We start from the raw sequence: 112,375 nt of genomic DNA, 5'->3' as shown, positions 1-112,375 counted from the left end.
GACGAAACGGGGGCGGGCCCGCTCGTCGTGCGCTGGAATCTGAACAGTGGGCATCGCTACGAACAAGCCAAGGCGAAATACGCGCCGTTCGACAAGATCGTCGATCCCGATCCGGCAACGCGCGACGTGCTCGCCGCTCTCGCCACGCATTACGCCCTCGCCGGACATCCCGTCTACGTGATCGTCAACAACAAGGCCGAAGGCTCCTCCCCCCTGTCATGCCAAGCGCTCGCCGAACGGATCAACGAGTTGTCTCGGGCCTCGTCCGCCGCCGATGCGAATTGACGACGATCGCCTAGCCCTCCCAGCTCAATTTCGCCGCACTGAAACGACGATGGCCCGAGCCGGCAAACCGCCGGACCCGAGCCATCGTCATCGCACCGAGCGTGGAGACCTTACGCTACGAGATGCGCAATCGGCACGTCAGGATTCACATCGGCCTCGTAATCGACACCGTCGATCTCGAAGCCGAACAGACGCAGGAACTCGTGCTTGTAGCCAGCGAAATCCGTGAGTTCATACAGGTTCTCGTCGGTCACCTTATCCCACAGCGCCGAGACTTCCGCCTGCACATCCGCCGAGAGTTCCTTCTGGTCGGTACGCACACGGCCTTCGTCGTCGAGTCGAGGCGTCGCGCTGTACAGGCTGTCCTGGTACAGACCGTAGATCTGCTCGATGCAACCTTCGTGCGTGCCCTTGGCCTTCATGACCTTGAACAGCAGCGAGAGGTAAAGCGGCATCATCGGAATGGCCGAGCTGGCCTGCGTGACCAGCGCCTTGAGCACGGCAACACGTGCGTCGCCACCGCTCGCGGCGAGCTTGGCGCGAATACTCAGCACCTTCTCGTCGAGGTCCTTCTTGGCCGCGCCGATGGAACCGTTCCAATAGATGTCGTGAGTGATCTTCTCGCCGAGATACGTGAACGCCGTCGTCTTGGCACCCGGGGCGAGCACGCCGGCCTCGGCGAGTGCGTCGATCCACATCTGCCAGTCTTCGCCGCCCATCACGGCCACCGTATTGTCGATCTCTTCCTGCGAGGCCGGCTCGAACACCGAAGCCTTGACGACTTCCTTGTCGGTATCAATACCGCGCAGCGTCACCGACTTGCCGATCGGCTTGAGCACCGAACTGAACACCTGCCCCGTTTCCGGATGCGTGCGGCGCGGCGCCGCGAGGCTATAGACGACCAGATCGACCTGACCGAGATCGTTCTTGATCGTCTCGATGGTCTTGGCCTTGATTTCCTTGGAGAACGCGTCGCCGTTGATGCTCTTCGCGTAAAGCCCCTTCTCGGTGGCGAACTTGTCGAAGGCCGCGGTGTTGTACCAGCCCGGCGTTCCCGGCTTGGTCTCGCTGCCCGCACGCTCGAAGAACACACCCAGCGTCGCGGCATCGGCGCCGAAGGCGGCGGTAATGCGCGCGGCCAACCCGTAGCCGGTCGACGCACCGATCACGAGCACCTTCTTCGGGCCATTCGCGACCGGGCCCTGAGCCTTCACGTAATCGATCTGTTGCTTGACGTTGGCTTCGCAGCCGACGGGGTGGGTGGTGACGCAGATGAAGCCGCGCACGCGTGGCTTGATGATCATGGAAACCTCGTTCACAAAATTCGTTGATGCCGGCTCACCCGGCAAACACCGCGCATTGTAAACGAGGTCGGGCCTGGCCCGGCATTTTGACGGGCTTTTGCCCGCTCTAGGCTTTGCTTTTGCGCCGTGCGGCGTCGCCCGTTCGGACAACGCCGAACCGTTTTCGGCTTATTCCGGCGCCACCACGGCCGAACGGTCGCGGCGCTTGGGAAACTGAATCTGCCGGATGCGCCGCACCAGCAAGGCGGCAACGATCGCCGCAATGCCCGTGAGCAGCACCCCGGCATGCACAGCGTTCACGAGCGTCTGCCGGGCGGTTTCCACCAACGGGGCGCCGTCGATGCCCATGGCGCGCAGGTCCGTCAGCAGGTCGGCGCGCAAAGCCTGATCGATCAGAATGCGTGGGTCGAGTGCTCGCGCAACGGCGTGCGCCGCTGGCGTGCCGTCGTAGCTCGACACGGCGCCGGCCACGCCATTGGCGTACCAGTGATTGACGAGCGTGCCCACGATCGTCGTGCCCAGCATGCCGCCGACCATGCGAGTGGACTGCAGCAACGCGGTGGTAATGCCGAAACGCTCGCGCCCGGCGATTTCCTGTCCGAACACGTTCATGTTGTTCAGGATGAAGCCGATGCCAATGCCCGCACAGGCCATCATCAGCGCCAGCAAGCCGTGCGACGTATCGCGATGCGCCAGCCCCACGCCCGCCGACGCCACCGCCAGCAGACAAAAGCCGAGGATCAGCATATTAGTGGGCCGCGACAGACGCACCACGATCGGCGTATTGATGAAACTGCCCAGGGCGATGCATGCCGCGATAGGCGTGGCAATCAAGCCCGCGCCCTGCGGACTCAAGCCGAACCCGCCTTGCAACAGCAACGGCGCGAAGAAGATCAGCGAATACATCACGAAGCCGATCAGTACCGACAGCGTGAAGAGCACGATGAGCTGCGGGTGCCGGAACATATCGAGCGGCACGATCGGGTGCGTGGCCCGGCGCTCTGCGCGCAGCAGCATCCAGAAGCCGAACACGACGGCAGCGATCAGCAGCAGATTCCCGAGCGATGCACCATGCGCCGGCACGTTCTCGATAAACACCTGGAAGCCGCCGAGCACGACGGCGATCCACGCTGCGCCACGCCAGTCCACGCGAACCTCGCCCTGATGGGCCGGCGGGAATTTCGGCAGGTATCGCCATACGAAATACAGCGCTGCCAGGCCGACCGGCAAGTTCACGAAGAACGTCGAACGCCAGCCGAAATGCTCGGAGAGCAACCCGCCCAGCGACGGCCCGGCCGCCGTGCCGATGCCGTAAGCCGTGGTGATCACGACCTGCCAGCGCACGCGCGAGCGAGCGTCGGGGAACAGGTCGGGCACCGACGCGAACGCCGTGCCGACCATCATGCCGCCCCCGATCCCCTGCAACCCGCGCGCGAACACGAGGAACGGCATGTTGGGGGCCAAACCGCATAGCAGCGAGGCGATGGTGAAGGTCAACACGGAAGCGATCACGAACTGGCGGCGGCCGAAATAATCGCCGAGGCGCCCGAACACCGGCACGGTGACGACGGAGGCCAGCAGGTAAATGCTCGCGATCCAGGCGTAATACTCAAACCCTTTGAGTTCGGCGACGATCGACGGAAGGGCAGTACTGACAACGGTCTGGTCAAGAGCGACCAGCATGTTGACGAGCGCGATGCCGATCATGGCCATCAACGCATCGCGAAAAGGCAGGGGGCGCACGGCGGACTACCTGAAGACTTCATGGAGGGAAGCGGCCATTCTATGCGAAAAATAATGAATATATGAACGTCCGGAGGCCACGCGCCCATACGCGTTCCGGGCCAATTCGCCCGGCGCACCTTGACGCTCCGCCATCCTCGCGCCCACGGCGTCCGATGACGGAACGGCATGAGGGAAATTCAACGGCAGGACGCGCAACATTCACCCGGCCAGGCGACGGCCCTCTTGTTTTTCTCTCGCTTCGTCAAAACAGGGTGTTGTCCGATACCCCTTTCGGACGCTCCTTTACCCCGTAAGCCGGCGTACTGGGCATCATCGACAGGGTTGGCCCGATGCCGCAAGGCCAGCCCTTTTGGGGGGCTCGGATGACGTCCCGACACGACGGCTGGCATCCATATGACGTGGCGGCCTCGCCGGACATCGCCTGCCTCGGCGGCGCGATGCAAATTCGGCAACGCCCCGGCCATTTCCGAAAACCGTGCCTTGACAACGGCCGCACCATCGCTCGACGCCTCAGGAAGCGTCGTCGTCACTTCTCGGGAGATACGACCATGAAAAATCGACCTGTGCGCGAAGACTATCGACGCTGGCTTGAAGCGCAGACCGTCACGGTGTCAGACGACAAGTCGCACACGGCGAGCACCGTCCCGGCGCTGCCATCGGTACTGCCATTTTCCGGCTATGTGGTCTGGTTTCACACGAGTCTCACGTATCTCGACATTCGCTTCGATCACCATCGCTTCGAGATCGTGACGCAGCAGGTGCAGAGCGCGGCAGAAGCGTTCTTCTTCGACAGCCTCGACGCTGCCTACGGACATGCCGCCCATGTAGGAGAGCCCTGCCTGATCCTGTTTGCGGCAGCCAGTGGTGCGTCCGTTAGTGTCGTCGGCTGATGCCGAGCGTACGGCAAAGGCTACCGTCAGGCACACGTTGATTTGCCTCAGCGCCCCCCCTTTCCCGCATCACCTACCCTCAGGGAGCATGAACTATGCCGTTCCTCGCCATAGCAATTCCTTACGCGCAACTCAACCCCGTTTCGTATGAGATTGATGCTCGCGCGAATCGCCATGAGATCGTCATCGATATGGAGAATATCGCGAACCAGCCTCGCGCCTCGCAACCCACGTCGTCCGAGGCGAAGCTGGACGTTGCTCACTTTCGCCGTGCCACCATCCAATGCCATCCCGTTCCGGTGAACGACTACTTCAATAACGTGCTCGCTGAACTCGTCACCCCGCAGAGCGAGTGCGGAACCCGGCGATACGCCAGCAACGCCGAACTGCGCAAAGTGCTTGGCGAACTTCTGACGTTGCACCCCGCAGCGGGCACAATCTCAGTCGACGCGCGAATCAAGGCAATGGGCCTGCCTTCGCTGCTTCGCGACGACCCGGAGTATTTACCGGGAACGCTGAGCGCATTGAGCTATGACGTCGGGGCGCACAGCATCGACATAGGGCGGTTCACGTTCCCGGCGCTTGACACGGTGGACGAGGCTGCGTTTCTCTTCGCCGGCGAGAGCGAACTGGCGTTTCTCCATGAAGGCAATCCGCACGCTTCGCGTATCCGGGAAGATCACGCGCAGATTCTCGGCTTTCACTACCGGGCAGCGGGCATGCGCGGACAGACCACCTTGCCGCCGGCCGGATATGCCCCTGCGACACAGGACGAAACGACCCTTAACGATTTCACCGCCCAGTTGGCGCGATGTCGGCAACGCTCCGATCTGGGCCGCTCACCACGGTCGAGTGATAATCGCTACACCCGCCACGATCCCCGCGACCCGATGCAAAACGGCCCCTGCTCGATTCTGTGACGCAGCGGTAGCGCACCGCCGTCCCGAGTCTGCGAAAGCGGGCCGATATCTCGGGAATGGCGGCGGCCGCCGCGATTACGCTGCCGACTTGAGCCGGCGCGCGAACTTCTCGCGGAATTTCTTGAGCTTCGGGGCAACCACGTAAGCGCAGTAGCCCTGATCGGGATGCTGGCGGAAGTAGTTCTGGTGATACGCCTCGGCGGGCCAGAACGTCTGCGTCGGCACCACTTGTGTGACGATCGGTGCGGGGTACGTCATCTCGGCCATCAGTTCGGCGATGAGATGCTCAGCGACCTCCTTTTGCTTCTCGTCCTGATAGAAGATGGCGGAGCGATACTGCGTGCCGACGTCATTGCCCTGACGATTGACGGTGGTCGGGTCGTGAATCTGGAAGAACACGATCAACAGTTCCTCGAAGGAGACCACGTCCGGATCGTAGGTCAATTGCACCACTTCCGCGTGACCGGTATCGCCTTCACAGACCTGATCGTAGGTCGGGTTGTCGACGTGACCGCCTTCATAACCCGAGACGACGGACTTTACGCCGTCCAACTGCTGATAGCAGGCTTCGAGACACCAAAAACAGCCACCCGCCAGCGTGGCGACTTGGGTACGGGTATCGCTCGGGGAGTTCGTCTGCTCTGTCATCATGACCTCGCTTGTCGGCTATGTTTTATGCGGCAGCGCACAAAAGAAATAGGGCGGGCGATCGATGGCTCGATCGCCCGCCCTATTGTCGCGCAGAAGTCCTGCAAACGGCGCAAATTGCGCCTACGGGAGGCTCGCGCGGCGCATCGGCGCGTTCAGGCCCGCAACTGCGTGATGAGCGGATGCAGGAGACGAGCGCCAACGCGTGCGGTCAGACCGTCGCGATCATACGTCGGGTTGTACTCGGCAATATCCGCCACACGCAACTTGCCCGAACGGCGCACCACGCCGATGAGCGTTTCCACAACTTCCAACGCCACGCCATGCGCCGCCGGCGCAGACACGCCCGGGGCTTTCTCGCCGGGCAGCACGTCCATATCGATGGTCAGGTACACATGGCTCACCTGTGCGAGCTTCTTCTCGAGCTGCTCGCACATTTCCGGCAGACGGTGCGCAAGCATCGTCTCGTCCAGCCAGTAGTCCACATTCAGCGCATTCGCACGCTCGAAGAGTGCGTCGGTGTTGCTGTAGCGGCTCACGCCAAGGCAGGCGTAATGGAACGGCGCCTGACGTCCCGCGAGCAACTGCGAGATCTGCCAGAACGGCGTACCCGAGCTGGCCGTCGGCTGCGCACGCAGGTCGAAGTGCGCGTCGAAGTTGAGGATCAGGATCGGCTCGTCGCGCAGGCGATCGCCGAAATGCTCGGCAACGCCAAGGAACGTACCGTAGGCAATCTCATGTCCGCCACCCAGCACCACCGGAAGCGCACCTGCGGCCAGTACTCCGGCCACGCGGTGGCCGAGCGCCGCTTGCGCCGCTTCGAGCCGGTCGTCCGCGCACACGATATTGCCGCCGTCGAACACGAGGGGCGTGCCCTTCACGGGCAGGCTCGCCAGCGCGCGGCGCAGCATGTCGGGGCCGGCGACCGCGCCCTGACGCCCATGATTACGGCGCACGCCTTCGTCACTGCAAAAGCCCAGCACGACCGCGCCACCGGCAGCCTGCGACGCATCGTAATCGCGCAGCACCTGATGCAGACGCAGGGTATGGCCGGCCTCGCCGGTATCCACACGGCCTTGCCAGACCGTTCGATCAATTGTCATACGTTTTCCCGCCTTGCCTTATCGTGCGATGACCGCTTGCAGGAATTCACGCGTACGCGCTTCGCGCGGTGCGGTGAAAATCTGCTCAGGCGCACCCGCTTCGATGATCCGGCCCTGGTCCATCACAACCACGACATCGGCCACTTCTCGCGCAAATCCCATCTCGTGCGTAACCACCAGCATCGTCATGCCATCGTTCGCGAGTGCCTTCATCACCTGCAGCACTTCACCCACGAGTTCCGGATCGAGCGCCGAGGTCGGCTCGTCGAACAACATGACTTGCGGCTGCATGGCCAGCGCGCGCGCAATTGCCACACGCTGCTTCTGACCACCCGAGAGCGTGCTCGGGTAGACGTCGGCCTTGGCCGCCAGCCCCACCTTGGCGAGCAATTCGCGGGCGAGCTTCTCGGCATCGGCGCTCTTCATGCCGCGCAGCTTGCGCGGTGCGAGCGTGACGTTATCGAGCACGGTCAGATGCGGGAACAGGTTGAACGACTGAAACACCATGCCCACTTCGGTGCGCAGATGATTGAGCGCGTTCTCGCCCATCATCTGGCCGTGATCGACGAGCTTCTTGCCCACGATTTCGATGGTGCCCTGCTCGGCTGTCTCCAGCCCGTTGCAACAACGCAGGAACGTACTCTTGCCTGAACCGCTCGGGCCGATGACCACCACCACCTGACGCGCATCGACTTCGAAGTCGATGCCCTTGAGCACCTGATGGCTGCCGTAGGCCTTGCCCAGCCCTTCGATCTTCAGGATCGGGGCGCCGAATTCCTTCTTCACTTCGCTCATTGCACGGCACCTCCGGCACGCAGGGACTTCTCGGCGCGCTGCAGGAGCAGCGTGGTGGCACCGGTCAGAATCAGATAAACAAACGCAATCGCCAGATACACTTCCAGCGAGCGGTACGACACGCTGATGATCTTCTGGCCTTCGTGCATCACGTCGTGAATGGTGAGCAGCGACACGAGGGCCGAGTTCTTGATCAGCGCAATGAATTCGTTGCCCAGCGGCGGAATCATGCGCACGACGGCCTGCGGCAGAATCACCGAACGCATGGCCTGACCGTAAGGCATGCCGAGCGAGCGTGCCGCTTCCATCTGACCGCGCTCGATCGACTGGATGGCACCGCGCACGATTTCCGAGACATAGGCACCGCTATAGATGCCAAGACCCAGCACACCGCACATGAATGCCGGCAGCAGAATGTCGAACTGAGGCAGGCCGAAGAACAGGATAAAGAGTTGCACCAGCAACGGCGTGCCACGGATAAACGTGACATAGGCGGTACAAATGCCGTAGCGAATGCGATGCGCCGGATTCAGGCGGCCCATGCCGACCAGCAAACCCAACACGCAGCCCAGCGCCAGTGCGCAGGCAGTTACCTCGACGGTAACGAGCGCGCCGCGCGCGAGGTCCTGCCAGTTTGCCCACACCGGCGAAAAATCGAGTTCCATGCGTACTCCGTCAGTTGCTCTACTGCTTCATTGCATCGGCGGGTGCCGTCGTCCCATTCAGAGGGACGGCGGACCCGCCCGGGTATTACGTTAGCGATGTGCTTACTTCGCGGTACCGAAGTACTTGCTGACCAGCGCGGCGTAGGTGCCGTCTGCACGGACCTTTTCCAGCGCCTTGTTCAAGTCGTTGGTCAGTTCGGTGTCGCCCTTGCGCACGGCGAAGCCATAACGCTCGACGGTCAGCGTCTTGTCGAGCACCTTCACGCCGGGGTTGGCCTTGGCGTACAGCAGCGCTGCCGGCTTGCCGGTCACGGCAGCATCGGCACGGCCGATCTTCACGAGTTCGAACATCTGGTCGTTCTTCTCGACTTCCACGCGCTCGACCTTCGGATAGCTTTCCTTCAGGAACTGCACCGACTTCGTACCCACCTGCACCGACACCTTCTTGCCTGCCAGATCGGCCGGTTCCTTGATGCTGGTGTTGTCAGCCTTGACCATGATGGCCAGACCGCCGGTGTAATACGGATGCGTGAAGTTCACGACCTTCAGACGCTCGTCGGTGATGTAGATCGCCGAAGCGGCCACGTCGACACGCTTGGACAGCACGGCCGGGATCAGGCCCTTGAAATCGATATCCGTCCATTCGACCTTCTTGCCCATTGCCTTGCCCAGCGCTTCGATCATTTCGACGTCGAAGCCGGTGCGCTTGCCGTTTTCCACGTATTCGAACGGCGGGAAGGTCGCGTCGGTGGCAACACGTAGCACGTCGTCGGCAGCGAAGACCTTGCTCGAGCAGGTGACGGCCAGCGCCATCGTGAACAGGATGTGACGCAATTTCATCTGGTACTCCTTCGTGTAGTCTCGGTCGGATAAAACCGGTTAAAAGTACTGCAATCGATTCGAAATACGCTCGGCTGCCGCCACCGTGAGGCGGATCAGCTCTTCGTGGCGCTGAGCCACACGCACGGCCGGCGCCATCAGGGTGATGGTGCCTTCCAAACGTTCCTTGGCGGCGAACACCGGGGCCGATACGCCCCAGACGCCGAAATCCACTTCACTTTCGGACACCGCATATCGCTGCTTGCGAATCTCTTCGACCTGTGCGGCGAGACGCTCCTGCGCCACCGGCTGGCCGGCCAATTGGCGGCCGATCAGACTTTCGCGAGTGGCTTGCGGCAGGAACGAGAGCAGCGCCTTGGCAGAGGCGCCGTGCACCAGCGGGTGCGCGCGTCCCTTGGCAAAGGAGCAACGCAGCGACTGCTCGCTCTCGTGCATGTCGAGGCAGACGACCTGGCCGTTGGCGGCCACGAGCAGACCGACGGTTTCGCCCGTGCGCTGCACGAGCGCGTCGATTTCCTCACGTGCCTGGGTGACAAGATGCGAGTTGTGGTCGAAACCCCACGCCAATTGCACGCCGACCGGCCCCGGTTCGTAGAGCGCCTCATGGGCGTGCTCTTGCACCAGGCCCCACTTCTTGAGCGGCACGAGGTGGCGGTAAACCGTGGAGAGCGGCAGGCTCGTTTGCGCGGCGATCTCGCGTGCCGCGATCGGTCGTCCGTGACGCGCCACAGTCACAAGAACTTGCAGCACGCGCTCGGAGACCGATTGAGCTTCGGTGGTGTCCATCGTCTTGAAAACAAAAGAAAGCGGAAAAATCAGCGGGCTAGCTGCCGATGACGACATGGGCGCTATCTTGCGATGCAATTCCCAAAGTAAAAAATTCGATTCTCACCGCATGGTAACAAATTGGGAGATTGCGCATAGGTATTTTCCCTTATGCAGTGCAGAATGCAGGCACAAAAAAACGCCGAATCCCTGTTCACACAAGGGATTCGGCGTTTTTAAGCGAAACCGGGATAGAGATTCCGATTACCGACCGGCAGTAGACTTTTGCGAATCCGGCGCCGCCGATAACCAGGCGATGAGAATCGGCTTTTGCACTTTCCCAAGTGCGCTTTTGGGTAGCGTGTCGAGAATGACGACCCGTCTCGGCAATTTGAAGCGAGCGATGCGCTCGCCAAGGAAGTCGAGCACGGTTTGCGGCGTGACACTCGCCGATGGCAAAGGCACGATGACGGCGACGGGCACCTCACCCCATCGTTCGTCCGGCACGCCGACGACGGCGGCCTCCAGAACGCAGGGGCAATCAACCAGCGCATTCTCGATTTCCGCTGGATAAATGTTCTCGCCACCCGAGATGATCATGTCCTTGCTGCGGCCCACGACTTCGAAGCAGCCGTCCTCGTGCAACCGCGCCAGATCGCCCGAATGGAACCAGCCGTGCGCGAACGAAACGTGTCCGGGCGCACGCCAGTATTCGCGCATCACGTTCGGTGCGCGCACGAGTATTTCGCCGACGTCTCCCGCAGGCACGTCCTGCCCGGCCACGTCGGTCAGCCGCACTTCGACGCCCGGGCACGCACGGCCGACCGCACCGGGATGCGCCTTCGCTTCGCCGAAGCGCAGCGCAATCGACACCGGGCCGGTTTCCGTCGCTCCGTACACCTGCCCGAGCGGGATACCTCGCGCGTGGAACGCATCGATGGCGGACATCGGCACCACGCTGGACCCGGCCATCACCCCACGTAGCGACGACAAATCCGTGGTCGGCCACGCCGGATGCAACTGCACGGCCCGCAGCGTGGCGGGCACCATCAGCGAGAGCGTCGGACGATGCTTTGCGACGTCCGATAGCCAGGCGCCCGGATCGAAACGCGGGTGCAGCGTAACGCTCGCCCCGCGCAGCAATGCAGGCAACGTCTGGATACATAGGCCGCCGACGTGGAACATCGGCAAGGTCGACAGGATGTGGTCGTCGGCGCGCATGTCGTGCGCCCACCAACTGGCTTCGGCATTGGCGAGCAGCCCCGCCTGTGTGTGCAATGCGCCCTTGGGTTCTCCCGTCGTGCCGGACGTGTACACGAGCAGCACCGGCGCATCGGCCGCAACGTCGGGATAGTCGACCGGCTTGGCCGATGGCACGGCGATAAGCCCTTCGATCGGTGCGATGGCGGGCGGCGGGCGGCCGGTGACAGCCTCCTGTTCAAGCGAGTCGCGAATCTGACGAGCGGCATCGCGATGCGTCGCGTCGAACCACAACACACGCACGCCTGCGTGGCGCACGATGGCGGCCAGTTCGGGCACGGCAAGGCGGAAGTTCAACGGCAGGAAGATGGCACCAGCGCGGGCGCACGCGAACAGCAGCGCCAGTTGCAACTCGTCGTTCAGGCCGAGACACGCAACACGCTCGCCCGGCGCGATGCGCCAGGTGCTGCGCAAATGCCCGCCCACCCGCTCGACGCGTCGCCACAACGCGGCATAGTCGGTCTGCTCCGATTCATCGCCAATGCCACACCGCAACGCCAACCGCTCCGGCGTGGCGCGTGCGTGACGGGCAAGCGCTTCTACAAAAGGCGTCAACTTGTTCTCCGTAACAAGACAGACGGCGAGACGCCGGGCCGACGACCGGTTCGTGATGGCCTTCGACAGTGCGTTCCATGCGCCCCGCCCACCTCGCCGCTTCGCTGATTCGCGATGCCGGCGCGCTGCTTACTCGTCGGACTCGCCCGGTTCGTAGAGCGCCTCGCGGCCGATACGATCGAGGCACAGCTCTGCCGTCCACGGCAGCATCAACGCGCCGCAACGCGAATCGCGATACATGCGCTCGAGCGGCAGCGTTTTGAGCATCGACTGCCCGCCGCAGGTGCGAATGGCGAGACGGCACAGCTCGTTGGCATTCTCCATGATCGTGTACTGCGCTGCATACGCTCGCATACGCGCCTCCTTGCCCGGATCGGCTCGGCCGTCCTGCAAGGCGCGAAGGAACAGCGCGCGCGTTTGCTCGAGCATGATATGCATTTGCGCGACGGCAATCTGCTTGGTCGGATACATGCGACGTTTGACCGGCGCGCCCATCCCTTCCGCTTCCCCGCGAAGATAACGCACCGTGAAATCGTAGGCGGCCTGAGCGATCCCCATGTACGTCGGGGCGAGCGTCATGAACATGTGCGGCCAGCGGCTCGCGGCCTGATAGTAGACGCCTCGCGGCATCAGTTGCAGTTCGTCGGGGACGAACACGTCCTTGAAGAGCAACGTGCGCGAGACGGTGCCCCGCATCCCGAGCGGATCCCAGTCACCGGTGACGCTCACGCCCGGCGCGTCGCCCGGCACGGCGATGTAGAACGTGTCCTTCATCGACAACTCGGGCTTGTCCTCGGTACACAACACGCCGTAGTAGTTGGCCGCCCCCGAGAGCGACGCGAAAATCTTGCGTCCATTGATCTTCCAGCCGCCGTCAACCTTCGTCGCGGTCGTGCCGAATGGCGCCTTGCCCGCCGCCGCCGCGCTGCCTTCCGAGAACGGCTGTGCGTAGATCGCTCCGTCCTGAATCACGCGCGCAAAGTGATGCTCGCGATAGCGCGCGTGTTCCGCACGCTGCTCGGGCGTCATGTCGAGATCGTCGGCAAGAATGCCGGTCCACATCATCGAGCAGGTGTGCATGTTGAACGTGAGCGCCGTGGCGCCACAGTGACGACCCAGCTCGGCGGAGACCATCATATAAGTGGCGAAATCGGCGCCCAGACCACCGTCCGACTCGGGAATGCACAACTTCAGCAGGCCAGCGGCACGCATGTCGTCGTAATTCTCGAACGGGAACGACGCTTCGCGATCCCAGCGGGCGGCACGCGGCGCGAGCGACTCGCGCCCCACTTGCTCGGCCAGCGCCAAAAGGTGCCGCTGCTTGTCTGTGAGCGGGTAGTGCTCGCCGACGATCGAAGGGGGCTGATAGGCCACGGTAGTCTCCTAGAGTGTTGCGAGGAAAGCGCGCACCTCGGCGTCGAATGCCGCCGGGTGCGTCAGATTCATGAGATGTCCTGCGCCGGGCAGGCAAACGTATCGAGCCTGCGGGATCGACTCGGCCATACGCGCCATGACTTTCGGTGGCGCATTGGTGTCGTGCTCGCCCGCGATGAGCAGCACCGGCACAGTCAGACGAGCAAGCGCGGCGCGCTGCTCGAAACCGACCAGCGCTTGCAGCGCCGCACGGTAGGCGTCTGGGGTAAGCGCGCCCATCGCGTCGACCGCCAGTGCGTGCGCGCGGGCACGCGCGGCGGCATCCGGCTCGCCGAGCATGCCCGGCACGATGGCCTCGGCCATCTCGCGCAGCGTCTTGCCCGCATCGAGCGGCGCCGTGCGCTGACGCACGAACTCGCGCTGAAAGTCGCCATCCGGTTTGCCGAATGCGGGCGACGTGCCGCACAACACGAGCGCAGCAATATCCCGCGTGAACGGCTCGCCGCGTGCCATCAACTCCTGCGCGACCATGCCACCCATGCTGTGTCCGACGAGCACGAATCGCGACGGCCCCAACGCATCGAGCAACGTCCTCAGGCTGTCAGCCAGCGACGCCATCGCCGGCTCGGCCGGCATGGCGCTCTCGCCGTAACCGGGCATGTCCCAGGCCACGACGCGATAGCCCGCCGCCACGAATGTCTCGAATTGCGACGGCCAGACCTGACGATTGCCGCCGATACCGTGCAGCAGCACGAGCGTGAGCGGGCCATCGCCCGCCGTGCGGCAGGCGGGTACGGAAAGCGTCATGATGCGAACTCGCCTTGCAATTGCCCGTCGCGCACGACGACATCCCCATCGAGCGCGATCGTGCAGCGCCGTAGCGGCAAATCGAAGTGACCGAGCGTATGACGTCCCGCCACTTCGTTGGCGCCCGTCGAATACAGGAAGTTGCCCGCGAAGGCGCGCTGCTCCGTGCCGTTGCAATCGCGCTTGTCGTAGCAGGCGAGTGCATCCCAGCGCGCCCGCGGGTTCAGGCCGAAGCCGACGTGCGAGACGGCATACGCTTCGCGATCTCCCCACGCAGCGAAGTACTCGCGCATGAGGTCGACGTCGACGCCTTCGCCGTCGATGGCGACGACATAGTCGTCCTCGACCGTGAGTTCGATGCGATCGCGCAGATATTGTTTGAACGTCAGATTGATGTCGCCGGGGGCGAGCACGAGCCGGCCGTTCACGCTATGGGCAGCGGGGAACGCCAGCGCCAGACCGCCCGGCCAGTGGGCGACCTGTCCGGGCTTGGCGCACCAGCCCCAGACACCGCCCACGCGGGCGTCGCGAAGACCGATGCGCAGATCGGTGCCAGCGCCGGACGTGACGTGCATTTGCGCGGCGCCGCGCAAACGCTTGATCGCTGCACGCACTTTCGGCTCGAGCGCCGGATCGGTCGCGCAGCGTTCCAGAATTTCGGGATGTTCGTTGGAGACCATCAGCACGCGCGCGCCACCGCCCAGAATCTCGGGCAGTTCGGGGGCATGCACCAGGCCTTCGACAGTGCAATCGACGACAAGCGTCGCCGCCCGCAGCGCCGCCACGACCGGGGCCAATTGACCCAGCGCATCGCTCGCGCCCGTCGAACGCACCGGCACAGGGGCACTCACGCGCGGGCTTGGGACAATGAGCCGGAAAGGCCTGGCGCCAAGCGATTCGGCGGCAAGCTGGGCTAATTCCACGTTGACAGGCCGGGATTGCGTTTCAGCTACAATCGCCACCACATCGCCGGGTCGTATGTCGCAGCGCCGCAAGGTCGCGGCAAATACGTCGATCCACTTATGCTCGATTCGCTCGATCAGCATATCGTCTCCTGAGCGTCTGACCCTCTCGCCCGCCGGGGGCTGCTTCGCCCCGTGGCACGCTGCTGGCCGTCATGCGTCTTGTCGATCTGTTGTTCGTGCCATAGTATATGAATATTCATACAAATCAACCCGATCAAATTAGCCGGACGGGAGTGCAGGGACAGTGAACGCCAAACGCGCCGCAGTGCCAGATTTCGACAACGCAGCTTTTCGTCATGCGCTCGGTCAATTTGCGACCGGGGTAACGGTAATCACCACGCGAGCCGACGACGGCTCGCTTATCGGTATCACCGCCAGTTCGTTCAATTCGGTGTCGCTCACGCCGCCGCTCATTCTGTGGAGTCTCGCCACGCGAGCGGGCAGCATGCCCGTCTTCCGCGAAAACTCGCACTACGCCGTGAATGTGCTCGCGGCCGATCAACTCGACATCTGCAAGCGCTTTGCCACGATGAAAGGCGACCGTTTTGCGGGTGTGCCATACACGTTGTCGCCATCGGGCACGCCAGTGCTCGATGGTGCGCTTGCCTGGTTCGAGTGTCATAACCGCAGCCGTTACAACGAAGGCGATCACGTCATCTTCGTCGGTGAAGTCGAGCGTTGCGGCGTCCATGCGAACGTTTCCGAGCGCATGCCGCTGATCTTTCACGCCGGCGGCTTCCACAAGCCGCAGTCGCTCGGGTAAGCCCCCATGCCAGCCGGCGGAGCACCGTTCGTCGACGATTATCTGGCGTATCTGCTCGCCCGGGCGAGCACGCTGGTCTCCAATGAGTTTCATCGCGAAGTCGCCGCGGCTGGCCTGGGCGTGTCGGAGTGGCGAGTGCTCGCCACGCTCTCCGATGGCCGCGCGCGCACCATCAATCAACTGGCCGACATTGTGCTCGCCAAGCAGCCGACGCTCACCAAAGTCGTCGACCGGCTGGAAGCGACAGGCGACGTCGTGCGCGGCGAATGCGCGACGGATCGGCGTCAGTCATTGGTCTCGCTGACCGACACCGGACGGGCGCGCGTCGCGCCGTTGCTCGCCAGCGCACGCCGGCACGAAGCCGGGGTGCTCGCCCGCTTCGGCACGGAACAATCCGCCTTGCTCAAAGCCACGTTGCGCCGTCTGATCGAGGAAATGGCGCAAGGAACGCAGAACCCTCAATAGGCCCTTTCCGATCACTGCACGGGCGCGTCCGAAAACGCGAATCGCGCAGTACGGCGAATCGTCAAAAATTCGACCACTTCGCCATATTGTCGAATTTTCTTTCGTCAATCTCCAAAAAACACGTTTCCACTATCAATTTCACTCATCGCGATCCACGAATACGCAAGCACTTGCGACGCGAATTCTTCTAAGATGCGCATATCGATTCACGCTATGGCGCACGTCCATGACCGCACCCAGCCAACGCCCTGCCGATGCGCGCAACGAGCGCCGCATATGGGATATCAGCGCCCCGCTCTCGAGCGACACCCCCGTCTGGCCCGGTGACACGCCGTTCTCCGAACAGTCCGTCTGGCAGATCGGACCGGGCTGCCCGGTCAATGTGGGACGCATCACGCTATCGCCACATACAGGTGCGCATGCCGACGCACCGCGTCATTACGACGACGACGGCGCCTTCATTGGCGAAGTGCCGTTGGAGACGTATCTGGGGCCATGCAGGGTGATGCATTGCCTCGGCGCATCGCCGGTCGTCACGCCGGAGATGGTTGCGCCGCATCTGACGGATGTACCGCCGCGTGTCCTGCTGCGCACGTATGAGCGCGCGCCGGTGGTGCGCTGGGATAGCGCGTTTTGCGCAGTGGCGCCCGAGACCATCGACCTGCTCGCGTCGCACGGTGTGACGTTGGTCGGTATCGACACGCCGTCGCTCGATCCGCAGGAGAGCAAGACGATGGACGCGCATCACCGCATTCGCGCGCATCGCATGGCCATCCTCGAAGGGCTGGTACTCGACGCAATTGCACCGGGCGACTACGAACTCATCGCATTGCCACTCAAGTTCATGCGGCTCGATGCGAGCCCGGTACGCGCGGTACTGCGCTCCCTTTGAACGGACTTCTTTTTCTGTATTGATTTCACTCACAAAGCGCAAACCATGACGTCTTCTCGCAACGATTGTCTGGCCCTCGATGTGGCCGATCCGCTCGCCCCGCTGCGCGCGCAATTCGATCTGCCACCTGATGTGATCTATCTCGATGGCAATTCGCTGGGCGCCCGCCCGCTGGCTTCTGCCAAACGCGCACAGGAAGTGATCGCCGCCGAATGGGGCAAGGGTCTCATCCGCAGTTGGAACGAGGCAAACTGGTTCGCGCTGCCGCGCACGTTGGGCGATGCGCTGGCACCGATCGTCGGTGCGGGCAAAGGCGAAGTCGTGGTAACGGACACCACGTCGAGCAACCTGTTCAAGGTGATGGCCGCCGCCCTCGATGCGCAGCGCAAGCGTGGGCCGCAACGCAAAGTGATCGTCTCGGAGCGCAGCACCTTCCCGACCGACCTCTACATCGTGCAAGGCCTCACGCGCCTGCTCGACGACGGCTACTCGCTGCGTCTGATCGATTCGCCGGACGAACTGCCGAGCGCGCTGGGTAACGATGTCGCCGTGGTGCTGCTCACGCATGTGAACTACCGCACCGGCGCCATGTACGACATGGCCGCACGCACAGCGGAGATCCATGCGGCCGGTGCACTGGTGGTGTGGGATCTCTGCCACTCGGCCGGTGCGGTGCCGGTCGATCTGAACGGCGCCGGCGCAGACTATGCCGTGGGCTGCACGTACAAATATCTGAACGGCGGCCCGGGTTCGCCGGCGTTCGTATGGGTCAACAAGCGTCACCAGGACACCTTCTGGCAACCGCTGTCGGGTTGGTGGGGCCATCGCACGCCGTTCGCCATGCTGCCGGAATACACGCCGGACGAAGGCATTGGACGTTATCTGTGCGGCACGCAACCGATTGTCTCGCTCTCGCTCGTGCAGTGCGGTCTGGATATCTTCGCGCAGACATCGATGGACGCGCTGCGTCGCAAATCGCTCGCGTTGACCGATCTGTTCATCCAACTGGTGGAAACGCGCTGCGCCGAATTCCCGCTGACACTGGTGACGCCGCGCGATCACGCCGCACGAGGCTCGCAGGTGAGCTTCGAGCATCCGGAAGGATTTGCCGTGATTCAGGCGTTGATCGCACGCGGGGTCATCGGTGACTATCGCGAGCCGCGCATCATGCGTTTCGGCATGACGCCGCTGTATACGAGCTTTGCCGATGTCTGGGATTCGGTCGAGATTTTGCGCGACGTGCTGAGCACGGGCTCGTGGGACAAGCCCGAGTTTCATCGTCGCGGCGCGGTGACCTGAGAGAGGAATGATCAGCATGAGCAAACCCTCCTCTACAAGCGGCCACAAAGACACGCCGGTGGACACCACACCCGCACAAGGCGGGTGCCCGTTCGGGCATCAGGGCGCAGACAACGCGACGGGCGACGCGAAAGCCTCGCAAAGCGCGCCCGCCGACGCGACCCAATGGCACGATGCTCAACTCGATTTTTCCAAGAGCATGAGCTACGGCGACTACCTGTCGCTCGATCCGATTCTGAATGCACAACATCCGCGCTCGACCGATCACAACGAGATGCTGTTCATCATTCAGCATCAGACGAGCGAGTTGTGGATGAAGCTCGCGTTGTACGAATTGCAGGCGGCACGCTCTGCGGTTCACAACGACGAATTGCCGCCCGCATTCAAGATGCTTGCGCGGGTATCGCGCATTCTCGAACAACTGGTTCAGGCATGGAGCGTGCTGGCGACGATGACGCCGTCCGAGTATTCGTCGATGCGTCCGTCACTGGGCAGCTCGTCGGGCTTTCAGTCGTATCAGTACCGCATTCTGGAATTCATGCTGGGCAACAAGAATGCGGCGATGCTCAAGCCCCATTCGCATCGTCCCGACCTCTTCCAGCAGGTGGAAGCGGCGCTCAACGCCCCGTCGTTCTATGACGAGGTGGTGCGTCTGCTCGCCCGTCGAGGCTTCGCGATTGCCCCGGCACGGCTCGAACGCGACTGGACGCAGCCGACGCCTCACGACGAGACCGTCGAGGCGGCGTGGCTCGAGGTGTATCGCAACCCGTCGCAGCACTGGGAGTTGTATGAGATGGCCGAGGAATTGGTCGATCTCGAAGATGCCTTCCGCCAATGGCGCTTCCGCCACGTGACGACTGTCGAGCGCATCATCGGCTTCAAGCAAGGCACAGGCGGCACCAGCGGGGCACCCTATCTGCGCAAGATGCTCGATGTGGTGCTGTTCCCCGAGTTGTGGCACGTGCGAACGTTGCTGTGATGTCGTTGCGGTGAGAACACCTACCGCGTAGATTCGGCGAGCGCCGCCCCTTTTTCCGGGGCTACAGCGCTTGCCCGCCCCCTGACTCCGCTCCCGAGCCGTGCCTGTTGAGTCGCTACGTCAAGGGAGCGGACAATCACTGCCATCGTGCGCCCCGCCGCGCAGCGCTCATCGTGTCGATGGGTGTCGTCGGATCGATATCGGTTGTGGATCGGGTTGGGGGCCGCCTGCGGTGCGACTTAAAGCGCATTGGAGTGCCGCAGGCGGCCCCCAACCCGATCTGCCGCCAACCTTAAGCCTGTCCGCTCAGACGGGCGGCCAGTTGCTTCAGACGTGGACCGATCTCCTCGCGGAAGACCGCATCTGGAATCGACGACGACGGGCCGCTGCAACTGATGGCCAGCCAGCGGTTTTGCCGCACGTCACGGAGCGGCACTGCGACCGCATTCACGCCTTCATGCCACTCGCGAAACGAGTAGCAACATCCCTCGCGCTTGTACGACTCGATCCCTTTCTCGACGCCAGACTGGAGCACGTCCCAACCGACATTGCGCAACGCGGCCGGATTCGCATCGTAGGCATCGCGTAGATCGGCGAGCATCGTCTCACGCTCGATCGAGGGCATCACCGCGAGGTAGACGCGCCCCATCGAACTCGTCAGCATCGACAGACGTGAGCCCGCCGTGAGACCCAGCGTGAGGTGCGCCGAGTCGCTGCGGATAGTTTCGAGATACATCATGTCGATACCTTCCCGGCAACCGAGTGAAATGGAACACCCCATTTCCTTGGCCAGCGCTCGCATGTGCGGGCGAGCCAGCGTCAGCATGTCGGTACCGCTCAGGAACGCGTACCCCAAGGCCAGCACGCCGGCATCCAGTGCGTACTTGCCAAGCTCGGCGTCGTAGCGCAGATACCCCAGCGCCGTCAGCGTGTAAGCGAGGCGACTGACGGTCGCCTTCGGCAGCCCGGTGCGTGCTGCAAAGTCGCGGTTACCCAGCAGCGCGTCGTCGGGTCCGAAGGCGCGCAGCAGATCGAGACCCCGTGCGAGTGCCGTGACGAACTTGCGCTCGTCGTGCGAAGGCGGCACGCCATGGGCCGGCGCACCGGTGAAGGCTGACAGGGACGTTTTGACCACAACCATCGCGCACTCCGCTTCAAATAGGTTCGGCCAGTACACGCACTGGCCGTTGCCTGACAAAAAATTTTAGTGTTAAACTAACTTCGATTTCAGAACATTGTTCCGCATTGCGGAACTTTCGTCAAGTCGACGAGCTTTCCCGGTGCGGGATACGGCAACGTATGCCGCACATGCGCCAAACGGGCCGACGAGGATGGCGTCGGCCAATTTTTGAGAACGTCGGAGGAGATAGGTCATGGCAGGCAATGCACAGTTTCATTGGGAAGATCCGCTGTTGCTGGACGCACAGCTCACGGGCGAAGAGCGCATGATTCGCGACGCCGCCGCCGCGTACTCGAACGACAAGCTCGCGCCGCGCGTGCTCGAAGCATTCCGTCATGAGCGCACCGACGCCGCCATCTTTCGCGAGATGGGTGAGATCGGCCTGCTCGGCCCGACGATTCCCGAGGAATACGGTGGCCCTGGCCTGAGCTACGTGGCCTATGGGCTGATCGCACGCGAAGTCGAACGCGTCGACTCGGGCTATCGTTCGATGATGTCGGTACAGTCGTCGCTCGTCATGGTGCCGATCTTCGAATTCGGCAGCGAAGCACAGAAGCAGAAGTACCTGCCGAAGCTGGCCAGCGGCGAGTGGATTGGTTGCTTCGGTCTGACCGAACCGAACCACGGTTCCGATCCGGCCGGCATGACTACGCGCGCCAAGAAAGTTGCAGGTGGCTATGAATTGAGCGGCGGGAAGATGTGGATCACCAACTCCCCCATCGCCGACGTTTTCGTGGTCTGGGGCAAGCTCGCCGACGAGAATGGCGAGGAGAAGATTCGCGGCTTCATTCTGGAAAAGGGCTGGAAAGGCCTGTCGGCCCCGGCGATTCACGGCAAGGTCGGCCTGCGCGCCTCGATCACCGGTGAGATCGTGATGGATCAGGTGTTCGTGCCGGAAGAGAATCTGATGCCGGGCGTCTCCGGCCTGAAGGGGCCGTTCACCTGCCTGAACTCGGCGCGTTACGGTATCGCCTGGGGTGCATTGGGCGCCGCTGAATTCTGCTGGCATACCGCGCGTCAATACGTGCTCGACCGTCAGCAGTTCGGCCGGCCGCTCGCCGCCAATCAGTTGATCCAGAAGAAGCTCGCCGACATGCAGACGGAAATCACGCTGGGCTTGCAAGGCTGCCTGCGTCTGGGCCGCATGAAGGACGAAGGCACCGCGGCTGTCGAGATCACGTCGATCATGAAGCGCAACTCGTGCGGCAAGGCACTGGACGTCGCACGTCTGGCACGCGACATGCTGGGTGGCAACGGCATCTCCGATGAGTTCGGCATTGCCCGTCACCTCGTGAACCTCGAAGTGGTCAACACCTACGAGGGCACCCACGACATCCACGCACTGATTCTCGGCCGCGCGCAAACCGGCATCCAGGCGTTCTTCTGATCGATCGTCACGAGGGATCGGGTTGCGTGAACCGCGAGCGGTCGCGCAGTGCAGATCGCGCAGCGCATCGCGGTTCATGCGACTTGTCTGGTACGCGTCGTTTCTCAGGCCGCACTTCGCGGGCCGTCAATCCCCCGGGCGACGGCGCGTACCAAACAAAAAAGCCAGCTCTGTCGAGCTGGCTTTTTCTCATCCGCTGTCTTCTGCGGCGTTAGCCGGATTACTTGTTCGGCTGCGGCGTGAGACGCAGATACGGACGCACGGCCTTGTAACCCTTCGGGAATTTCTCCTTGAGCACGGCTTCATCCTTGAGCGACGGGACAATCACGACGTCCTCACCATCCTTCCAATTACCCGGTGTGGCGACCGAGTAATTGTCGGTCAGTTGCAGCGAGTCGATAACACGCAGGATCTCGTCGAAGTTGCGGCCCGTGCTGGCCGGATACGTGATGATCAGGCGCACCTTCTTTTTCGGGTCGATCACGAACAGCGAGCGAACCGTCACGGTTTCGCTGGCATTCGGATGGATCATGTCGTAGAGCTGCGAAACCTTGCGATCGCCGTCGGCCAGAATCGGGAAATTGACCGTGGTGTTCTGAGTCTCGTTGATGTCCTTGATCCAGCCCTTGTGCGACTCAACGTCGTCAACCGACAGCGCGATGGCCTTCACGCCGCGTTTCTCGAACTCACCCTTGAGTTTTGCGGTCAGACCCAGTTCGGTCGTGCACACCGGCGTGTAATCGGCCGGGTGCGAGAAGAGCACACCCCAACCGTCACCAAGGAATTCGTGGAACTTGATTTTGCCAACCGACGAGTCCTGCTCGAAATCGGGGGCAATGTCACCCAAACGCAATGTCATTTACGGTCTCCTTGAGAACCTTCAAGTCAGTGGGGTAAAGACTAAAGGATGCTAAGCTTTGCCAGAACGAATAAAAAATTGATTGCACATAATTATTCGCAATATGGCGCCCTCGGGGGATGTTGTTTTATGGCAACGATTCGTTGAAAGCGTTACGATAACACCCATATCCCCTTCGCATTTTCCTCCCAGAATCGGGTAACGACTACGTCGCATAGTGCACACCAACAAGGAGAAGTTTATGACTGATATCAAATCCGTATTGGCCGACGCCGAAGACCTGCTCAAACAAGCCGCCAACACGACCGGTGAGCGCGCATCCGAATTGAGCGACAAGGCCCTGACGCTGCTCAAGCAAGCCAAGGAAAAGGCTTCCGACGTGCAGGTGGTCGTTGTCGAGAAGAGCAAGCAAGCCGCTCGCGCGACCGACGACTATGTTCACGACCATCCGTGGCAAGCGGTGGGCATCGCCGCCGGTATCGGCGTGGTGATCGGCCTGCTGCTCAACCGCAAGTAAGCTACGTCGACGCCAGTTGCTTTCTCGCCTATTCTGCCTATGGCGGAGCCCACCTGACCGGTGCGACGGGTCAGGTGAGCCGCCCACAAGTCCAGCCCATGACCGCCAATGATCGCACGACCCCGCCGCGGCCTTCACTGCGGCGCCTCGCCGGTGCGTTGCTCGAGATCCTGCAGTCGCGCATCGAACTCATCGGCATCGAATTGACCGAAGAGAAAGAACGTCTGATGGGCGTCGCTTTCCTTGGTCTGGCCGCGATGCTCTTCGGCGTACTCGCTCTCGTGTCGCTGGCCGCGCTGGTGATCGTGATTTTTTGGGACACCTATCGCCTCCAGGCCATGACCGGCATCTTCGTCGTGTATCTGTTGCTCGCCGGCTGGTGCGCATTGCGTGCGCGCAACATTCTGCGCGATGCCCCGATGCCGTTCGAGGCCACACTGGCCGAGTTCGAAAAGGACCGCGACGCACTGCGTCCGGACTGAAGGAGATCTGCCCGTGCCGCTGGAACAGAACCGCCCTCGCCGCACGCGACCGTCACGACGCTCGCGTCATGACCTCCTCGCCATTCGCAAGGAACTCGTGCTCACGCGTATCGCTGTTGAGCGCGCCGAACTGATTCAAGCCTCGCACGATACGCGCGAACGCCTGCGCAATTTCCGTTGGGTACGCTATCTGCTGCCCGGTGGCTTTGCCAACCTCGCCAGCATTAGCGGCCTCGCCAGTTCCGGACTCAAGCTCGGCGGACTGCTTGAGCGCTATCCGCTGGTCAGTTCCGTTGCCTCGCTGGCGCTCACCGGTTTGTCGCATACCCCTGTCGGACGCGTGGTACGCCGCAGTCTCAAGTGGGGCAGCCTCGGCGTTCTCGCGTGGCAAGGAATCAAGCTCTGGCAGGAATCAACGAAGCCGTCGACGCCGAAAGCGGGTGCCCCCTATGCGTCAGATACGTCCGACACACCTCGCGCGTCTGCGACAACCTCGTCCCGACGCAACGACATCGGCCCCCCACCGGTCATGTAATCGCTGCGCCCCGGCCCACGCATCACAGCGTCGAGCCACACGGGCGCGTCCGTAGGCATTGATGATGATGCAAACGCGCCGCCCGTGCCCCGCAATGCGCACCGTCCCCGACAACCACCCTCGTGTCTGCGTTCGCATGAAACCGTCTTCTGCGAACGCGAGGCCTTCGGTGTTGTACAACCCCCATCGCACGTCGACACTCACGCCCGGTGGCAATGGCGCGTATCGCCCCAGCACTTGATCTCCCGCATCGAAGCGATCGTTGCGATTCTGGTCGACGAACGTCACCCAGCCGCTATTCAGACTCCCGCCGTCATGTGGGGCCATTGCCACGCGCCGGTGCCGTCCCAGCGCCTCGGAACGCGCTGCCTGCAGCGATGCCAGAAACGCTCGCGCCGTGATGTCTACCGCCACCCGGCGGCGAACCGTGTCGATGGAAGGCGAAACCGCCATCAGTGCAACGGCGAGCACGGCCATCGCAATGACACACTCCAGCATCGTGACGCCGCGTGCGGCACGTAGATCAGGACGCATCGCAATGCTCGCTACGAGTGCCCGGCGCAGGTGTCACAGCACTGCTGTCATGCCACCTGGCAACCTCACGCCAACTCAACGAACGCGATGAAAACGATGCCAGTTCACCGCCACCACCCGCTTTCCCCGTTCGTTGCCGGACTTCATAGATCGCCTGCAAATACACACGCGTGCCTGGCAACTCGCCACACCCCATCGCACTCACGCGATACCGCCGCACTGGCACGTCGCGCGTTTCCGGTTCGCCCGCCAGATACGCCGAATACGCGATTCTCTCGATGAAGTAGCGCGCCCTTCGCGTCGCAACGACGGCGGCACTGCCATTCCATTCGACCGTTCGCCATCTCGGCACACGGCGCTGGTACCAGATGTCACCGCGATGGTTCGCCTCAAGCACGCCCTGTGGTCCCGCCTCGAACGCCGGCACGGCGGCAATATCCGCGGCACGCGCCTCATGCGTCAGCCAATCGCGCGCTTCGGCAAGCGCCCGGTCCGCCGCCGCAAACGCCCCTGCGCGATCGTTCGTATAGGCAATGAAACGGCTGGCCAATTGGCGATGGTGCATGCCGGATGCGGCAAGCGTCATCAGCGCCGCCAGCCACATCACCATGAAGACGCCAACCATTTCGCCTCCTCGCCGACGCCACCATCGTTGCGACGATAGGCCACCGCATTGAATACGTGCAGATGAACGTCTCCGGCGTTACCCAGCCGCTTGTACTCACGACCACCGGATGCCGCATCGAACACTTCGACCACCCGCGTGGTCCGTGGTTTGCCACCGCTCCGCGGCGCGCCGCGCAAGACCAGCGAAAAGGCCACCGCCGCGACGTTCTCCCATCCGCCCTCCCCGGGTGGCGGGCTTGGCGGCCTGCGGCGCAGACTTCTGACGGGCTCAACCCAACGCAAAGACCCGGTCCCGCCGACGCGAAACCCTAGCCGAACGTACATCGCCTCCACCCCGCTCACCAGCACCTGTGCCGGATGCAGATCCGTCGAGCGCGTTTGACGCTCACCGTAGCGGCAGTAGAGCGAGGGAATCTCGTCCTCGCCCTTATCGACATAGAAGATGCTGAGATGTCTGTCGTCCGGACGTCCCGTCGCTCGGGTACGCATGCCCGCGCAGTTGTGGATGGCACCGTTGCCCTCCGACAATCCCGCCCCCTGGAACTGCACTTCCAGCAGTGAGCTGCCTTGCCACCCTGATCGCGCACACGTGTCGACGGTGCCGGCGCATGCCGCACTCGCTCGCAACGACGGCCACTCGCGCTTCACAGGCCCCGGCGGCCAGATCGCGCCCTCCATCGGGTCCCAGTTCCGGTATCCCGCCATGCCAACGGCACGGGTGAGTTGTGTCAATGCAAAGATCGCGCGCTCGGTAACGTCGTATCGCTCCGCCTGAACCCGCCACAATCGAATGCCCGCGAGATAGATCGCGATCGCCGCCGTCACGATCAGCAACCCGAGCGGCATTGCCAGCACCCACTCAAGCAGCGTAAAACCCGCCATACGACGCACGCACGCCTTGTTCCCCCTGCCCAAACGCGGCGGCCACATCACGGGGACCGACGAGCGTGCCATACATCGTTCCCCGCTTGCGCTGGCAATGCCAACACGACATTTGTCTTCGAAGGAGCAAGCTCGGCGGATGTCATTGCCCCCGCCGCCTGCCAATGGGCGAAGCCCTGCGCGCCAGCCATAAGCGCCGCCAGTGTGAACATGACGTCAAGCATTGCGCCCCCGCGAAAGCGGGTCTTGCAACGCCCGCCGCTCGTCGGTTTCCCTTCCGCCGCCTCGCCTTGCGGCCTCCCCCGCGTACGCGACGGCGACGGCAGCGGCAACTGCCCTCGGCCTCGCCGTCCGCCAGCATCGCGCGATGGTGTTCGCCGAGCGCCTCGCATCGGCGGAAAGCGGTGATTAGCCAGCGTATCGCGAAGCGCCTGCCGGTCGGCGCGACGCCGCTGGTGTCGTCGATCCTGTTGCATGGTTCGGTCTCCCGTCTCGTTGATGACGCGTCCATCGTCGCCCACGCTTCGTCACACGCCAATCGGATTGCGCCGCAAAACCTGCCCCGTCATGCGCCACCTCACTTTCCACACGCGACGCCACATCCCTCAACGAACGTCCATAAAAAAAACGGCGACCGAAGTCGCCGTCTTTGGGCTGACCGTACCGAACGAGTTCGGCACCGCCTCATTGGCTCGTGACGGGCAACCGCGTGCCCGGCAACGTTATCCCTTCAGCTCGTCGACGAGTGCGACATAAGCTTCTTGCGCCTCTTCTTTCGACTTGCCTTTGAGCATTTCCCAGGCATCGAACTTGGCACGGCCGACGAAATCCGTCATGCCCGGACGCGTGCCGGACACATCACCCTCGGTGCCTTGTTTGAAGAGCGCATAGATACGCAGCAATGTGAAATTGTCGGGGCGTTCCGGCAGCGTCTTGGACTGGGCTACCGCCTCGTCGAAGCGAGCTTGAAGATCGCTCATGGTGTCTCTCCCTGGAAAAGCAGTCAGCTTATATATGCCCCGTGCGACGATTCGCCAATGTCTGGAAACGCTCGCGTCGACGCTCGGGGTGTTGCGAATACAACGCGATCAAGGATAGCGACGAAGCGCTACGCGAGGTAGGGGCGAGCGTAGAACCCGGCGTCTAAACTTCTTGGGAACTGAGCCAATTTCTCGCACGACATGACTCACAAAAACGAAACGCCCGGCACATGGCCGGGCGTTTCGAGGTTCAAGCATTGCGCCTCAGCGAGACAAGTGGCTCACACCGCCGCCTGCCTCACGACATCGTCGACGCAAGCGACACGATCACGACGATGCTGCCGCAGGTGCCGACGCCGTCCCGGCGTTGGCCGGAACCGAGCGCTCTTCCCAACCACCGCCGAGCGCCTTGTACAGCGTGACGAGATTGGTCCAGCGCGCCAGACGCGTGGCGATCAGCGTTTGCTGCGCCGAGTACAGCGAGCGTTGCGACACAAGTGCGTTCAGGTAGCTGTCCACACCGTTGCGATAGCGCAGGTCCGAGAGCTTGTAGCTCTCGTCGCTCGCCTTGACGAGCGACTCCTGCGCCGAGACCTGATCGTCGAGCGTGCCGCGTGCGGCCAACCCGTCGGACACCTCGCGGAACGCCGTCTGAATCGCCTTCTCGTAGTTGGCGATCTCGATACGCTTCTGCACCTTGGCCAGATCGAGGTTGGCGACGTTCTGCCCGCCCGCGAAGATCGGCAGCGTGATGGTCGGTGCGAACGACCATGCACCCTGCCCGCCCTTGAACAGATTGCTCAGCGAGGCACTGGCCGTGCCGGCGTTTGCCGTCAGAGAAATCGTCGGGAAGAACGCCGCACGCGCCGCACCGATGTTCGCGTTGGCCCCCTTGAGCGTGTGCTCGGCCGCCGTGACATCCGGACGCCGCAGCAACAGATCCGAAGGCAACCCGGCCGGCAAGTCGGTAAGCAGACCTTGCCCATCGAGCGGACGTCCCGGCGGCAAATCGGCCGGCAACGGCTGGCCGATGAGCAGCGCGAGCGCATTTTCGTCCTGTGCAACCTGACGCGTGTACTGCGCGAAATTTGCCCGCGCCGTATCGACCGGCGTTTGCGCCTGACGCAGATCCAGCCCTGAGGCCGTGCCCACGTTGAAGCTGCGCTTGGTCAGGTTATACGACGATTCCTGGCTCTTGAGCGTGTCGGTCGTGAGTCTGAGCAACTCCTGATCCGCCAGCCAGGTGAGGTACGCCGTCGCCACTTCCGAGATCAGCGTCATATGCGCTGCCTTGGCCGTGTCCTCGCTCGCCAGATACGTCTCCAACGCCTGATCCTTCAGGCTCTGGATACGACCGAACAGATCTAGTTCATACGACGTGAAACCCACACCAACCTGATAGCTACGGCTGATCCCGGCACGTCCCGACGACGACAAATCCGCCGGCGAGCGCTGAACCGACGCCTGCCCCGCCGCCCCAACCGAGGGCAGCAGCGCCGAGCGCTGGATCTGGTACTGCGCACGCGCCGCTTCGATGTTGAGCATCGAGACTCGCAGATCGCGGTTGTTCTCCAGCGCGATCTCGATCAGCTTCTGCAGGCGAGGATCGGTGAAGAAATCTCGCCAGCCCAGATCGGCGGCTGCCAGGGCATTGCTGCCGGTGGTGCCGTTCTGGTTCGCCGCCCCGGACGTCTTGTAGGCCGGGCCAGTGGGGAACGACGTGGCTACCGGTGCCTCGGGCCGCTCATAATGCGGCGCGAGGGTACAGCCTGCCAGGAACGCTGCCGCCAAGGCCATCGGCAATGCTTTGTGCTTCATAGTCAGTTTCCTTCCTTGGCGGGGCCGGCGTCGAGTGGCTCGTGACGCGCTTCCGGGTGTTCCACGGTATCCAGTTCCTCATGAGCGAAGCGCTTGCGCACGAGCACGAAGAAGATCGGTACGTAGTAGATCGCGAGGAACGTTGCCGCCAGCATACCGCCGATCACGCCGGTGCCGATAGCGTGCTGCGAGGCCGAGCCGGCGCCGTTCGAGATCGCAAGCGGCAACACCCCGAGAACGAACGCCATCGACGTCATCAGAATCGGGCGCAACCGCAGTCGCACCGCCTCCATCGTCGCTTCCATCAGCGAGCGGCCTTCCTCTTGCAGATCCTTGGCAAATTCCACGATAAGAATCGCGTTCTTCGCCGACAGACCCACCGTGGTGAGCAGACCCACCTGGAAGTACACGTCGTTCGACAACCCGCGCAACGTTGCGGCCAGCAGTGCGCCCAACACACCCAGCGGCACCACCAGAATCACCGAGAACGGAATCGACCAGCTCTCGTACAACGCCGCCAGACACAGGAACACGATCAGGATGGAGATGGCATACAGCGCCGGTGCCTGCGAGCCGGAAATGCGCTCTTCAAACGACAGCCCCGTCCACTCCAGACCGATACCCGGAGGCAGTTGCTTTGCAATTTCCTCCACGGCCTTCATGGCGTCACCCGACGACTTGCCCGGTGCCGGCATCCCCTGAATTTCCACCGCAGGCACGCCGTTGTAACGTTCCAGGCGCGGGGAGCCGTAGATCCACTTGCCGGTGGCGAAGGCCGAGAACGGCACCATGGTTCCGCTAGCGTTGCGCACGTACAGCTTGTTGATGTCCTGCGGCAGCATGCGGTCCTTCGGTTCCGCCATCACGTACACCTTCTTCACGCGACCCCGGTCGATGAAGTCGTTCACGTAGGACGAACCCCACGAGGCCGAGAGCGTGGTGTACACATCGGCAATCGACAGCCCAAGTGCAGCCGCCTTTTCTTCGTCGACGTCCACCTTGTACTGCGGCGTGTCGTCAAGACCGTTCGGACGCATGTTCGCCAGATTCGGATTCTTTGCAGCCAAACCGAGGAGCTGGTTACGCGCCGCCATCAACGCGTCGTGGCCGAGGCCTGCGCGATCCTGCAGTTCGAAGTCGATACCGCCCGCGTTACCCAGTTCAGGCACCGACGGCGGGTTGATCGCGAAGATCATGGCGTCCTTCACGCTCGCGAACGCCTTATACGAACGCGCAATCACCGCCTGCACCTTCAGATCGGACGACTGACGGTCTTCCCACGGACGCAGCATCGTGAACGCCAGACCCACGTTCTGACCACGGCCGTTAAAGCCGAAGCCCGTCACCGTGAAGATCGAACGCACGGCGTCCTTTTCCTTCTCGAGGTAGTGCGTCTCGACCTGCTTCATGACTTCGAGCGTGCGCTCTTGCGACGCGCCCGGCGGCAATTGCACCAGGTTGAAGAAGTAGCCCTGATCTTCATCCGGCAAGAACGCCGTCGGCATGCGCATGAACAGGAAGCCCACCGTCGCGACGATCACGACATAGACGATCAGGAGCGGCGTGCTGCGCTTCAGAATACGCTCCACCTGACCCTGATACTTCTTCGAGCCCTTGTCGAACGTGCGGTTGAACCAGCCGAAGAAGCCGCGCTTTTCGTGCACTTCGCCCTTCTTGATCGGCTTGAGAATCGTCGCGCACATGGCCGGCGTCAGCACGATCGCCACCAGCACCGACAATGCCATGGCTGCCACGATCGTCAGCGAGAACTGGCGATAGATGGCCCCTGTCGAGCCGCCGAAGAACGCCATCGGCACAAACACCGCCGAGAGCACGAGCGCCACGCCTACCAGCGCGCCGACGATCTGGTCCATGGCCTTCTTCGTCGCTTCCTTCGGACTCAGCCCCTCTTCGGCCATCACCCGCTCGACGTTTTCCACCACCACAATGGCATCGTCGACGAGCAGACCGATGGCGAGCACCAGACCGAACATCGACAAGGTGTTGATGGAGAAGCCTGCCGCGCCCATGATGCCGAACGTACCGAGCAACACGACCGGCACGGCGATCGTCGGGATGATCGTTGCCCGCAGGTTTTGCAGGAACAGATACATCACCAGGAACACGAGCACGATACCTTCGATGAGGGTCTTGATCACTTCTTCGATCGAGATCTTCACGAACGGCGTGGTGTCGTATGGGTAATCGACCTTCATCCCGGCCGGGAAGTACGGCTCCAGATCGGAAACCGCCTGCTTGACCGCCGTGGCCGTTTGCAGCGCGTTCGCGCCCGTAGCCAGCGTGATGGCCAGACCCGCGGCAGGCTTGCCGTTATAGCGTGCAACCACCTGGTACGATTCGCCGCCGAGTTCGACACGGGCGACGTCGCCCAGACGCACCTGCGAGCCGTCCTTGTTGACCTTGAGCAGAATCTTGCGGAACTGCTCCGGCGTTTGCAGACGGCTTTGCGCCGTCACGGTCGCGTTGAGCTGTTGCCCCTTGACCGCCGGCGCACCGCCCAGCTCGCCCGCCGAAATCTGCACGTTCTGCGCCTGAATGGCGCTCGAAACGTCGATGACGGTCAGGTTATAGCCGTTCAGTTTCTGTGGATCGACCCAGACACGCATCGCGTATTGCGAGCCAAAGAGCTGCACCTGACCCACGCCGTTCACACGGCTGATCGGATCCTGCACGTTGGCGGCAATGTAGTTCGCAAGGTCGATGTCGGTCATCCGGCCATCGTCGGAGTACGCGCCGATCACCAGCAGGAAGTTCTTGGTCGCCTTGGCCACCTTGATACCCTGCTGTTGCACCTGCTGCGGCAGCAGCGGCGTGGCAAGTTGCAGTTTGTTCTGCACCTGCACCTGTGCGATGTCCGGGTTCGTGCCCTGCGAGAAGGTCAGCGTGATCTGCGCCGTACCCGAGCCGTCGGACGTCGACGACATGTACTCGAGGTTATCGATACCGTTCATCTGCTGTTCGATCACCTGCGTGACCGTATCCTGAACGGTCTGCGCCGAAGCGCCCGGGTAGGTCGCAGTGATCTGCACCGAAGGCGGTGCGATGGGCGGATATTGCGAGACCGGCAGCTTCAGGATCGAAAGCGCACCGGCCAGCATGATGACAATCGCGATCACCCACGCAAAAATCGGGCGATCGATAAAAAACTTTGCCATGAATGAGGCTCCGCGTTATTGAGCGTTGGCGGCCGAGGCAGTGCTCGCCTGCGAGGCAGGCACCGCAGCAGCCGGTGCGCTGGCACCCGCCGGAGTCGACCCCGGTTGTTGCGCCGGCACAGCCTTTGCCGGTGCACCCGGGCGTACCTTCTGCAGACCCGACACGATCACCTGATCGCCCGCTGCCAGCCCCGAACTCACCAGCCACTTGTCGCCGATCGCGCGATCGGTCACCAGTTGACGCAGTTCGACCTTGCCTTCCTTGTTCACGATCAGCGCGGTCGGCTGGCCCTTCTGGTCACGTGTGACACCCTGTTGCGGCACGAGCAGCCCCCCTTCCTTCACGCCTTCCTGAAGCTTGGCGTGCACGAACATACCGGGCAGCAACTCACGATTCGGGTTCGGGAAGATGGCGCGCACGGTCACCGAGCCGGTCGACTGGTCCACCGTGATGTCGGAGAACTGCAGCTTGCCTTCGAGCGGGTACTTCGTGCCGTCTTCCAGCGTCAGTTCCACCTTGGCGGCGTTCTTGCCCCCGCTTTGCAGCTTGCCGTCGGCCAGCGCACGGCGCAGACGAAGCCCTTCCGTCGCCGATTGCGTCACGTCCACGTACATCGGATCGATCTGCTGAACGGTCGTCATCAGCGTGGCCGCCCCCGATTGCACGTAAGCGCCTTCGGTCACCTGCGACAACCCCGTACGGCCCGAGATCGGGGCCGGCACGTCGGTGTAGCCGAGGTTGATTCGCGCCGTTTCGACCGCCGCCTTGCCGGATTGCACATCGGCGTCGGCCTGCAGCGCAGCGGCGACGGCGTTGTCGTAGTCCTGCTTCGAGACAGCCTCGACTGCGACCAGTTGCTTGTAGCGATCGGCCAGCAGCTTTGTCGAGGCCTGATTCGCGGTGGCCTTGGCCAAGGTGGCCTTGGCGTTGTCGTAAGCCGCCTGATACGTGGCCGGATCGATCTTGTACAGACGCTGGCCTGCCTTGACGTCACCGCCTTCGGTGAAATCGCGCTTGAGCACGATGCCATCGACACGCGCGCGCACGTCGGCAACGCGGAAGGGCGAAGTGCGTCCTGGCAGGTCGGTCGTCAGTGTTACGTTCTGAGGTTGCAGCGTCACGACGCCGACTTCCGGCACCATGCCCTGCGGCTGCTGCGGCTTCTTGCCGCATGCGGCCAAGGTCAATACCGCGAGTGCCACGGCCGTGACCATCCCCAGTGAACTTCTCTTGACGTGCATATACGCCCCCGATAAATGGAATGCGGTCAAACAAATTGACGATACGTTGCGACGATTGCGGTTGCGACGATTGCAGCGGCGAAGACCGGTCTGCAGTCCCGTCGCATAAAGACGGGTCGGCGAATGCCCAAGGCCCGGGTGATCTGGCCTCAAATGGCTCCCTCACATGGGTGAGGCTTTTCCCCTAGACGAAGGAGCTTAAATGTTCCCTGTGCAATAGAGCAAGCGGCTGCTATTATAGATACATTCATGAATGTATGTAAATCACATTGCGTTGCATCAAAGTGCACCGTGTTTTTCATCGCATTTCGCAAAATTTCCGCCGCCCCACCCCTGTGACACGACGATGGCCCGTAGAACCAAAGAGGAAGCGATCGAGACCCGCAATCTGTTGCTCGACACCGCCGAGACGGTGTTCGCACAGAAAGGGGTGTCACGCACATCGCTCGCCGACATCGCCGAAGCCGCTGGCCTGACCCGCGGCGCCATTTACTGGCACTTCAAGAACAAGATCGACCTGTTCAACGCCATGATGGATCGCATCCGTCTGCCCATGGAACGCATGATCGACGAGGTGTGCACCGAGCCGGAGAACGGCGATCCGATGGAGCGAATGCACGATATCTGCAAGCTCGTGCTCAAGGAGACGGCGCGTAACGAGCGCCGCCGTCGCGTGCTCGACATTCTGTTCCACAAGTGCGAATACACGAACGAGATGCTCTCGGTGCTCGAGCGTCAGCGTGAAGCGTGCGCCGACGGCAAGCAGCGCATCATGAGAGACATGGAACGCGCCATTGAGCGAAATCAGTTGCCGAAGCGTCTCAACACGCGCGTGGCGGCGATCATGCTGCACGCGCTTGTGGTCGGCATGATGTCGGACTGGTTGTTCCTGCCCGACTACGATCTCGGCGTGGAGTGCGATGCGGTGGTCGACGGCTTCTTCGACATGCTGCGCATGAGCCCGGCGATGCTGCGCCCGGAGAGTGAAACGCCACAGGCCGGCCTCGCCTGAGCGCACGCGTCGAACGGCGCACCCCGTCTTTCGAGACCACCCCCTATATTAGTTAGCAGGCGCCCGTCACCGGGCGCTTGTTCGTTGGTGCCCGCCTTTGCGCGAGGGGACGTACATCGTCCCGCTTGTCCCGATCGTCCCGATTTCTCCGTTTCACAACGCGAAGTTCCCGCACCGCACGACTTTCGGACGCCGCCATACGGCAGATACCTACACAGCGTCGCAGCGTTATATATAATTCTACATAACGCGTTGCCCCCACTTCGCGACCGGCAATCCGGCCTTGCTGCCCGATTGCATCCACGAGTCTGCTCAAGGCGCGCGACCTGTTCGCCGCCAGACATCGAGCCGACCTAGCCACCCCATGCTGGAGACCACATTCGTGAAAGCTGTCGTCATCGCTAGCCTGAAGTCCCGAACCCCGCGAAAGTCCGGCACGATGCTGCGTCGCGCACTGGGCGTTGCCGCCGTCGGCACGAGCCTGTTGTTTGCCGGCCACACCGCAGCCCAGCAAGTGTTCGCTGCGGCCAGCATGAAAGACGCTCTCGATGACTTGTCCGCCGCCTACACCAAGGAAACCGGCAAGAAGCCGGTGCTCGTGTACGGCGCGAGTTCGACGCTGGCCCGCCAGATCGAAAAAGGCGCACCGGCCGACGTGTTCATCTCGGCCGACCAGGACTGGATGGACTACGCCCAGAAGCATGACCTGATCGACACCAGCACGCGTCGCAACCTGCTTGGCAACGAACTGGTGCTGATCGCGCCGGCCACCACCACGGGCGACATCGATCTGAAGCCGGGCGCCGACCTCGACGCGAAGCTCGGCGACGGCCGCCTCGCCATGGGTGATCCGGCCCATGTGCCGGCGGGCCTCTACGGTAAAGCGGCGCTCGAGAAGCTCGGCATCTGGTCGAAGGTACAAGGCAGGGTCGCCGCCGCCGACAACGTGCGTAACGCCTTGCTGCTGGTCGCGCGCGGTGAAGCGCCCTACGGCATCGTGTACAAGACCGACGCCAACGCCGAGAAGCGCGTGCGCATCGCCGGCACGTTCCCGGCCGACAGTCATGCCCCGATCGTCTACCCGGTTGCCGTGACGAAGCAGGCCAACCGTGCCGACGCCGATCCGTTCTACAAATTCCTGCAAACCCCCACGGCTCAGGCCACGTTCCGGCGCTTCGGCTTCAGCCGTCCCTAAGCATGCTCATGAGTCTCAGCCCGGAAGAATGGGGCATCGTCGAACTCAGCCTGCGCATCGGCTTGTGGGGCACGCTTTGCAGCCTGCCCTTCGCCTACGGCGCCGCCTGGCTGCTCGCTCGCCGGCATTTCCCCGGCAAGGCGCTGCTCGACGCCATCCTGCACTTGCCGCTCGTGCTGCCACCGGTGGTCGTCGGCTTCGCCCTGCTCGTGCTGTTTGGCGCACAAGGCGCTATCGGCAAGCTATTGCGCGAGTGGTTCAACTTCACCTTCGCGTTTCGCTGGACGGGCGCCGCGCTCGCGGCAGGCGTGATGGGCTTCCCGCTGCTCGTGAGAGCGATCCGGCAAGCGCTCGAAGCGTCGGACACCAAGCTGGAGCAAGCCGCGCAGACACTCGGCGCCGGCCCGTGGCTCACCTTCTTCACGGTCACACTGCCGCTCACTGCCACCGGCGTGCTGCATGGCTTCGTACTCGCGTTCGCCCGTGCACTCGGCGAATTCGGTGCAACGATCACGTTCGTGTCGAATATTCCCGGACAAACGCAAACGCTGCCGCTGGCGATTTACACCGCCACGCAGGTGCCGGATGGCGACGCGATGGTCTGGCGTCTGTGTGCGATCTCGGTCGTATTGGCCGTGGCAACGCTCATCTTCTCCGAAGTGCTGATCCGCTTCGGTAATCGCAAGGCGCTTGGTTATGACGGTTGAAGTTCGTCTCCAGCATTCGTTCGGCGACTTCAGGCTCGACGTGGAGTTCGCCGCAGGCATGGGCGTGACCGCGCTGTTCGGGCCGTCGGGCAGCGGCAAGAGTACCGTCGTCAATGCCGTTTCCGGCCTGCTCAAACCCAACGCAGGGCGCATCGTCGTGGGCGACGACGTGCTCTTCGACAGTGCCGCCGGGGTCAACCTGCCGACGTGGCGCCGCCGCATCGGCTACGTGTTTCAGGACGCCCGCCTGCTGCCGCATCTGACGGTACGTCAGAACCTGCTTTTCGGCCGCTGGTTACGACGCCGCGACATGGCCGCCGCAGGCACCGGGGCAATTGCGCTGGAGCACGTGGTCGACGTGCTGAATCTGGAACACCTGATGAGCCGCCGTCCGGGGGCGTTGTCGGGCGGTGAGAAACAACGCGTGGGTATCGGCCGCGCCTTGCTGTCGTGCCCGCGCATGCTGCTCATGGACGAGCCGCTGGCTTCGCTCGATCATGCGCGGCGTCTCGAAGTGCTCGACTACCTGAACCGCATTCGTCACGAGTTGAAGTTACCCGTGTTGTACGTCACGCATTCGCTCGACGAGGTGATGCGACTGGCCGATCAGGTGGTGTTGTTCAAGGACGGCCGCACGATCTCGCAAGGTGCACCGGCCGACGTGCTCAATACGCATCGCGACGCGCTCGACGGCGCGGACGAAGCGCCGGGCACCGTGCTGGAGACGCGCATCGTCGGGCACGACACGCAGTACGGTCTGACCGAGCTTGCCGTGAACGGCAGCGATACGATCCGGCTGCGAGTGCCGCGCGCCAGCGGCGACGCAGGCGATGCCTGCCGCATTCTCGTGCGCGAGCGCGATGTCGCAGTGGCCACCGCGCCGCCCGTCGATACCAGTGTGCTGAACGTGCTGCGCGCACGCGTGACGACGCTGCGCGATCTTGGCGACTCCGTGGAAGTCAGCGCCACGCTCCTCGGCGATACCGCAGGCACGGCGCTGCGCGCACGCATCACCCGCTTCTCTGCCGATCAACTGCAACTGGCGTCGGGCCGCGACGTGTTTCTGCTCATCAAATCGGTGGCGCTGACGCGCTAGCTCGTCGTTGCGCGGCACCGCTGCCAGCGTCGGTGACGTCACAATAGACAAGGCGTCGCAACGGAAGTCCGCTGCGACGCCTTGTTGCTTCCCATCGCCTGACTTAATAGCCCTTGCCCATCCCATCGCCTTTGGACATGCCATCGTCCTTGTCCATCTTGCCCTTGGCGTCGTGCTTGCCCATGGCACCGCCCTTCGACATGGCATCGCCCTTGCCCATCGCGTCGCCCTTGGACATCTTGCCGCTCTTGTCCATGTCCTTGTCCTTGCTCATGGCATCGCCTTTGCTCATGGCACCGCCCTTCGACATCGCATCGCCCTTGCTCATCGCGTCCTGCGCAAAAGCGGCACCGGTGCCGAGCGCCAGTCCCATTGCCATCACCGCCAGATATCGCATCTTCATTGCCGTAATCCTCCAAATGTGAGTGAGCCCTGCCGGAGCGCCAGGTCTGCGCTCCGTGAATCGTGCAGTCACGCGTTGGCGTCAACTGCCGCCGAACCAGTTGTAGCCCTGGTCCTCCCAGTACCCGCCCGGATACGTGTTGGTCACGAAAATCGCGCGGATATGTTTGGGATTCTTGTAGCCGAGCTTCGTGGGAATACGCAGCTTCATCGGGAAGCCGTACTCCCTTGGCAGCGTCTGGCCGTCGTAGGTGAGCGCGAGCAACGTCTGCGAATGCAGTGCCGTGGGCATGTCGATGCTCGTGTAGTAGTCGTCGGCGCATTTGAAGCCGACGTAGCGCGCAGTCGTGTCCGCGCCGATACGTCGCAGGAAGTCGGAGAACGTCACGCCACCCCAGCGGCCGATGGCGCTCCAGCCCTCCACGCAGACGTGACGCGTGATCTGCTCCGCCGCACGCGGGCGCGCGAACTCACGGAGCGCATCAAGACGCCATGGCGCCTTGTCCGCAATCAGTCCGGACAGCTCCAACCGATAGTCGGCTTCTTCGACCACCGGTGCTTCGTCCATCGAATAGAACGCGTTGAACGGGAACGGACGTGTGATGCTCGACGCCGGGAACGTCGGCGCCAGCACGTCCTGACGAAACAGGGCGGCCTGTACGCGGTCGTTCCAGCGCGAGATCTTGTCCAGCGCCGCATCCACGCTGGCGTTGTCGTCCAGCGAGCACCCCGAGAGCAGCGCCACGCCGCCGAGCGACAGCGTGCGCGTCAGGAAGGCTCTGCGAGAAGGCTCGGCCACACGACGCGTCATCAACGCACGCGCTTCGTGCAGAATCGCTTCGCCGTCGCGCACGACCGGGGCGATGGGCGGAACGTTGCGGGATTGTCGTTCGAAGGTCATGGCAGTTCGGTCTCTCGTGGCGGGCGCACTCAGCGTCCGGTAATCATCGTGCGCAGTGTGCGAGGCACTAGCGCCACCATGGCGACATGGACCACGACGAACGCGACGAGGCCCGCCATCGCGACGAAATGCACCACGCGCGCGCCCTGAAATCCGCCGAACGCCGTGCAAAGCCAACCGAGCTGCACCGGCTTCCAGATCGCCAGCCCCGACGCCACGAGCAGCACCAGGTCAAGCACCGCGAACAGATATGCGGCGCGTTGCACCTGGTTGTACTGACGGGGATCGTCGTGCGCGAGACGGCCGCGCAGCGCAGCGAAGGCATCGCGCAGCACGCCGCGCAAGGTCAGCGGAAAGAAGCGGCGCGACAGGCGGCCGCTCGCAAGATTGGTCGACAGATAGACGAGTCCGTTGGCCGCCAGCAACCACATCGCCGCAAAGTGCCAGCGCAGCGCGCCGCCAAGCCAGCCGCCCAGCGTGATCTCGTTGGGGAAGCGAAAACCGAAGATCGGTGAGGCGTTGTAGATACGCCACCCGCTCGTGATCATCACGAGCACGGCCAGCACGTTCAGCCAGTGGGTGACGCGCAGCCAACCCGGCTGTACCGGCCCGGGCCGCGCCGGGGGCTGTGCCGCAAGCGGCACGGACTTCGTCAGGCGGGACATGGTGACCTCCATCGCGGGGTTCGCGTCAATGGAGTCAGTGTCGCCTCAGACCGGTGACGAAGTCCTCACGAAGACTTAACGTTTTCGTGATAGTCCGGAAGCAGGGGAATCAGCGACCGGAAGCTGGTGTTTGCTTACGCTTCGGCTTCGTCCGGGTCGACGGCCTTGCCGCCTTTGAGGTAGGCGTCGAAGATCGGCACGTGGGCGTCGAGCAGCAAGCGGATTTCCTTGATGAGCGTGTCGTAGTGCGCCATGAGGTTCTGCGCGAACGGCGTGAGTTGCGCGCCGCCACCGGACACGCCGCCGATATGGCGGGTGACGAGCGGTTCGCGGAATTCGTGATTCATCGCTTCGACGAGCAACCAAGCCCGCCGGTACGACATGCCCATGCGGCGCGCCGCCGCAGAAATCGACCCTGTCGCTTCGATGGCTCGCAGCAACGTCAGACGTCCCGGCCCGAACACCGGCGTGTCGCCGTCGCGAATGCGCACGCGCACGTCGTAGCTCGCTTCTCCGACAGGTGCCGGAGGCTTGCTGGCCGCCTCCAGCGCTTCGGCCGCGGCCAGTAACTCCCGCGCAAGCGCGTCGGCGTTGCGCGCGCCGGCGGTAAGGGCGACGCTCGCCTTGCCCGCTCTTTCCGGCTTGCCTACGGTCGCTTTGCCCGCTTTCCCCTGACGACGCTCAACTGGCATGGTTGCCCCACAGCACGATCAGAATCAGCACTACCACCGCCACGGCCCATGGCCACCAGCGCGCCATCTTTGCGCGCATGGAAGACGTACCGCGTGCGTCGGCAAACGTCGCGAGCGCGGCGGCCACTTCGCCATCGGCGGCGACGGGGTCGTTGCGCTTGTGATGGGGGGCGATGGCGGCCGTCAGGCGCTTAAAGAACTCGTCGGCGAGCCCGCGGACCGCCTCTTTGACTTGAGGGGTGTCCAGATGGGTGTACTCGCTGCCGAATTGCGCCTTCATGTCATACGTCAGCAGTGTGTTCATCGGTCCTTGCGATTGCAACGTGAGCGCCGCCCGGCCGCGCGTGTGCCCGGCCGACGAGCCCAGTCCGTCGAAATTCAATGTATACGCGCTTGGTGCCACCACATCGGAGAGCGTGATGCGGCCATTCCAGCGTCCGCTCAGCGGCCCCAGCGAGGCGACGACGACGATCGCCCACGTCGTGTCGTCGATACGGTCAAGCGATTCGCAGCCAGGAATACACCCGCGCAGGACGCCTGGGTCGTTCAGCGCGATCCATGCGACATCTCGTGCCACCGGCAACTGCCGGCTATTTTGCAGTTCCATTGCCCCTCCCCAAACGCGATGTGATGACTCGTTGGTGTTGCGGCGGTATTTCGGCGTTAACTCGAACCTCGAAGTATTGTGACACGAGTCAACTCACGTCAGATGACGGCGGCGACGTTGGGATCGACGCCCGCTCCGCCCCCAAAAACGACCGTCATGCGCCCGCGAAGCAGGCAGATGAGCGGAGTATCGGCGCAAATACAGCGCATGCCAAGGCGCGATATACTCGCCGGATCACATCGGGCGACGAATTGAAGGGCATGGAAGGGGGTGGCCCCGCGTCTTGGCTCCCATCGGCTGGCCGCTCGCATATTGGCGAAGGAACCGTGCTATGGACAGTGTCGATCTGGAAGTGCTGAAGTCCGCCGTACAGTGGACCCGCGCGGGCTTTTTCGTCACGCTGGGCACCGTTGTACGCACCTGGGGCTCTGCCCCGCGTCCCGTGGGCTCGATGCTCGCGATTCGTGAAGACGGCCACATGGTCGGCTCCGTCTCGGGCGGCTGCGTCGAGGACGACCTCATCGACCGCATTCGCGACGGCGACTGGCCACAGGACCGTCCCCAACTCACCAGCTATGGCGTGAGCGCCGAGGAGGCCCACCGCTTCGGGTTGCCCTGCGGTGGCACGTTGCAACTGGTGCTCGAGCCGTTGCGCGATGCGTCGCGCGTTGCGGACCTGCTCGACGCCATCGCGCAATTCCGCCTCGTCGTGCGCGAACTGAACATGGCGACCGGCGCGGTACGCATTGCGCCGGGCCATCACACGCCTTCGCTCGAATTCGACGGTATCCGGCTCATCACCTCGCACGGCCCACGCCGCCGGCTGGTGGTGATCGGCGCCGGACAACTCTCAAAATACGTCGCCGGTATGGCGTGCGCGCTCGATTATCACGTGATCGTCTGCGATCCACGCAGTGAATACGCCGACGAATGGCAGGTGCCGGGCACCGAGCTATCGCGCGAGATGCCGGACGATCTGATCGTGCGGCTGCAGCTTGACTCTCACAGCGCTGTGCTCACGCTCACGCACGACCCGAAGCTCGACGACATGGCGCTGCTCGAAGCGCTCAAGTCCCCCGCGTTCTACATTGGCGCCATCGGCTCACGCGTGAACAATGCGCGCCGCCGCGAGCGTCTGTCGCTCTTCGATCTGAGTTCGACAGAAATCGAACGACTGCACGGCCCGGTCGGTATGCACCTTGGCGCGCGCACGCCCGCAGAGATCGCCGTGGCGATTCTCGCCGAGATAACGGCGATCAAGAACGGCATCGCCGTTAAACAAACCTTCGCGGTACGCGCATCCGAAGACACGGCCGAAGGCCAAGCCTCCGCGTGCCAGAGCGCGGTCTGAACCGCGACACCCTCGGACGAATCGCGTCTCGCTTCATTTCCCGCAGCACAAAAAAAAGCGCCGCCACGTCAAACATGGCGGCGCAACTCGCTCACTCGTTGCAGAGTGGTATTGCCTGGGTTACCTCGTCATCCGTGATCCTTCGCCTGAGGCGGCTGATCGGCACATCATTCGCGCGGCCATAGGAACATGGCTGCGGCGTGCCCCTTGGCGGACACGCGGACATCCTTCGTCATCGGCTTGCCGTCATACGTCGCCTTCACGGTGTAGTTGCCTTCGGGCAGCTTCACGAGCATGAACGGCCCTTTCGAGCGCGTATCGAGCACCGTGGTGCCGCCGTGCATGATCTGCACCTGTACATCGGCCACGTACTCGTTTGCGCCGTCGCCGCGTGCCGCCATCTCGATAGACAACGGCCAGCGCGACGCCTCACGCTTGAAAGCCCCGGATTCGTCGCTGTCGATGCCGCCCGAGACATACGTCACATTCCCCTGCTGCATCGACGGCGGCAGCATCCCGCCTTGCGCATGGGCAGCCGAGATACCGCCCAGACTCCCAGCCATTACTGCGGCCGTCGCGGCGGCCACCGACCAGCGTTGCCATTGTTGCCACATATTCGACCTCCCGTTCATGTCATCACGATGCCGGATCGCACCGGTGGAGAGGCAGTCGTCACATCACGACCGCTCCCCCACCTGCGCACAAGGTAGTGCGTGGTATCCCGAGGGGGTCTCGCCCAGCATTTAGCCGAGATCGACCGGGATGAAAATCTGTTGTCCGTCGCGCTGCACGAGCAGCGCGACATTGTTGCCCGCCTTCTTGAGCCTGTCGCTCAGTTGCGAAGCGCTCGTCACCGGCGTGCCGTTAAGCGACAGGATGATATCGCCCGGCTGCACCCCGGCCTGTTCGGCAGGCCCACCCACACGCGCCACGAACAAACCGTTCGTGACTTGCGCCGCGCGCTTCTCCTCGGGCGAAAGATCGCGTACCGCGAGACCCAACCGCCCGTGCGTGGCCGAGTCGTCACGGCTCGCAACGTCCTGCTTCTCACCCAGCGCCGCCACCGTCACGCTCACGTCCTGCTTCGCGCCATTGCGCCAGACCGTCAGGGTTGCCTTCTGGCCCGGACGCATATCGGCAATCTTCTCCGGCAACTGCACCGAATCGTCGATGGTCGTACCGTTGACGGCCAGAATCACGTCGCCCGGCTTCAGATCCGACTTCGCCGCAGGGCCGTTCTTGTCGATGGACGACACGAGCGCCCCCGTAGGCTTGGACAAACCGAACGACTTCGCCAGCGACTGGTTCACTTCCTGAATCGCCACGCCGATCCGGCCGCGACTCACCTTGCCGTACTGCTGGAGCTGCGACTTGACCTTCATCGCCATGTCGATCGGAATCGCGAACGACAACCCCTGGAAGCCACCGGTGCGCGAATAGATCATCGAGTTGATGCCGATGACTTCGCCGTTCAGATTGAATAGCGGCCCGCCCGAATTCCCCGGATTGACCGGTACATCCGTCTGAATGAACGGTGTGTAGTTCTCGTCTGGCAAGGCGCGAGCCTTCGCCGACACGATGCCTGCCGTCACGGTGTTGTCGAAACCGTAGGGCGACCCGATGGCCACCACCCATTCGCCGGCCTTCGACTTCGACGGATCGCCGATCTTCACCGTCGGCAGATCCGTCGCGGCAATCTTGAGCAACGCGACGTCGCTCGCCTTGTCGCTGCCCACGACCTTTGCCTTGTACTCGCGCTTGTCGGTCAGCTTCACCGTGACCTGACTCGCGTCGTCGACGACGTGCGCGTTGGTCAAAATGTAGCCGTCCGGGCTCACGATAAAGCCGGAACCGAGACTGCGCGTCGGCCCGCCGCTGCCGCCGCTGCCGTCGTTGCCGTCGCTTCCGTCACCGCCGCCATCGTTGCCCGGTGCACCGTAAAAACGACGGAAAAACTGGAACAGCGGATCGTTCTGATCCATGCCCGGCGGCATCGGAATCGCAGCCGAACCGCGCGCCGCAGAAGGTTTCCCATCGTGCGTCACACTAATGTTGACTACGGCCGGTCCGTATTGTTCCGCTAGTTGCGAGAAGTCCGGCACCAGCATGCGCGGCGCGGTATTCGGGGTGTTTTGCGTGTTGGCGACAGGCATGGCATTGGCGTCGCTGAGCATCTCCGAGGCGACCGGTGCCTGCCAGTGCTGGCGTCCCGCCACGTAGCCGCCCGTCAATGCGACAAGCACGGCACCGGCAACCAGCGTACGAGTGAGCTTCGAGGTTCGCATGTGTCTCTCCTTACAGACGACCACGTTTGACATGACTGTGATCGTAGAGAGGCTCCCTTAAGGCAACCTTAAGAGGCTCGAAAGTGACTCATCGAATGCTGTCGCGCGCCATCTTGAGTGCTATGCGTTACGACAGCAAGCGTTTGAAGGGACATCTCGCGTGGTTCGCCTTGCGCGTGACGCATACCGCTGCCTACGGTGGCGGGGTGGCGCAATTCCGCGTCACAAGTTTTCAACCACGGGAGAATGACGATGGCTACCACCGAAACGACACTTTGCCGCATGCGCACAGATCGCCGTCACGCAGTTCGCTGGATGGGATATGCAAGCGCTGCCTTATGCCTGACCTTCGCGCTTTCAGTGAACGCCGCGCCCGGCAACGGCTCACGAGGCGACGGCAAAGGCACGCAAGGCCCTGCCGATTCGACGCAGGCGCAAGCGCAGATGCCGGGACAGGAACAAGGTCAGATGCCAGGAAAAATGCAGGGCCGGAACGGCAAGTGCACGCCGGACACGCCCACCGATCAGGCCGTCGTCGGCAAGTCGCTCGCGGACGCCGAATCGATGTTGCAAGGTTGTCCGTGGCGCATCGGCATGCAGGACGGCAAGATCATGCCGACCACGCGCGACTATCGTCCGGATCGCCGCACCCTCACGATCGAAAACGGCAAGGTCACAAGCGTGACGCGCGGATGAGTTCAGGTTTTCACCGAAGGCGCGGTGCGTCAATGCACCGCGCGATGTCGTGTGCGGCGGGTGCGATTGCCGTGACCGCACAACGCATCGACGTCCGGCAACACGAGCCGGACACAGCACGCGCACGGTATCTCGTGCGCGAATCCAAAATCGTCAGAGCGCTGGCGGGGGTGTCGACGCGGCGCTACCGAAGCTCACGCGCACACGCAGCCCCTGAGCGCTGCGCGCGTCGAACAACTCCACGCGCGCGCCATGCGCAAGCGCGATGTTGCGCACAATGGCAAGCCCCAATCCACTGCCCTGTGCACGCGGCGCGTTCGCCTCGTCCGGCGTCGGCGCGCCGGACGGCGGCGCCGAATGCCCTGCCTCGGCCCCGTCTGCCGGCGCTGCCCCGCCGCGGAAGAACCGGTCGAACACGCGCTCGCGCTCAGCCGGCGCAATCCCCGGCCCGGTGTCTTCAATCTCGACCACCGGCGACGGCATTGCCGCCACCAGACGAACGTCCACATGACCGCCGCGCGGTGTGTATTTCAGCGCGTTGTCGACGAGATTGCCGAAGAGTGTCTGCAGCGCATCTGCATCGCCGCGCACGCGGCTGATCGCGGCCAACGCGTCTGGGGCATCCAGCCCGAGATCGATCCCGCGCGCCGCAGCCAGTGCCGCGTGATGCGCCACCACGTCCTGCAGCAATGGGGCGAGCGGCAACTCGACGAACGCGGTGGCGGCGCGCGTGGCGTCGGGCTCCTGGCGCGCCAGCGTGAGCAGTTGCGCCACCATGCGCGAGGCACGCTGCACGCCATCACGCAGATCGCGCATGGCCTCGCTCCGCTCCGTCTCCGTATGGGCCCGCTCGAGCAACTGCACTTGCAATTGCAGCGCGGCGAGCGGCGTGCGCAATTCGTGTGCGGCATCGGCCACGAAGGCTTTTTGCTGCACAAGCGCCTCGTCGAGCCGGCCAAGCAGACTGTTGAGCGCACGCACCAGCGGCCGCACCTCGTCAGGCAATCCGGCTTCGGGCAATGCCTCCAGCGCCCCCGGCGCACGCGCATCGAGCGCCTTCGTGACACGACGCAACGGTTGCAAGCCGCGTCCGACCACGATCCAGACGAGCAACGCCAGCAGCGGCATCGCCACCACCAGCGGCAACAACGTGCGTAGCGCCATCGACACGGCGAGCGAATCGCGGATGACCATCGGCTGCGCGAGTTGCACGACGTTATCGCCAACGAGCGCCGCATACACGCGCCAGTCGCCTGCGGGGGTCTGCACTGTGGTGAAGCCGAGTTCGGCGCGCGGCGGCAGCGGCGTGCGCGGATGCGAGTAATACAACTCGACACCGTTGCGGCTCCATATCTGGATGACCAGCCCGCCCGAGTCGCTATGGTCGCCCGGCACGCTCGAGAAAGGCTCCGCAGGCAACGACAGCGCCATCTGCTGCAACTGGAAATCGAACAGGGCGTTGGCTTCGGTACGCGCCTGACGGAAGATCGCAATGCCCGCGAGCAACAACGCCACCGTCAGCGTGATCAGCAGCCCGACAAGAAGACGACGGCGGATCGAACGCATCAGTTCGCCTCCGGCGACGCCGGCATCATATAGCCGACGCCGCGCACAGTGCGGATGGCGTCTGCCCCCAGCTTCTTGCGTAGCCCGTGGACATGAACTTCGACCGCATTGCTCGCCACTTCCTCCCCCCAGCCATAGATACGCTCTTCGAGTTGTGCCTTGGACAGCACCGCGCCCGGCCGGTTGAGCAGGGCTTCGAGCACCGCGTATTCGCGTGCGGAGAGCACCACCGGCACGCCACCGCACGTCACTTGTCGCGTCGCAGGATCGAGCACGATGCCGCCGTGACGCAGTAACGGCTCGCTGCGCCCGGCCTGGCGGCGCACCAGCGCGCGCAGACGCGCTGCCAGTTCATCGAGATCGAAGGGTTTGACGAGGTAATCGTCCGCGCCGGCGTCGAGCCCCTTCACGCGGTCGGCGACCGCATCGCGCGCCGTGGCGATGAGCACTGGCAGCGTCTCGCCGCGCGCACGCAACGTACGTAGCACGTCGATACCGTCACGGCGCGGCAGACCAAGGTCGAGCAGCAGTGCATCGTACGACTCTAGCGAGAGCGCATCGAGCGCACGTTGTCCGTCTCCCACATGATCGACGGTCCAGCCGTCCTGGCGCAGACCTTTCATGACGGCTGCGGCGATCATCGTATCGTCTTCCACCAACAAAATTCGCATGGATTGAGCACCGGTTGAAACCCTCTCCGGACGTCACTGGCCGTACAGGCAACGTCGCCTCGCGTGCGCGATGTTGCCTATGCGTGACACTCGCCGGATTTCGACTCATTGTAGCGACAGTTCGTTGCATGACCGACATACAATGGAACGCATGCCGCCGCGATGTCAGACGCACATCGCGGCCCGCGCCCCATATCATTGTCATTGCTTCGCCGCCGCGTCCGCATCGCTTCGCCTGGGCATTCCCAGCCTTCAGGCCGTACGGTTTCGCTGCGCGCAACACTGGAGAACCTCGCCCGTCATGCGCGTCCCTCGTTTGCTCAACAGCGCCCCACGCCCCCCCTCTTCACTGCATTCGCCGGCATCGCGCCGCGTCATGGGCGACGTCGTACGCGTGTGCTGCACGGCGTTGACGCTCGCGATGGTCATGAGTGCGCCCGTGCAGGCCAAGCCCGCCAAGCACGCGAAGATGCCCCACGTGCCGCAGGCTGCCACGCACGCCACGCCGCTGCCGCCCGAGTTGTCCCGCGCGCTCGCGGCGAGCAAGGTGCCCGCATCGCACGTGAGCGTGATCGTCGCGAAGGTCGACAATCCGCTGCAAACGCGCGGTTTGATCGCAGCGCCGCTGCTCGCCGTCAATCCGAACGTGCCGCGCAATCCAGCCTCGACGATGAAACTCGTCACCACGATTGCCGCGCTCGACACGCTCGGCGCCGACTACCGCTGGCGCACACAGGCGTTCACCGACGGCGCCTCGGACGGCCGCACGCTCAACGGCAATCTGTACTTCAAAGGCTCGGGCGATCCGAAGCTCGTACCCGAAGAGATGGAGAAGTTCGTCGCCGAACTGCGCAACACCGGCGTGACGACCATCAACGGCGACCTCGTGCTCGACCGCTCGGCCTATAGCTCGGACATTGGCGCACTGGGCGCCATCGACGGTGGCGACGACCGGCCGTATAACGTCGCGCCCGATCCCTTGCTGTATTCGTTCAAGGCATTCTCGTTCAGCTTCACCGGCAATGCGAACGGCACCGTCGACGTGGGCGTGCTGCCGCCGCTGGCGAACTTGCAGATTTCGAACGAGATGTCGTCCACCCCGGCCGGCAACTGCGGCGACTGGCTCACACGCATTCACCCCACGCTGAGCACGACGCCCGACGGCGCGTATGTCGCGCATTTCTCGGGCACGTACCCGGCGTCTTGCGAAGACAAGGGGTGGAATGTGGCCGCACCGGATCGCGATCGCTTCTTCTTCGGTGGCTTCCGTGCCTTGTGGCAAGCGTCGGGCGGGCAATTCAACGGCAATGTGCGCACCGGCGCCGTGCCCCCGGGTGCGCGTCTGCTCGTCACGCATCGCGGCCAGACGTTGGCCGAAGTCGTGCACGACATGAACAAGTTCAGCAACAACGTGATGGCGCGTCAGTTGTTCCTGACGCTGGGTCTCGCCGCCGACAACAACCGCACGCCCGCAAGCCTTGCGCGCTCACGCGATGTACTGAACCGCTGGCTCGACAAAAACGACCTCGCCATGCCGGGACTGGTAGTCGAGAACGGTTCCGGCCTGTCGCGCATCGAGCGCATCAGCGCCGCCGAGCTGGCGCGCCTGCTGCAACACGGCATCAACAGTCCGACGGGACAGGTGCTCGTCGAATCGATGCCGACCGTCGGCGTCGACGGCACCATGCGCAACCGCCTCATGAACCGCGACGTGGCCGGCAACGCCCACATCAAGACCGGCACGCTCGACGATGTGAGCGCGGTGGCGGGTTATGTCGGCACGCGCGCCGGCGACATCTACGTTGTGGTCTCGCTTGTGAACGACCCGCGCGCGAGCAGTGCACGCGCGTTCCACGACGCACTCATCTCCTGGGTGTACGAAAACGGCCGCTGAGCGGGCCGGTGTCGGCAAAAACACACGTAGAGGCAGCGAAGACGGGCATTTGACGTTTCCCTCTAACCGCCGCGCTACCCGATCGCATTCGAGTCAGAATAGACGTTTCATCGGTGCCACCTTCGCCCACTTCTCATGAAGGCGGGGGGCGCCGGTTCAGATGACCCCATCGTGAGGAGACACGAGGTCATGAACGTCGAGTTGATTTTGCTGGCGCTCGCCCCGGTGTTCGTATTGTGCATCGGCATCGAGGCCTGGTACTGGCGGCGCCGCAACCCCGGCATGTACAGCCTGAAGGACACCGTAAGCAACGCGACGCTCGCGCTCATGCATCAGGGGGCGGACAAGCTCGCGTGGCTGCTCATCGTGCCGTTCTACGCGTGGCTCTATGACCATTACCGCATCTACACAATGCCGGCCGGGTGGGTCGGCTTCGTGCTGCTCTTCGTCGTACAGGACCTTCTCTACTACGTGTTTCATCGTGCCAGCCATCGCATTCGCTGGCTGTGGGCCGCGCACGTCGTGCATCACTCGTCGGAGCGGCTCAACCTGTCGACCGCCTTCCGTCAAAGCCTGATGTATCCGGTCGCAGGCATGTGGTTGTTCTGGACACCGATGGCGCTCATCGGCTTCACGCCGGTACAGATCGTCGGCGTGGTGCTGCTCAATCTCGCCTTCCAGTTCTTCGTGCACACTCAGGCGATTCCGAAACTGGGCTGGCTCGAATATGTGCTGAACACGCCGTCGATTCACCGTGCGCATCACGCGCGCAATCCGCGTTATATCGACCGCAACTATGCCGGCGTGCTGGTCATCTGGGACCGCATGTTCGGGTCGTACGTGGAAGAAAGCGGGGACGAGCCGTGCGAATTCGGCATCGTCGACCAGATCCATACGCATAACCCGATCACGCTGACGTTTCACGAATGGCGCACGATGGCGCGCGACGTCGTCACGATGAAGGGATGGCGGAACAAGGGGATGGCGCTGTTTGGGCCGCCAGAGTGGCGGCACGCGTGGCAGGCGGCGCAATTGACGCAATTGGCCGCCGGACAAGCGGCAATGCCGTCGGCGGGCGGATTACCGGGAACCGCGGAGCACGTCGGCAGCGTCAACGTGTCGCAAAAGACGCTGTGACACGTTGCCCCGGCGCCGAAGCGGCACGGATGCCTTACGCGCGTTCGAAAGCCGCAGCGGCGCGTCCGAGACGGTCGCCGACTGCCGCCCACTCGGGCGTGTCCGGCAAGCGCTCGAACAGGATGTGCGTGACGTTGGCGCGATCGAGCCTTCGCAGCATCGCGTAAAGGTCGGTGGCAAGCGCCGCCGGCGTGCCGGGCAGCACGATCTTTACGACATCGGCCGACGTTGCGACGTCGGCCGGCAGGGCTGCCAGCGTTGACGCGAAGGCCACCACGGCAACGCGCTCGCCGTCAGGACGCACAGCCAGTGTCGGCGCGACTTGACCCGCGTCGCACAGATACAGTGGCGTGCGCGGCGCGTAATGCGCCTTGAGCGTGCCGGCAGCGCGCGGCGCACCGCTGTCCTGCCCCGGCAGACGCGGCATCTCGCCCAGTACCTCGGCGATCTGCTCGGGCGAAATATGCCCCGGACGCAGCAACGCAGGAAAACCGCGCGACAAATCCACAATCGTCGACTCGATGCCGACGGCGGCCTCGCCGCCGTCGAGCACATACACGGTGACACCCGGCAACCCGGCGAACTCGTCACGCACGTGCTGCGCGGCGGTCGGGCTCACCTGACCGAAGCGATTGGCCGACGGCCCAGCCACCCCGCCCTGCCCGCCCTTGATCCGGGCAAACTCGCGCAGCAGCGCTTGCGCCACCGGGTGCGACGGGCAACGCAACCCGACCGAATCCTGTCCGCCGGAGACGATATCGGAGATGTGCGGTGCACGTTTGAGAATCAGTGTGAGCGGGCCGGGCCAGAACGCGTCCATCAGCTTACGCGCCGCCGGCGTGACGTTGTCGCTCCAGTAACCGGGGTCGCCTTCCGGAGAAAAATGCACGATGACCGGATGATTCGCCGGGCGGCCCTTCGCGGCGTAGATCGCCGCAACCGCGGCCGGATTCTCCGCGTCGCCGCCGAGGCCATAGACCGTTTCCGTCGGAAACGCGACCAGTTCGCCGGCCGCGAGTTGTTCGGCCGCCAGGGTGATCGCGTCAGCCGGCGGCATGACGATGCGTGGCGCTTGGGGCGACGTCATCGCTCAGTCCTCCAGCGGGATGTTGAGGCTCGCCGCCGCTGTCACACAGGCCTTGCGGGCTTCGTCCAACGACGCGCCGGCAAACGTGATGTGACCCATCTTGCGGCCCACGCGGGCGTCTTCCTTGCCGTAAAGATGCAGACGTGCCGACGGCAGCGCCACCACGTCGGCCCACGCCGGCGTGCGAGGCCGATCTTTGGCAGCCCCCTCGAACCACACGTCGCCGAGCACATTGAGCATCACGGCCGGCGAGTGCTGACGCGTCTCACCGAGCGGCAGCCCGGCCATCGCCCGCACTTGCTGCTCGAACTGGCTGGCCGCACATGCGTCGATCGTGTAATGACCGCTGTTGTGCGGACGCGGCGCCATTTCGTTGGCGACGAGCGAGCCGTCCTTGAGAATGAAGAACTCGACGCACAGCACGCCCACGTAGTCCATTTTCGACGCAATCGCGGCGGCGGCGGCACGCGCAGCGTCGGCAACTGCCGGGGCGGCGTCGGGTGCGGGAACCGTCGTGGTGGCGAGAATGCCGTCGATATGCACGTTCTGTGCGAGCGGGTAGGTGGCGACCGAGCCATCGGCGCCGCGCGCGCTCAGCACCGAGACCTCGAAGGCCAGCGCCAGACGCTTTTCCAGCACGCAAGGCACACCGCCCAGCGCAGCGTAAGCATCGCGCGCCTCGGCCACCGTGTTCACGCGCACCTGCCCCTTGCCGTCATAGCCCAGACGCGCCGTCTTCAGAATGCCCGGCAACACGCCTTCGATGGACGCATCGCCGATAGCGGCAAGCGCCTGGTTCGATTCAATGACCAGATGCGGCGCCACGGGCACGCCGCAGCTTTCGATGAATCGCTTTTCGGCCACCCGGTCCTGCGCAATCGCGACGCAGCGCCCAGCGGGACTCACGGTCGTGGAAGCGGCGAGAAAGTCGAGCGACTGGGCCGGCACATTCTCGAACTCGGTCGACACGGCAGGGCACAGCGCGGCCAGCTCGGCGAGCGCCTTCTCGTCACGGTAATCGGCAACGATCAGGCGGTCAGCAACGGCGCCGGCCGGACAACGCGGGTCGGGATCGAGCACACAGACCCGGTAGCCCATCGATTGGGCGGCAAAACAGAACATGCGGCCGAGTTGGCCGCCGCCCAGCATGCCCAGCCATTGGCCGGGAAGGACAGGCGTAGCGGAAGCAGAATTCATCTTCGTTGAGACGCTGACAGTAGCGGGGACGTACTTTTCTTTTACAGCGCGGGCAACGTCATGCCGCGTGCGGCTTCGGTCTGCTTCGCGCGGAACGCTTCGAGTTTGCCGGCAAGCGTCTTGTCGCCGGCCGCCAGCATGGCGACCGCGAACAAGGCTGCGTTGGCCGCCCCTGCTTCGCCAATGGCGAACGTGGCGACCGGCACCCCCTTGGGCATCTGGACGATCGAGAGCAACGAGTCTTCGCCGCGCAGATACTTGCTCGGCACCGGCACACCCAGCACCGGCAAGGTCGTCTTGGCGGCGATCATGCCCGGCAGATGGGCGGCACCGCCCGCACCCGCGATGATCGCGACGAGGCCGCGCTCGCGGGCGGCTTCGGCGTAACGGAACATGTCGTCGGGCATGCGATGCGCGGAGACGACCTGCGCCTCATAAGGCACGCCGAACTCGGCCAGAATCGCGGCCGCGTTCTTCATCACTTCCCAGTCCGAGTTGGACCCCATTACCACGCCCACGCGCGGGGTCACTGCTTGTTTCTCGCTCATGTCTCGATGCCCCGCTCAGGCCAGTTGCTGGCCGGTCAGGCGCTCGAGCGCCTCGCGGTACTTGGCAGCCGTCTTCTCGACGACCTCATCCGGCAGCTTCGGCGCCGGCGGCGTCTTGCCCCACGGTTGGGTCTCGAGCCAGTCGCGCACGAACTGCTTGTCGAACGACGGCGGGTTGCTGCCCACGGCGTACGAATCGGCAGGCCAGAAACGCGACGAATCGGCCGTCAGCGCTTCGTCCATCAGATGCAGGCGGCCCTCGTCGTCCAGACCGAACTCGAACTTCGTGTCGGCGATGATGATGCCGCGCGTGGCCGCATAGGCCGCCGCTTCCTTGTACAGACGAATCGAGATTTCGCGGATCTGCTCGGCGAGTTCGCGGCCGATACGGCTCACCATGTCGTCGAAGCTGATGTTCTCGTCGTGTTCGCCCAGCTCGGCCTTGGCCGCCGGGGTGAAGATCGGTTCGGGCAGTTGTTGCGCGTTTTGCAGACCGGCGGGCAACTTCACGCCGCACACGGCGCCCGTCGCCTGATAGTCCTTCCAGCCGCTGCCGGCGAGATAGCCGCGCACCACCGCTTCCACGAGGATCGGCTTGAGGCGCTTGACGACGACCGCACGGCCGGCGACCTGCCCGGCTTCGTCGGCGGACACGACCGTCTCGGGCGCCACGCCCGTCAGGTGATTCGGCACGACGTGCGCCAGTTTGTCGAACCAGAAGTTGGCCATCTGGTTGAGCACTCGGCCCTTGCCCGGAATCGGCTCGCCCATGATCACGTCGAACGCCGAGAGGCGGTCGGTCGTTACGATCAGCAGCTTGTCGTCGCCGACGGCGTAGTTATCGCGCACTTTGCCGCGCGAGAGCAGCGGCAGGCTCTTGAGGGAGGATTCGTACAGGGCGTTCGGAGCGGGGGTAGTCACGGCGGGACCCAATGTCAGGAAGGGCAAAGGCGTAATTATACGCGCGTCGGGAGGGCGCTTCACGAAGATGTCGCCCCCGGCGTGTCATCGGACGGAATGTAAGCGCCCTCGCCCCTCGCCCGCCGGTAGGGTGTTGCGATCAAGCACCGGCGACACGCGGCCGATTCGCCCATCTCACGACGCGGGCGTCATCGGATGCCATCGGACGCCATCGAACTCAGGCAGCGTCGTCACGGAATAGCAGGTCGAGCCTCGCCCTTTCGCCCTCGCGCACGAGGAGCGCCACGACCGGCACCCGTGAAACCGGATTCGACATCATGCTGAAGCGACGACGACATTGGCGATACCAGTCGGCCATCGAAGCGGCGTCGTAGTACTTGTTGTCGCAGGTGAGCCCTTCATCGTCGACGGTGACCAACCGAATCGCGTTCCGATCGTTCGGATCGATCGCCTCCTGAGATATCCGGTCGATATGGCCGCTGAGGTAGCTGGGGGTCAGGAACCTGATCCCGCGCTGCACGTTGAACTCGTCGCCAAGCCAGAGCAGTGCCGTGCCGGGCGGCAAGCCGCCGGAGGCGAGTGCCGGCGACACGCGGGCAAAGTTGTCTTCGAGCAGCGTTGCCAGCGTGCGGCGCGCATCGTCGCCGGCCCAGTCCACATTGGCATATCGACCGGTCGCCAGCGCCGGCAGCCGTGCTTTGAGCAGATGGATTTTCCGTTCCTGATGGAGATCCCCCCGGCCAGGGTTGCGAAGGATGTCGAGCAACCTTGCGAACTCGGCGATCAGATCGAGGCTGCGTGCCGCCAGATTGATGTGGTGGTCGCTGAGTCTGGAGCGTTGTTCGACGACTCGCTTGCCCAGCCCGACACGCACGTTCGTTTCGCCATTTTCCAATTGCAGCGCCGCGCTGGCAATCACGGCGCAAGGCCGGGAAATACCACGCTCCGAACACACGAGCGCGATCTTGCCCGGGTTCTCACGCATGTACGCGGCCACGCCGCGCCCGGCATCCCATAGCACGTCGCGGGGAATCTCGGCATCGAAACGCTCCATGCCGATGAACTCCATGAACTGCACGTGGGACAGCCCGCCGTCGAGCTTCACGGGCCCTTGCGGCACGCGCTCACCGGCAGCGTCGAAGTCGAGCCGGCCCTGGCGGATCACACCGGAGATGTAAGCGCTAATGGATCTCTCGGCGTATCCTGCCTTGCTTGGCTCGCGCGGCGGATCACCGGCATTGGCAGGCCCCTGCATCGCGCCCGGCTCAACACAGAAAATCGCGCCGATCTGCGGACGAGCCTTAAGCAGGCGGGTAAGCACTTGCGCCTCTGCCGGGGTTGCCGTCGGTCCGACAACAAACCGGTGCCCCCCCAGCTCGATCAGGCCGTAACGGGTACGTTCGTTACCCAAACAGAACAGTTGGGCCGGGTTGACGCCATAAGTATCGATCCAATCTTGTGTTGCCCGCGCAATCGCAGACAGCGACTGCGGCTTGATGCCGTCACGCGCCCAAAGCTGGATTGGCTTCTCGACTTGGGCCGTTCCGTCGGTGTGATCGATATCGGCACCTCGCCAGTCGGCGGCCATCGGTGTCATCGCGATCTCGGAGGGACCCGGCGTCGGCTCATGCGCAGCACCCGGTGCCGAATGCCTCGCGGCCCGAGATCCGCCAGCGGAGGTCTGCGCACGCTGAGATACGGCGCTCACGTCGCCGGCCAGGGACGTGCGCCCCGACGACGGTGGGGAAGTTTCGTTGGGATTGGGGGCACCGAGGCAACAGGCAACCACTTTGGTCAGGGATATGGGCATAGGCATTCTCCGGATGGTCTTGAGGGCGCGAGGGAATTTCCAGGGGGGCTCAGGAGCCTGCCACGCTGCCCGGCACCGATCTTCAGGATTCGGGGGATGACTGTCGTTTTGCTCCAGCCCCGGACATCGGCGCTGACGTCGTTACGCGCCGGCGGAGGCCGGGATTTCTCTGCCCTTCGTCTTGCCCGGATGTTGCCTAGAATGGAAATGCTCACCCGAACCAAGGGGACTGCCGTGACGAACCCATCGAATCCGAAAACTGTCCGGCAGACCTATGCCGGCAAGCTTGCCGCATGCCACCCCGGCGTCCGCCCCTGCACTTGCCTGGGAGCCCGTCTGGCGCTTGCTGCGGCGATAGCGTTCGCCGGCCTGCCCGCGTTTGCGCAGTCGACTCCCCCCGGTGCAACGCCGCCGGCAGCGTCGGCCCATGCCCCGGCCCATCGGCCCGGCACGGCACACACCGCCCCCGTAAGTCCCGCACCCCCTGCGGTCGACACCGCCGAGCGGCCCGTGCTGCCGCGCCTCGTCGCCATCGCTACCTCGGACGACGACGAGATTCCGCGTTTCGCCTTGTTCGCCGCGCGCGATATCGAGCTGTTGGGCTTGCAGTTCCCGGCACAAAAGGGCGACACGTCCAGCGATACCGACGTCGTCATCACGATGAGCCTGCGCGAAGGCGCGACCACCCGGATGCGCGACTTCTCCCGTCAGCACATGAACGAGCCGATGACGCTGATTGTCGATGGCGTGGAAATGCTCACCGCCACGATCCGCTCGGAACTGGGTGGGAAGTTCCAATTACAGATGCCAAAAGAAAAGGCCCGGCGCTTGTTCCAGCGAGTGCTGGCAAAAGCCGGGCCTGCGACCTGAGCGGCGCGCTGATTACTTCACGATCTGCGCGAGATCACCGCTCTTGTACTTCTCTGCCATCTTCTCGAGGGCGACCGGCTTGATCTTGCCTGCCTGACCTTCGCAACCGAACGACAGATAGCGCGCCTTGCAAACCAGCTTGGCGGCTTCACGGGCCGGCTTGAGGTAATCGCGCGGGTCGAACTTGCTCGGATTTTCGAACAGATAGCGACGGATCGCGCCGGTCATCGCCAGACGGATATCGGTATCGATGTTGATCTTGCGCACACCGTGCTTGATGCCTTCGACGATCTCTTCGACCGGCACGCCATACGTTTCCTTCATGTCGCCGCCAAATTCGCGGATCTCGGCGAGCAACTCTTGCGGCACCGACGACGAACCGTGCATCACCAGGTGGGTGTTCGGAATGCGGCGGTGGATTTCCTTGATGCGGTCGATGGCGAGAATGTCGCCCGTCGGCTTGCGGCTGAACTTATAAGCGCCGTGCGAGGTGCCGATGGCGATGGCCAGCGCGTCGCACTGCGTCTGATGCACGAAGTCGGCCGCCTGATCCGGATCGGTCAGCAGTTGTTCGCGAGTCATCGTGCCGTCGGCGCCGTGGCCGTCTTCCTTGTCGCCCTTCATCGTTTCGAGCGAACCCAGCACGCCCAGCTCGGCTTCCACCGTCACGCCGATGTAGTGCGAGAACTCGACCACCTTCTTCGACACTTCGACGTTGTACTCGTAGCTGGCGACCGATTTGCCGTCGGCTTCGAGCGAGCCGTCCATCATCACGCTCGAGAAACCGCTCTTGATCGCGGCCATACACACCGCCGGCGACTGGCCGTGATCCTGGTGCATCACGACCGGAATGTGCGGATACGCTTCCACGGCCGCCGAGATCAGGTGACGCAGGAACGCTTCACCAGCGTACTTACGGGCACCGGCCGAGGCCTGCATGATGACCGGCGCACCGACTTCGTCGGCGGCGGCCATGATGGCGGAAACCTGCTCCAGATTGTTAACGTTGAAGGCCGGCAGACCGTAGCCGTTTTCGGCGGCATGGTCGAGCAGCTGTCGCATAGAGACTAGGGGCATGATGTTCTCCTTGGAATCACAAAACTAAGCAAATCTTTCCTCGATCCAGAGGCGCCCCTCATGACGACGGCTCGCGGGCGGCGCAGCGTGCGCTTTTGCTCGCACGCCTCGCCGCACTCGCGCGGCTCCTTTCATCATGCCTGGCCCACCTGGACGATCTTCAACGTATTCGTGCCGCCGGGTTGCCCCATCGGCTCGCCTACCGTCAATACGATCGTGTCGCCGCGCTTGACCACCCCACGCGCGAGCAGCAATTGCTCGGCTTGCTTGAGCGCGTGATCGCGCTCAAGCGTGGCGTCGGCCCGCATGGCGTAGACGTTGCGGTACAGCGCCATTTTGCGGTGGGTGCCGAGCTGCGACGTCAGGGCAAAAATCGGTACATGAATCTTGTGCCGGGACAGCCACAACGCGGTCGCACCCGACTCAGTGAGTGCCACGATCGCTTTCGCGCCAAGATGATACGCGGTAAACAGGGCACCGGCGGCAATCGTTTGGTCAATGCGCGTAAAAGTCTGGTTGAGCCAGTCGCGGTCGAGTTCCAGCATTTCCGAGCGTTCGGCTTCGACGCAAATCGCCGCCATCGTCTCGATCGTTTCGACCGGGTACTTGCCCGCCGCACTCTCGGCCGACAGCATGACGGCGTCGGTGCCGTCGAGCACTGCGTTGGCGACGTCCGACACCTCGGCGCGGGTCGGCACCGGGTTGTGGATCATCGACTCCATCATCTGCGTGGCCGTGATCGTGAGCTTGTTCATCTCGCGCGCGAGCTTGATCATGCGCTTTTGCAGCCCCGGCACCGCCGCATTGCCCACTTCGATGGCCAGATCGCCACGCGCGACCATGATGCAGTCCGACGCCGCCAGAATTTCTTCGAGCGCCGGAATCGCTTCGGCACGCTCGATCTTGGCGATCATGCGCGGCTTGATGCCGTAGGGCTCGCCCGCCACGTTGGCCAGACGGCGCGCCATTTCCATGTCGGTGGCGTTCTTCGGGAAGGAGACCGCAACGTAGTCGGCGCCCAGCGCCATCGCCGTCTTGATGTCTTCCATGTCCTTGGCCGTGAGCGCCGGCGCCGTCAGCCCGCCGCCCTGGCGATTGATACCCTTGTTGTTCGACAGATCGCCGCCGACCTTCACCGTGGTGTGGATCTCACTGCCCAACACGCGCTCGACGATCAGCACGATCAGGCCGTCGTTGAGCAGCAGCACGTCGCCCGGACGCACGTCGCGCGGCAGTTCCTTGTAGTCCAGGCCGACGCGCTCGTCGTTACCCAGTTCGCAATCGGCATCCAGAATGAACTTGGCGCCCGCCTCGAGCGTGGTCTTGCCGTTCTCGAATTTGCCGACGCGAATCTTCGGGCCCTGAAGGTCGGCCATGATGGCCACTTCGCGGCCCGCCGCCTTGGCAGCCGCGCGCACCATCTCGGCACGCTCGATGTGATCCTGCGCCTTACCGTGCGAGAAGTTCAGTCGAACGACGTCGACGCCTGCGGCGATCATGCGCGAGAGCACTTCCGGCGTGCTCGATGCCGGACCGATGGTGGCGACGATCTTGGTGGAGCGGTTCATTACATCCATCTCTTCATCCTCTTTTGGTGACAGCGCGTTCGACATTGCTGGCGCTTAGAGGTTTGTAGCGCATTTAGGCCACCGCAGGTTAACCAAAAAGTTCGTATTGTCCGTACGAAATCGTTTGATTCGATCTCTGACGTTCGCAATAAGACGACCAAGATCGCCGTTTGCCAACGGCTTCCGGACCGTCGAACCGGCCTGCGAGCCCCGCTCCACCTGGCTTTACGCGATCAGTTGGCTTGCGCCGCGCGTTGTTGCAGCACGTCGACGGCCGGCAGCGTCTTACCCTCGAGGAATTCGAGGAAAGCGCCGCCACCGGTCGAGATATAGCTGACCTGATCGGCAATGCCGTACTTGGCGATGGCGGCGAGCGTGTCGCCGCCCCCGGCGATCGAGAACCCCTTGGCGGCGGCAATGGCGCGCGCCAGCGTCTCGGTGCCGTGACCGAATTGGTCGAATTCGAACACGCCGACCGGACCGTTCCACACGATGGTGCCCGCGCCCGCCAGTTGCTCGGCGAGCTTGGCGGCCGTTTGCGGGCCGATGTCGAGGATCATGTCGTCGGCGGTCACGTCGGCGGCAGCCTTCACCGTTGCCTGCGCCGTGGCACTGAATTCCTTGGCGCACACAACGTCCGTCGGGATCGGCACCGACGCGCCGCGCGCTGCCATGGCGTCGATGATCGCCTTCGCCTCACCGACCAGATCGGCCTCGGCGAGCGACTTGCCGATGGGCAGACCGGCGGCCAGCATGAACGTGTTGGCGATACCGCCGCCCACGATCAGTTGATCGACCTTGTCGGCGAGCGTCTTCAGAATGGTAAGTTTGGTCGACACCTTGGAACCCGCCACGATGGCCACGAGCGGACGGGCCGGGGCGTTCAGCGCCTTGCCGAGCGCTTCGAGTTCGGCGGCGAGCAGCGGGCCGGCACAGGCGACCGGCGCGTACTTGGCGATGCCGTGCGTCGTGGCTTCGGCGCGGTGAGCGGTGCCGAAGGCATCGTTCACATAGATGTCGCACAGCTTGGCCATCTTCTGCGCCAGTTCGTCGTTGTCCTTCTTCTCGCCCTTGTTGACGCGGCAGTTCTCCAGCAGCACAACCGTGCCCGGCGCCACGTCGAAGCCGCCGTCGACCCAGTTGGCAATCAGCTTCACGTCGCGGCCGAGCAGTTCCGACAAACGCTTCGCCACCGGCGCGAGCGAGTCGGCAGGCTTGAATTCGCCTTCGGTCGGACGGCCCAGATGCGAGGTGACCATCACGGCAGCACCGGCGTCGAGCGCCATCTGAATGGCCGGCACCGAGGCACGAATACGCGTGTCTTCCGTGATACGGCCCTCATCGTCTTGCGGCACGTTCAAATCGGCGCGAATGAAGACACGTTTGCCTGCCAGGCGGCCTTGAGCAATCAAATCGGAAAGACGTACGACGGAAGCCATGAGAATCCGGAATAAATAGTGGGAAAAACATGCATTTTAACTGATCCCACCCGCCGGTTGCCCATTTTGGAGCTTGGGGGTTCTGCCTACAGAAACAAGCGGCCGAGCGTGTACACGGCCATGCCGACGACGATCATCTCGATCATGTTGCGGCGCCAGACGAACCAGCCCGTGGCCGCCACGGCCGCCGCCAGCTTGTGGTTGCCCAGATGCAGCGCGAACTGGTGATCGAGCAGCAGCACCTCAGGCACCACGATCACGGCGAGCGCCGCCGCCGGAGCGTAGCGCAGCGCGCGTTGCAGCCGCTGCGGCAACGTCACCCGGTCGCCCGCGAGCAGGAAGAAGGTACGGGTGACGATGGTGATCGCCGTCATCGCCACGAAGGCAAACCAGATCTCGAAGGTGCTCATGAGCGCCGCTCCCCTGTGGCACGGTTTTTCGCACTCTCTTGTGCGTCATCGCGCGCCCCCACGTGCGCGCTGCCGTCGTTCGCCGCCGCTTTCGGACTCGCCAGGGCAAGACGCTTCGCGTGCCGCGCGGTCAGTTCGTCGCAGACCATACCGGCGGCGAGCGCACCGAACACCCCGAGCACGAGGTTGAGGCGATAAGGCAGATCGAACGCGAGCAGGCCGATGACCGACGCGAGCGCGACGGTCAGCAGGGTCGAGCGGCTCGTGATCGTGTGAACCATCATGGGAATGAGGGCGAGCGTGCCCGCGAATCCCAGCCCCCAGCTATCGGGCACGAGCGCGCCGAGCATGATGCCGAGGATCGACGACACATGCCAGACGGCCCAGTTGCTGATCGTGATGCCGTAGTAGGTCCCCTCTTTGCCCGGTACATACCCGCTCGCGAAGTTCTGGTTCATGAACATGACGAAGCCGAGATCGCCATTCACGTACCCGAGCACGATGCGCCGAGGCAGCGACAGATAGGAGAAATGAGGCTGGAGTGCGGCACTGAAGATCACGAAGCGCAAATTGACGATGCCGACCGTGAGCAGGATCGTCCACAACGGCATGCCGGCAGCGAATAACGGCAGCGAGGCCAACTGAGCGGAGCCCGCGTAGAGCATCAGGCTCATGCCGATGGCCTGCGGCACTGTCAGTATCGACTTGCTCATGGCGACCCCGGTCACGAGTCCCCACGAGAAGATGGCAGGCAGGAGCGGCGAAATAATGCGGAAACCGGCCGCGAACCCTTGACGTTCGGCGGCTGGCAGACGAAGCATTGGCATGGTCTGTTGGGGGGGCAAGCGCCGAAGCGTCCGGCACAGTGTCTGGCATTGCGGGGCAAAGCGGTCCCGACGGCGCCCGGCACGCCCGAAATGGCCGCTAGCGGCCATGGCACCCGCCAGGGTTGCCGGAGTATCTCCTGAATATATTCATCGTTGGCGGCGGGCGACAGCCCATTATAGCTATGGTAAATACTTGCTTACTACGTTACCGGCGTATATCTGTTCGTTTTTGCAGGTGCAACACGCGAGGTGTCGCATACGCGCCACGCGGTGGGTTCTCTGTGAGGCCGAAACGGGTAGGCGGCGCGTCTGCTGGCGCTGCGCGCCATCCGCAAAGGGCTGCGGCTGCTTTACAATAGCGTCTTTTGGTGGGCAGACAGCCAGCGGTTTCATCCTTGGCGCCGGCCCTGCAATCCCCGAAATTCCGAATACCCATCACGGTCCGAACCCCATGAGCGAAGTCAAACAAATGCCGGTCGTCGAAGTCGGCGCCGAAGATCTGCCTGTGCACTGCCCGAATCCGAAGATGGAAGCCTGGAGCGCCCATCCGCGCGTGTTCATCGATGTGACCCACGGCGAAGCGGCTTGCCCGTACTGCGGCACGCGCTATCGTGTAAAGGCGGGTGTCGTGCTCAAGGGCCACCACTGAGCCGGCTGCCGTTGCCCCGACCGGTCAGGCGCCGTGCCAAGCTGGCGCAATGCGCCGCCCGGTCGCCTGTCCGTTTCATCGCTACGCTTAACGTTTTGAGTCTCCGCCACGATGCATAAAGCCTTGGTGATCGCCCCCAACTGGATTGGGGACGCGCTGATGGCGCAGCCGTTGTTCACCCTGCTCAAGCGTCTGCATCCGCGTCTGACCATCGACGCGATCGCGCCCGGCTGGGTCGCCCCGGTTCTGGAACGCATGCCGGAGATTTCGCGCGTCGTCGCTACCGACCTCGCGCACGGCAAATTGCAGCCGCTCGAGCGCTACCGGCTCGCGAGCGTGCTCGCCGACGAGGGTTACGACGCCGCCTATGTGCTGCCGAACTCCCTGAAGTCGGCGCTGATTCCGTGGCTGGCGCGCATTCCGCTGCGCATCGGCTACAAGGGCGAGCAGCGCTACGGCCTGCTCAACGTGCGCCACGCCAATCCGCGCAAGGACGAGCGCCCGCCGATGGTGCGGCACTACGCTGCGCTCGCGTTTGCCCCCGGGGCCAAGCTGCCCGAGACGCTGCCCACGCCGCGCATTGAAGCCGATCTGAACGAGTCGGCCCGTGTCTTCGCGCGCTTCGGCCTGGATCTGCGCGTGCCACTCGTGGTGTTTTGCCCAGGTGCCGAGTTCGGGCCGGCCAAGCGTTGGCCGCCGGGTCATTTCGCGCAGTTGGCCCAGTTGGTGCGCCGCTCGTTCCCGTATGCGCAGATCGTCGCGCTCGGCTCGGGCAAAGATGGCGCACTGGCACAGCAAATCGCCCTGGACGCCCCGTTCGTGCGCAATCTGTGCGGACAGACGTCGCTGGCCGAAGCGTGCGCGCTGCTGGCACGCGCCAATGCCGTGGTAAGCAACGATTCGGGGCTGATGCACGTGACGGCGGCGTTGCGCCGCCCGCAGATTGCCCTGTTCGGTTCGTCCGATCCGCGCCACACTCCGCCGCTGTCCGACCAGGCGCATATCCTGTGGCTACAATTGGAATGCAGTCCGTGTTTTGCCCGCGAATGTCCGTTGGGCCATACGCGCTGCCTCAACGAGCTGATGCCTGAGCATGTGTTCGCGAATGTGCGCAACATTCTGCTCACGCAGCGCTGATCCAGCCTACGGCGGAGCCGCGTTCAGCCCGATCCCGGTAACACTCAACGGTAAATTCTCATGCCACGTTTTGTCCGTCTGTTCGATGCCGCCGGTGAGACCATCATCGCTTTTTATGACGCGCTGAGCCGTGGGCAGACGGATCGCGTGATGTCGCTTTGGGCCAACGAGGATTTCGTCAGCTACATTCGCGCCGACGGCACCCGCTGGGACGGTCTGGAACAGATTCGCAGCGGTCTGGTTGCCCAGTTCTCGCAAAGCGTGGTGCTAATCGATTCGCTGGACACGACCGAGTACGACACCGTCGGCACGGTCATGCACACGGCGACCGAAGCGATGCGCGTCGGCAAGGAAGACGCCGGCCAGACGGTCGCCCAGCTCATCCACACAACCTATGTGCTGGTGCATGAGCAAGGCGACTGGCGCTTCGCCCATATCCACTCCAGCCCGTTGCCGCCGCAGGCCGTTGAGCAATTCAGCCTGATGATGCACGCGCGTCCGGATGGGCTTCACTGACCGGTACGGTACGACGATGACGGCGCGTCAGGCGACGTTTCTTCCCCTGGACTACCAGCCGCCGCGGTGGCTGCCCGACGGGCACAGCCAGACGATTTACCCGGCATTGCTCGGCCGCCGCCCGTCGGTCGAATTCCGGCGCGAGACGTGGGACACGCCCGACGGCGACTTCGTCGATGTCGACTGGCTAGTCGCCCCGCCTGCCGCAGAGAAATCTCCGCCCGCCCCTGAAGGTCTGGTCGAAACGCCGCTCGTCGTGCTGTTTCACGGCCTCGAAGGCGGCTCGGGCAGTCACTACGCCTGCACCTTGATGCGCGAAGTCGAAGCGCGGGGCTGGCGTGGTGTGATCCCCCACTTTCGCAGTTGCAGCGGCCGCATGAATCGCGCGCCGCGCTTCTATCATTCAGGCGACAGTACCGAGGTCGACTGGATGCTGCAACGGTTGCGCGCGAACACCTCGGGCCCGATCTTCGCGGCCGGGGTGTCGCTGGGCGGCAATGTGCTGCTGCGCTGGCTGGGCGAGCACGAGGGGCATGCAACGCAGGTGGTGAGTGCCGCGTGCGCGATTTCGGCACCGCTCGATTTGCGGGCGGGCGGACTGGCGCTCTCGCACGGCTTCAACATGGTGTACACACGCAATTTTCTGGGCACGCTCAAGAAAAAAGCGCTCGTCAAGCTCGACCAGTACCCTGGGCTTTACGACCGGCACCTGATGATGGCCGCGCGCGATCTCGGCGAATTCGATCATGTGGTAACGGCGCCATTGCACGGTTATCACAGTGCGTTCGATTACTACACGCGCGCGTCGAGCAAGCCGATTCTGCCGGCAATCGAAGTGCCGACGCTGGTGATCAATGCGCGTAACGACCCGTTCCAGCCCGCCAATGTGCTGCCCGGCCAGGACGATGTCGGGCGTTATGTCCAGTTGCTGCAACCGGCCAACGGCGGGCACGTCGGCTTCATGAGCGGTCCGTTTCCCGGCGGCATGACGTGGATGCCGCGCACGGTGCTCGACTACTTCCGTCAATTTCTGCCGAGTGCGGCCTGAGGATGCATCATGGATGAAATCGTTCGACAGGCGATGGCCAAATGGCCCAACGTACCGGATTGCTACGGCTGGCTCGCCCTCGACCGGCGCGGACAGTGGCGCATGCGCGATGAAGCGGCGCAGGCGGCGGGCACCGCCGGCGATCCGATCCGTCATGCGGCATTGATCGCGTTCATTGCCCGCAACTATGCTAGCGACGACGCCGGGCGATGGTACTTCCAGAACGGGCCGCAACGCGTGTACGTCTCGCTCGCCTATGCGCCGTTCGTGGTGCGGCTCACGTGGGACGCCGCCGCGAACGACGGCCGCGGTGCGCCGGAGCTGACGGACCAGTTGGGGCATCGGTTCGTGCCGCAGGCGTGTCTGCTGGACGAAGACGGGAATGTGGCGTTCGTGGGTGCGCCATCCGGCGGCGGGGGAGATGGCACGACGGTGGAAAAAACGCAGAGGAGCGCACCGCTCGCGTTGCTGCACGATCACGACATCGATCTGCTCACGCAGGTGTCCGATCTGGCGCAAGCCTTCGAGATCGAGCAAACGTCGGACGACACCGCCGACGCCAAAGGTGCAGTACGACTGCATTGGCGCAATGGCACCTCGCTGCCCTTCGCGACCGTTCACGCCGGCACTCTGCCGCAGGCCTATGGATTCGAGCGCGATCCGCAGGCCGACGGTCAAGGGGCATGATTTCCTTACGCCGCGCCGTCCCGCGCCATAGGGTCAGCCTCGTCAAACGCTTCGGGATATCGGTCGGTATAGAACGTCTCAACGGCGTCGCCTGCGTCATTCTCGGCAAGTAGTCTCCACGGCTCACTTGCGAGGCACGACGACAGCGCAGCGATGGCAACCAGGCCGCCATACAACCACCATCGCCCGTCCAAGGTATCGGCTGAATAGGTGACGCCGTACAGCGAGAACGACAGCATGCTCGCCATCTGTGTCGTCAGCAACGTTGCACTGGCGACTCTGATACGTACGGAAGATGGCATCGCGATCACGCGCCGGTCGATGCCGTTCATAGACAGACATGCGCCGAACACACCCGCTGACATCAAACTCGCCCCCAGCAAGACGATGGTGTCTGCGACGGTTGCGACTGCGAGGCTAATGCCCAGTGCCGCCCAAATCACGACATAACCCAACCTTCGTCGCAATACACCGGAGAGGACCGGGTGAAAAATGACGACGCCCGCGATCGATCCAACGACGAATATCGCGATCAGCCAACCCGCCTGCGATGCCGGCAATGCCGCCTGTTGCACGAGTTGAGGTATCAACATCGGCACAATCCCCGCCGTCGCGACACCAAGCAACATATCGCAGAGCGTGAAGCATCGTTCTGCCGGCAGCCGGACTTTCAATGCGAATCCGGCAAACGCGCGACGAAACGCCACGCTTATAGTAGCGGGGGCCGATGTTCCAGGGGGACGCGACGTCGGGAGTCTTGGCAGTCGCGGCAAAAGGAGCAGCGCACAACACCCGAGCGCTGCGACGCACCATAAAGCGTATTGTCGGGGAAAGAAAAGTAAAGCCGTACCGGCCAATAATGGCCCACCGATACGACCGAGATTGGCCGTGACTCGCTTCAGGCGAAATGCGGCTAACACGCGGGTCTTCTCGACAGTCTCTGCCGGATAGACACCAAGCAGCGGCTGCACGACGGCGAAGGCCACCACGGCAATCATGTCGTTCAGTATCCAGAAAGTGACGCCATGCGTTACGCCCGCAATGACCATCCGCGATATGCCTGATAGCGCGATGGTCACGCACGCGCACTGCATGACCCGGCCACGCGGCAAACGCTCCGTCCATGAGGCCGCCACCGGCAGTGCGATGACGGCACACGCGGCAAGCGCAATCTCATACGCCACGACACCTGCGGTGCCGAAACGGTCGAGCAACACGATGGGCACCATCGCGTTCCACATACCGAGGTAGGCCGCGAGGAGGAAATCCAACGACAGGTAAGCGAAGAGTGGAGACACGGTGTGAGCCGGGAGAATCGCCACGACCGAACGTAGATCGTGGCGACCATGAGGCGAAAATTAGTGAGAAGCTACGAAATGCTCAACGTTTGCGTCGGCCATATCGACACCAAATTGATTCAGCAACCGCTTATGCATTTCGTTCAGATAGACATCCCTATGCTCGGAAAAATACTTGGCATCAAACCAGCGCACGCCAAAATGCAGAGTATTTCCTCGAACCCCGACTGGATTTTGCCAATCGTACTGGACGTCCTCCTCCGGCCTCAAACTCAGCCTAAGATCAGACTTTCGAATCTCTTCAACACATTGGTGCAGACTATCGCGATCACGGAATTTGATTTGGCATTTAGTCAACGCAACCACCGGCTTGTTGATGAACCGCTCATTGTCTATCACGACTTCGTAACTGCAATTCTCCATACTTCACCCCACTCCGTGAATATTGGTCGAAAAGCTCGCGGCGAGAATTCACTGCGAGGCAAGCACGGTATCGTGTCGTCATACTCGCCAAAGGGGGCACTGTTCGCAATGGGGAATGTCAGAATCCCAAATAGGTAAGATCCGAACTTTCCATCTTGTTTCGATCCTACAGAATCATCATTCAATGGACCACTAAAAGATGGTGATCACCTTGCTTTGCATACTGCGTATAGATCGCAAATTTCGAAAGCTTCGAAGCGTTGTTTTTGCGCTCAACCCAACGATGTACGTAACTACGCGGTATGCACCCCTCACCCGAACTGCTTGTTGAAGTCCTTCTCGTCTTCCTTGTCTTCCCGGTAGCGACGCTGGAACTCGTGCAGTCGGGCGTCGATCGTCGACATCTCGTAGAAATCGGCGTCGCCCGCGTCGCGTGCGAGTTTCAACTGACTGATGGCCGCCATCCACTGGCCTTGCAGCGCGTACTGCTCGGCTAACGCGGCGTGCTGACGCGCCTGCCTGCCACCCGCAGCCCATGCCCCTGCGAGAGCCCGCCACCAGATCGGCTCGCCGCGATAGCGCTCCACCTGCGCCTGGAGGAACTTCGTCGCCTCGGGAATTCGCTGGCTGGCGACCAGCGCGTCTGCATAGGCCATGTCGGCAGCCTGAGACAGCGGGAACGCGGCGCGCGCCTGTGTGGCCATCTGCAGCGCTTCTTGCGCGTGCCCCGACGAGCGTGCGATATCCGAGGCCAGAACAGCCAGACTCGGCGTACCCGGCCCGGTGCCACCGAACGCCGCACGCGACTTCTCAAGCGCCTCGCGTGCAGGCTCCCAACGGTGCTGCTTGAACTCCGCGAGCGCCACCGCATACCAGGCCCCCGCCACACTCGGCGCAGTCTGCGAACGGATCGCCGTGCGTTGTGCCTCGGCAATCGTCGCGAAATCGCTCGCCGACTTCTGTTGCAGGACCAGCGAACGCGCACGCACAAATACATACTCGGGCGACTGTTCGGGCTGGCGATATCCGGCGTTGCGCGAGCGATTGAGCATGTCGGCAATGCGATCGGTCGTGAGCGGGTGAGTCCGCACATATTCCGGCACACCGGCTTCGTTGATGGAGTCCGCACGTTGCAGGCGCTCGAAGAACGTCGGCATGGCATACGTGTCGAATCCCGCCGCCTGAAGCAACTGGAAGCCCACGCGATCGGCTTCGCGCTCCGCATCGCGCGAGAACCGCAACTGCCGGTCGACGGCCAGCCCCTGCCCGCCCATCGCGATCCCCATGCCGAGATCCGAGCTGCGTGCGCCGATCCCGGCGAGCAAACCGAGCAGCAGGCCGCCAAGCGCAATCCACGAGTTCTGAGACTGCTGGCCGAGCATCCGCGCGATGTGATGTTGCAGAACGTGACCCGTCTCGTGTCCCACGACCGACGCCAGTTCCGACTCGGTGCGCGTGGTCACGATCAGTCCCGTGTTGATGCCGATAAAGCCGCCGGGCAGCGAAAAGGCGTTGATCGCGGGATCGCGCACAACGAAGAACTCGAAGCTCTGACTGGCGTCAAGCCCGACTTTGCGCGTGGCCGACACGAGCTTGCTGCCCAACGCATTGACGTAATCGGAGAGCAGCAGGTCGGACAGATAATCGGGATCGGCGCGAATCTCGCGCATCACGCGCTCGCCCAACTTGCGCTCCATGGCGGGGGAGAGATCGGAAGCCGAACTTTGGCCCAGCGTAGGCAGCGACTGCGCCGCAGCCTGCGTCGGAAGCACGGCCGCGGCAAACGTCGTCGCGGTCATGACGGGAAGCATCGCCCACGCGAAAACGCGCCGCCAGCGAGCATCAACGCGCGTGCACCGATCTGACGGACGTGAACGCCTCGACATGACGGTCATGCGCGCCATGAGCGACGTGACGAGAAAAAGCGAAGCACGGGAATCATGCGGGATATGCCAATGGAGGCGCTGAACGAACGTGACGAACGCGTCATGGAAATGGGCGCCGCGTGGCGCTGATCATTCGGGGCTGCTGCTATGATAGCAGCCAGACGTGGACGTTCCGCGGCATCGACCGAACGTCCGGAATGCCGACGAAACATCGCCGAATTCACGCTCGCGAGCCGCGCAACTGTGCCCCCTCGTGCCAGAACTTCCGCAATACCTTCTCAGCATCGACTCATGGCAGAACTCACCCATTTCGACACCGCCGGACAGGCCCACATGGTTGACGTCGGCGGCAAGGACAGCACGCATCGCATCGCAGTCGCGCGCGGCACCATTCTGATGAAGCCGGAAACGCTCGCGCTGATTCGCACCGGCACGGCCAAAAAAGGCGACGTGCTGGGCATCGCACGCATTGCGGCCATTCAGGGCGCAAAACGAACCGCCGATCTGATTCCGCTGTGTCATCCGCTGGCACTCACGCGCGTGACCGTGGAGTTTCTGGTGGACGACGGCGCGAACGCCGTGCATTGCCGCGCGCAGGTCGAAACCATCGGCCGCACGGGCGTCGAGATGGAAGCCCTCACGGCCGTTCAGGTGGGCCTGCTGACGATCTACGATATGTGTAAAGCCGTCGACCGCGGCATGACCATCACCGACGTGCGCGTGCTGGAAAAGCACGGCGGCAAGTCGGGCGACTGGGTCGCGCAGGACTGAGGCGGCATCAGGAACGCGACGCTGTCCACTGCACCGCCAGAATGCTCGCGAACACCATCGCGAGCCCAACGAATGCGACACCCTTGATCGCCTGACCCAGCAATACCCAGCCCAGCACCACGGCGGTCAACGGGCTCAGCAAGCCGAGCGACGACACCGCCACCGGCGCCAGACGCGCAATGCCGCGAAACCACAACGCATAAGCCAGCAGCGCCCCCGCGATCGATAGATACAGGTAGCCCAGCGTCTGCCACATCGTGAGCGCGGGCAGCGGCGCATCGGCCAACCATGCAACGGGCGCGAGCATCAATCCCCCCAAGAGCAATTGCCATCCCGTGAGGGCGAGCACCGGCATGTCCAGACGCCACCGGCGCGTGAGATAAGTGCCCATCGCCATACTCGCCGCGCCCGCCAGCGCTGCCAGAATACCCACCGGCTCGAACACCGTGCCCGGCGACAGCAACAAAACGCCCATACCGACAACGCCCGCGAGTGCCGCCCAGGCCGTCGTCGCCAACGGGCGCCGCTGTTCCACGCCCCACGCCAACCCCATCACCAGTAGCGGCTGAATCGCCCCGACCACGGCCGCCAGCCCGCCCGGCAAGCGATACGCCGCCACAAACAGCAATGCCTGGAACGCGCCGATGTTGAGCGCCGAGAGCACCACCAGCCGCCCCCAATCGCGACGCGCGGGCCAACGCCGTGCGTAAAGCAGCAACAGCAGACCGGACGGCAGCACACGAATCAACGCCGCCGTAAATGGCCGGTCCGGCGGCAACAGTTGCGTCGTCACGATATAGGTCGAGCCCCAGATCATTGGTGCCAGCGCCGTGAGCAATGCATCGGCCCAACGGATCGGCAGCGGGGAAGTTGTCGTCGTCATCGCGATTTATCTTCAATTCAAGATAAATGGCAGTTTGGTATCCTTTTACCTTGAAGTCAAGATAACTGGAGTCACCCATGGGAAACCGGCCAAAGGGAAGCCGCACAACGCGCGCAGCAACTGAGCCCCATCAGACGGCGCAGCTCGAAGAGAGGCATGGCGATGCCGTCGACAGCATCCTCGCGCAATGGCATCGCGAGCGCCCCGATCTGGATGTGTCGCCGATGGGCGTCATTGGCCGCCTCAAGCGCTGCGCGGCGCTCATCCAGCAGCAACTCGATGTCACGTTCGCCGAGTTCGACATGAGTGGGTGGGAATTCGACATGCTGGCGACATTGCGTCGCTCGGGCGCGCCCTATCGTCTCGCACCGACCGCCTTGTTCTCGACGCTGATGGTGACCTCGGGGACGATGACGCACCGGCTGCAACGTTTGGAAGCGCGGGGCTGGATTGCCCGCGTGGCCAATCCGGACGATGCCCGCAGCACGCTGGTGCAACTGACTGCCGCCGGATTCGCACTGATCGAACGCGCCGTCGAGGCGCACGTCGCCAACGAGCATCGAATGCTGGCGCCGTTGCCGAAAGCGGCCCTCGCGGACATCGAGTCGGGCTTGAGCGTCTGGTTGCACGCGCTCGAAAACGGGCATTGAGCAAGACGGCGGCGCCACAGTACGGCCCGCCGCCTCACATCGCGTCAGGCATGCATCATGCTGCCGCGGCCACCTTCCCGACGCGCTGGCGTTGCGGCCAGAAGTACCACACTGCCCCCAGCACCTGCAGCACGATCAGCACCGTCCACGCAGAGAAGTGCGCCTGTGTACTGTGCGCGGCATAAGCCCCGAGCATGGCCCCCACGCCCACCTGACAAAAGAAGATCAGCAGGAAGATGACTAGCGTGAGCGAGGTATTCACACGTCCGATCAGGGTACCGTGGAAGTGCTCTGCGAGCACCGCGTACGACAGAATGCCCGAGCCGCCGAAGATGCCATACGCCGCCCACAGCCAAACCGGCGGAATCGGCGCACGCATCATCAGCAGCGACTGCACGACAACGAACAGCACCATGCCGACGCCGGAAAACGCGAATACGCTCACACCGCGACGCTCGAGCCAGCGCGCAGCCGCACCGAAGACCACGCTGCCGCCCATCATCGCAAGCCCCACGACCGACACCAGCGACGCCACCTGCACTTCCGACAGCCCCTCTACGTCACGCATGAACGGTGCCATCCAGAGCGATTGCATCGCATAGAACACGCCCTGGGTGATACCGGAGAGCGACGTCACTTTCCAGAACATACCGCTTCCCAGCACCTGACGAACCCCCTTGAGCGCCTCGAACAGGCCGCCTTGCGCATGTGAACCCGGTTTCTCCGGCGCACCGAACCACAGCGCGACCGACATGAAGACTGTCAGCGCCGACAGTCCGAATGACACGATGCGCCAGTCCGTTAGCCCAAGCAGCCAGTTCAGCGGCGTGCCGACCACAACACCGCCCATACCGCCCACGGCCATCACCAGACCGTTGAGCAATGGCAAACGCGCCACCGGAAACCATTGCGCCAGCGCCTTGAACGCACTGCCCAGACACACCGACACGCCCACGCCGATGAGCAGGCGTCCCACCATCAGCGCGCCAACACCGTGCGCCAGACCGAATAGCGCAGCACCGGCAGCCGCCAACAGCAGCACGAGCGACGCCACCCGGCGCGGGCCGAATTTGTCGAGCAGCACGCCGGCAGGCAATTGCGCGCCCGCGAAACCAAGGAAATAAAGGCTCGTCAGCAAGCCGAGATCGGCGGGCGAGAGACCGAGTTCGCGCGTCATAAATGGTGCAAACCCAATGTTCACACCGCGATACACGTATGAGACGAAGTATCCGCAGGCGAACAGCACGAAGATGCGAAGTGCTTTCGACATGAAGCCATACCCAAGTCAATTGCTCGGGTATGGATTGTCGGCGGAACGACGTCATGAATCCAACGAAACCTTTGCGCGCGCATTGTGAGTAGAATTTGACATCATGTTCAAACACCTCCCTCCCCTCCAATCGCTGCGTGCGCTTGAAGCGGCTGCGCGCCACCGCAGCTTTACGCGTGCGGCAGAGGAATTGAATTTGACGCACAGTGCGGTGAGCCATCACATGCGCTCCCTCGAGCAGCAGCTCGGCACGGCGCTGTTCCGTCGCGTGGGCGCCCGGATGGTACCGACGAGCGTCGGAGCGCGTCTGGCAGAGCGGGTGCGCATCGGTATGTCGGAACTCGACGAAGCGATCACCGAAGCGCGGGCAGGCACGGCGCCTGGGGCATCGCCGGCCACGGTGCGCCTGGAAATCAGTGTGATGACCGATCTGGCGGCGCAGTGGCTGATACCCCGGCTCGACCGCTTTGGCGAACAGCACCCCGGCATCGACCTGATGGTGCGGATTCACGCAGACATTGCGGCCCCCGACCCGTATTCGGTCGACGTGGGTATCTGGCATCAACGCGTGGAAGAGACAGGATTCGTCACGCGCAAACTGCTCGACGACTACGTGATTGCCGTATGCCATCCCGACCTGATCGCACGCGTGCCGGGGTTCACTATTGCGGATACGGACAAACTGCCGATGCTGCGCTTCGCACATCGATCGTGGCGCGACTGGCAAGTCGCTGCGGGTTTGCCACCGCACGAACCCACGCGCGGGCCGATTTTCGACGATTCGGGGTTGCTCTTGCGGGCGGCGATTGCCGGACAGGGCGTCGCCACGACACGCAGTCTGCTCGTGCGCGATGCGCTCGCAGCGGGTGAGTTGGTGCAAATCGGCGATGTGCGCATTCCGCCGAGCCTCGAATATCACGTGAATTGGCGGGAAAATCATCCGCGCGAGCGCGCGATTCACGCCTTCTGGCAGTGGCTGCAGGACGAGATCGCCGCCACGACACCGCTCGTCGCACCGCGCATCCGAGGCGGCAACGACAGTGCGCCTGACGCTGCGACATCCACTCAGGCATAAAAAAACGGCAACGAATTCCGGAGAACTCGTTGCCGTTTGGTGCGGGCTTCAACCGCAGAATCGAAGATTCTGTGGCGAAGCCCGGCGACCCGGCATTCGGGGTGCCTTGCGGCCCCCCGTCATGCAGTCTCTTGCGAGACTTACATGCCCATGCCCATGCCGCCCATACCGCCCATGTCACCCATGCCGCCAGCCATCGGAGCATCTTCCTTCGGCAGTTCGGCAACGGCGCAGTCGGTCGTGAGCAGCAGGCCCGACACCGAAGCGGCGTTTTGCAGTGCGGTGCGGGTGACCTTCGTCGGGTCGACAACGCCCATTTCCACCAGGTCGCCGTACTCGCCGGTCGATGCGTTGTAGCCGTAGTTGCCCTTGCCGGCAATCACGTTGGCCACAACGACGCTGGCTTCTTCGCCGCCGTTGGCGACGATCTGGCGCAGCGGCTCTTCCATGGCGCGCAGAACGATCTTGATACCGGCGTCCTGGTCAGCGTTGGCGCCCTTGATGTCGGCCACGGCCACGCGAGCGCGCAGCAGTGCAACACCACCGCCGGGGACAATGCCTTCTTCCACGGCAGCGCGGGTAGCGTGCAGTGCATCTTCCACGCGAGCCTTCTTTTCCTTCATTTCGACTTCGGTCGCAGCGCCGACCTTGATCACGGCAACACCGCCGGCCAGCTTGGCCACGCGCTCTTGCAGCTTTTCACGGTCGTAGTCGCTCGAAGCTTCTTCGATCTGAGCACGGATTTGCTTGACGCGCCCTTCGATGTTTGCGGCTTCACCGGCACCGTCGATGATGATGGTGTTTTCCTTGCCGATTTCGATACGCTTGGCTTGGCCCAGCTCGTTGAGCGTGGCCTTTTCCAGCGTCAGACCGATTTCTTCGGCGATGACTTGGCCGCCCGTCAGGATGGCGATGTCTTCCAGCATGGCCTTGCGGCGGTCGCCGAAGCCCGGAGCCTTGACGGCGCAGGTCTTCAGAATGCCACGGATGTTGTTCACCACCAGCGTTGCCAGGGCTTCGCCCTCGACATCTTCGGCGATGATCAGCAGCGGACGGCCAGCCTTGGCGACTTGCTCGAGCACCGGCAGCAGATCACGGATGTTCGAGACCTTCTTGTCGAACAGCAGGACAAACGGGTTCTCCAGGATCGCGACTTGCTTTTCCGGGGTGTTGATGAAGTACGGCGAGAGGTAGCCGCGGTCGAACTGCATACCTTCGACGACGTCCAGCTCGTCTTGCAGCGACTTGCCGTCTTCGACGGTGATCACGCCTTCCTTGCCGACCTTGTCCATCGCCTTGGCGATGTAGTCACCAATCGAGGTGTCGCTGTTGGCCGAGATCGAGCCGACTTGTGCGATTTCCTTGTTGGTCGTGCAGGGCTTGCTGATCTTGCGCAGTTCTTCGATGGCGGCAGCAACGGCCTTGTCGATACCGCGCTTCAGGTCCATCGGGTTCATGCCCGAGGCCACGAACTTCATGCCTTCGCGCACGATCGACTGGGCGAGCACCGTTGCGGTGGTGGTACCGTCACCGGCGTTGTCGCTGGTCTTGGAAGCCACTTCCTTGACCATTTGCGCGCCCATGTTCTGGAGCTTGTCCTTGAGTTCGATTTCCTTGGCGACCGACACACCGTCCTTGGTCACGGTCGGGCCGCCGAAGCTGCGCTCGAGCACGACGTTACGGCCCTTCGGGCCCAGGGTCACCTTGACGGCATTGGCGAGGATGTTGACACCCTCGACCATCTTGGCACGAGCGGCATCGCCGAAAACGACTTCTTTAGCTGCCATTGCAATAACTCCTTGAATACTTTACGTAAGATGTCTGGGGGCAGACAGACTTAGGCGGCCACGACGGCCATGATGTCTTCTTCGCGCATGACCAGCAGTTCCTGGCCATCGACCTTGACGGCCTGGCCGGCGTACTTGCCGAACAGAACACGGTCGCCCACTTTCACGTCGAGTGCGATCAACTTGCCTTGATCATCGCGCTTGCCCGGGCCAACCGCCAGGATCTCGCCCTGATCCGGCTTTTCAGCAGCGGCGTCAGGGATCACGATGCCCGATGCGGTCTTCGTTTCGTTGTCCAGGCGCTTGACAATAACGCGGTCATGCAAGGGACGAAGGTTCATTACAAGCTCCTCTTTCTCTCAGTGTGAGATCGTCAAAACTAAATATGCAATCATTTGCATATTGGGTGAATTCATGGCGTTAGCACTCTGCGCCAACGAGTGCTAATTATAGGGACGGGGTTTTACGATTTCAAGACGCGGGGTTTTCCCTAACGCAAACTCTTTTGCCATTTCCCTGAACCTGAGTCCCTGGAACGGGCATAAAAAAGCCCCGAGAAGCCCTATTCCAGGCCTTGCGGCAGACACGTCACACGGAGCCGGTACAATCGGGGAAGAAATTTCTCCGGCAATTACCTGCGATGACGTTAGCTTTATCTGTCCAAACTGTCCGTTCCGTGCTTTCCCGATGTCCTGCCCGTAGTGCACTCGCACTCGTCACGCTGGCCGCAGCGCTGGCCGCAGCGCTGGCCGGTTGCGCTGGCCCTCCGCCGGGCACCGCCCCAGTGGTGAGTCTCCCGGCAGCCAATACACCGACACCCCCGCCCCAGAATCCTCAGACGGCCGCCGAGGCGCCCCAGGCCACCGTCCCGTTGCCGTGGTGCGTACAGACTTCCCTGCGCGAGGAAGACGATCTGATGCGCAACTTCGGGGGGATTCCCGCCGGTGTCCGCCGTATCGAGGAAACGCGCTTTATCGCCAGTTATGACCGCAACACCGGTAAAGTCGGCCCACTCGACAACGGCAATCGCTTCGTCATGGAGTTCGACGCGCAAGGTCATCTGCTCTCGAGCACCGACCGAGGTCGATATACGTACGACACCGACGGGCGGCTGCACAGTATCGACGGCGCTCCGGTCGATTGGCAGAGTGCCTATGCCTGGATCGTGCACGGCGCCTCACGACGCGGGACATGGAAAGAACAGGTGCATCAGGAAAGCGACGGTCAACTGGAATGGACCCGTCGCATCGTCGATGCGGCGAACGGTGCACACCATCGCCGCGCAGGCAGCCTGCAGGCGCGCCTGTTCGACGACGAATGCTTCGCGCTCTCGCGCCAGTGGGAAGCGCCCAACGAGGCACGTCAGGTGGTCACGGCAGACGGCAAGGCACGCCCCGCGCCGAAGGTCGTCTCCTACCGCACCTTTGCGAGCGTGGAGCGCAAGCCCGACGGCGGCCGCATCGTGCGCGACAACGGCGCGGCGGCCTTCATCGACGGGCAATGGCTCCCGCTGGCATGGGACAACGAGGTTTCGGAATACTCACCTCGCCACGAGTTGACGCGTGTCACCCGCACCGACGCCGCCACCGGCGAGCGTCATGTGTCCGAGTATCACTACAAGTACGACAGCCACGGCAATATCGTGCGCGTAGTCATCACCTCACCTGCCGCCCCCGGCGAAAAGGTCGAAAAGATCGACCCGTTCGCCAATGTCTTCGTGCGCAAGCTGACCTATTTCGACGCCGTGCCGAGCGCATCGGCAGACAACAGGATCACGTCGGCAAAGTGAAGCGGAACGTGGCGCCCTGCCCTGCGTGACCGGCAGCGTCCACCAACGTAATGCGCCGGCCGTGCAGTTGAAGAATGCGGTGCACGATGCGCAAGCCCAGCCCGCCCTCGCGGCGGGCGCCTCCCACCGTGAACGGCCGCTCGAAGAGACCTTCTCGCGCACTCTCGGGAATGCCCGGTCCGGTATCGCTCACCTGCACCTCGATTTCCGTGCCGACGGGGGCCACCGCCACCGTGATCTCCCCCCCTGACGGCGTGTAGCGCAGCGCGTTGTCGAGCAGGTTCGTGAAGACTCGCTCGATCAGCCCAAGATCGGCACAGGCGACGGGAATTTGCGGTGCGAGTTGTGCACGCAGCGCCACGCCGCGCGACTCGGCGCTCAGCTCGAATTTCTGGAAGACGTCCTGTATCAGATCCGTGACGGAGAACGGCTCGGCCTCGGGCTGCACGAAACCATGTTCGAGACGCGCCAGTTCGAACAACGACTGCGCCAGCGCACCGACCTTGCGGCTCTGATCGAGTGCAATGCCCAGATAGCGCCGCCGCTCGGCCGGTGTCAGCGTGGCGTCCTTGAGCGACAACGTTTCCAGATATCCATGCAGCGACGACAGCGGCGTGCGCAAGTCGTGCGAGATGTTGGCGATGAGTTCACGCCGCTCCTGATCCTGACGCGTGAGCGTGCGCCATTGCGCCCCCAATCGCTCGACCATCTGCCGGAAAGCGCGCTCCAACACCACGATCTCGTCGCTCGGACGCGCCTGCTGCGACGCCAACTCGTCGGCCGATACCGCAGGCAGCGGCGGCATCGGGGCCGCGTCGATATCGAACTCGCGTACCGAATCCGTCAAGCGCCGCAACGGCCGGGTGATGAGCGCGAACGCCGCCAAACCGGCGATCAGACACAGCGCAGCCACCAGTCCGATAGACCACAACGCGGTATTGAGCGCGACGCTCGTCGCCCCTCGCTCGGCGAATCGGTCGTGCGCTTCGCCCAGCAGCACAACGTACACGTACCCGACCTCCCGACCGTCCACACGTAGCGGCGCGGCGCTGAATACCTTGCGCACATCGGTGTTACGCGGATCATCGCCGTAAATCGGCAACGCCTCGCCATCGAGCAGCCGGTGCACGGGCGCCAGATCGACCTGCATGCGCCGCAAATGGCCTTCGGGTGCGGCGTGACCGGTGATGCGCCCTTGCATGTCGAGCAGATAGACCTCGACACTCGGATTCACGACCATCAACTGGCCGAACAGACGCCGCACGGCATCGGGTTTCATGCCGTTCGAATCCATCAGTTGTGCGTTGGCGGCAATGTGCTCCGCAAGCCCGCGCGAGAGCCCTTGAATCACCTCGGCTTCATGCATGCGGTTGGCGCGCACCTGCATCCAGGCCGACGTACCGCAGCACACCAGCAGCAGTGCGGCGAAGACTAGCGACAGGCGCTGGGTGAGTGTGAGATTCCAGCGGCGCATCATGCGGCTCCTGCGTCGGCACTCTGACCGTCCGGCGCGTCGGTCGCGAACTTGTAACCCCGCCCCCAGACCGTGAGAATGCGTGTCGGCTGCGCCGGGTCCGCTTCGATCTTGGCGCGCAGTCGATTGATGTGCGTATTGACGGTGTGCTCGTACCCCTCGTGCTGATAGCCCCACACCGCATTGAGCAGGTCCATGCGCGAGAACACCTTGCCGGGCTGACGGGCGAAGAAGTACAGGAGATCGAACTCACGCGGCGTGAGATCGAGCCGCTTGCCGCTGAGCGACGCCTCGCGGGCGATCGGATCGATGAACAACCCCGCCATCGCCAGACTCCCTGCCTCCATGCGTGCGTTGCGGGCCAGCGCATCCACCCGCCGCATGAGCGCCTTGACCCGCGCCACCAATTCCAACACGGAAAACGGCTTGGCCAGATAGTCGTCCGCGCCCAGCTCCAGCCCGAGAATGCGGTGGACCTCACTGGAGCGCGCACTCGTGATGATGATTGGCGTGTAGCGGGTCATTTCCCGCGCCCGGCGGCAGATTTCCAGCCCGTCCACGCCCGGCAGCATCAGATCGAGGATCAGGGCATCCCAGCCGCCTTCAGACAACCGGCGCAGGCCTTCGTCGCCATCGGCGCAATGCACGACTTCGAATCGCTCGTCGCGCAAATGCAGCGTAAGCAGGTCGGCGATATGCACGTCGTCCTCGACGAGCAAAACACGGCGCGGCGATTCCATCGCGGGGGCAACTCCCAGGCAAGTGGCGAAAGTGGGTCTTCAAGCCCCCATTGTGCGCAGTTCGCGCACCGCGAGGTATCACGAATTGTTTAATTTTACGTGAGGACTTTGGCATCGCTGGCGCACTACGCTTCAGTCATCGATCCGGCGCGGATCCCTGCTGTGCCCTGCTGGCGCCGTCCCGCTCCCCTCAACCCGTGACGGCAGGGGGCCAGCCCCGCCCCGGATCGGCCTACTGACCGGAGGATGTCATGAGTTTGTCCGAAAACGATCCACGCACCCCAACCGAGCTATCGCCGCCGCGCCGCGCGGGTGTCGCGAGCACCGGCCCGATGCCATCGCGCCGTGTGTTCCTGCTGAGTGCTACCGCAGCAGCGGCGGCCATCGCTGCCGGGCTGGTGCCACGGCTCATGCGTCCTGCGCTGGCCGGCGACGCCCCCCGTACCAGCGCCCCCGAGCACTTCGAGGTGGCCTACAGCGATGCCGAGTGGCGCAAGCGCCTGACGCCCGGACAGTACGAAATCCTGCGTCAGGAGGGGACCGAGCGCCCCTATTCGAGCCCGCTTAACGACGAACACCGTGCCGGCACGTTCTCGTGCGCCGGTTGTGCGCTGCCGCTCTTCTCGTCGCGCACGAAGTTCGATAGCCACACCGGCTGGCCGAGCTTCTGGACGCCGCTTGAACATGCCGTGGGCACACGCACCGACACGACTTTCGGCATGGCGCGCACCGAAGTGCATTGCCGGCGTTGCGGCGGCCATCTGGGCCACGTGTTCGACGATGGTCCGAAGCCGACCGGTCTGCGCTACTGCATGAACGGCCTTGCGATGACGTTCAGTCCGCAGGCCGCCTGAGCACCGATCCCCCCTGGCCGACACGCTGAGAAAGAGGCTATCCCGCCCGGTCGCCAGATCCGATTCACCGCCAACCCATCAAAGGCGCAACGCCCGGCATTCGAGTGTTGCGTCAGGAGCGCTTCATGACCTTGCTCATCCTCGCCTACCTCGGCGGGATTCTGACCATCGTCAGCCCGTGCATTCTGCCAGTGCTGCCCTTCGTCTTCTCGCGTGCGGGCCAGTCTTTCGCCCGCAGCGTGCTGCCCATGCTCGCCGGCATGGTGCTGATGTTCGCGCTGGTCGCCACGCTCGCGGCTGTGGGCGGCAGTTGGGTCGTGCAGGCGAACCAGTATGGCCGCTGGCTCGCGCTCGCGCTGGTGGCACTCTTCGGTGCGACGCTGCTCTTTCCGAAGCTCGCCGAACGGCTCACGCATCCGCTCGTGTCGCTGGGCGACCGTCTGTCGCAGTCTGCGCAAGGCGACGGCGCCGCCGTCGGCGCGGCTACCGGCCCGCGCCCCGGCGCATCGTTCCTGCTCGGCATTGCCACCGGCCTGCTCTGGGCGCCGTGTGCCGGCCCGATCCTCGGCTTGGTGCTCACGGGCGCGGCGCTGCAAGGCGCGAGCGTCGGCACGACACTGCTGCTGGTCGCCTATGCCGCAGGCGCAGCTACGTCGCTCGCACTGGCACTGCTCGTCGGCGGACGCGTGTTCTCCGCCATGAAGCGCTCGCTCGGCGCAGGCGAATGGATTCGCCGCGGGCTCGGCGCACTGATGCTCGCGGGGGTTGCCGCGATCGCGTTCGGCCTCGACACCGGCGTGCTTGCGCGGATTTCGACAGCATCGACGGGCGGCATCGAACAAAAGCTCGTGGAACAGTTGGGTGCACGCCGGAACGACGATGCCAATGCCAACGCCCCCGCACAAAACGCCCCGGCGGCAAATCAGGCCAATGCCGGCGCTGGCACCAACACGGGTGGCTCTGCCATGACGGCCACCGGCAGCGCAATGATACGCGCCGCCGTCGATGCGCCCGCCCCGCTGCCGGTCGAAGGCCAGTTGCCCTCGCTCGACGGCGCCGTGCAATGGCTGAACTCGCCGCCGCTCACAGCACAAGCCCTGCGCGGCAAGGTCGTGCTCGTCGACTTCTGGACGTACTCGTGCATCAACTGCCTGCGTACGCTGCCGTATGTGAAGGCTTGGGCACAGAAGTATCGCGATCAGGGCCTCGTTGTCATCGGCGTGCATGCGCCCGAGTTCGCGTTCGAACGCGATATCGGCAACGTGAAGAAGGCCGTGCACGATCTGGGCGTCGACTACCCCGTCGCTATCGACAACAACTACGCCATCTGGCGCGGCTTCAACAATCAGTATTGGCCGGCGCACTATTTCATCGACGCACAGGGCCGCGTGCGCTACCACCACTTTGGCGAAGGCAATTACGCCGAATCGGAGCGCGTGATCCAGCAACTGTTGCGCGAAGCGGGAGCCAGGCAGGTCACAGGCGGCATTACCGACGTGCAAGCCAACGGCATCCAGCAGGCCGCCGACATGCGCGACGTCGGTTCGCCGGAAACCTATGTCGGCTACGAGCGCGCCGATCACTTTGCTTCCCCTGGCGGTACCGTGCGCGATCAGGCCAATGACTATCGTGCGCCGTCGATGCCGTCGCTCAACCACTGGGGACTGGCCGGTCGCTGGCGCGTCGGGCCGGAGCAGGCCACCGCAAGCGAGGCGGGTGCGCGCATCGTCTACCGATTCCACGCCCGTGACCTGCACCTCGTGCTCGGCCCGGACGCCAGCGGCAAACCCGTGCGCTTTCGCGTGACGCTTGACGGTGAAGCCCCCGGCGATGCCCACGGCACCGACGTCGCTGCCGATGGCACCGGCACGGTGACGTCGCAACGCCTTTACCAATTGGTGCGTCAGTCGGGCGATGTGCGCGACCGGACGTTCACCATCGAGTTTCTCGATCCGGGGGTATCTGCCTACGCCTTCACGTTCGGTTGAGTACGAATACGTCAGACAGATCACACGACCTGACGCCGGCGCGCATGAACCAGTACAGAATCTGCATTACCAATGACATTGCCACCGAGGCGTCCGTTGACGCCGGGAGTTTTCAAATGACCCAATTCGATCCGCTTTCCCCGTCGCAAGCCCGCGACGAAACTTCAGGCCAATCGCCACGCCGCACGTCGCTCGTCTCGCGAGCCCGGCGCGTGCTGGTCGGTGCCGCCGCAGCCGCCGCCGGGGTACTCGTCTGGCAAGTCGGCGCTTACGCGTTCGGCGGTGCCGAAGCGGCCGTGGTCATCCCCGCGCCGAAACTCGATGAGCCCACCACCGGCGCGCACACCGAAAAGGCGGTGTTTGCCGGCGGTTGCTTCTGGGGAGTGCAAGGCGTGTTCCAGCACGTGAAGGGCGTGACAAAGGCCGTGTCCGGCTACGCGGGCGGTACGGCAAAGACCGCCGATTACGAAACCGTCAGTAGCGGCTCGACGGGCCATGCCGAATCGGTGGAAGTGACGTTCGATCCGCAGCAGATCTCCTACGGGAAGTTACTGCAGATCTACTTCTCCGTGGCGCACAACCCGACCGAGCTGAACCGTCAGGGGCCCGACAGTGGCACGCAGTATCGCTCGGCCGTGTTCCCGATGAACGATGCGCAGCGCAATGTCGCCAACGCGTATATCGCTCAACTCGACACCTCGCACGCCTACAGCAAGCCCATCGCGACGAAGGTAGAGAAGTACACGGGCTTCTTTGCCGCCGAGACCTATCATCAGGACTTCCTGACCGAACATCCAACGTATCCGTACATCGTCATCAACGATCTGCCGAAGGTGAACGACCTCAAACGACTGTTCCCCTCGCTGTATCGCGACACCCCAGTGCTCGTGAAGACAGCCACAAAATAATCGCCGCTGCGGCAAGGGCGGCAGGCGTGCGTTCACACGCCCGGCTCGCCCTAGCGACATGTCATCAGCGATTCTCGGCGAGCTTGTACACGCGCAACCGGTGGCCATCGGGGTCAGATGCCACGAACGTGCGGCCGAAGTTCATCGTCGTCGGGGCCTGCACGATAGTGATGCCCCGGGCGCGCCAGTCTTCCCAGGTGGCGTCCACATGCGCGTCGGACGCCGCCGGTATCACGAGTTCGCTGCCACCCGGCGGGGCGATCGCCGTCGGCACCAAGGCAAAACGCGCCCACAGCCCCAGCTTCAGTCCCGAGGGAAATTCGAACAGCGCATATCCGGGCGACGCTTCGATCGGCTCCAGGTCGAACAGATCGGCGTAAAACGCCGCACTCTCCGGGGGACTCGCAACATACAGATTGACCATGTTCGGATGCAGCATGACTAGCTCCTGTCGATAGTGATGAATGACTGCCGCCCCGTCAGCCCCGTGGTGCCGGTGCTGCCGTGCGCTGTCATGAATGCCATCGTACGAAGGGATACTGTCAGATTTTGTCAGTAGTCGAACGTCGATTCGAAACGCCGCGAAGACTGGCGGCTGTCATTGCCGGCCGGTCGTTTCTCGCCACGTCTTGAGTAACGCTCGCCGCCCGCGCGGGTAGCGCGTTTCGGTCACGGTCATGGCTTCGACGCGATCCGCGCGGAAGTGACGGAAACCGTCGCGCAACTCACACCATGCAACGATCATGCGCACGCGGTCGAAGAAGCCGAGCGCGAACGGCCAGATGACGCGCTCGGACATATGACCCGCTTCATCCCGGTAGGACAAGTGGAGTTTGCGCTCGGCCCGAATGGCCTCGCGAATGACGGTCAGATCGACGATCATGGGGGGCAACGGATCGCCCGGACCAATGAGCAGCGTCGACGCCTCGAGCGATGCGCGCAGATCCGACGGCAGCACCGCCGCGATCTTGGCCAACGCGTTCGTCGCGGCGTCGGCCAGCGCCCCGTCGGTACGCTTGGCCACCCAGCGCGAACCCAGCACGATCGCCTCGATCTCTTCTTCCGAGAACATCAGCGGCGGCAGCAGGAAACCCGGCTTGAGCACATAGCCCAGCCCCGGCGCGCCTTCGATGTGCGCGCCCTGCGCCTGCAATACGGCAATGTCCCGGTAGAGCGTGCGCAGGCTCACGCCAAGCGAGTCGGCCAGCGCCGCGCCCGCCACGGGGTAGCGGTGACGGCGCAGCAACTGCATCAGAGAGAAGAGACGTTGTGTGCGGGACATGGCGCGTCATTATGCGCCATGCCGTCCCGCGAGGTAACGCATCGGATTACTTCTGACGCAGTTGCTTGACGATCTCGGAATTCACGTCGCCCGCCTGCCCGCCATAGGCTACGCGCAGGTAGTTACTCAACTCGGCGATCTGCGCGTCGGTGAGACGCTTGTCGAACCCCGGCATGTCCTGCATGGCCTCCAGCCCCGGGAATTTCTGCGGCTCGATGCCGTCGAGGATCGCGACGATCAGATTGCGCGGATCTTTCTGACGCACCGTCGAATTGCCCAGCATAGACACCGCGACATGCGGCTTGCCTGTGCCATCGGCCGCGTGACATCCTGCGCAGACAGCCAGATACAGATTGCGGCCGGCCGTCAGCTTGCTCGTGTCGGGCTTGTCGGGCAACGGCTTCGGTGCTGGTGCTGCGTCGCCGAGCAGGTACGTCGATAGCGAGCGCAGATCGTCAGGCGTGAGGTATTGCGTGCTCAGGTGCACCACCGGGTACATCTCGCCGAACGCCGACCCTTGCGGGGCAATGCCCGTGCCGAAGAACGTTTGCAGATCCTTCACCGTCCAGCCGCGCGCAGCCAGCGCCTCGGGCGTCAGATCGGGCGCGGCAATGCGCGCGAGCGCCGCGCCGCCGAGCGGCTTGGCCTTGTCGAGCTGCCCGAACGTGCCGCGCGGCGTGTGACATTCCGCGCAGTGGCCCAGGGCGTTGGCGAGATAGCGTCCGCGCAGCCAGTCCGCCGACTGCCCCTTCGAGGCGTCGGGCAGCGTGTCCTTCAGGAACATCCAGTCCCACACGCGCATGCCGAAACGCATGTTGTACGGAAACGAGAGGTCGTGCTTGCGGTTGGGCACGGCGGCCGGCTTCACCGACATCAGGTACGCGTAGATGGCGTCGCTGTCCGCACGGGTCATCTGACGATAGGATGTGTACGGCATGGCCGGGTACAGCGCCTTATCCGGGGCAACGCCGTCGTGCAGGGCGCGGTAAAAATCGTCGGCCGTCCAGCCACCGATGCCGTTCGTCTTGTCCGGCGTGATGTTCGTGCCGTAGAACGTGCCGAACGGCGACTTGAGCGGCACGCCCCCGGCAAACGGCGCCCCGTCCGCACTCGTATGACAGGCCGCACAATCGGCCGCACGCGCCAGATACTTGCCCCGGGTGATCAGTTCGGACGAGGCGTTCACCGCCGGTGCAGGCGATGCCGTTGGTGCCGTTGGTGCTGTTGACGCTGACGGCGCAGACGCCGACGCACCACTGGCCGCGGATGCCGTAGCGCTCGGGGCATCTGCGGCCATCGCGCTCGTGACCAGCGACGGTACCATCGACGTCTTCGGTTTAGGCGGCTGTGCGGGCTCGGGAGGCTTGGGCGCCGTCGAGTCGTTGCAGGCGGCAATCAGCAGCACAACGGCAACGCATGCCGCACGTGCACTCCATCGGGTGACGCGATTCAGGCGCATGGCATATCCCTTCATTTCGCGTCCTTCATTTGGCATCCTTGATGCATCCGGGCGTGCGGAGAACGACGTCGCGCACGGCTTCGTAGTAGCGCACGTAGCCCGTACAACGGCAGATCTGATCGTTGAGCCCCGCCGTGATCGCGGCTTCGAGATCCGCGCGGGCGACCGGATTACGCTTGAGTCCCTCGATGAGCACCGTCGCCGCGTTCACGAAGCCCGGCGTGCAGTAGCCGCACTGAAAGCTGAAGTGATCGAGAAACGCCTGTTGAATCGGTGCGAGCGTGAGCTTGCCGTCGGTGCCGGGCACCGCATGACCCTCCACGGTGCGCACGGTCTTGCCGTCGAAATAGTTCGCCCCGGTAATGCAGGTGCGTACCGTCTCGCTGCTGCCGTCGGCATGATCGACGATCACCACGCATGCGTGACAGATGCCCTGCCCGCACCCCAGACGCGAGCCCGTCAGGCCAAGGGTCTCGTGCAGGAAGTCGATCATCATCAGGCCCGCCGGCACGTCCATCGGCCCGTGCGATATGCCGTTGACCTTCACGGTCACAGGCAGTGTTTCCCACGGCTTTTTGCCGTTCGCCGGTGCTGCCGGTGCGCTCGCGGGCGCCGGGGCCGATGCAGCGCTCGCGCCGCTCACATCTTGTACCGCCCCCGTCGTCGCCGTGGCGTCCGACGCGGCCAGCGGTGCGCTCGAAACGTCTGTCATGCCAGTACCTCCTGGATCTTCTCCGGCGTCACCGGCAAATCCGTAAATCGATGGCCAATCGCATGTGCGAGGCCGTTCACAATCGCACCCACCACGGGGATCATCACCACTTCAGCGATGCCCTTGGGCACATCGGTCTCGGAAATCGGCGGCAACACCTCTCCCGTTTGCGTCCACACCGCGACGTCGACCGCGCGCGGCAAGTGATAACGGTTGAAATTCCACGTACCGTTGCCCGGACCGTCTTCATACAGCGGCAAATACTCATGCAATGCATGGCCTATGCCCATCGCGAGACCACCCTGCAATTGGCCCGAGACGAGTTGCGGCGAAATCTGGTTGCCGCATTCCATGATGGAATGGTGCGTGAGCAACTCGACCTTGCCGCTTGCCTCATGCACCGACAATTCGACGAGCGTGCCCACGGCGCTGTAGTAGGTCACCGCAGCGTTGTTACGCTGCACCGGCGGGTAATACACGCGCTTGCGGTCGATCGTGCGGTAACCGGTGCCCGGTGTCGGCGCCGCAACCTGCATGCCCGCGCTTCCCGCATTGAGTGACGGTGCGCCTTTTGCGCCCTTGCCCGCTGCGGCGTCGGCCGATGATGCCGCGGCCCCCGATTTCGCCTGTGCGTTGCCGCTGCTGCGATGGGCCGCCTTGGCTGCGGGCGTTGGTGTGAGCGGCGTTGGTGCGGCAGGGGCAGCGTTCGTGCCGCCCTTGCCGAAGCGCAGCGCAATGCCGTCGACGGGCAGGCGCTGCGTCACACCGTCGCCCAGATCCCAATCGGCTTCGGCCCACTGCCAGCGATTGAAAACATGCACCGTCGCGCCCGTCACCAGTCCCAGTTCGTGTGCAGTCTTGGCGAGCATGGGTAACGGCAGCGCTTCGAGTCCTGCGGCCGAGAGCTTGCCCTCGACCCAGCGCGCGTCTTCCGCACGCACCACGAGCGGTGCCGCCTGGCCGCCGCCGAGTCCGCGACGCCAGATCGAGAGCGCCGCCGGCCACAGTCCTTGCAGGAACAACAACCGTGCGGCCTCGCGCGTGCTGTGCGTGAAATAGAAAGCGGAGTTCGTCGCGCTCGATGGCGACGCATACCCCGGCGACCATCGCGGATTGGCGGCGAGCTTGTCCTGATCGGCCTGCGACATCAGATACGGATCACCGCTCGTCACGACCGGCAGTTCCGGCCAGTCGGTGATCGCGATGTGCACATCCGTCGCGGGCATGCCGAGCCACTTTGCCACTGCAACCGCCTGCGATGTCGAGGTGCCCGTGCCGATCTCGGCCGCCGTGTGATGCAACGAGATCTTGCCGGTCTCGTCGATCTCCACCCGCGCGAACGAGGTCTCAGCGCCAGTGCCGAAGTCCTTTTGCACGCAGGCAAACCCCACACCGTAGCGACGCCCCGGATGCGCGGCTTCGTACTCTGCCTTCTTCTTGTCCCGCTGCGTCCACAGCGGGTGCGCCTTGGCGCGGGCGAGCACTTCGTCCACCCGCACGGCCCCTGCCGGAATGGCGCCCTGCGTGTTCTTCATGCCCGAGCGCAGCGCGTTCTTGAGACGAAAGTCGATTGCGTCGACACCGAGTTGCGCCGCCATCTCGTCGATCATCATTTCGGTGGCGGCCATCGACTGCAACGTACCGTAACCGCGCGCCGAGCCTGCGTCGATCGCACGCGAGGCAATCGCCACGCTCGCCAGATCGCTCTGCGGGAAGTAGTAGATCGATTGCGCCGCCGTTGCCCCGACCATCGCCACAGAGGGCGAGAAGTTCATTCGCCCGCCGCCGTTGCATTCCATATCGGCAGCGAACGCCTGAAGCAAGCCACTTTCCCTGTCGACGCCGATGCGATAACGCATGGTGAACGCGTGCCGCTTGAGCGACGTCTGGAACTGTTCGTAGCGATCGTTGGCCAGCCGCACGGGCAAGCCATCGCCGTACAACGCCGCGGCCAGACCGTAGAACGGCATGTTGTAGTGGTCCTTCGAGCCGTAGCCTACCGTGTAGCACGGGTAGACGATCAGGCGCTTGACCGGGAAATGGCCCTTGGCTGCCATCGCTGCCGCGTTCTCGGCAACTTCCGATGGCGATTGCGTGGGCACCACCATGTGCAACGTCTGCGTGGCCGCGTCGTACCAGCAGTTGGCGTTATCGGGCTCGAGCGCCGCCGTGTCGACTGACTGCGTGCGGTACTCACGCGACATCACCAGCCAGTTCGCGGGCGGGTGCGCGAGCGACTCGCCGATCTTGCCCGCATAGGCCATGCCTTGCTCATCGAGCTTGCCGTGGTCGTTGCCGTCGGGCCAGACGGGCAGATGCTTGCGCATCATGCTCGGGAAGATCGGCGCGTCCTTCAGACTTGAATAGACGTCATCGTCGTACGCCGTTTTGCCCCCGACGCGCACGTAACGGAAACTACCCCACGGATCGCGCTCGAGCGGGCCGGTCACGTCGCCGTAGCGAATGATCTCGTTGTGGAACTTGAGCTTGTCCTTGGCGAAACGAAAACGCGCAAAGTCCCGATAAATCAGGATCGCCACCGCATGCCCGAGATAGGCAGGTGTCTTGCCCGCCGGCAGCAACATGTCCTCGCCGTAGAACTCGGGGAAAGCCACACCGTCGCGCGCGAGATCGTCGGCGCTCACCACTCGATCCGGTTGCAGGCCGTCGTCCAGACGCGAGAGATCGAAGCCGAGGTATGGACGGTCGGCGAGCGTCGTGCGCAGGATAAAAGCGTGCGCTTGCTGCGCAGGCCACCCCGGCATGTCGCGCGAACGCACGTCGCGCGCGAAGATCTTGGCGCCGGTGACTTTGGCAGTGCCATCGATGCGGAATTTGGCTTGTCCCTTCGCGGCGTCCCACGCGACAGGCGTGAGGTTCTTGTCCTCGAACAGCGCAGCGAACGCGCGGCTGCCCAACGGTGCGATGTACACCGAAATGCCCGCAACGACCGAAGCCTTGAGAAACCCGCGACGCGACATGGCCAAGCCGGGCGCGGCATCGGGACTCTGCGAGGGTCGGGAAATCGGAAGGAATTCGGCAGCGGCATCAGGACGAGCGTCATCGCTCGACACCGCAGGTGGACAGTGTTTTCTTGGCAGGCGCGGCATAAGCGTTCCGTCCGTCTTGTTTTGGGGGGATGAATCACGATCACAAAGCTCGCGAACCGCAAAACAGCACTGCAACGCTCACGGGGCCGCGTCGTCGGACTTCACGCCGTCGACCCACGATGCATGTTCACAATGCGTGACATTCACCTGCCGTGATGCGCTCGTGAAGTTCTATACGAACACGCTTCATGAGTGACATCGGACGTGCCAAGGCTACACGTCGACTCCAGGAATGACAAGGTTGGTCATGCCGCACTGCGTGAGAACGTGCGCAACATGTCACGCATGGCGCACTACGCAGCGAGCAAGCGCGGGCGATATTCGAACGGCGTGATGTTGCCTATGCCCGATGAGAAATGCCGCTATATCTCACGAGACATAGCGGCATCGGATTTATTGTGCGGCGCGTGTTTTCACACGTTCATTCGATACGCAATTCCATGCACGTGAGGTCGAGCCAGCGGCCGAATTTCGTCCCGACTTCGTTGAACGTGCCGACCATGCGGAAGCCGAGTTTTTCGTGCAGACGAATCGACGGCGCATTCTGCGCTTCGATGCTCGCGATCATCACGTGAATGCCGAGCGCGCGCGCGCGTTCGATGAGTTCGCACATCAGCGTTTCGCCAATGCCGCCGCCGCGCGAGTGCTTGTCCACATAAATCGAATGCTCGACGGTATGGCGATAGCCATCGAAGGCGCGCCAGTCACCGAACGACGCGTACCCCGCAACCTTGCCGCCGCACTCGGCCACGATCACGGGAAACCCTCGCGCCACACGCGCCGCCAACCACTCGCGTCGATTGTCGACGTCGACCAGCCCCTCGTTCCAGATGGCGGTCGTGTACTCGACGGCGTCGTTGTAGATGTCGCGAATGGCGCTGAGATCGGCGTCGGCGGCGTCGCGAACAATGAGCGAGGAAGTCATTTGGGGGTTCCGCAAGCAAAAAGCCGTGAATGGCGGCATGAACAATGCCATCTATTTTACTAGAAATATATTTCCAGTAAAATAGATGGCATGGATATCAACGAACGCATCGCCCGCCGTGTGCGCGATCTGCGCAGCGAGCGGGGCTATTCCCTCGACACACTCGCAGAGCGCAGCGGGGTGAGCCGCTCGAGCATCTCGCTCATCGAGCGCGCGCAGACCAGCCCGACGGCCAACGTGCTCGACAAGCTTGCCACCGCGCTCGATGTCACGCTCGCCTCGTTGTTCGACGGGCACGCGCGGGACGACGCACCGCCCTCACCTCTGGCTCGCCGCGCCGACCAGCCAGTGTGGACGGACCCCGACTCGGGCTACGTAAGACGCAATCTTTCGCCGGCACAACCTTCACCACTGCAATTCGTCGAGGTGCAGTTCCCGGCCGGCGAGCGGGTCGCCTATGACACCGGCACGCGAGACAACGAAGTCTGGCAACAAATCTGGGTGATCGACGGCACCATCGAAATCACCCTGGGCACCGCCACGTGGCGGCTCGATACGGGCGATTGTCTCGCAATGCGGCTCGATCAACCGATCGGTTTTCATAACCCTGCGTCAGTGACCGCACGTTATCTCGTCGGACTCGTGACGCTGCCGTTTGTCGCGGCAAGGAGAACATCGTGATGTCCGCTTCGTCGTCCATTGCCCTGCAACGACTTGACGGCACGCAAGCGCTTGCGGCCATCGACACACTTGCCGACGTGCTGATCGATTGCGTGGAAGGCGGCGCGTCGGTAAGCTTCATGCTGCCGCTCACGCGCGAGCGCGCCGCAGCGTTCTGGCGCAAGGTGGCCGACGGCGTGGCGCGTGGCGAACGCGCGTTACTCGTTGCTCGCCGTCGCACCCCCGGCACGGCGGGCGATGGCGAGATCGTCGGCACGGTGCAACTGATTCTCGACCTGCCCGAGAACCAGCCGCATCGCGCAGATGTCGCAAAGATGCTCGTCCATCGCGCCGCACGGCGTCAGGGGGTGGCACAGCAGTTGATGGCAGCCATCGACGATGTCGCACGCGATGAAGGCCGTGACGTGCTGGTGCTCGACACCGTGACGGGCGGCGACGCCGAACGGCTTTACCAGCGCAGCGGCTGGCAACGCGCGGGCGACGTGCCGAAATTCGCACTCATGCCCGACGGCGCGTTCTGTGCCACAACGTTCTATTACAAGCACCTCTGACGCGTCGCCGGAACGGCCTGCGATCTATTAATGCAGCGCCGTCAGACCGCTTAGCAACGCTTTGTGGAACGTCGTGGGGTCCTGCATCTGCGGCGCGTGGCCCAGTTCGGGGAACGCCACGAGCGTAGCGCCGGGAATTGCCGCCTGTGTCGCCCTGGCGAGCACGGGGTAGTGCCCGAGACGCGCCTGCACTTCCGGTGGCGAAAAGTCCTTGCCGATGGCCGTGGTGTCTTTGTCACCGATGAGCAGCAGCGTCGGCACGCGAATCTGTCCCAACTCGTACACCACCGGCTGCGTGTAGATCATGTCGTAGAGCAGCGCCGAGTTCCACGCAACGATGCGTTTGCCCTGGCCTCGATACATCCCGGCCAGCATCTGCACCCACGGCTCGTAACGATCGCTCCATTGACCGGCGTAGTACGTCGCCTGCTCATAACGGCGAATGCCCGCCGCAGTCGTGCGCAGCTCACGGTCGTACCACTCGTCCACGGTCTTCGACGGCACGCCCAACGCCTTCCAGTCTTCAAGACCGATCGGATTGACGAGCACGAGTTGTTGCGTCTCGCCGGGATACATCAGCGCATAGCGCGCGGCCAGCATCCCGCCCGTCGAGTGTCCCACGATGGTCGCCGTCTTGATACCGAGCGAAGCCAGTAGCGCATGCGTATTGTTCGCGAGTTGCTGGAAGCTGTACTGATATTGCGCCGGTTTGCTCGACTTGCAGAATCCGATCTGATCCGGGGCGATCACACGATAGCCCGCCCCGGCCAGGGTATCGATGGTCTCTTGCCACGTGGCGGCGCAAAAGTTCTTGCCGTGCAACAGCACAACGGTTCGCCCGTTGGCCTGCGCAGGTTTCACGTCGAGATACGCCATATGCAGCGGCAAACGCTGCGAGGTGAAGTCGAATCGATTGACCGGATATGGATAGTCGAAGCCCTGCAACTCGGGGCCATAGGCCGGACCGGCGTTGCTCTGGGCGGTTTCCGATACTGTGTCGGCGGCGCGCACAGGCGCGGCCATCAGGGCAGCGCTCAGAAACACGAGGCAGGTGAGACGGGCCAGAGCACCTGCGTGCAGCGTCGCAGCGGCTCGATGCGACACGCGGTGCATGCGTTGGCTAAGCGATGACGTCATGAAAGAGAGGCGCGCCGTAGCACGCGAAGTGGCACAAAGCAGAATGGGATTGTGCCACGCGGCCCGCATACGCGAACGCCACGCAAAAAGCCCGCCCGGGGCGCTGCGGCACCCTGAATATCCGGGGCTGCCGCGCGTGCCGTGTGAGACTTAGTTACCGAAGTAGGTCGTGCCGGCACGTTGCAGGCCGCCGACCGAGCCAGCCACCACCGATGCTGCCGGCGCTGCCGGTTGTGCGCTGGGCGTCGCCTTCGGATAGACGGTATCGTGTTGAACCACGAGACCTGCCTTCTGCGCCTGGATCAAGTCCTCACGCACCTGGGCGCGGGTGAGCGCGCTGGTTTGGGGCACCCACGAGAATTCCGACGGGCCATCGAAAGCATCGCTGGCAAAGGCCGAACCGGCCGACACGGCCAGCATGGCTGAAATCAGGGCAGAGGTAATAAGAGTGCGCTTCATGGTCTTTCTCCTGTCTTATTGAAGGGGGGCGATGCTTAACTCATCGTCGACAGTTACAGTCTATTGATTCGTAATTTGACAATAAACACGAATATTTATAATCAATAATTTCTTATTTAGAAATAATTGGACGTGAAGGGGGGCGAATGCGATTTCACGTCCATCACACCCATCTCCATCCCGGCGCACGATTGACGGCACACGACGGGCCGATGGCCTCGACAGATGATGTGGTTCTGGAATTCAGCGATGGGGCGGGCAGCGTCGGGCAATATCAGTCTTTCGCCGACGGCTCGCTGATACTGGATGTTGCGCCGTACCGAACGGTCGCGGGTGCGCAGCTACCGGCCAAGCGCTGGCGACTCAGGCTCACCGGCGAACGCGACATCTGGTGTGTCGAAAAGAAACTCGACGCCGGCCAATAACCATTTCATTGAAGTGGTTATTAAGGTCCACTGCTTCATATCTTCATTAACTCTCCCAAGCTTTCCACGACGCATGTTTCGGTACCCGCAACGCTAAGGCCTCGAGTGCCCGCATGACATGTGAGTAAGCGCGAACGCCGCTGCGGTGGGCGTTATGGTACTTTTTTCACGCACTTCAAACGTACGTATAAGCAAGCACTCGCTTCGGAAGCCGAAAGAATTGCGCGAAATCTGATGTCATTGATGCATCCCACGCATGAGTGCCACAACATTGACGCTCCCAGAATGGTTTTGAAGGCGCGGAAAGAAACTCGGTAAAATCCGCTGCGGCGTGGGGGTGCCCGCTGAATGCGGCCCGTGCCCGAGATGCCAGGCACGGCTGCGGCATCTCGCCGAAGTACACGGCGCGCGCGCCGCTCAATGGAAGACATGCATCAGATGAAAGCGCCCAGCAACCTGATTACTGGAGAAGTGCGGACCCGGATCCGCAGCATGATTCTTACCTCGGAACTCAGGCCGGGGCAGCGCCTCATCGAAGACGATCTGATTCAGCGGCTTGGCGTTGGACGTACCCCCGTGCGTGAGGCCTTGCTCATCTTGCAAGGCGAGGGCTTCATCGCCCGCAATCGTGGCTGGGAAGTTCAGGGGGTCGACCACCTGCAAGTGCACGCGATCTTCGAGAGTCGTGCGGCCATCGAGGCCGAAACGGCGCGACTCGCCGCGCGCAAAATCACGCCCGAAGCCTGCGACGCCCTGGCCGCGCTCATCGATCAGATGGAGCCGGGTGGTCATTTACCGCGTCTGGCCCTCAATCGCCTGAACACGGAATTTCACGATCTGATCGTGAAGGCAGCCGATAACATCGTGCTGGCGCAGTTTCACGATCGGACGCAGTTCTATTACTGGGCGTTGCGCATCCCCGTCATGTTCTCCGACGAACAACTGAGCGCCACCAACGCCCAGCACCGTGAATTGCTCGCCGCCCTGCGAGCCCATGACGACGAACGGGCAGCGCAGATCGCGCGAGCCCATGTCGAGACGACGATGGACATCGTCGAGCCCGCCCTGCCGCGCTGAAGAAGCGCCTGCGGGCACTCGCCGCCTCAGCGCACCAGATAGCCGGCTACCCGCCAGCGGCTATCGATGCCCAAGACCATCGTCACCATTTCATGGGCGTCGGCCTTGCGCTCAAAGACCGTGTCGTACTGAATCACCACATACTCGCCTTCCGGCTGCCCCGGAATGGTGCGCGTAAATACGGCGTCCTTCGTCTTGCGCGACTTCACCTTCCCCAGCGGCGAACGCGCTGTGCTCAGACTTTGCGCCCAGTCCTCGGCCGAGATGGCGCGTTGGAACGCCGGCGCGGCCTGCTCCCAGCTTTGCAGCCCACGATTAAGATCCGTGAGTCCAAGCCAGAGGTTGGCGGCTTCAAGCGCCGGGCGCACGTCGCGGTTGATATCGGCCGCCGGTGCGGTCGCACCGCTTGCAGGAACCGAGAAAAGCGGCGGCTGTGCCCTGCGGCGCTCCATTGGCTCCTGCTGCGCCTGCACCGGCAGGGCACTCAGGCTGCCGGCCACACTCGCGGTCAACGCCAGGATGTGCAACAGACGGAAACGGCGGGCACGATGCGGCGCGAAAGACTGGGTCGTCAACATTGACGCAAACTCCTTGAAACGAAAAAGACTAACCCGCTCATTCTACTGGCGTGTAACGCGCGCAGCCGCGTACATTACAATGCACAACACATGCTCGTTCCCCCCCGTTGGTCATCGCCATGTTGACGACGTCTTTGCTCGCGATCACCTCCCTGCTCAGCTTCATGATGTTGCTGATCGTGGGTTCCCTTCTACGTTCGCGCGTGGCAGGCATACGTGAATGGTGCCTCGCCAACGTGGCGGTACTTATCGCCCTGCCGCTGTTCGCCCTGCGCGGCGTCGTGCCCGACTTCCTGTCGATTCCCGTTGCTAATATCGCCCTCGCCGGCGGTCTGCTGTCTTACTACGCCGGGTGTGCCCGTTTTCTCGGTCAGCCGACGCATTGGCGCGTGCTGGGCGCGTCACTGGGTGTTCTCGCCACCGCGATCCTGTTCTGGTTCTACGGCACGGACAATCCGCAAATGCGCGTGATCTTCGTCTCCGCCTATCACACGACGATGCTGCTGGCCATCGCCCAGCTCATTGCACGGCACATCCCGCCGCGCCGCCATCCCTATAACTATTGGCTGACGGCGGGCCTTGCAACGGTGTTCGCCATCGGACATGCCGTGCGCGGCGCGGTCTTCGGCCTGACGCCGGCCCCCGGTCCGGAACTGTTCGCACCGACGGCATTCAACGCCGCGATGCTCACGATCGGCTCAATCGTCATGCCCGCCATGACGATGGGCGCGGTCATGATGATTCACGATGCCATGCTCGCGACCGCCGAAGAGGCCGCCAACCGCGACTATCTGACCGGCGCGCTCTCACGCAAGCATTTCGACCTGCTGGCGCGTCAGGAAATGGCACGCGCCCTGGCGCGCAGTCTGCCGCTGTCGATCGTGGTCATCGATCTCGATCACTTCAAGCAGATCAACGACACGCACGGCCACGCCGGCGGCGACACGGTGCTGCGCGAATTCGTGAAGCTCGTGCGTGACGTCCTGCGCGAGGGCGACATCTTCGGGCGATTGGGCGGAGAGGAATTCGCGGTGTTGCTGCCGGGCACGGACACGCCTGGCGCCATCCGCATTGCCGAGCGGCTGCGCACACAGGCGAGCCGTCATCTGGTGGCCGGCCCGTTCGGCGTGTGTCATTACACGTTGAGTGGCGGCGTGGCGACGTGGCACGCACATGAAAGCCTCGAAGCGCTGTGCATGCGGGCCGACCGCGCCCTGTATGCCGCGAAGATCTCCGGACGCAACCTCGTGCTCTCCGACGTTCTCTCCAGCGACGAGACGGCGCCCGAGGCGGGCTGAGTCGGCGCGGCCTGCCTCACCGCATCACCGCATCGCATCCGCCGCCGCTCAGGCGCGCGAGCCGTCGCCCGCATCGCCGAAGAACTCATGGCGCATGCGCACCACGTACGCGCTCAGATTCGGATGGTTCTCGATCTCGTCGCGCAATGTCATCCGGAAGTCCGGCGACATGGCGCTTGCGATGAATCCGAAGGCCGTTGCATCGGCACCGCATGGCGCCGGCCCGAAAAAGTACGGTTTGTCGCCCAGCAATTGGGCCGCGGCCTGCGTGCCGCGCTTGAGCAGTTGGGCTTGCTCCTGCTGCGTATAACGACCCGTCCCCTGCCCGTGCAACGTGTTTCTGACCTTGCGACGGATGAACGCCTGCGCGAGGGGACGCACCGGCCAGGGAATCGCCTTGAAGAACGACGCGGGACCTTTGGCGAAGTTCTCGTCGTCGCACCAGCGCGCCTGCACCACGTGCCAATAGAAGTGATCCTCCAGCGCCTTCTCGAACATCCACGCGGCACCTCGTTGCTCAGGCGTGAGACCCGCGTCGAAATCGAACCCGTACTTGCGTTCGATGTGCAGCCGGATCAGCGTCGAGTCCGCCACGATCTCGCCGTTGTCATCGATATAGGGCAGCTTTCCCTTAGGTGCCCGCCGAAAGCCGCCGCGATTCGTCTGATACGGCAGCCCGGCGAGCTTGAGCAGCATTTCCGCTTTGACCACGAACGGGCTGGCGTCCGGCAGCCCGAATGCCGGGCCGAAGGTGTACAGGGTCAACATCGAGGGCAGGCTCCTGCGCAATAGGAATGGAATGGCGCAGAGTATTACATGCGACGATGACGGCGACCCCGGTAATCGGACAGGGTTACCTCACTCGCGAACTGTGATTTTATACAGTATTATGTTCCTCAATCGAGGAATGTCATATGGAAACCATCGACTGGGATCAACTGGCACTGAGCGCCGCCGAGCGGGACCTTGCCGGTATCGTGCGCGAAATCGCCGCGCGTTATGCGCAACAGGGCCAGAGCATCACGGAAGTGTCGCCGCCCGCCGCTCTCGCGGCGGAACGCTCGGGCAGGTCGAACGCCCCTGGCGAATTGAGCGAAACCGCACCGGCACTGGCGCTGGACTGGCGCACGCTCGTGGCCATTGCCGATGAAGCGGAGGCCGATATCGGGCTGCACGCGCGCCATGAGCCGTGGGTCCTGGCGCGACTGCTGCGCCTGCCCGGCGACGAGGCCTTGCGCCGCGACGGCACACTGCCGCCGCTCGATGCGCCCGTCGATCTGCACTGGCCGGATGCGCCGGCCCCCGCCGTGTTCCGTGCCATCGCCGCCGCGTTCGCCGATGACGGCTGGACGATGCCGCATCGTTCGCGGCGCAGCCATCGGCACGGCCCATCGCAGCACGGCCCCATGGTTCGAACGGTCCGGCGTGTGCGGCCTGACAGCCACCGGAAATTCAAAGATCAACGAGGTTCACGAAGTGCCTGAATTCGCCGTCGAGGACGCCAACGCGCAAGCCATCCCCGAGGTCACGGACCCGGATGTACTCGCCCGCTCCCTGCCTGCGCCGATGGTCTTCGTCGATCTGGAGACGACCGGCGGCAACGCGCTCGAAGACCGCATCACGGAGATCGGCGTGGTCGAAGTCGGCCCGCACGGCGTTGAACAGTGGAGCACGCTGCTCGACCCGGCCGAACCGATTCCGCCATTCATCCAGCAGTTGACGGGGATCACCAACGAGATGGTGCGCGGCCAGCCGTCGTTCGAAACGCTGGCCCAAGGGCTGGCGGAACGTCTGCACGGCAAACTGTTCGTCGCCCACAATGCGCGCTTCGACTACGGTTTTCTCAAGAACGAGTTCCGGCGTGCCGGCATCGGCTTTCAGGCTGACGTGCTTTGCACGGTGCGTCTGTCGCGTCTGCTCTTCCCCTCGGCGGCCCGTCACGGGCTCGATGCACTGATTGCCCGCTTCGGCCTCTCTCCGCTGGGCCGCCACCGCGCGCTCGCCGACGCCGATCTGCTCTGGCAGTTCTGGCAGAAACTCCACACGATTTACGCGCCCGATCTGATCGGACAAGCGGTGCAGCGTGTGACCAAACGATCGAGCCAACCGCCGCAGTTGCCGGACGAAGCGATCGACGCACTGCCAGACAGTCCCGGCGTTTATCTCTTCTACGGCGAAGGCGACACACTGCTTTACGTCGGCAAGAGTGTCGATATCCGCTCACGCGTGCGGTCGCATTTTTCCAGCGATCACCAAGTCGCGAAGGACCTGCGCATCTCGCAGGAAATCCGGCGCGTGGAGGCACGCCAAACGTTGGGGGAACTTGGCGCATTGCTGCTTGAGTCGCAATTGGTCAAGCAACTGCAGCCGGTGCATAACCGTCTGTTGCGTCGTGCGTCGAACCTCTACAGTTGGCAACTCACAGCGCACAGCGATACGCCGCAGCTCGTGAGCGCAAAGGCAGTCGACTTCGCCAGTGCCGAGTCGTTGTATGGCACCTTCTCCTCGCGTGTCAGCGCGCAGAGTGCGCTGCGGGCGCTGGCCGACGAACATCGTCTGTGCTGCGCGCAACTCGGGCTGGAGAACATTCCGGCCGGGCGCCCATGTTTCGGGTATCAGGTCAAACGATGTGACGGCGTGTGCGTCGGCGACGTGCCGCTCGCCGTGCATACCGAGCGGGTTCGCGAAGCCCTCACGACGCTGCAACTCGACACCTGGCCCTACGACGGCCCCATCGCCATTGAAGAGCATGGCGCAGGGAATCGCGCCACCGAAGTCGAATACCACGTCATCGATCGTTGGCAGTATCTCGGCAGCGTGGCGTCGCGTGAGGCATTGGACGCTCTGGTTGACAGCATGCCCGCCGTGACGGGCTTCGATCCCGACATCTATCGTCTGCTGGGCCGGCGTCTCGCCACCTCCCGGCAAGGCACCGATCCGGCCGCGCTCGACACCGCCACAGCGCAGTCGCCGGACGAAGCGCCGGTGCCGATACCCGCACGCCGCCAGCATGCGCCGCTGGTCGTTCTGCCACTGAGCCGTCCGGCGTTTCGCCTGAGCCCGGTCGCCCCGCCGGAAAGCGCCCCCAAGAAACGCAGCGCCGCATTGTTGCGCCGCCGCCAACCGCGTCCCGAAGACCCGGCGCAATTTCGTCTGCCGTTCGACGCGCATTAAGCCTGCGGAGGCGCTCGCGTGAGCGCGATTCCCCCCCACCTGCATCGCCCCTCCTCGATGCAGTACCCCGCGCCACGCCCCCGCCAGCAACAGCCAGCGCTGTCCCGCTCGAAGGCTTCGGCTTCGCCCCTCTTTCATGCAACGCGATGCACTCGCGGTGCCCTCAATTTATTTCTCCCCGGCGTCCACCTAGGCAAAACCCTCCTTTCCACACCACGGAATGAGCATATAAATATTAAGTATTTGCAAGACGCATGCTAAAGGTCAAAGAATACGCAATCCGAATACAAAAGGCATTGCGACATTGGCGACTTCGGCGTCGTCGATGACGGGGTGCCGGCGCGTGGGGTACGCGCCGGCACCCCGTCCCCACACAGAGCCAGATGGAATTACGCCAACTCGAAGCCTTCGCAGCGGTCATGTCGACCGGCAGCATCACTGCTGCCGGGCGTCTGCTCGGGCGCTCGCAGCCTGCCATTACGCGGATGATTCAGGAGCTGGAGGCCGAAATCGGCTACGCCTTGTTTGCTCGCAGCGGTCCACGTGTCACGCCGACCGAGCAAGGCTTTCTGCTCTTCGAGGACGTCGAGCATGTGCTCGCCGGCTTGCAGCAGATCCGCGCCCGTGCCGACGAAATCGCGCGCGGCCAGACCCGTCCATTGCATATTGCCGCCACGTCGGCACTTGCCGCCGGCCTCGTGCCCGCCGCCCTCGCTCTGCCGGGACTCGCTCGTGACAGTGTCCAGATTCAAATGCGCAGCACATCGCCCGAGCAGGTCGTGCATGCCGTACTCACGGGGGCGGCAGATATCGGCGTCACCAGTCTGCCGCTTGAACATCGCGGCATTGTCGTGCACTGGATCGGCGAGGCCGCCTGTGTCGCCGCCGTGCGCAGCGACGACCCGCTGGCCAGTCACGACCGCCTGCCGCTCGCCGCATGTGCGGGGCGCCGCATCATCACCATGCAGAACCCGTACCGGTTGCGCCGCCGTCTCGATCAGGCGTTCGTGCAAGCGGGTGTCGCCCCCGTCGGGCTCATCGAGACCAACGCGTCGATCAATGCAATGACGGCGGTTCGCGCCGGACTCGGCGTCGCTGTGCTCGAGCCGGTCACCGCCTACGGCCTGCCGCTCGCCGACGTTGCCGTGCGCCCGATCGACGCCGACATTCCTTTCTTCTTCGGCGTCATCACCCGTGACGCGCGCGAGCCGTCGCCCGCCGCACTCGCACTCGTCAGCGCACTTGCCGACGCCGCGCGCCACCTGCTGCCCGATTTCGTGCAGCGTGCCGCCACCGAACACGCTCAAGTCTTGCAGTCGCTCTATGGCGACTTGCCCGCTCCCAAGGAAGCTCTGTCGTCATGACCCAGTCCCCGACACCCGCCACCGGCCTGCCCGCGCTCGAAGCGCGCCTGCGTCAGGATCTCGCCTGGCTCGAACTGCCCGCCAAGCACTGGGTGCCCGAGCGCACGCACAACGGCCAGCCCGTGCTCGACGTCGCCATCATCGGCGGCGGCATGGCCGGTCTTGCCGCCGCCGCGTCGCTCACGCGTCTCGGCGTGGGCGCCGTGATCTTCGATCAATCGCCGCGCGGCTTCGAAGGCCCGTGGGCCACCACCGCGCGCATGGAAACCCTGCGCTCGCCCAAGCAACTCACCGGCCCGGCGCTCGGCCTTCCCGCGCTCACCTTCCGCGCATGGTTCGAAGCCCAGTTCGGGCTCGAAGCGTGGGACGCCCTCGACAAGATTCCCCGCCTGCAATGGATGGATTACCTGCGCTGGTATCGCGACGTGCTCGCCATCGACGTGCGTAACGACCATCGGATCACTGCCGTGACGCCCCAAGGCCGCGACGGTCTCGTTGCGCTGTCGCTTACATCGCCCGCCGGGGAACACACGATCTATGCACGTCATGTGGTGCTCGCCACCGGTCGCGATGGCCTGGGCGGGCCGACCGTACCGGCGTTCGCCCGCGAATTGCCACGTCGCTTCTGGGCGCATTCGTCCGACGTGATGGACTACGCAACGCTGCGCGGCAAGCGCGTAGGCGTGATCGGCGCAGGGGCGTCCGCCATGGATAGCGCCGCCACGGCCCTCGAAGCCGGTGCGGCCAGCGTCGACCTGCTCATTCGCCGCGCCGATATTCCGCGTATCAACAAGGGCAAGGGCGCCGGCAATCCGGGCCTCACGCACGGTCACATCAACCTGCCCGACGAATGGAAGTGGCGCATCCGTCACTACGTCAACGTGCAACAGGTGCCGCCGCCGCGCGGCAGCACGCTGCGCGTTTCGCGTCATGAGAACGCACGCTTCAACCTCGGTGCGCCGATCCTCGACGTCACCCCGGTCGGTGACGAACTGCATGTTCGCACCGCAAAGGGCACGTTCGTGCTCGACTTCCTCGTCTTCGCGACCGGCTTTCGCATCGATATCGAAGGACGTCCGGAATTCGCCGCGTTCTCGAAGTTCGTGCGCAAGTGGAGCGACCGTTACTCACCCGCCGCAGGGGATGAAGACGTTGAACTGTCCGATTCGCCCGACCTTGGCCCGACCTTCGAATTCCTGGAGAAGACGCCCGGCGATTGCCCCGGACTGGAGCGCATCCATTGCTTCTGCGCACCCGCTACGCTATCGCACGGCGCGGTCTCAGGCGATATCCCGGCGGTGAGCGAAGGCGCAAAACGTCTGGCACAAGGGCTGGCGGGCACGTTCTACCGTGAAGACGTCGCGCATCACTACACGAACATGGAGGCATACGCCGAACCGGAAGTCTATGGCGACGAGTGGACACCGGCACCGCCGCCCCCTGCACTCGACAGCGAGACCGCCACGAAGGGCGAGGAGCGCATCGCATGACCGCCTGGATTCTGCGCCGCGCGCTACAAGCGGTCTTCGTGGTCTGGCTGATGACACTGATCGTGTTCGTCGGTCTGCACGCGATCGGCAACCCCGTCGACATCCTGATCGGTCAGGACGTCGATCAGGTCGACCGTGCGCGCATCATCGCGCAACTCGGCCTCGACCAGCCGTTGTGGCGTCAATACCTGTCGTTCCTCGGCGGCGCGCTGCACGGCGAGCTGGGCAACAGCTTCGTCTATAACGTGCCGGCCATTCAGTTGATTCTGCAACGCCTGCCCGCCACGCTTGAGCTGGCCTTCGCCGCACTCATCCTGGCGGTGTTCATCGGCATTCCGCTGGGTCTCTTCGCGGGCCTTTACCCGCGCAACCCGATCTCGAAGCTGCTGATGACCGGCAGCATCGTCGGCTTCTCGCTGCCGACGTTCTGGGTCGGCCTCATGCTCATCATGTTCTTCTCGGTGCATCTGGGCGTGCTGCCCGCGAGCGGCCGGGGCGAAACGGTACGCGTGTTCGGCGTTGAGTGGTCGTTTCTGACCATTGACGGGCTGCGTCACCTGATCCTGCCCGCGCTCAATCTGGCGCTGTTCAAGATCTCGCTGGTGCTGCGTCTGACGCGTGCCGGCGTGTCGGAAGTACTGCCGCAAGACTTCGTGAAGTTCGCCCGCGCCAAGGGACTGTCACCACTGCGCGTGGTGCTCGTCCATGTGCTGCGCAATACGCTGATTCCGCTCGTGACAGTGCTTGGCCTGGAGTTCGGCTCGACGATCGCGTTCGCCGTGGTGACGGAGAGCGTATTCTCGTGGCCCGGCGCCGGCAAACTCATTCTCGACAGCATCAACTCGCTCGACCGCCCCGTGATCGTGGCGTATCTCATCGTCGTGGTGTGCCTGTTCGTGTCGCTCAACCTGATCGTGGACGTGCTCTACAAATGGCTCGATCCGCGTGTGCGCGTGGAGGCCGCCGCCTGATGTCGCCCAATCTGTCTCCCAACGGCACCCCCGCCGCGGCGCTCGCGCCCGAGCCGGTGCCCATGCGTCACGAATCGCCCTGGCAGCAGGGCCTGCGCGAATTCGTCCGCTCGAAGAGCGCCGTGCTTGGCCTCGCCGTGCTCGTCGTGCTGATCGTCGCCGCCATCACCGCCCCGTGGATCACGCCGCAGAATCCGTATGACCTGATGCAGCTCGACGTGATGGATGCGCGCCTGCCGCCTGCCACGGCCAACGGTGCCGCCACGTACACGTACTGGCTCGGCACCGACGGTCAGGGCCGCGACCTGCTCTCCGGCATCATCTACGGGCTGCGTATCAGTCTGGGCGTCGGTGTCGGCTCTGCACTCATCGCCGGCATTCTCGGCACGATTCTCGGGCTGATCGCTGCCTACGCCGGTGGGCGCGTCGACGCCGCCATCATGCGTCTGGTCGATCTGCTGCTGTCGTTCCCGTCGATTCTCGTGGCGCTGATGATCCTCGCTTACGTGGGCAAGGGCATCGGCAACGTGGTGCTCACCCTCGTCGTGCTCGAGTGGGCGTATTTCGCCCGCACGGCACGCGGGCAGGCGCTCGTGGAATCGCGGCGCGAGTATGTGGAAGCCGCACGCTGCCAAGCCATTCCGAACTGGCGCATCGTACTCGGTCATATCCTGCCGAATTGCCTGCCGCCGCTGATCGTCGTGGGCTCGTTGCAAGTCGCCCGCGCCATCACGCTCGAAGCCACGCTGTCGTTCCTTGGCCTGGGCGTACCGGTGACGGAGCCGTCGCTCGGCCTGCTCATCGCCAACGGTTATCAGACGATGCTCTCCGGCGAATACTGGATCAGTCTGTATCCGGGTCTCGCGCTGCTCGTCACGGTCGTCGCCATCAATCTCGTGGGCGACCGCCTGCGCGATGTGTTCAATCCAAGGTTGCAGAAATGAGCGGCGCAGTGTCTCCCACGTCTCCCCTCACGTTGGAAGTGCGCCATCTGCGCACGCAATTCATCACGCGCGCCGGCACGCTGCCCGCCGTGGACGACGTGTCGTTCTCGCTGCCGCCGGGCCACATCATGGGCCTCGTCGGTGAGTCGGGATCGGGCAAGTCGGTGACCGGCTTCTCGATCATGGGGCTGGTCGATGCGCCGGGCCGAATCGTCGGCGGTGAAGTGCTGTTTCAAGGCCGCGACCTCACGAAGATGTCGCCCGCCGAGTTGCGTCACCTGCAAGGCAATCGCATCGCGATGATCTTTCAGGACCCGATGATGACGCTCAACCCGGTGTTGCGCGTCGACGTGCAAATGATCGAGGCCGTGCGCGCGCACCAGCGCGTGTCGAAGGCACAGGCGCGTGATCTCGCGCGCGACACGCTCGGCATGATGGGCATTCCGAGCCCCGACGAGCGTCTGCGCGCCTATCCGCATCAGCTCTCCGGCGGCATGCGCCAGCGCGTGGCGATCGCTATCGCCATGCTGCACCGTCCCGATCTGATCATTGCCGACGAGCCGACCACCGCGCTCGACGTCACGATTCAGGCGCAGATCCTCTCAGAGGTACAGAAGCTCGCGCGTCAGCACGGCACGGCGCTCATCTGGATCACCCACGATCTGTCGGTCGTGGCCGGTCTGGCCGATACGCTCGCCGTGATGTACGCGGGACGCATCGTCGAACAAGGTACCGTCGACGCCGTGCTCGACGCTCCGCAACACCCCTACACGTCGGGCCTCATCGGCAGCCTGCCCAGTCTGAACAAACGCGGCCAGCGCCTGCGCCAGATTCCCGGCATGACGCCGAATCTGCTCGCCATGCCGGCCGGATGCGCGTTCGCGTCGCGGTGCGCGTACGCGAGTGCTGCCTGTGCCGTGCGCCCCGAGATGACGCAGACGTCGCCGGGCCGCCTCGTGCGCTGCTTCCACCCGGGCGCCGCGTTGCAAAAGGAGATGGTATGAACACGCCGCTGACGCAAAGCCAGCCTGTCAGCGCCGGCCACGGCAAATCGAATACTCCGAGCGCCACGCTGCCCGCGCCCATCGTGGCGTTGCGCGGCGTGAGCAAGCGCTTTGGCGACCGGCGCGTCGGTCCCGCCGGACGCCTGCTCGAACGCGCCGGTCTCGCACATCCGCCCGCCGTGGTGCGCGCGGTCGATCACGTCGATCTCGTCGTCAAGCCGGGCGAGGTCGTGGGTCTCGTGGGCGAATCGGGCTGCGGAAAATCCACACTCGGGCGCATGCTTGCAGGTTTGCTCAAGCCGTCGTCCGGAGAGGTGCAGATTCACGGACGTCCGGCCGAGTCGTTGTCCGCGCAAGAGCAACGCGATGCGCGTCTGAAGATCCAGATGATCTTTCAGGATCCGTACTCGAGCCTGAATCCGCGCTTGCGCGTCGACCGTATCGTCGGCGAGGGGGCACTCGTGCATGGTCTGACCGATCGCGCAGGCTTCGACGACTACGTGAGCGCTCAGTTGCAGCGCGCGGGGCTCGATCCGGCGCTGCGCCATCGATACCCGCACCAGTTCAGCGGCGGACAGCGCCAGCGCATCGGCATCGCCCGGGCATTGGCCGTCTCGCCCGATCTGCTGGTGTGCGACGAAGCGGTCGCGGCACTCGACGTCTCGATTCAGGCGCAGATTCTCAATCTGTTCATGGATCTGCGTGAACAACTGCATCTGACGTATGTGTTCATCAGCCATGACCTCGGCGTGGTCGAGCACCTGTCCGATCGCGTGGTCATCATGTATCTCGGCCGCATTGTCGAGAGTGCACCGGTCGAGGAGGTCTTCCGTCGTCCGAATCATCCGTACACACAGGCGCTGCTTGCCGAGATTCCGCGCATCGACGTGCGTCACAAGACGTTCTCCGCCATTCGCGGCGAGATCCCGAGCCCGATAGCGCCGCCGGGCGGTTGCCACTTCCATCCGCGATGTCCGCACGCCATGCCGCGTTGCCGCACGGAGGTGCCGACGCTTCGCGGCGTGGCCATCAATCATGTGAGTGCGTGTCACCTGAATGACATCTGATATATCCGCAGACGCCGCCGTCGATACTCGCGGTTGCGCCCGCCTCTTCTCTTCATCATCAACGACCAGGATTGCCGATAATGAAACGCTTCTTGTTGTCCTCGCTGGCTGCTGCACTGCTCGTGACGAGCGCGGCGGCTTCCGCCCAGACACTGCGCATCGCCTTTGCCGACCCGCTTTCGTCGCTCGATCCGCAACTGAACAACCACGCCGGTGACCGCTCGGTCGACCTGCATTTCTGGGATCTGCTCGTCGAGAACAAGTGGAACAAGCTGCAACCGGGGCTTGCCGTGTCGTGGAAAGCCCTCGACGCCAAGACCTGGGAATTCAAGCTGCGCCCGAACGTGAAGTGGCATGACGGCCAGCCGTTCACCGCCGCAGACGTCATCTATTCGTATCAGCGCGCACGTAACGTGCCGGGCAGCGTGGCCACCTTTGCGGGCTACCTGCGCACCATCGACACGATGAGCGCGCCGGACCCGCTCACGCTCGTCGTCAAGACCAAGATCCCGAACCCGGATCTGCCGCTCAATCTCGCCTCGGTGCACATCGTGAGCAAACACGTTGGCGAGAAGTCGAACACCGACGACTACAACGCCGGACGCGCCATGGTCGGCACGGGCCCGTTCAAATACGTCTCGTACACGCCGGGCGACCGCGTGGAGATGGTGCGTAACGACAATTACTGGGCGGGCAAGTCCGAGTGGGAAAAGGTCGATTACCGCTACATCAACAACGGTGCCGCGCGCACGGCGGCACTACTGGCCGGCGATGTGGATGTGATCGACAAGGTGTCGGCCTCGGACATTCCGCGTCTGAAGAAGGCGCCGAACGTGACGGTGTTTCCGTACCCTGGGCTGCGCGTGATGCTGCTGCAACCGACCTTCCGTGAAGGGTCGAATCAGTACATCACCGATAACGCCGGCAAGCCGCTCGCGAAGAATCCGCTGCTCGACGTGCGCGTGCGCCGTGCGCTCTCGCTCGCCATCAACCGCGAGGCGATCGTCACGCGCATCATGCAAGGCACGGCCAGCGTGGCCAACCAATGGATGCCGAAGGACACATTCGGCTATAACCCCGACGTCAAGGACATTCCGTTCGACGCCGCGCAAGCGAAGAAGCTGCTCGCCGAAGCCGGTTTCCCGGAAGGCTTCAAGCTGACGATGCATGTGCCGAACGACCGCTATCCGCAAGGTCCGGAGACCGCACAGGCCGTGGCGCAATTCTGGACGCGCATCGGTGTGAAGACGCAAGTGGAAGTGGTGCCTTGGGCCGTGTACTCAGGTCGCGCGAACAAGAACGAATACGCCATGTCGATGCTCGCGTGGGGTAACGGTACGGGCGAAGCCAGCTACGCGCTGGTGAACGTGCTGGCGACGGTAGATGCCAAGAAGGGGCTCGGTGCCTCGAACTGGGGTCACTACAGCAATCCGGCCATCGACAAGGCACTCGACGCATCGACCGCCGAGTTCGACGAAGGCAAGCGTGAAGCGATTCTGCGTCAGTCGGTCAAGGTCGAGACGGACGACGTCGGCACGATTCCGCTGTATCACTACCAGAACATCTGGGCCGCGCGTAAGGGCCTGAAGGTCACGCCGTTCACGAGCGATCGCACCGTTGCGATGCAAGTGACCAAGGCCGCCAAGTGAGCCGGCCCGCCGCGTTATGACGTCATCGCTCACTCTCACGGCAACCCCTGCCGACGCGCTGATCGACGTGCCGCGCCACCTCGTGGTGCGCGGCGCGGCGCCCGGCGCCCATGTAACACTCACCGCCCACACCGCGCGCGCGGGTGGCGTGGTCTGGCATGCCGAAGCCACTTTCGTGGCCGACGCAGACGGCGTTGTCGACGCGTCGCGCGACGCGCCGGTCAGCGGCAGTTATCAAGGCGTATCGGCGATGGGCCTCATCTGGTCGCAGGTACCGGAAGACGGCAAGAGTCGCGACGTATTTCCGCAGCCCGTCATGGCGCCGCTCGTGACGACGGTGGTCGCTCAGGCGGGTCATTCGGCGGGACAGGACGAAGATAACGTCGCGATGTCGTCTTCCGTGTCCTTCACGCAGCGACTCGCCGTCGAGGGTGTGACGCGACGCGAGGTGCGCGAAGACGGACTCGTCGGCACGCTGTACCTGCCGCCCGGCGACGGCCCGCATCCGGCCGTGATGATCCTCAACGGGTCGGGCGGCGGCATCAACGAGCCGCGCGCGGCGCTGTATGCGTCGCACGGTTATGCCGCTTTTGCGCTCGGGTACTTCAAGGGACCGGGGCTGCCCGACTACATCTCCAATACGCCGCTGGAGTACTTCGCGAAGGGCATGGACTGGCTGCGCCGCACGGTGAAGCCAGCGCATGACTTCGTGGCGCTCTCGGGGCAATCGCGCGGCGGCGAGTTGGTGCTGCTGCTCGGCGCCACCTTCCCCGACGCCGTCTCGGCCGTCATCGGCTATGTGCCCAGTGCGCTGATTCATAGTGCGCAAAACGCCTGCGATCCGGCCATCGGACGCGAGGGTCCGACCTGGCTGCTCGATGGTAAGCCGTTGCCGCACATCTGGGAGAACAACCGGACAGCCTCGTGGGCACCGTTCGACGAAGGTCCGCCCCCGCATCGACATGCCAAGGCGATGCTCACCGCACTGGACGACCCCGAAGCCGTCGAGCGCGCGCGCATCTCCGTGGAGAAGATCCGCGGCCCGGTCATGCTGCTTTCTGCGGAAGACGATGGCTCGTGGCCATCGAGCCGTTATTCGCGGATGGTGACGGAGCGGCTCGCCGCGCACGCGCATCCGTACCCGGTCGAGCATCTCGATTTCGACGATGCGGGACACGCCATCGTATTCCCGTATGTGCCCACGACGCAGCTCGTCTACGCGCATCCGGTCTCCGGAAAGATCAGCACCGGTGGCGGCGAGCCGTGCGCGAATGCCCTCGCAGATGAGCGTTCATGGACGGCTGTGCAGGCATTCCTCGCGCAGGCTGTGGCCGAGCGCGCCCAATCACAAGGACAATCATGACCGCCAATACTCAATACGACATCGCTAACGATCTCGTCGATCGCGTCGCCGGTCTGACACCCGGCACTGCCATGCATACGTTGCGTCACGCTCGCGACAAAGTCGCAGTGGCTACGCAAGGCAGCTACGAAGGGCTGTTTGATCCAGCACTCGAGGGTATATCGCTCGTCGAGCGTCTGCTCGTCGCGCTGTACGCGAGCCGTCTGACGCCTTCGCCGTCGCTCGTGGCTCACTATCGCGCCGAGTTGGCCAGGCACGCAGTCGACGCCACGCAGTTGAGCGCCGTCGAATCCGGTCAACTGGACGATGTGACGGACACGCGTCTGCGCGCGATCCTGACGTTCACACGTACGCTCATCGAGAATCCGGTGGCGGGAGACAAGGCGGCTTTGCAGAAGCTGCCGGCAGCCGGGCTCACGACGCCCGCTGTCGTCGCGCTGGCTCAACTCATTGCATTCCTGTCGTATCAGACGCGTCTGGTCGCGGGTCTGCAGGCCCTCAAACAACTCGCGCCGCAGGAGACGACAGCATGAGCGACATCATCCGTTCCCATGGGTTTACCAACGAGTCGCTCGACTGGGATGCGTGGCTCGACGTCGTGGAACTCGATAAGGCCACGCCCGAACAGGTGGCGGTGCTGGAGGAGAGTCATCCGAAGGCAAAGACATCGGATTACTACCTCTTCCTCGTTCATCAGCCCGAGATTCTTCGTCAACGTTCTGCAGCGTTCAACGCCATCATGTACGCACCGGGTGGTATGCCGCGTGCCGAGCGTGAGCTGTCGACGACGGTCGTCTCACGTATCAATGGCTGCGTGTATTGCGCATCGGTGCACGCACAGCGCTTCGAGCAATTGGCGAAGCGCAACGACGTCATCCGCGAAGTCTTCGACGAGCCGCGCACTGCGGGTACGACTGACCGGGAGAAGGCCATCTCCCAGTTCTCGATTGCGTTGACGGAAAAGCCCGGCGACGTGCGCCCGGAGCAGTTGCAGGCACTGCGTGATGCAGGACTGACTGACGCCGAGATCCTGGACTTGATTCACTCCATCGCGATCTTCGCGTGGGCGAACCGTCTGATGCTCAATCTCGGTGAGCCGGTGTTCCCGGAAGCGGCATCTGTGGCCTGAAGCCGAGTCGATGGGACACACTGACATGTTTTGGACATGTCTTGCTCGTCCCCATGCAATGCCAAAGAAAAAGCGCTGCCCAACCGGGCAGCGCTTTTTTGTTGAGTGAGTGGTATAGGCTGGAGCCCTTCGGCTCGTTCTGTACGGGCATCAACAAGGCCACCCGTGATGACGTCCACCATTTCACCATCCGCGCGATTACGTCTGAAGACATCCCGTCATGGTGCACGCTCAGGCATTGTCTTTGGCCTCAGGCGACGGCAGACGAGCATGAACGCAAGATTGCGGAAATGCTTTCGGTACCGGAACGTTATGTGGCGTTCATGGCATTTTCGAAGACGAAGACATCACTTGGCTTCGTCTTAGGGCGTAAGCATCGCCGGCGTCGCACGCAAGGGTACAGCAGGCCAAGTGTGAGCACAAAGCAAAAACCCCTTGCTACGCGTTGTAGCAAGGGGTTTTTAGGGGAGCCTGACGATTACCTACTTTCACACGGGTATCCGCACTATCATCGGCGTGGAGT

109 protein-coding genes and 1 pseudogene (1 of these 110 cut by a window edge) are annotated in these 112,375 nt (G+C 63.6%); 51 read left to right on the top strand and 59 right to left on the bottom strand.

All coding sequences use genetic code 11. The annotated features are described in order from the left end of the window. Positions 1 to 285, top strand: partial view of a DUF72 domain-containing protein gene (locus PCO31110_RS18510; RefSeq protein ID WP_150691106.1) — the 3' portion only. The gene continues 849 nt to the left of window position 1, outside the view; the window shows 285 of its 1,134 coding nt (coding positions 850-1,134); the start codon falls outside the window, past its left edge; the stop codon is at positions 283 to 285. Between the two features lie 110 nt (positions 286 to 395). Here the strand turns inward: PCO31110_RS18510 and fabV are convergent, their stop codons facing one another. Further along, complete coding sequence (gene fabV, locus PCO31110_RS18505) at positions 396 to 1,589, bottom strand: enoyl-ACP reductase FabV (protein WP_150691105.1); 1,194 nt, start codon at positions 1,587 to 1,589, stop codon at positions 396 to 398. Between the two features lie 168 nt (positions 1,590 to 1,757). After that, a complete protein-coding gene (locus tag PCO31110_RS18500) occupies positions 1,758 to 3,296 on the bottom strand; it encodes an MFS transporter (protein WP_150691231.1) in 1,539 nt (512 codons plus the stop codon). A gap of 587 nt (positions 3,297 to 3,883) precedes the next feature. On the opposite strand from PCO31110_RS18500, the gene PCO31110_RS18495 reads away from it, so the two are divergent. Both PCO31110_RS18495 and PCO31110_RS18490 read left to right on the top strand, forming a co-directional pair. Beyond that, a complete protein-coding gene (locus tag PCO31110_RS18495; protein ID WP_150691104.1) occupies positions 3,884 to 4,225 on the top strand; it encodes a hypothetical protein in 342 nt (113 codons plus the stop codon). 95 nt (positions 4,226 to 4,320) lie between these two features. Further along, positions 4,321 to 5,145, top strand: a complete 825-nt coding sequence (locus tag PCO31110_RS18490; protein ID WP_150691103.1) for a hypothetical protein — start codon at positions 4,321 to 4,323, stop codon at positions 5,143 to 5,145. 75 nt (positions 5,146 to 5,220) lie between these two features. On the opposite strand, the gene msrA (PCO31110_RS18485) is transcribed toward PCO31110_RS18490, so the two are convergent. The 10 genes from msrA (PCO31110_RS18485) to PCO31110_RS18440 form a co-directional block, all read right to left on the bottom strand. Continuing rightward, the gene (gene msrA, locus PCO31110_RS18485; protein WP_010808520.1) at positions 5,221 to 5,796 is read right to left on the bottom strand and encodes a peptide-methionine (S)-S-oxide reductase MsrA; all 576 of its coding nucleotides are present in this window, start codon (positions 5,794 to 5,796) and stop codon (positions 5,221 to 5,223) included. A 152-nt stretch (positions 5,797 to 5,948) separates the two neighbouring features. Then, positions 5,949 to 6,896: a formimidoylglutamase gene (gene hutG, locus PCO31110_RS18480; RefSeq protein ID WP_010808519.1), complete on the bottom strand. Its 948-nt coding sequence runs from the start codon at positions 6,894 to 6,896 to the stop codon at positions 5,949 to 5,951. Positions 6,897 to 6,914: 18 nt separating this feature from the next. Next, positions 6,915 to 7,691, bottom strand: a complete 777-nt coding sequence (locus tag PCO31110_RS18475; protein WP_010808518.1) for an amino acid ABC transporter ATP-binding protein — start codon at positions 7,689 to 7,691, stop codon at positions 6,915 to 6,917. Next, positions 7,688 to 8,356 (bottom strand): amino acid ABC transporter permease, encoded by a 669-nt coding sequence (locus tag PCO31110_RS18470; RefSeq protein WP_010808517.1) that lies wholly within the window; start codon positions 8,354 to 8,356, stop codon positions 7,688 to 7,690. Before PCO31110_RS18470 ends, PCO31110_RS18475 begins: the two co-directional genes overlap by 4 nt. Before the next feature lie 102 nt (positions 8,357 to 8,458). Beyond that, positions 8,459 to 9,196, bottom strand: coding sequence for a transporter substrate-binding domain-containing protein (locus PCO31110_RS18465; RefSeq protein WP_010808516.1), 738 nt, complete (start codon positions 9,194 to 9,196; stop codon positions 8,459 to 8,461). A 39-nt stretch (positions 9,197 to 9,235) separates the two neighbouring features. Then, complete coding sequence (locus tag PCO31110_RS18460) at positions 9,236 to 9,982, bottom strand: IclR family transcriptional regulator (protein ID WP_036662131.1); 747 nt, start codon at positions 9,980 to 9,982, stop codon at positions 9,236 to 9,238. Between the two features lie 243 nt (positions 9,983 to 10,225). Then, positions 10,226 to 11,776 (bottom strand): class I adenylate-forming enzyme family protein, encoded by a 1,551-nt coding sequence (locus PCO31110_RS18455; protein WP_150691102.1) that lies wholly within the window; start codon positions 11,774 to 11,776, stop codon positions 10,226 to 10,228. Between the two features lie 129 nt (positions 11,777 to 11,905). Further along, a complete protein-coding gene (locus tag PCO31110_RS18450; RefSeq protein ID WP_010808513.1) occupies positions 11,906 to 13,150 on the bottom strand; it encodes an acyl-CoA dehydrogenase family protein in 1,245 nt (414 codons plus the stop codon). Between the two features lie 9 nt (positions 13,151 to 13,159). Next, positions 13,160 to 13,957: an alpha/beta fold hydrolase gene (locus tag PCO31110_RS18445; RefSeq protein ID WP_150691101.1), complete on the bottom strand. Its 798-nt coding sequence runs from the start codon at positions 13,955 to 13,957 to the stop codon at positions 13,160 to 13,162. After that, the gene (locus PCO31110_RS18440) at positions 13,954 to 15,003 is read right to left on the bottom strand and encodes a 2,5-dihydroxypyridine 5,6-dioxygenase NicX family protein (protein ID WP_150691100.1); all 1,050 of its coding nucleotides are present in this window, start codon (positions 15,001 to 15,003) and stop codon (positions 13,954 to 13,956) included. The genes PCO31110_RS18445 and PCO31110_RS18440 overlap by 4 nt, the downstream gene beginning before the upstream one ends. A gap of 163 nt (positions 15,004 to 15,166) precedes the next feature. On the opposite strand from PCO31110_RS18440, the gene PCO31110_RS18435 reads away from it, so the two are divergent. The 5 genes from PCO31110_RS18435 (at position 15,167) to kynA (ending at position 19,320) form a co-directional block, all read left to right on the top strand. Beyond that, the gene (locus PCO31110_RS18435) at positions 15,167 to 15,685 is read left to right on the top strand and encodes a flavin reductase family protein (protein WP_010808510.1); all 519 of its coding nucleotides are present in this window, start codon (positions 15,167 to 15,169) and stop codon (positions 15,683 to 15,685) included. 6 nt (positions 15,686 to 15,691) lie between these two features. Then, positions 15,692 to 16,150, top strand: a complete 459-nt coding sequence (locus PCO31110_RS18430; protein ID WP_010808509.1) for a MarR family winged helix-turn-helix transcriptional regulator — start codon at positions 15,692 to 15,694, stop codon at positions 16,148 to 16,150. A gap of 226 nt (positions 16,151 to 16,376) precedes the next feature. After that, entirely contained in the window at positions 16,377 to 17,042 is a 666-nt protein-coding gene (kynB, locus tag PCO31110_RS18425) for an arylformamidase (protein WP_010808507.1), read from the top strand. Positions 17,043 to 17,087: 45 nt separating this feature from the next. Further along, on the top strand, positions 17,088 to 18,341 hold the full coding sequence (kynU, locus tag PCO31110_RS18420; protein ID WP_150691099.1) for a kynureninase: 1,254 nt from the start codon (positions 17,088 to 17,090) through the stop codon (positions 18,339 to 18,341). A 16-nt stretch (positions 18,342 to 18,357) separates the two neighbouring features. After that, positions 18,358 to 19,320 (top strand): tryptophan 2,3-dioxygenase, encoded by a 963-nt coding sequence (kynA, locus tag PCO31110_RS18415; RefSeq protein ID WP_150585823.1) that lies wholly within the window; start codon positions 18,358 to 18,360, stop codon positions 19,318 to 19,320. A gap of 292 nt (positions 19,321 to 19,612) precedes the next feature. Here the strand turns inward: kynA and PCO31110_RS18410 are convergent, their stop codons facing one another. After that, entirely contained in the window at positions 19,613 to 20,461 is an 849-nt protein-coding gene (locus tag PCO31110_RS18410; RefSeq protein ID WP_246189895.1) for an IclR family transcriptional regulator, read from the bottom strand. 232 nt (positions 20,462 to 20,693) lie between these two features. Here PCO31110_RS18410 and PCO31110_RS18405 point away from each other — a divergent pair, with 232 nt between their 5' ends. Next, positions 20,694 to 21,887: an acyl-CoA dehydrogenase gene (locus PCO31110_RS18405; protein WP_010808503.1), complete on the top strand. Its 1,194-nt coding sequence runs from the start codon at positions 20,694 to 20,696 to the stop codon at positions 21,885 to 21,887. A gap of 220 nt (positions 21,888 to 22,107) precedes the next feature. Here PCO31110_RS18405 and PCO31110_RS18400 read toward each other — a convergent pair whose 3' ends face one another. Next, the gene (locus tag PCO31110_RS18400) at positions 22,108 to 22,746 is read right to left on the bottom strand and encodes a peroxiredoxin (protein ID WP_150691098.1); all 639 of its coding nucleotides are present in this window, start codon (positions 22,744 to 22,746) and stop codon (positions 22,108 to 22,110) included. 214 nt (positions 22,747 to 22,960) lie between these two features. Here PCO31110_RS18400 and PCO31110_RS18395 point away from each other — a divergent pair, with 214 nt between their 5' ends. From PCO31110_RS18395 to PCO31110_RS18385, 3 genes are all read left to right on the top strand, one after another. Beyond that, the gene (locus PCO31110_RS18395) at positions 22,961 to 23,263 is read left to right on the top strand and encodes an ElaB/YgaM/YqjD family protein (RefSeq protein WP_144265750.1); all 303 of its coding nucleotides are present in this window, start codon (positions 22,961 to 22,963) and stop codon (positions 23,261 to 23,263) included. 98 nt (positions 23,264 to 23,361) lie between these two features. Then, the gene (locus tag PCO31110_RS18390; protein WP_010808500.1) at positions 23,362 to 23,745 is read left to right on the top strand and encodes a phage holin family protein; all 384 of its coding nucleotides are present in this window, start codon (positions 23,362 to 23,364) and stop codon (positions 23,743 to 23,745) included. A 13-nt stretch (positions 23,746 to 23,758) separates the two neighbouring features. Next, positions 23,759 to 24,280: a DUF3318 domain-containing protein gene (locus PCO31110_RS18385; protein WP_174979638.1), complete on the top strand. Its 522-nt coding sequence runs from the start codon at positions 23,759 to 23,761 to the stop codon at positions 24,278 to 24,280. Here the strand turns inward: PCO31110_RS18385 and PCO31110_RS18380 are convergent. From PCO31110_RS18380 to PCO31110_RS18350, 7 genes are all read right to left on the bottom strand, one after another. Then, positions 24,200 to 24,814: a GspH/FimT family pseudopilin gene (locus tag PCO31110_RS18380; RefSeq protein ID WP_150691229.1), complete on the bottom strand. Its 615-nt coding sequence runs from the start codon at positions 24,812 to 24,814 to the stop codon at positions 24,200 to 24,202. The two genes, PCO31110_RS18385 and PCO31110_RS18380, sit on opposite strands and share 81 nt — an antisense overlap. Continuing rightward, positions 24,804 to 25,439 (bottom strand): pilus assembly protein, encoded by a 636-nt coding sequence (locus PCO31110_RS18375; protein WP_150691096.1) that lies wholly within the window; start codon positions 25,437 to 25,439, stop codon positions 24,804 to 24,806. Before PCO31110_RS18375 ends, PCO31110_RS18380 begins: the two co-directional genes overlap by 11 nt. Next, complete coding sequence (locus PCO31110_RS18370) at positions 25,418 to 26,395, bottom strand: PilW family protein (protein WP_150691095.1); 978 nt, start codon at positions 26,393 to 26,395, stop codon at positions 25,418 to 25,420. The genes PCO31110_RS18375 and PCO31110_RS18370 overlap by 22 nt, the downstream gene beginning before the upstream one ends. 650 nt (positions 26,396 to 27,045) lie before the next feature. Beyond that, the gene (locus PCO31110_RS18365; protein WP_010808495.1) at positions 27,046 to 27,303 is read right to left on the bottom strand and encodes an acyl-CoA-binding protein; all 258 of its coding nucleotides are present in this window, start codon (positions 27,301 to 27,303) and stop codon (positions 27,046 to 27,048) included. Positions 27,304 to 27,630: 327 nt separating this feature from the next. Next, complete coding sequence (gene adeC, locus PCO31110_RS18360) at positions 27,631 to 29,121, bottom strand: AdeC/AdeK/OprM family multidrug efflux complex outer membrane factor (RefSeq protein ID WP_150691094.1); 1,491 nt, start codon at positions 29,119 to 29,121, stop codon at positions 27,631 to 27,633. Positions 29,122 to 29,123: 2 nt separating this feature from the next. After that, complete coding sequence (locus PCO31110_RS18355; RefSeq protein WP_150691093.1) at positions 29,124 to 32,297, bottom strand: efflux RND transporter permease subunit; 3,174 nt, start codon at positions 32,295 to 32,297, stop codon at positions 29,124 to 29,126. Between the two features lie 15 nt (positions 32,298 to 32,312). After that, positions 32,313 to 33,539: an efflux RND transporter periplasmic adaptor subunit gene (locus tag PCO31110_RS18350; protein ID WP_150691092.1), complete on the bottom strand. Its 1,227-nt coding sequence runs from the start codon at positions 33,537 to 33,539 to the stop codon at positions 32,313 to 32,315. A gap of 346 nt (positions 33,540 to 33,885) precedes the next feature. On the opposite strand from PCO31110_RS18350, the gene PCO31110_RS18345 reads away from it, so the two are divergent. The 4 genes from PCO31110_RS18345 to modC all read left to right on the top strand — a co-directional run bounded on the left by PCO31110_RS18345 (position 33,886) and on the right by modC (position 37,549). Further along, the gene (locus PCO31110_RS18345; protein ID WP_010808491.1) at positions 33,886 to 34,551 is read left to right on the top strand and encodes a TetR family transcriptional regulator; all 666 of its coding nucleotides are present in this window, start codon (positions 33,886 to 33,888) and stop codon (positions 34,549 to 34,551) included. Positions 34,552 to 34,933: 382 nt separating this feature from the next. Next, on the top strand, positions 34,934 to 35,746 hold the full coding sequence (gene modA, locus PCO31110_RS18340; RefSeq protein WP_246189894.1) for a molybdate ABC transporter substrate-binding protein: 813 nt from the start codon (positions 34,934 to 34,936) through the stop codon (positions 35,744 to 35,746). A gap of 8 nt (positions 35,747 to 35,754) precedes the next feature. After that, positions 35,755 to 36,453 carry a molybdate ABC transporter permease subunit gene (gene modB, locus PCO31110_RS18335; RefSeq protein ID WP_036662124.1) on the top strand — a complete coding sequence of 233 codons (699 nt, stop codon included), beginning with the start codon at positions 35,755 to 35,757 and terminating at the stop codon, positions 36,451 to 36,453. Beyond that, positions 36,443 to 37,549, top strand: a complete 1,107-nt coding sequence (modC, locus tag PCO31110_RS18330; RefSeq protein ID WP_150691091.1) for a molybdenum ABC transporter ATP-binding protein — start codon at positions 36,443 to 36,445, stop codon at positions 37,547 to 37,549. Before modB ends, modC begins: the two co-directional genes overlap by 11 nt. Positions 37,550 to 37,652: 103 nt before the next feature. Here the strand turns inward: modC and PCO31110_RS18325 are convergent, their stop codons facing one another. The 5 genes from PCO31110_RS18325 to PCO31110_RS18305 form a co-directional block, all read right to left on the bottom strand. Next, positions 37,653 to 37,952: a pentapeptide MXKDX repeat protein gene (locus PCO31110_RS18325; protein WP_150691090.1), complete on the bottom strand. Its 300-nt coding sequence runs from the start codon at positions 37,950 to 37,952 to the stop codon at positions 37,653 to 37,655. 81 nt (positions 37,953 to 38,033) lie between these two features. After that, positions 38,034 to 38,852 (bottom strand): molybdopterin-dependent oxidoreductase, encoded by an 819-nt coding sequence (locus tag PCO31110_RS18320; protein WP_217427288.1) that lies wholly within the window; start codon positions 38,850 to 38,852, stop codon positions 38,034 to 38,036. 29 nt (positions 38,853 to 38,881) lie between these two features. Next, the gene (locus PCO31110_RS18315) at positions 38,882 to 39,517 is read right to left on the bottom strand and encodes a cytochrome b/b6 domain-containing protein (protein ID WP_246189893.1); all 636 of its coding nucleotides are present in this window, start codon (positions 39,515 to 39,517) and stop codon (positions 38,882 to 38,884) included. 134 nt (positions 39,518 to 39,651) lie between these two features. Beyond that, the gene (locus tag PCO31110_RS18310; protein ID WP_150691089.1) at positions 39,652 to 40,209 is read right to left on the bottom strand and encodes a winged helix-turn-helix domain-containing protein; all 558 of its coding nucleotides are present in this window, start codon (positions 40,207 to 40,209) and stop codon (positions 39,652 to 39,654) included. After that, a complete protein-coding gene (locus PCO31110_RS18305; RefSeq protein WP_150691088.1) occupies positions 40,199 to 40,816 on the bottom strand; it encodes an SRPBCC family protein in 618 nt (205 codons plus the stop codon). Before PCO31110_RS18305 ends, PCO31110_RS18310 begins: the two co-directional genes overlap by 11 nt. Before the next feature lie 331 nt (positions 40,817 to 41,147). Between PCO31110_RS18305 and PCO31110_RS18300 the strand changes: the two genes are divergently transcribed. Further along, complete coding sequence (locus PCO31110_RS18300) at positions 41,148 to 42,167, top strand: XdhC family protein (protein ID WP_150691087.1); 1,020 nt, start codon at positions 41,148 to 41,150, stop codon at positions 42,165 to 42,167. A 167-nt stretch (positions 42,168 to 42,334) separates the two neighbouring features. Here PCO31110_RS18300 and PCO31110_RS18295 read toward each other — a convergent pair whose 3' ends face one another. Both PCO31110_RS18295 and PCO31110_RS18290 read right to left on the bottom strand, forming a co-directional pair. Then, positions 42,335 to 42,781: a carboxypeptidase regulatory-like domain-containing protein gene (locus PCO31110_RS18295; protein WP_150691086.1), complete on the bottom strand. Its 447-nt coding sequence runs from the start codon at positions 42,779 to 42,781 to the stop codon at positions 42,335 to 42,337. Between the two features lie 129 nt (positions 42,782 to 42,910). Beyond that, positions 42,911 to 44,452 (bottom strand): DegQ family serine endoprotease, encoded by a 1,542-nt coding sequence (locus tag PCO31110_RS18290; protein WP_150691085.1) that lies wholly within the window; start codon positions 44,450 to 44,452, stop codon positions 42,911 to 42,913. Between the two features lie 252 nt (positions 44,453 to 44,704). Here PCO31110_RS18290 and PCO31110_RS18285 point away from each other — a divergent pair, with 252 nt between their 5' ends. Beyond that, positions 44,705 to 45,148, top strand: coding sequence for a hypothetical protein (locus PCO31110_RS18285; protein WP_150691084.1), 444 nt, complete (start codon positions 44,705 to 44,707; stop codon positions 45,146 to 45,148). Positions 45,149 to 45,301: 153 nt separating this feature from the next. On the opposite strand, the gene PCO31110_RS18280 is transcribed toward PCO31110_RS18285, so the two are convergent. Both PCO31110_RS18280 and PCO31110_RS18275 read right to left on the bottom strand, forming a co-directional pair. Next, positions 45,302 to 46,714, bottom strand: a complete 1,413-nt coding sequence (locus tag PCO31110_RS18280; protein ID WP_150691083.1) for an ATP-binding protein — start codon at positions 46,712 to 46,714, stop codon at positions 45,302 to 45,304. After that, complete coding sequence (locus PCO31110_RS18275) at positions 46,714 to 47,385, bottom strand: response regulator (protein ID WP_036662059.1); 672 nt, start codon at positions 47,383 to 47,385, stop codon at positions 46,714 to 46,716. Before PCO31110_RS18275 ends, PCO31110_RS18280 begins: the two co-directional genes overlap by 1 nt. A gap of 376 nt (positions 47,386 to 47,761) precedes the next feature. Between PCO31110_RS18275 and dacB the strand changes: the two genes are divergently transcribed. Further along, positions 47,762 to 49,279, top strand: coding sequence for a D-alanyl-D-alanine carboxypeptidase/D-alanyl-D-alanine endopeptidase (gene dacB / locus PCO31110_RS18270; protein ID WP_246189892.1), 1,518 nt, complete (start codon positions 47,762 to 47,764; stop codon positions 49,277 to 49,279). A 189-nt stretch (positions 49,280 to 49,468) separates the two neighbouring features. Next, a complete protein-coding gene (locus tag PCO31110_RS18265; protein WP_150691082.1) occupies positions 49,469 to 50,416 on the top strand; it encodes a sterol desaturase family protein in 948 nt (315 codons plus the stop codon). Positions 50,417 to 50,450: 34 nt separating this feature from the next. On the opposite strand, the gene PCO31110_RS18260 is transcribed toward PCO31110_RS18265, so the two are convergent. The 5 genes from PCO31110_RS18260 to PCO31110_RS18240 form a co-directional block, all read right to left on the bottom strand. Continuing rightward, positions 50,451 to 51,503, bottom strand: a complete 1,053-nt coding sequence (locus PCO31110_RS18260) for an L-threonylcarbamoyladenylate synthase (protein ID WP_150691081.1) — start codon at positions 51,501 to 51,503, stop codon at positions 50,451 to 50,453. A 3-nt stretch (positions 51,504 to 51,506) separates the two neighbouring features. Next, positions 51,507 to 52,700 carry a 5-(carboxyamino)imidazole ribonucleotide synthase gene (locus PCO31110_RS18255; protein WP_150691080.1) on the bottom strand — a complete coding sequence of 398 codons (1,194 nt, stop codon included), beginning with the start codon at positions 52,698 to 52,700 and terminating at the stop codon, positions 51,507 to 51,509. A 41-nt stretch (positions 52,701 to 52,741) separates the two neighbouring features. Beyond that, positions 52,742 to 53,248 carry a 5-(carboxyamino)imidazole ribonucleotide mutase gene (gene purE, locus PCO31110_RS18250; RefSeq protein WP_150691079.1) on the bottom strand — a complete coding sequence of 169 codons (507 nt, stop codon included), beginning with the start codon at positions 53,246 to 53,248 and terminating at the stop codon, positions 52,742 to 52,744. A gap of 15 nt (positions 53,249 to 53,263) precedes the next feature. Beyond that, positions 53,264 to 54,169, bottom strand: a complete 906-nt coding sequence (locus tag PCO31110_RS18245) for a phosphoribosylaminoimidazolesuccinocarboxamide synthase (RefSeq protein ID WP_036662115.1) — start codon at positions 54,167 to 54,169, stop codon at positions 53,264 to 53,266. 217 nt (positions 54,170 to 54,386) lie between these two features. Further along, positions 54,387 to 55,766, bottom strand: a complete 1,380-nt coding sequence (locus PCO31110_RS18240; RefSeq protein ID WP_150691078.1) for a hypothetical protein — start codon at positions 55,764 to 55,766, stop codon at positions 54,387 to 54,389. Positions 55,767 to 56,186: 420 nt separating this feature from the next. Here PCO31110_RS18240 and PCO31110_RS18235 point away from each other — a divergent pair, with 420 nt between their 5' ends. After that, on the top strand, positions 56,187 to 56,849 hold the full coding sequence (locus tag PCO31110_RS18235; RefSeq protein WP_150691077.1) for a hypothetical protein: 663 nt from the start codon (positions 56,187 to 56,189) through the stop codon (positions 56,847 to 56,849). A gap of 12 nt (positions 56,850 to 56,861) precedes the next feature. On the opposite strand, the gene fba is transcribed toward PCO31110_RS18235, so the two are convergent. The 5 genes from fba to PCO31110_RS18210 form a co-directional block, all read right to left on the bottom strand. Beyond that, positions 56,862 to 57,926 carry a class II fructose-bisphosphate aldolase gene (fba, locus tag PCO31110_RS18230; protein ID WP_010808468.1) on the bottom strand — a complete coding sequence of 355 codons (1,065 nt, stop codon included), beginning with the start codon at positions 57,924 to 57,926 and terminating at the stop codon, positions 56,862 to 56,864. Positions 57,927 to 58,060: 134 nt separating this feature from the next. Next, positions 58,061 to 59,494 (bottom strand): pyruvate kinase, encoded by a 1,434-nt coding sequence (gene pyk, locus PCO31110_RS18225; protein WP_010808467.1) that lies wholly within the window; start codon positions 59,492 to 59,494, stop codon positions 58,061 to 58,063. A 233-nt stretch (positions 59,495 to 59,727) separates the two neighbouring features. After that, positions 59,728 to 60,933, bottom strand: coding sequence for a phosphoglycerate kinase (locus PCO31110_RS18220; protein WP_010808466.1), 1,206 nt, complete (start codon positions 60,931 to 60,933; stop codon positions 59,728 to 59,730). Positions 60,934 to 61,019: 86 nt separating this feature from the next. Beyond that, positions 61,020 to 61,343, bottom strand: a complete 324-nt coding sequence (locus tag PCO31110_RS18215) for an AzlD domain-containing protein (protein WP_010808465.1) — start codon at positions 61,341 to 61,343, stop codon at positions 61,020 to 61,022. Next, on the bottom strand, positions 61,340 to 62,164 hold the full coding sequence (locus PCO31110_RS18210) for an AzlC family ABC transporter permease (protein ID WP_010808464.1): 825 nt from the start codon (positions 62,162 to 62,164) through the stop codon (positions 61,340 to 61,342). Before PCO31110_RS18210 ends, PCO31110_RS18215 begins: the two co-directional genes overlap by 4 nt. A gap of 457 nt (positions 62,165 to 62,621) precedes the next feature. Here PCO31110_RS18210 and PCO31110_RS18205 point away from each other — a divergent pair, with 457 nt between their 5' ends. From PCO31110_RS18205 to PCO31110_RS18185, 5 genes are all read left to right on the top strand, one after another. Then, entirely contained in the window at positions 62,622 to 62,819 is a 198-nt protein-coding gene (locus tag PCO31110_RS18205) for a zinc-finger domain-containing protein (RefSeq protein WP_010808463.1), read from the top strand. A 111-nt stretch (positions 62,820 to 62,930) separates the two neighbouring features. Beyond that, positions 62,931 to 63,956: a lipopolysaccharide heptosyltransferase II gene (gene waaF, locus PCO31110_RS18200; protein WP_010808462.1), complete on the top strand. Its 1,026-nt coding sequence runs from the start codon at positions 62,931 to 62,933 to the stop codon at positions 63,954 to 63,956. Between the two features lie 60 nt (positions 63,957 to 64,016). Beyond that, the gene (locus tag PCO31110_RS18195; RefSeq protein WP_010808461.1) at positions 64,017 to 64,472 is read left to right on the top strand and encodes a nuclear transport factor 2 family protein; all 456 of its coding nucleotides are present in this window, start codon (positions 64,017 to 64,019) and stop codon (positions 64,470 to 64,472) included. A gap of 16 nt (positions 64,473 to 64,488) precedes the next feature. After that, the gene (locus PCO31110_RS18190; protein ID WP_150691225.1) at positions 64,489 to 65,520 is read left to right on the top strand and encodes a YheT family hydrolase; all 1,032 of its coding nucleotides are present in this window, start codon (positions 64,489 to 64,491) and stop codon (positions 65,518 to 65,520) included. A 9-nt stretch (positions 65,521 to 65,529) separates the two neighbouring features. After that, positions 65,530 to 66,207 carry a DUF2946 family protein gene (locus PCO31110_RS18185; RefSeq protein ID WP_010808459.1) on the top strand — a complete coding sequence of 226 codons (678 nt, stop codon included), beginning with the start codon at positions 65,530 to 65,532 and terminating at the stop codon, positions 66,205 to 66,207. Positions 66,208 to 66,212: 5 nt separating this feature from the next. On the opposite strand, the gene PCO31110_RS18180 is transcribed toward PCO31110_RS18185, so the two are convergent. The 3 genes from PCO31110_RS18180 to PCO31110_RS18170 form a co-directional block, all read right to left on the bottom strand. Then, entirely contained in the window at positions 66,213 to 67,448 is a 1,236-nt protein-coding gene (locus PCO31110_RS18180) for an MFS transporter (protein WP_370855841.1), read from the bottom strand. 117 nt (positions 67,449 to 67,565) lie between these two features. Next, positions 67,566 to 67,928, bottom strand: coding sequence for a hypothetical protein (locus tag PCO31110_RS18175; RefSeq protein ID WP_150691075.1), 363 nt, complete (start codon positions 67,926 to 67,928; stop codon positions 67,566 to 67,568). Between the two features lie 311 nt (positions 67,929 to 68,239). Then, complete coding sequence (locus PCO31110_RS18170) at positions 68,240 to 69,727, bottom strand: M48 family metalloprotease (RefSeq protein WP_246189891.1); 1,488 nt, start codon at positions 69,725 to 69,727, stop codon at positions 68,240 to 68,242. Between the two features lie 378 nt (positions 69,728 to 70,105). On the opposite strand from PCO31110_RS18170, the gene moaC reads away from it, so the two are divergent. Next, on the top strand, positions 70,106 to 70,585 hold the full coding sequence (gene moaC, locus PCO31110_RS18165) for a cyclic pyranopterin monophosphate synthase MoaC (protein ID WP_010808455.1): 480 nt from the start codon (positions 70,106 to 70,108) through the stop codon (positions 70,583 to 70,585). 7 nt (positions 70,586 to 70,592) lie between these two features. Here the strand turns inward: moaC and PCO31110_RS18160 are convergent, their stop codons facing one another. Further along, positions 70,593 to 71,468: an EamA family transporter gene (locus PCO31110_RS18160; RefSeq protein WP_174979636.1), complete on the bottom strand. Its 876-nt coding sequence runs from the start codon at positions 71,466 to 71,468 to the stop codon at positions 70,593 to 70,595. A 77-nt stretch (positions 71,469 to 71,545) separates the two neighbouring features. On the opposite strand from PCO31110_RS18160, the gene PCO31110_RS18155 reads away from it, so the two are divergent. After that, the gene (locus PCO31110_RS18155; RefSeq protein WP_010808453.1) at positions 71,546 to 72,118 is read left to right on the top strand and encodes a MarR family winged helix-turn-helix transcriptional regulator; all 573 of its coding nucleotides are present in this window, start codon (positions 71,546 to 71,548) and stop codon (positions 72,116 to 72,118) included. Between the two features lie 55 nt (positions 72,119 to 72,173). Here the strand turns inward: PCO31110_RS18155 and PCO31110_RS18150 are convergent, their stop codons facing one another. Further along, the gene (locus PCO31110_RS18150; protein ID WP_150691073.1) at positions 72,174 to 73,388 is read right to left on the bottom strand and encodes an MFS transporter; all 1,215 of its coding nucleotides are present in this window, start codon (positions 73,386 to 73,388) and stop codon (positions 72,174 to 72,176) included. A gap of 103 nt (positions 73,389 to 73,491) precedes the next feature. Here PCO31110_RS18150 and PCO31110_RS18145 point away from each other — a divergent pair, with 103 nt between their 5' ends. Next, on the top strand, positions 73,492 to 74,463 hold the full coding sequence (locus tag PCO31110_RS18145; RefSeq protein WP_010808451.1) for a LysR substrate-binding domain-containing protein: 972 nt from the start codon (positions 73,492 to 73,494) through the stop codon (positions 74,461 to 74,463). A 140-nt stretch (positions 74,464 to 74,603) separates the two neighbouring features. On the opposite strand, the gene groL is transcribed toward PCO31110_RS18145, so the two are convergent. Together groL and groES are read right to left on the bottom strand one after the other, a co-directional pair. Then, positions 74,604 to 76,250, bottom strand: a complete 1,647-nt coding sequence (gene groL / locus PCO31110_RS18140) for a chaperonin GroEL (protein WP_010808450.1) — start codon at positions 76,248 to 76,250, stop codon at positions 74,604 to 74,606. Between the two features lie 50 nt (positions 76,251 to 76,300). After that, a complete protein-coding gene (gene groES, locus PCO31110_RS18135) occupies positions 76,301 to 76,591 on the bottom strand; it encodes a co-chaperone GroES (protein ID WP_010808449.1) in 291 nt (96 codons plus the stop codon). Between the two features lie 335 nt (positions 76,592 to 76,926). Between groES and PCO31110_RS18130 the strand changes: the two genes are divergently transcribed. After that, positions 76,927 to 78,039, top strand: a complete 1,113-nt coding sequence (locus tag PCO31110_RS18130; protein WP_150691072.1) for a hypothetical protein — start codon at positions 76,927 to 76,929, stop codon at positions 78,037 to 78,039. On the opposite strand, the gene PCO31110_RS18125 is transcribed toward PCO31110_RS18130, so the two are convergent. Continuing rightward, positions 78,023 to 79,516, bottom strand: coding sequence for a sensor histidine kinase (locus PCO31110_RS18125; RefSeq protein ID WP_150691071.1), 1,494 nt, complete (start codon positions 79,514 to 79,516; stop codon positions 78,023 to 78,025). The genes PCO31110_RS18130 and PCO31110_RS18125 overlap by 17 nt on opposite strands. Continuing rightward, complete coding sequence (locus PCO31110_RS18120) at positions 79,513 to 80,253, bottom strand: response regulator transcription factor (RefSeq protein WP_010808446.1); 741 nt, start codon at positions 80,251 to 80,253, stop codon at positions 79,513 to 79,515. Before PCO31110_RS18120 ends, PCO31110_RS18125 begins: the two co-directional genes overlap by 4 nt. 332 nt (positions 80,254 to 80,585) lie before the next feature. Between PCO31110_RS18120 and msrB the strand changes: the two genes are divergently transcribed. The 3 genes from msrB (at position 80,586) to msrA (PCO31110_RS18105) (ending at position 84,003) form a co-directional block, all read left to right on the top strand. Beyond that, positions 80,586 to 81,107 carry a peptide-methionine (R)-S-oxide reductase MsrB gene (msrB, locus tag PCO31110_RS18115; RefSeq protein ID WP_150691223.1) on the top strand — a complete coding sequence of 174 codons (522 nt, stop codon included), beginning with the start codon at positions 80,586 to 80,588 and terminating at the stop codon, positions 81,105 to 81,107. A gap of 125 nt (positions 81,108 to 81,232) precedes the next feature. Further along, the gene (locus PCO31110_RS18110) at positions 81,233 to 83,095 is read left to right on the top strand and encodes a cytochrome c biogenesis protein DipZ (protein WP_150691070.1); all 1,863 of its coding nucleotides are present in this window, start codon (positions 81,233 to 81,235) and stop codon (positions 83,093 to 83,095) included. A 116-nt stretch (positions 83,096 to 83,211) separates the two neighbouring features. Continuing rightward, the gene (msrA, locus tag PCO31110_RS18105; protein ID WP_150691069.1) at positions 83,212 to 84,003 is read left to right on the top strand and encodes a peptide-methionine (S)-S-oxide reductase MsrA; all 792 of its coding nucleotides are present in this window, start codon (positions 83,212 to 83,214) and stop codon (positions 84,001 to 84,003) included. A 64-nt stretch (positions 84,004 to 84,067) separates the two neighbouring features. On the opposite strand, the gene PCO31110_RS18100 is transcribed toward msrA (PCO31110_RS18105), so the two are convergent. From PCO31110_RS18100 to PCO31110_RS18070, 6 genes are all read right to left on the bottom strand, one after another. Next, entirely contained in the window at positions 84,068 to 84,442 is a 375-nt protein-coding gene (locus PCO31110_RS18100; RefSeq protein WP_010808442.1) for a VOC family protein, read from the bottom strand. A 159-nt stretch (positions 84,443 to 84,601) separates the two neighbouring features. Then, on the bottom strand, positions 84,602 to 85,285 hold the full coding sequence (locus PCO31110_RS18095) for a helix-turn-helix transcriptional regulator (RefSeq protein WP_150691068.1): 684 nt from the start codon (positions 85,283 to 85,285) through the stop codon (positions 84,602 to 84,604). A gap of 46 nt (positions 85,286 to 85,331) precedes the next feature. Then, positions 85,332 to 86,582 (bottom strand): c-type cytochrome, encoded by a 1,251-nt coding sequence (locus PCO31110_RS18090; RefSeq protein WP_150691222.1) that lies wholly within the window; start codon positions 86,580 to 86,582, stop codon positions 85,332 to 85,334. A gap of 187 nt (positions 86,583 to 86,769) precedes the next feature. Further along, on the bottom strand, positions 86,770 to 87,456 hold the full coding sequence (locus tag PCO31110_RS18085; RefSeq protein WP_010808439.1) for a (2Fe-2S)-binding protein: 687 nt from the start codon (positions 87,454 to 87,456) through the stop codon (positions 86,770 to 86,772). Further along, a complete protein-coding gene (locus tag PCO31110_RS18075; protein ID WP_246189890.1) occupies positions 87,453 to 90,437 on the bottom strand; it encodes a xanthine dehydrogenase family protein molybdopterin-binding subunit in 2,985 nt (994 codons plus the stop codon). The genes PCO31110_RS18085 and PCO31110_RS18075 overlap by 4 nt, the downstream gene beginning before the upstream one ends. Before the next feature lie 550 nt (positions 90,438 to 90,987). Continuing rightward, complete coding sequence (locus PCO31110_RS18070; protein WP_150691067.1) at positions 90,988 to 91,491, bottom strand: GNAT family N-acetyltransferase; 504 nt, start codon at positions 91,489 to 91,491, stop codon at positions 90,988 to 90,990. Positions 91,492 to 91,581: 90 nt separating this feature from the next. Here PCO31110_RS18070 and PCO31110_RS18065 point away from each other — a divergent pair, with 90 nt between their 5' ends. Beyond that, on the top strand, positions 91,582 to 92,172 hold the full coding sequence (locus PCO31110_RS18065) for a helix-turn-helix domain-containing protein (protein ID WP_010808436.1): 591 nt from the start codon (positions 91,582 to 91,584) through the stop codon (positions 92,170 to 92,172). After that, positions 92,172 to 92,723 (top strand): GNAT family N-acetyltransferase, encoded by a 552-nt coding sequence (locus PCO31110_RS18060; protein WP_150691221.1) that lies wholly within the window; start codon positions 92,172 to 92,174, stop codon positions 92,721 to 92,723. Before PCO31110_RS18065 ends, PCO31110_RS18060 begins: the two co-directional genes overlap by 1 nt. A 27-nt stretch (positions 92,724 to 92,750) precedes the next feature. On the opposite strand, the gene PCO31110_RS18055 is transcribed toward PCO31110_RS18060, so the two are convergent. After that, the gene (locus PCO31110_RS18055; RefSeq protein WP_246189904.1) at positions 92,751 to 93,746 is read right to left on the bottom strand and encodes an alpha/beta fold hydrolase; all 996 of its coding nucleotides are present in this window, start codon (positions 93,744 to 93,746) and stop codon (positions 92,751 to 92,753) included. Between the two features lie 264 nt (positions 93,747 to 94,010). Beyond that, positions 94,011 to 94,319, bottom strand: coding sequence for a DUF4148 domain-containing protein (locus tag PCO31110_RS18050; RefSeq protein WP_010808433.1), 309 nt, complete (start codon positions 94,317 to 94,319; stop codon positions 94,011 to 94,013). A gap of 212 nt (positions 94,320 to 94,531) precedes the next feature. Here PCO31110_RS18050 and PCO31110_RS18045 point away from each other — a divergent pair, with 212 nt between their 5' ends. Then, positions 94,532 to 94,744, top strand: a complete 213-nt coding sequence (locus PCO31110_RS18045; RefSeq protein WP_144265743.1) for a hypothetical protein — start codon at positions 94,532 to 94,534, stop codon at positions 94,742 to 94,744. A gap of 348 nt (positions 94,745 to 95,092) precedes the next feature. Beyond that, positions 95,093 to 95,821 (top strand): GntR family transcriptional regulator, encoded by a 729-nt coding sequence (locus tag PCO31110_RS18040; protein ID WP_081636210.1) that lies wholly within the window; start codon positions 95,093 to 95,095, stop codon positions 95,819 to 95,821. A 26-nt stretch (positions 95,822 to 95,847) separates the two neighbouring features. On the opposite strand, the gene PCO31110_RS18035 is transcribed toward PCO31110_RS18040, so the two are convergent. Next, positions 95,848 to 96,399, bottom strand: coding sequence for a DUF4019 domain-containing protein (locus tag PCO31110_RS18035; protein ID WP_010808430.1), 552 nt, complete (start codon positions 96,397 to 96,399; stop codon positions 95,848 to 95,850). 119 nt (positions 96,400 to 96,518) lie between these two features. Between PCO31110_RS18035 and PCO31110_RS18030 the strand changes: the two genes are divergently transcribed. Then, the gene (locus PCO31110_RS18030) at positions 96,519 to 97,697 is read left to right on the top strand and encodes a GGDEF domain-containing protein (RefSeq protein WP_036662041.1); all 1,179 of its coding nucleotides are present in this window, start codon (positions 96,519 to 96,521) and stop codon (positions 97,695 to 97,697) included. A gap of 48 nt (positions 97,698 to 97,745) precedes the next feature. Here the strand turns inward: PCO31110_RS18030 and PCO31110_RS18025 are convergent, their stop codons facing one another. After that, positions 97,746 to 98,465 carry a glutathione S-transferase C-terminal domain-containing protein gene (locus PCO31110_RS18025; protein ID WP_150691065.1) on the bottom strand — a complete coding sequence of 240 codons (720 nt, stop codon included), beginning with the start codon at positions 98,463 to 98,465 and terminating at the stop codon, positions 97,746 to 97,748. Between the two features lie 146 nt (positions 98,466 to 98,611). Between PCO31110_RS18025 and PCO31110_RS18020 the strand changes: the two genes are divergently transcribed. The 13 genes and pseudogenes from PCO31110_RS18020 to PCO31110_RS25905 all read left to right on the top strand — a co-directional run. Further along, the gene (locus PCO31110_RS18020; protein WP_150691064.1) at positions 98,612 to 99,181 is read left to right on the top strand and encodes a DUF2471 family protein; all 570 of its coding nucleotides are present in this window, start codon (positions 98,612 to 98,614) and stop codon (positions 99,179 to 99,181) included. Beyond that, positions 99,174 to 100,871, top strand: a complete 1,698-nt coding sequence (locus tag PCO31110_RS18015; protein ID WP_246189889.1) for a 3'-5' exonuclease family protein — start codon at positions 99,174 to 99,176, stop codon at positions 100,869 to 100,871. Before PCO31110_RS18020 ends, PCO31110_RS18015 begins: the two co-directional genes overlap by 8 nt. Before the next feature lie 383 nt (positions 100,872 to 101,254). Continuing rightward, positions 101,255 to 102,235: a LysR family transcriptional regulator gene (locus PCO31110_RS18010; RefSeq protein WP_010808425.1), complete on the top strand. Its 981-nt coding sequence runs from the start codon at positions 101,255 to 101,257 to the stop codon at positions 102,233 to 102,235. Then, positions 102,232 to 103,725: a flavin-containing monooxygenase gene (locus PCO31110_RS18005; RefSeq protein WP_150691063.1), complete on the top strand. Its 1,494-nt coding sequence runs from the start codon at positions 102,232 to 102,234 to the stop codon at positions 103,723 to 103,725. Before PCO31110_RS18010 ends, PCO31110_RS18005 begins: the two co-directional genes overlap by 4 nt. Further along, positions 103,722 to 104,696, top strand: coding sequence for an ABC transporter permease (locus PCO31110_RS18000; protein ID WP_010808423.1), 975 nt, complete (start codon positions 103,722 to 103,724; stop codon positions 104,694 to 104,696). Before PCO31110_RS18005 ends, PCO31110_RS18000 begins: the two co-directional genes overlap by 4 nt. Further along, entirely contained in the window at positions 104,696 to 105,640 is a 945-nt protein-coding gene (locus PCO31110_RS17995; RefSeq protein WP_150691062.1) for an ABC transporter permease, read from the top strand. The genes PCO31110_RS18000 and PCO31110_RS17995 overlap by 1 nt, the downstream gene beginning before the upstream one ends. Next, entirely contained in the window at positions 105,637 to 106,644 is a 1,008-nt protein-coding gene (locus PCO31110_RS17990) for an ABC transporter ATP-binding protein (protein WP_010808421.1), read from the top strand. The genes PCO31110_RS17995 and PCO31110_RS17990 overlap by 4 nt, the downstream gene beginning before the upstream one ends. A gap of 68 nt (positions 106,645 to 106,712) precedes the next feature. Further along, the gene (locus PCO31110_RS17985) at positions 106,713 to 107,711 is read left to right on the top strand and encodes an ABC transporter ATP-binding protein (protein ID WP_036662088.1); all 999 of its coding nucleotides are present in this window, start codon (positions 106,713 to 106,715) and stop codon (positions 107,709 to 107,711) included. An 80-nt stretch (positions 107,712 to 107,791) separates the two neighbouring features. Next, a complete protein-coding gene (locus PCO31110_RS17980) occupies positions 107,792 to 109,360 on the top strand; it encodes an ABC transporter substrate-binding protein (RefSeq protein WP_010808419.1) in 1,569 nt (522 codons plus the stop codon). Between the two features lie 16 nt (positions 109,361 to 109,376). Continuing rightward, positions 109,377 to 110,723 (top strand): acyl-CoA thioesterase/bile acid-CoA:amino acid N-acyltransferase family protein, encoded by a 1,347-nt coding sequence (locus tag PCO31110_RS17975; RefSeq protein ID WP_150691061.1) that lies wholly within the window; start codon positions 109,377 to 109,379, stop codon positions 110,721 to 110,723. Beyond that, positions 110,720 to 111,256, top strand: coding sequence for a CMD domain-containing protein (locus PCO31110_RS17970; protein WP_010808417.1), 537 nt, complete (start codon positions 110,720 to 110,722; stop codon positions 111,254 to 111,256). Before PCO31110_RS17975 ends, PCO31110_RS17970 begins: the two co-directional genes overlap by 4 nt. After that, positions 111,253 to 111,852 (top strand): peroxidase-related enzyme, encoded by a 600-nt coding sequence (locus tag PCO31110_RS17965; protein ID WP_010808416.1) that lies wholly within the window; start codon positions 111,253 to 111,255, stop codon positions 111,850 to 111,852. Before PCO31110_RS17970 ends, PCO31110_RS17965 begins: the two co-directional genes overlap by 4 nt. Before the next feature lie 41 nt (positions 111,853 to 111,893). Beyond that, positions 111,894 to 112,375, top strand: a pseudogene (locus PCO31110_RS25905) (hypothetical protein); the annotation flags it as partial.

It is taken from the genome of Pandoraea communis (genome assembly GCF_902459745.1).
Classification (GTDB): Bacteria; Pseudomonadota; Gammaproteobacteria; order Burkholderiales; family Burkholderiaceae; genus Pandoraea; species Pandoraea communis.
The sequence above is the reverse complement of the archived record's forward strand: the minus strand, read 5'-3'. Positions and strand labels throughout refer to the sequence as shown.

Bases quoted from the DNA above. Each gene is read 5' to 3' on its own strand.
- fabV (WP_150691105.1), bottom strand. From the start codon at position 1,589: ATGATCATCAAGCCACGCGTGCGCGGCTTCATCTGCGTCACCACCCAC.
- PCO31110_RS18500 (WP_150691231.1), bottom strand. From the start codon at position 3,296: ATGATCGGCATCGCGCTCGTCAACATGCTGGTCGCTCTTGACCAGACC.
- PCO31110_RS18495 (WP_150691104.1), top strand. From the start codon at position 3,884: ATGAAAAATCGACCTGTGCGCGAAGACTATCGACGCTGGCTTGAAGCG.
- PCO31110_RS18490 (WP_150691103.1), top strand. From the start codon at position 4,321: ATGCCGTTCCTCGCCATAGCAATTCCTTACGCGCAACTCAACCCCGTT.
- msrA (WP_010808520.1), bottom strand. From the start codon at position 5,796: ATGATGACAGAGCAGACGAACTCCCCGAGCGATACCCGTACCCAAGTC.
- hutG (WP_010808519.1), bottom strand. From the start codon at position 6,896: ATGACAATTGATCGAACGGTCTGGCAAGGCCGTGTGGATACCGGCGAG.
- PCO31110_RS18475 (WP_010808518.1), bottom strand. From the start codon at position 7,691: ATGAGCGAAGTGAAGAAGGAATTCGGCGCCCCGATCCTGAAGATCGAA.
- PCO31110_RS18470 (WP_010808517.1), bottom strand. From the start codon at position 8,356: ATGGAACTCGATTTTTCGCCGGTGTGGGCAAACTGGCAGGACCTCGCG.
- PCO31110_RS18465 (WP_010808516.1), bottom strand. From the start codon at position 9,196: ATGAAATTGCGTCACATCCTGTTCACGATGGCGCTGGCCGTCACCTGC.
- PCO31110_RS18460 (WP_036662131.1), bottom strand. From the start codon at position 9,982: ATGGACACCACCGAAGCTCAATCGGTCTCCGAGCGCGTGCTGCAAGTT.
- PCO31110_RS18445 (WP_150691101.1), bottom strand. From the start codon at position 13,957: ATGACGCTTTCCGTACCCGCCTGCCGCACGGCGGGCGATGGCCCGCTC.
- PCO31110_RS18440 (WP_150691100.1), bottom strand. From the start codon at position 15,003: ATGCTGATCGAGCGAATCGAGCATAAGTGGATCGACGTATTTGCCGCG.
- PCO31110_RS18430 (WP_010808509.1), top strand. From the start codon at position 15,692: ATGCCAGCCGGCGGAGCACCGTTCGTCGACGATTATCTGGCGTATCTG.
- kynB (WP_010808507.1), top strand. From the start codon at position 16,377: ATGACCGCACCCAGCCAACGCCCTGCCGATGCGCGCAACGAGCGCCGC.
- kynU (WP_150691099.1), top strand. From the start codon at position 17,088: ATGACGTCTTCTCGCAACGATTGTCTGGCCCTCGATGTGGCCGATCCG.
- kynA (WP_150585823.1), top strand. From the start codon at position 18,358: ATGAGCAAACCCTCCTCTACAAGCGGCCACAAAGACACGCCGGTGGAC.
- PCO31110_RS18410 (WP_246189895.1), bottom strand. From the start codon at position 20,461: ATGGTTGTGGTCAAAACGTCCCTGTCAGCCTTCACCGGTGCGCCGGCC.
- PCO31110_RS18405 (WP_010808503.1), top strand. From the start codon at position 20,694: ATGGCAGGCAATGCACAGTTTCATTGGGAAGATCCGCTGTTGCTGGAC.
- PCO31110_RS18400 (WP_150691098.1), bottom strand. From the start codon at position 22,746: ATGACATTGCGTTTGGGTGACATTGCCCCCGATTTCGAGCAGGACTCG.
- PCO31110_RS18390 (WP_010808500.1), top strand. From the start codon at position 23,362: ATGACCGCCAATGATCGCACGACCCCGCCGCGGCCTTCACTGCGGCGC.
- PCO31110_RS18380 (WP_150691229.1), bottom strand. From the start codon at position 24,814: ATGCGTCCTGATCTACGTGCCGCACGCGGCGTCACGATGCTGGAGTGT.
- PCO31110_RS18375 (WP_150691096.1), bottom strand. From the start codon at position 25,439: ATGGTTGGCGTCTTCATGGTGATGTGGCTGGCGGCGCTGATGACGCTT.
- PCO31110_RS18370 (WP_150691095.1), bottom strand. From the start codon at position 26,395: ATGGCACGCTCGTCGGTCCCCGTGATGTGGCCGCCGCGTTTGGGCAGG.
- PCO31110_RS18365 (WP_010808495.1), bottom strand. From the start codon at position 27,303: ATGAGCGATCTTCAAGCTCGCTTCGACGAGGCGGTAGCCCAGTCCAAG.
- adeC (WP_150691094.1), bottom strand. From the start codon at position 29,121: ATGAAGCACAAAGCATTGCCGATGGCCTTGGCGGCAGCGTTCCTGGCA.
- PCO31110_RS18355 (WP_150691093.1), bottom strand. From the start codon at position 32,297: ATGGCAAAGTTTTTTATCGATCGCCCGATTTTTGCGTGGGTGATCGCG.
- PCO31110_RS18350 (WP_150691092.1), bottom strand. From the start codon at position 33,539: ATGCACGTCAAGAGAAGTTCACTGGGGATGGTCACGGCCGTGGCACTC.
- PCO31110_RS18345 (WP_010808491.1), top strand. From the start codon at position 33,886: ATGGCCCGTAGAACCAAAGAGGAAGCGATCGAGACCCGCAATCTGTTG.
- modB (WP_036662124.1), top strand. From the start codon at position 35,755: ATGAGTCTCAGCCCGGAAGAATGGGGCATCGTCGAACTCAGCCTGCGC.
- modC (WP_150691091.1), top strand. From the start codon at position 36,443: ATGACGGTTGAAGTTCGTCTCCAGCATTCGTTCGGCGACTTCAGGCTC.
- PCO31110_RS18325 (WP_150691090.1), bottom strand. From the start codon at position 37,952: ATGAAGATGCGATATCTGGCGGTGATGGCAATGGGACTGGCGCTCGGC.
- PCO31110_RS18320 (WP_217427288.1), bottom strand. From the start codon at position 38,852: ATGACCTTCGAACGACAATCCCGCAACGTTCCGCCCATCGCCCCGGTC.
- PCO31110_RS18315 (WP_246189893.1), bottom strand. From the start codon at position 39,517: ATGTCCCGCCTGACGAAGTCCGTGCCGCTTGCGGCACAGCCCCCGGCG.
- PCO31110_RS18310 (WP_150691089.1), bottom strand. From the start codon at position 40,209: ATGCCAGTTGAGCGTCGTCAGGGGAAAGCGGGCAAAGCGACCGTAGGC.
- PCO31110_RS18305 (WP_150691088.1), bottom strand. From the start codon at position 40,816: ATGGAACTGCAAAATAGCCGGCAGTTGCCGGTGGCACGAGATGTCGCA.
- PCO31110_RS18300 (WP_150691087.1), top strand. From the start codon at position 41,148: ATGGACAGTGTCGATCTGGAAGTGCTGAAGTCCGCCGTACAGTGGACC.
- PCO31110_RS18295 (WP_150691086.1), bottom strand. From the start codon at position 42,781: ATGTGGCAACAATGGCAACGCTGGTCGGTGGCCGCCGCGACGGCCGCA.
- PCO31110_RS18290 (WP_150691085.1), bottom strand. From the start codon at position 44,452: ATGCGAACCTCGAAGCTCACTCGTACGCTGGTTGCCGGTGCCGTGCTT.
- PCO31110_RS18285 (WP_150691084.1), top strand. From the start codon at position 44,705: ATGGCTACCACCGAAACGACACTTTGCCGCATGCGCACAGATCGCCGT.
- PCO31110_RS18280 (WP_150691083.1), bottom strand. From the start codon at position 46,714: ATGCGTTCGATCCGCCGTCGTCTTCTTGTCGGGCTGCTGATCACGCTG.
- PCO31110_RS18275 (WP_036662059.1), bottom strand. From the start codon at position 47,385: ATGCGAATTTTGTTGGTGGAAGACGATACGATGATCGCCGCAGCCGTC.
- dacB (WP_246189892.1), top strand. From the start codon at position 47,762: ATGGGCGACGTCGTACGCGTGTGCTGCACGGCGTTGACGCTCGCGATG.
- PCO31110_RS18265 (WP_150691082.1), top strand. From the start codon at position 49,469: ATGAACGTCGAGTTGATTTTGCTGGCGCTCGCCCCGGTGTTCGTATTG.
- PCO31110_RS18260 (WP_150691081.1), bottom strand. From the start codon at position 51,503: ATGACGTCGCCCCAAGCGCCACGCATCGTCATGCCGCCGGCTGACGCG.
- PCO31110_RS18255 (WP_150691080.1), bottom strand. From the start codon at position 52,700: ATGAATTCTGCTTCCGCTACGCCTGTCCTTCCCGGCCAATGGCTGGGC.
- purE (WP_150691079.1), bottom strand. From the start codon at position 53,248: ATGAGCGAGAAACAAGCAGTGACCCCGCGCGTGGGCGTGGTAATGGGG.
- PCO31110_RS18240 (WP_150691078.1), bottom strand. From the start codon at position 55,766: ATGACACCGATGGCCGCCGACTGGCGAGGTGCCGATATCGATCACACC.
- PCO31110_RS18235 (WP_150691077.1), top strand. From the start codon at position 56,187: ATGCTCACCCGAACCAAGGGGACTGCCGTGACGAACCCATCGAATCCG.
- fba (WP_010808468.1), bottom strand. From the start codon at position 57,926: ATGCCCCTAGTCTCTATGCGACAGCTGCTCGACCATGCCGCCGAAAAC.
- pyk (WP_010808467.1), bottom strand. From the start codon at position 59,494: ATGAACCGCTCCACCAAGATCGTCGCCACCATCGGTCCGGCATCGAGC.
- PCO31110_RS18220 (WP_010808466.1), bottom strand. From the start codon at position 60,933: ATGGCTTCCGTCGTACGTCTTTCCGATTTGATTGCTCAAGGCCGCCTG.
- PCO31110_RS18215 (WP_010808465.1), bottom strand. From the start codon at position 61,343: ATGAGCACCTTCGAGATCTGGTTTGCCTTCGTGGCGATGACGGCGATC.
- PCO31110_RS18210 (WP_010808464.1), bottom strand. From the start codon at position 62,164: ATGCTTCGTCTGCCAGCCGCCGAACGTCAAGGGTTCGCGGCCGGTTTC.
- PCO31110_RS18205 (WP_010808463.1), top strand. From the start codon at position 62,622: ATGAGCGAAGTCAAACAAATGCCGGTCGTCGAAGTCGGCGCCGAAGAT.
- waaF (WP_010808462.1), top strand. From the start codon at position 62,931: ATGCATAAAGCCTTGGTGATCGCCCCCAACTGGATTGGGGACGCGCTG.
- PCO31110_RS18195 (WP_010808461.1), top strand. From the start codon at position 64,017: ATGCCACGTTTTGTCCGTCTGTTCGATGCCGCCGGTGAGACCATCATC.
- PCO31110_RS18190 (WP_150691225.1), top strand. From the start codon at position 64,489: ATGACGGCGCGTCAGGCGACGTTTCTTCCCCTGGACTACCAGCCGCCG.
- PCO31110_RS18185 (WP_010808459.1), top strand. From the start codon at position 65,530: ATGGATGAAATCGTTCGACAGGCGATGGCCAAATGGCCCAACGTACCG.
- PCO31110_RS18180 (WP_370855841.1), bottom strand. From the start codon at position 67,448: ATGTGGAACGCGATGGTGCCCATCGTGTTGCTCGACCGTTTCGGCACC.
- PCO31110_RS18175 (WP_150691075.1), bottom strand. From the start codon at position 67,928: ATGGAGAATTGCAGTTACGAAGTCGTGATAGACAATGAGCGGTTCATC.
- PCO31110_RS18170 (WP_246189891.1), bottom strand. From the start codon at position 69,727: ATGACCGCGACGACGTTTGCCGCGGCCGTGCTTCCGACGCAGGCTGCG.
- moaC (WP_010808455.1), top strand. From the start codon at position 70,106: ATGGCAGAACTCACCCATTTCGACACCGCCGGACAGGCCCACATGGTT.
- PCO31110_RS18160 (WP_174979636.1), bottom strand. From the start codon at position 71,468: ATGACGACGACAACTTCCCCGCTGCCGATCCGTTGGGCCGATGCATTG.
- PCO31110_RS18155 (WP_010808453.1), top strand. From the start codon at position 71,546: ATGGGAAACCGGCCAAAGGGAAGCCGCACAACGCGCGCAGCAACTGAG.
- PCO31110_RS18150 (WP_150691073.1), bottom strand. From the start codon at position 73,388: ATGTCGAAAGCACTTCGCATCTTCGTGCTGTTCGCCTGCGGATACTTC.
- PCO31110_RS18145 (WP_010808451.1), top strand. From the start codon at position 73,492: ATGTTCAAACACCTCCCTCCCCTCCAATCGCTGCGTGCGCTTGAAGCG.
- groL (WP_010808450.1), bottom strand. From the start codon at position 76,250: ATGGCAGCTAAAGAAGTCGTTTTCGGCGATGCCGCTCGTGCCAAGATG.
- groES (WP_010808449.1), bottom strand. From the start codon at position 76,591: ATGAACCTTCGTCCCTTGCATGACCGCGTTATTGTCAAGCGCCTGGAC.
- PCO31110_RS18125 (WP_150691071.1), bottom strand. From the start codon at position 79,516: ATGATGCGCCGCTGGAATCTCACACTCACCCAGCGCCTGTCGCTAGTC.
- PCO31110_RS18120 (WP_010808446.1), bottom strand. From the start codon at position 80,253: ATGGAATCGCCGCGCCGTGTTTTGCTCGTCGAGGACGACGTGCATATC.
- msrB (WP_150691223.1), top strand. From the start codon at position 80,586: ATGCCATCGCGCCGTGTGTTCCTGCTGAGTGCTACCGCAGCAGCGGCG.
- PCO31110_RS18110 (WP_150691070.1), top strand. From the start codon at position 81,233: ATGACCTTGCTCATCCTCGCCTACCTCGGCGGGATTCTGACCATCGTC.
- msrA (WP_150691069.1), top strand. From the start codon at position 83,212: ATGACCCAATTCGATCCGCTTTCCCCGTCGCAAGCCCGCGACGAAACT.
- PCO31110_RS18100 (WP_010808442.1), bottom strand. From the start codon at position 84,442: ATGCTGCATCCGAACATGGTCAATCTGTATGTTGCGAGTCCCCCGGAG.
- PCO31110_RS18095 (WP_150691068.1), bottom strand. From the start codon at position 85,285: ATGTCCCGCACACAACGTCTCTTCTCTCTGATGCAGTTGCTGCGCCGT.
- PCO31110_RS18090 (WP_150691222.1), bottom strand. From the start codon at position 86,582: ATGGCCGCAGATGCCCCGAGCGCTACGGCATCCGCGGCCAGTGGTGCG.
- PCO31110_RS18085 (WP_010808439.1), bottom strand. From the start codon at position 87,456: ATGACAGACGTTTCGAGCGCACCGCTGGCCGCGTCGGACGCCACGGCG.
- PCO31110_RS18075 (WP_246189890.1), bottom strand. From the start codon at position 90,437: ATGTCGCGTCGCGGGTTTCTCAAGGCTTCGGTCGTTGCGGGCATTTCG.
- PCO31110_RS18070 (WP_150691067.1), bottom strand. From the start codon at position 91,491: ATGACTTCCTCGCTCATTGTTCGCGACGCCGCCGACGCCGATCTCAGC.
- PCO31110_RS18065 (WP_010808436.1), top strand. From the start codon at position 91,582: ATGGATATCAACGAACGCATCGCCCGCCGTGTGCGCGATCTGCGCAGC.
- PCO31110_RS18060 (WP_150691221.1), top strand. From the start codon at position 92,172: ATGTCCGCTTCGTCGTCCATTGCCCTGCAACGACTTGACGGCACGCAA.
- PCO31110_RS18055 (WP_246189904.1), bottom strand. From the start codon at position 93,746: ATGGCCGCGCCTGTGCGCGCCGCCGACACAGTATCGGAAACCGCCCAG.
- PCO31110_RS18050 (WP_010808433.1), bottom strand. From the start codon at position 94,319: ATGAAGCGCACTCTTATTACCTCTGCCCTGATTTCAGCCATGCTGGCC.
- PCO31110_RS18045 (WP_144265743.1), top strand. From the start codon at position 94,532: ATGGCCTCGACAGATGATGTGGTTCTGGAATTCAGCGATGGGGCGGGC.
- PCO31110_RS18040 (WP_081636210.1), top strand. From the start codon at position 95,093: ATGCGGCCCGTGCCCGAGATGCCAGGCACGGCTGCGGCATCTCGCCGA.
- PCO31110_RS18035 (WP_010808430.1), bottom strand. From the start codon at position 96,399: ATGTTGACGACCCAGTCTTTCGCGCCGCATCGTGCCCGCCGTTTCCGT.
- PCO31110_RS18030 (WP_036662041.1), top strand. From the start codon at position 96,519: ATGTTGACGACGTCTTTGCTCGCGATCACCTCCCTGCTCAGCTTCATG.
- PCO31110_RS18025 (WP_150691065.1), bottom strand. From the start codon at position 98,465: ATGTTGACCCTGTACACCTTCGGCCCGGCATTCGGGCTGCCGGACGCC.
- PCO31110_RS18020 (WP_150691064.1), top strand. From the start codon at position 98,612: ATGGAAACCATCGACTGGGATCAACTGGCACTGAGCGCCGCCGAGCGG.
- PCO31110_RS18010 (WP_010808425.1), top strand. From the start codon at position 101,255: ATGGAATTACGCCAACTCGAAGCCTTCGCAGCGGTCATGTCGACCGGC.
- PCO31110_RS18005 (WP_150691063.1), top strand. From the start codon at position 102,232: ATGACCCAGTCCCCGACACCCGCCACCGGCCTGCCCGCGCTCGAAGCG.
- PCO31110_RS18000 (WP_010808423.1), top strand. From the start codon at position 103,722: ATGACCGCCTGGATTCTGCGCCGCGCGCTACAAGCGGTCTTCGTGGTC.
- PCO31110_RS17995 (WP_150691062.1), top strand. From the start codon at position 104,696: ATGTCGCCCAATCTGTCTCCCAACGGCACCCCCGCCGCGGCGCTCGCG.
- PCO31110_RS17990 (WP_010808421.1), top strand. From the start codon at position 105,637: ATGAGCGGCGCAGTGTCTCCCACGTCTCCCCTCACGTTGGAAGTGCGC.
- PCO31110_RS17980 (WP_010808419.1), top strand. From the start codon at position 107,792: ATGAAACGCTTCTTGTTGTCCTCGCTGGCTGCTGCACTGCTCGTGACG.
- PCO31110_RS17975 (WP_150691061.1), top strand. From the start codon at position 109,377: ATGACGTCATCGCTCACTCTCACGGCAACCCCTGCCGACGCGCTGATC.
- PCO31110_RS17970 (WP_010808417.1), top strand. From the start codon at position 110,720: ATGACCGCCAATACTCAATACGACATCGCTAACGATCTCGTCGATCGC.
- PCO31110_RS17965 (WP_010808416.1), top strand. From the start codon at position 111,253: ATGAGCGACATCATCCGTTCCCATGGGTTTACCAACGAGTCGCTCGAC.